At 58.6% G+C, this 115,343-nt stretch carries 106 protein-coding genes (2 of these 106 cut by a window edge); 42 read left to right on the top strand and 64 right to left on the bottom strand.

Annotated features, from left to right (window positions below; translation table 11 throughout):
• Nucleotides 1-292 carry the 3' portion of a 2Fe-2S iron-sulfur cluster-binding protein gene (locus HB676_RS03715; RefSeq protein ID WP_213736320.1) on the top strand. Its footprint begins 44 nt before the window's first position, so only the last 292 of its 336 coding nucleotides appear in the window; the start codon falls outside the window, past its left edge; its stop codon occupies nt 290-292.
• Between the two features lie 43 nt (nt 293-335).
• Here the strand turns inward: HB676_RS03715 and HB676_RS03710 are convergent, their stop codons facing one another.
• Together HB676_RS03710 and HB676_RS03705 are read right to left on the bottom strand one after the other, a co-directional pair.
• On the bottom strand, nt 336-1,007 hold the full coding sequence (locus HB676_RS03710) for an OmpA family protein (RefSeq protein WP_249780044.1): 672 nt from the start codon (nt 1,005-1,007) through the stop codon (nt 336-338).
• Nucleotides 1,007-1,414, bottom strand: coding sequence for a hypothetical protein (locus HB676_RS03705; protein ID WP_213736319.1), 408 nt, complete (start codon nt 1,412-1,414; stop codon nt 1,007-1,009). Before HB676_RS03705 ends, HB676_RS03710 begins: the two co-directional genes overlap by 1 nt.
• Before the next feature lie 295 nt (nt 1,415-1,709).
• Here HB676_RS03705 and HB676_RS03700 point away from each other — a divergent pair, with 295 nt between their 5' ends.
• The gene (locus tag HB676_RS03700; RefSeq protein WP_213736318.1) at nt 1,710-1,952 is read left to right on the top strand and encodes a hypothetical protein; all 243 of its coding nucleotides are present in this window, start codon (nt 1,710-1,712) and stop codon (nt 1,950-1,952) included.
• A gap of 309 nt (nt 1,953-2,261) precedes the next feature.
• The gene (locus HB676_RS03695) at nt 2,262-4,943 is read left to right on the top strand and encodes an EAL domain-containing protein (RefSeq protein ID WP_213736317.1); all 2,682 of its coding nucleotides are present in this window, start codon (nt 2,262-2,264) and stop codon (nt 4,941-4,943) included.
• A gap of 170 nt (nt 4,944-5,113) precedes the next feature.
• Here HB676_RS03695 and HB676_RS03690 read toward each other — a convergent pair whose 3' ends face one another.
• The 3 genes from HB676_RS03690 to HB676_RS03680 form a co-directional block, all read right to left on the bottom strand.
• A complete protein-coding gene (locus HB676_RS03690; protein WP_213736316.1) occupies nt 5,114-6,211 on the bottom strand; it encodes an amidohydrolase family protein in 1,098 nt (365 codons plus the stop codon).
• Between the two features lie 144 nt (nt 6,212-6,355).
• Nucleotides 6,356-7,519 carry an acyl-CoA dehydrogenase family protein gene (locus tag HB676_RS03685; RefSeq protein ID WP_213736315.1) on the bottom strand — a complete coding sequence of 388 codons (1,164 nt, stop codon included), beginning with the start codon at nt 7,517-7,519 and terminating at the stop codon, nt 6,356-6,358.
• A 159-nt stretch (nt 7,520-7,678) separates the two neighbouring features.
• Nucleotides 7,679-8,170, bottom strand: a complete 492-nt coding sequence (locus tag HB676_RS03680) for a hypothetical protein (protein WP_213736314.1) — start codon at nt 8,168-8,170, stop codon at nt 7,679-7,681.
• Between the two features lie 903 nt (nt 8,171-9,073).
• Here HB676_RS03680 and HB676_RS03675 point away from each other — a divergent pair.
• A complete protein-coding gene (locus tag HB676_RS03675) occupies nt 9,074-9,325 on the top strand; it encodes a hypothetical protein (RefSeq protein WP_213736313.1) in 252 nt (83 codons plus the stop codon).
• A 454-nt stretch (nt 9,326-9,779) separates the two neighbouring features.
• Complete coding sequence (locus tag HB676_RS03670) at nt 9,780-10,742, top strand: aliphatic sulfonate ABC transporter substrate-binding protein (protein ID WP_213736312.1); 963 nt, start codon at nt 9,780-9,782, stop codon at nt 10,740-10,742.
• A 36-nt stretch (nt 10,743-10,778) separates the two neighbouring features.
• On the opposite strand, the gene HB676_RS03665 is transcribed toward HB676_RS03670, so the two are convergent.
• From HB676_RS03665 to HB676_RS03640, 6 genes are all read right to left on the bottom strand, one after another.
• Entirely contained in the window at nt 10,779-11,978 is a 1,200-nt protein-coding gene (locus HB676_RS03665; protein WP_213736311.1) for an adenylate/guanylate cyclase domain-containing protein, read from the bottom strand.
• Between the two features lie 150 nt (nt 11,979-12,128).
• A complete protein-coding gene (locus HB676_RS03660) occupies nt 12,129-12,341 on the bottom strand; it encodes a hypothetical protein (protein ID WP_213736310.1) in 213 nt (70 codons plus the stop codon).
• Nucleotides 12,341-12,706, bottom strand: coding sequence for a hypothetical protein (locus HB676_RS03655; RefSeq protein WP_213736309.1), 366 nt, complete (start codon nt 12,704-12,706; stop codon nt 12,341-12,343). Before HB676_RS03655 ends, HB676_RS03660 begins: the two co-directional genes overlap by 1 nt.
• Before the next feature lie 144 nt (nt 12,707-12,850).
• Entirely contained in the window at nt 12,851-13,792 is a 942-nt protein-coding gene (locus tag HB676_RS03650) for an aldo/keto reductase (RefSeq protein WP_213736308.1), read from the bottom strand.
• 54 nt (nt 13,793-13,846) lie between these two features.
• Complete coding sequence (locus tag HB676_RS03645) at nt 13,847-15,343, bottom strand: DHA2 family efflux MFS transporter permease subunit (RefSeq protein WP_213736307.1); 1,497 nt, start codon at nt 15,341-15,343, stop codon at nt 13,847-13,849.
• Entirely contained in the window at nt 15,340-16,482 is a 1,143-nt protein-coding gene (locus HB676_RS03640) for an HlyD family secretion protein (RefSeq protein WP_213736306.1), read from the bottom strand. The genes HB676_RS03645 and HB676_RS03640 overlap by 4 nt, the downstream gene beginning before the upstream one ends.
• Nucleotides 16,483-16,624: 142 nt before the next feature.
• Here HB676_RS03640 and HB676_RS03635 point away from each other — a divergent pair, with 142 nt between their 5' ends.
• On the top strand, nt 16,625-17,284 hold the full coding sequence (locus HB676_RS03635) for a TetR/AcrR family transcriptional regulator (RefSeq protein ID WP_213736305.1): 660 nt from the start codon (nt 16,625-16,627) through the stop codon (nt 17,282-17,284).
• Nucleotides 17,285-17,478: 194 nt separating this feature from the next.
• Here HB676_RS03635 and HB676_RS03630 read toward each other — a convergent pair whose 3' ends face one another.
• The 7 genes from HB676_RS03630 to HB676_RS03600 all read right to left on the bottom strand — a co-directional run bounded on the left by HB676_RS03630 (nt 17,479) and on the right by HB676_RS03600 (nt 25,170).
• Complete coding sequence (locus HB676_RS03630; protein WP_213736304.1) at nt 17,479-19,086, bottom strand: DHA2 family efflux MFS transporter permease subunit; 1,608 nt, start codon at nt 19,084-19,086, stop codon at nt 17,479-17,481.
• Nucleotides 19,083-20,621, bottom strand: coding sequence for an HlyD family secretion protein (locus HB676_RS03625; protein ID WP_213736303.1), 1,539 nt, complete (start codon nt 20,619-20,621; stop codon nt 19,083-19,085). The genes HB676_RS03630 and HB676_RS03625 overlap by 4 nt, the downstream gene beginning before the upstream one ends.
• A 39-nt stretch (nt 20,622-20,660) precedes the next feature.
• Nucleotides 20,661-21,035: a hypothetical protein gene (locus HB676_RS03620; protein WP_213736302.1), complete on the bottom strand. Its 375-nt coding sequence runs from the start codon at nt 21,033-21,035 to the stop codon at nt 20,661-20,663.
• A gap of 247 nt (nt 21,036-21,282) precedes the next feature.
• Nucleotides 21,283-21,624: a hypothetical protein gene (locus tag HB676_RS03615; protein WP_213736595.1), complete on the bottom strand. Its 342-nt coding sequence runs from the start codon at nt 21,622-21,624 to the stop codon at nt 21,283-21,285.
• A 207-nt stretch (nt 21,625-21,831) separates the two neighbouring features.
• On the bottom strand, nt 21,832-22,872 hold the full coding sequence (locus HB676_RS03610) for a 4-hydroxythreonine-4-phosphate dehydrogenase PdxA (RefSeq protein WP_213736301.1): 1,041 nt from the start codon (nt 22,870-22,872) through the stop codon (nt 21,832-21,834).
• A 38-nt stretch (nt 22,873-22,910) separates the two neighbouring features.
• Entirely contained in the window at nt 22,911-23,882 is a 972-nt protein-coding gene (locus tag HB676_RS03605; protein ID WP_346347249.1) for an amidohydrolase family protein, read from the bottom strand.
• Entirely contained in the window at nt 23,866-25,170 is a 1,305-nt protein-coding gene (locus tag HB676_RS03600) for an MFS transporter (RefSeq protein WP_213736300.1), read from the bottom strand. The genes HB676_RS03605 and HB676_RS03600 overlap by 17 nt, the downstream gene beginning before the upstream one ends.
• Before the next feature lie 329 nt (nt 25,171-25,499).
• On the opposite strand from HB676_RS03600, the gene HB676_RS03595 reads away from it, so the two are divergent.
• Entirely contained in the window at nt 25,500-25,973 is a 474-nt protein-coding gene (locus HB676_RS03595) for a hypothetical protein (RefSeq protein WP_213736299.1), read from the top strand.
• A 142-nt stretch (nt 25,974-26,115) separates the two neighbouring features.
• Here HB676_RS03595 and HB676_RS03590 read toward each other — a convergent pair whose 3' ends face one another.
• On the bottom strand, nt 26,116-27,087 hold the full coding sequence (locus HB676_RS03590; RefSeq protein ID WP_346347248.1) for a 2-dehydropantoate 2-reductase: 972 nt from the start codon (nt 27,085-27,087) through the stop codon (nt 26,116-26,118).
• Between the two features lie 144 nt (nt 27,088-27,231).
• Nucleotides 27,232-28,341, bottom strand: a complete 1,110-nt coding sequence (locus HB676_RS03585) for an enolase C-terminal domain-like protein (RefSeq protein WP_213736298.1) — start codon at nt 28,339-28,341, stop codon at nt 27,232-27,234.
• Nucleotides 28,342-28,481: 140 nt separating this feature from the next.
• On the opposite strand from HB676_RS03585, the gene HB676_RS03580 reads away from it, so the two are divergent.
• Nucleotides 28,482-28,757: a hypothetical protein gene (locus HB676_RS03580; protein WP_213736297.1), complete on the top strand. Its 276-nt coding sequence runs from the start codon at nt 28,482-28,484 to the stop codon at nt 28,755-28,757.
• Nucleotides 28,758-28,808: 51 nt separating this feature from the next.
• Here HB676_RS03580 and HB676_RS03575 read toward each other — a convergent pair whose 3' ends face one another.
• Genes HB676_RS03575 through phnG form a run of 9 tightly spaced genes read right to left on the bottom strand, consistent with a single transcriptional unit; the run spans nt 28,809 to nt 35,760 of the window.
• Nucleotides 28,809-29,420 carry a pyridoxamine 5'-phosphate oxidase family protein gene (locus HB676_RS03575; RefSeq protein WP_213736296.1) on the bottom strand — a complete coding sequence of 204 codons (612 nt, stop codon included), beginning with the start codon at nt 29,418-29,420 and terminating at the stop codon, nt 28,809-28,811.
• A 13-nt stretch (nt 29,421-29,433) separates the two neighbouring features.
• Entirely contained in the window at nt 29,434-30,030 is a 597-nt protein-coding gene (gene phnN, locus HB676_RS03570) for a phosphonate metabolism protein/1,5-bisphosphokinase (PRPP-forming) PhnN (RefSeq protein WP_213736295.1), read from the bottom strand.
• On the bottom strand, nt 30,027-31,166 hold the full coding sequence (locus tag HB676_RS03565; RefSeq protein WP_213736294.1) for an alpha-D-ribose 1-methylphosphonate 5-triphosphate diphosphatase: 1,140 nt from the start codon (nt 31,164-31,166) through the stop codon (nt 30,027-30,029). Before HB676_RS03565 ends, phnN begins: the two co-directional genes overlap by 4 nt.
• Nucleotides 31,167-31,193: 27 nt before the next feature.
• On the bottom strand, nt 31,194-31,892 hold the full coding sequence (gene phnL / locus HB676_RS03560) for a phosphonate C-P lyase system protein PhnL (RefSeq protein ID WP_213736293.1): 699 nt from the start codon (nt 31,890-31,892) through the stop codon (nt 31,194-31,196).
• A gap of 8 nt (nt 31,893-31,900) precedes the next feature.
• Nucleotides 31,901-32,704, bottom strand: coding sequence for a phosphonate C-P lyase system protein PhnK (gene phnK / locus HB676_RS03555; RefSeq protein ID WP_213736292.1), 804 nt, complete (start codon nt 32,702-32,704; stop codon nt 31,901-31,903).
• Nucleotides 32,697-33,581, bottom strand: coding sequence for an alpha-D-ribose 1-methylphosphonate 5-phosphate C-P-lyase PhnJ (locus tag HB676_RS03550; RefSeq protein WP_213736291.1), 885 nt, complete (start codon nt 33,579-33,581; stop codon nt 32,697-32,699). Before HB676_RS03550 ends, phnK begins: the two co-directional genes overlap by 8 nt.
• Complete coding sequence (locus HB676_RS03545) at nt 33,578-34,687, bottom strand: carbon-phosphorus lyase complex subunit PhnI (protein ID WP_213736290.1); 1,110 nt, start codon at nt 34,685-34,687, stop codon at nt 33,578-33,580. Before HB676_RS03545 ends, HB676_RS03550 begins: the two co-directional genes overlap by 4 nt.
• A 3-nt stretch (nt 34,688-34,690) precedes the next feature.
• The gene (gene phnH, locus HB676_RS03540) at nt 34,691-35,299 is read right to left on the bottom strand and encodes a phosphonate C-P lyase system protein PhnH (RefSeq protein ID WP_213736289.1); all 609 of its coding nucleotides are present in this window, start codon (nt 35,297-35,299) and stop codon (nt 34,691-34,693) included.
• A 2-nt stretch (nt 35,300-35,301) separates the two neighbouring features.
• On the bottom strand, nt 35,302-35,760 hold the full coding sequence (gene phnG, locus HB676_RS03535; RefSeq protein ID WP_213736592.1) for a phosphonate C-P lyase system protein PhnG: 459 nt from the start codon (nt 35,758-35,760) through the stop codon (nt 35,302-35,304).
• 134 nt (nt 35,761-35,894) lie between these two features.
• Between phnG and phnF the strand changes: the two genes are divergently transcribed.
• Entirely contained in the window at nt 35,895-36,623 is a 729-nt protein-coding gene (gene phnF, locus HB676_RS03530; protein ID WP_213736288.1) for a phosphonate metabolism transcriptional regulator PhnF, read from the top strand.
• 15 nt (nt 36,624-36,638) lie between these two features.
• Here phnF and phnE (HB676_RS03525) read toward each other — a convergent pair whose 3' ends face one another.
• The 4 genes from phnE (HB676_RS03525) to phnC form a co-directional block, all read right to left on the bottom strand.
• A complete protein-coding gene (gene phnE, locus HB676_RS03525; protein ID WP_213736287.1) occupies nt 36,639-37,487 on the bottom strand; it encodes a phosphonate ABC transporter, permease protein PhnE in 849 nt (282 codons plus the stop codon).
• Nucleotides 37,484-38,368: a phosphonate ABC transporter, permease protein PhnE gene (gene phnE / locus HB676_RS03520; RefSeq protein ID WP_213736286.1), complete on the bottom strand. Its 885-nt coding sequence runs from the start codon at nt 38,366-38,368 to the stop codon at nt 37,484-37,486. Before phnE (HB676_RS03520) ends, phnE (HB676_RS03525) begins: the two co-directional genes overlap by 4 nt.
• Before the next feature lie 105 nt (nt 38,369-38,473).
• A complete protein-coding gene (gene phnD, locus HB676_RS03515; protein WP_213736285.1) occupies nt 38,474-39,406 on the bottom strand; it encodes a phosphonate ABC transporter substrate-binding protein in 933 nt (310 codons plus the stop codon).
• A 68-nt stretch (nt 39,407-39,474) separates the two neighbouring features.
• Nucleotides 39,475-40,290, bottom strand: coding sequence for a phosphonate ABC transporter ATP-binding protein (gene phnC, locus HB676_RS03510; protein ID WP_213736284.1), 816 nt, complete (start codon nt 40,288-40,290; stop codon nt 39,475-39,477).
• 213 nt (nt 40,291-40,503) lie between these two features.
• On the opposite strand from phnC, the gene HB676_RS03505 reads away from it, so the two are divergent.
• The 4 genes from HB676_RS03505 (at nt 40,504) to HB676_RS03490 (ending at nt 46,227) form a co-directional block, all read left to right on the top strand.
• Nucleotides 40,504-41,166, top strand: a complete 663-nt coding sequence (locus tag HB676_RS03505; protein ID WP_213736283.1) for a chloramphenicol acetyltransferase — start codon at nt 40,504-40,506, stop codon at nt 41,164-41,166.
• Nucleotides 41,163-42,356, top strand: a complete 1,194-nt coding sequence (locus tag HB676_RS03500; protein ID WP_213736282.1) for an alpha-D-ribose 1-methylphosphonate 5-triphosphate diphosphatase — start codon at nt 41,163-41,165, stop codon at nt 42,354-42,356. Before HB676_RS03505 ends, HB676_RS03500 begins: the two co-directional genes overlap by 4 nt.
• Nucleotides 42,357-42,376: 20 nt before the next feature.
• The gene (locus HB676_RS03495) at nt 42,377-43,084 is read left to right on the top strand and encodes a DUF1045 domain-containing protein (protein WP_213736591.1); all 708 of its coding nucleotides are present in this window, start codon (nt 42,377-42,379) and stop codon (nt 43,082-43,084) included.
• Nucleotides 43,085-44,106: 1,022 nt separating this feature from the next.
• Nucleotides 44,107-46,227 (top strand): CoA transferase, encoded by a 2,121-nt coding sequence (locus tag HB676_RS03490; RefSeq protein WP_213736281.1) that lies wholly within the window; start codon nt 44,107-44,109, stop codon nt 46,225-46,227.
• Between the two features lie 9 nt (nt 46,228-46,236).
• On the opposite strand, the gene HB676_RS03485 is transcribed toward HB676_RS03490, so the two are convergent.
• Nucleotides 46,237-47,400, bottom strand: coding sequence for an acyl-CoA dehydrogenase family protein (locus tag HB676_RS03485; RefSeq protein WP_213736280.1), 1,164 nt, complete (start codon nt 47,398-47,400; stop codon nt 46,237-46,239).
• 6 nt (nt 47,401-47,406) lie between these two features.
• Nucleotides 47,407-48,195, bottom strand: coding sequence for an SDR family oxidoreductase (locus HB676_RS03480; protein ID WP_213736279.1), 789 nt, complete (start codon nt 48,193-48,195; stop codon nt 47,407-47,409).
• Between the two features lie 279 nt (nt 48,196-48,474).
• On the opposite strand from HB676_RS03480, the gene HB676_RS03475 reads away from it, so the two are divergent.
• Together HB676_RS03475 and HB676_RS03470 are read left to right on the top strand one after the other, a co-directional pair.
• Complete coding sequence (locus HB676_RS03475) at nt 48,475-49,260, top strand: enoyl-CoA hydratase/isomerase family protein (RefSeq protein WP_213736278.1); 786 nt, start codon at nt 48,475-48,477, stop codon at nt 49,258-49,260.
• A 48-nt stretch (nt 49,261-49,308) separates the two neighbouring features.
• Nucleotides 49,309-51,426, top strand: coding sequence for an acetate--CoA ligase family protein (locus HB676_RS03470; RefSeq protein ID WP_213736277.1), 2,118 nt, complete (start codon nt 49,309-49,311; stop codon nt 51,424-51,426).
• A gap of 6 nt (nt 51,427-51,432) precedes the next feature.
• Here HB676_RS03470 and HB676_RS03465 read toward each other — a convergent pair whose 3' ends face one another.
• From HB676_RS03465 to HB676_RS03430, 8 genes are all read right to left on the bottom strand, one after another.
• Nucleotides 51,433-52,542 (bottom strand): NADH:flavin oxidoreductase/NADH oxidase, encoded by a 1,110-nt coding sequence (locus HB676_RS03465; RefSeq protein ID WP_213736276.1) that lies wholly within the window; start codon nt 52,540-52,542, stop codon nt 51,433-51,435.
• A 48-nt stretch (nt 52,543-52,590) separates the two neighbouring features.
• Entirely contained in the window at nt 52,591-53,325 is a 735-nt protein-coding gene (locus HB676_RS03460) for an ABC transporter ATP-binding protein (RefSeq protein WP_213736275.1), read from the bottom strand.
• A complete protein-coding gene (locus HB676_RS03455; protein WP_346347247.1) occupies nt 53,318-54,112 on the bottom strand; it encodes an ABC transporter ATP-binding protein in 795 nt (264 codons plus the stop codon). The genes HB676_RS03460 and HB676_RS03455 overlap by 8 nt, the downstream gene beginning before the upstream one ends.
• Nucleotides 54,109-55,068 (bottom strand): branched-chain amino acid ABC transporter permease, encoded by a 960-nt coding sequence (locus HB676_RS03450; protein WP_213736274.1) that lies wholly within the window; start codon nt 55,066-55,068, stop codon nt 54,109-54,111. The genes HB676_RS03455 and HB676_RS03450 overlap by 4 nt, the downstream gene beginning before the upstream one ends.
• A complete protein-coding gene (locus tag HB676_RS03445; protein ID WP_213736273.1) occupies nt 55,065-55,925 on the bottom strand; it encodes a branched-chain amino acid ABC transporter permease in 861 nt (286 codons plus the stop codon). Before HB676_RS03445 ends, HB676_RS03450 begins: the two co-directional genes overlap by 4 nt.
• 108 nt (nt 55,926-56,033) lie before the next feature.
• On the bottom strand, nt 56,034-57,260 hold the full coding sequence (locus HB676_RS03440) for an ABC transporter substrate-binding protein (RefSeq protein ID WP_213736272.1): 1,227 nt from the start codon (nt 57,258-57,260) through the stop codon (nt 56,034-56,036).
• Nucleotides 57,261-57,511: 251 nt separating this feature from the next.
• Nucleotides 57,512-58,309: an IclR family transcriptional regulator gene (locus tag HB676_RS03435; RefSeq protein ID WP_213736271.1), complete on the bottom strand. Its 798-nt coding sequence runs from the start codon at nt 58,307-58,309 to the stop codon at nt 57,512-57,514.
• A 105-nt stretch (nt 58,310-58,414) separates the two neighbouring features.
• Nucleotides 58,415-59,242: an alpha/beta fold hydrolase gene (locus HB676_RS03430; RefSeq protein WP_213736270.1), complete on the bottom strand. Its 828-nt coding sequence runs from the start codon at nt 59,240-59,242 to the stop codon at nt 58,415-58,417.
• Between the two features lie 159 nt (nt 59,243-59,401).
• Between HB676_RS03430 and HB676_RS03425 the strand changes: the two genes are divergently transcribed.
• On the top strand, nt 59,402-60,190 hold the full coding sequence (locus HB676_RS03425; protein ID WP_213736269.1) for an enoyl-CoA hydratase-related protein: 789 nt from the start codon (nt 59,402-59,404) through the stop codon (nt 60,188-60,190).
• A gap of 65 nt (nt 60,191-60,255) precedes the next feature.
• On the opposite strand, the gene HB676_RS03420 is transcribed toward HB676_RS03425, so the two are convergent.
• Together HB676_RS03420 and HB676_RS03415 are read right to left on the bottom strand one after the other, a co-directional pair.
• Complete coding sequence (locus HB676_RS03420) at nt 60,256-61,653, bottom strand: MmgE/PrpD family protein (protein WP_213736268.1); 1,398 nt, start codon at nt 61,651-61,653, stop codon at nt 60,256-60,258.
• Nucleotides 61,654-61,664: 11 nt separating this feature from the next.
• Nucleotides 61,665-62,834, bottom strand: coding sequence for an acyl-CoA dehydrogenase family protein (locus HB676_RS03415; RefSeq protein ID WP_213736267.1), 1,170 nt, complete (start codon nt 62,832-62,834; stop codon nt 61,665-61,667).
• Nucleotides 62,835-62,977: 143 nt separating this feature from the next.
• Here HB676_RS03415 and HB676_RS03410 point away from each other — a divergent pair, with 143 nt between their 5' ends.
• The 3 genes from HB676_RS03410 (at nt 62,978) to HB676_RS03400 (ending at nt 66,625) form a co-directional block, all read left to right on the top strand.
• Nucleotides 62,978-63,877, top strand: a complete 900-nt coding sequence (locus HB676_RS03410) for a LysR substrate-binding domain-containing protein (protein WP_213736266.1) — start codon at nt 62,978-62,980, stop codon at nt 63,875-63,877.
• 169 nt (nt 63,878-64,046) lie between these two features.
• On the top strand, nt 64,047-65,249 hold the full coding sequence (locus HB676_RS03405; protein WP_213736265.1) for a CoA transferase: 1,203 nt from the start codon (nt 64,047-64,049) through the stop codon (nt 65,247-65,249).
• A gap of 20 nt (nt 65,250-65,269) precedes the next feature.
• Nucleotides 65,270-66,625, top strand: coding sequence for an MmgE/PrpD family protein (locus HB676_RS03400; protein ID WP_213736264.1), 1,356 nt, complete (start codon nt 65,270-65,272; stop codon nt 66,623-66,625).
• A gap of 50 nt (nt 66,626-66,675) precedes the next feature.
• On the opposite strand, the gene HB676_RS03395 is transcribed toward HB676_RS03400, so the two are convergent.
• The 4 genes from HB676_RS03395 to HB676_RS03380 form a co-directional block, all read right to left on the bottom strand.
• Nucleotides 66,676-67,938 carry an aconitase/3-isopropylmalate dehydratase large subunit family protein gene (locus HB676_RS03395; protein ID WP_213736263.1) on the bottom strand — a complete coding sequence of 421 codons (1,263 nt, stop codon included), beginning with the start codon at nt 67,936-67,938 and terminating at the stop codon, nt 66,676-66,678.
• Nucleotides 67,935-68,450, bottom strand: coding sequence for a hypothetical protein (locus HB676_RS03390; RefSeq protein WP_213736262.1), 516 nt, complete (start codon nt 68,448-68,450; stop codon nt 67,935-67,937). Before HB676_RS03390 ends, HB676_RS03395 begins: the two co-directional genes overlap by 4 nt.
• Before the next feature lie 24 nt (nt 68,451-68,474).
• Nucleotides 68,475-69,095 carry a hypothetical protein gene (locus HB676_RS03385; protein ID WP_213736261.1) on the bottom strand — a complete coding sequence of 207 codons (621 nt, stop codon included), beginning with the start codon at nt 69,093-69,095 and terminating at the stop codon, nt 68,475-68,477.
• Nucleotides 69,096-69,339: 244 nt separating this feature from the next.
• Nucleotides 69,340-70,689 carry a CoA transferase gene (locus HB676_RS03380; RefSeq protein ID WP_213736260.1) on the bottom strand — a complete coding sequence of 450 codons (1,350 nt, stop codon included), beginning with the start codon at nt 70,687-70,689 and terminating at the stop codon, nt 69,340-69,342.
• Between the two features lie 206 nt (nt 70,690-70,895).
• Here HB676_RS03380 and HB676_RS03375 point away from each other — a divergent pair, with 206 nt between their 5' ends.
• On the top strand, nt 70,896-71,681 hold the full coding sequence (locus HB676_RS03375; RefSeq protein ID WP_213736259.1) for an IclR family transcriptional regulator: 786 nt from the start codon (nt 70,896-70,898) through the stop codon (nt 71,679-71,681).
• The gene (locus HB676_RS03370) at nt 71,678-72,439 is read left to right on the top strand and encodes an IclR family transcriptional regulator (protein ID WP_213736258.1); all 762 of its coding nucleotides are present in this window, start codon (nt 71,678-71,680) and stop codon (nt 72,437-72,439) included. Before HB676_RS03375 ends, HB676_RS03370 begins: the two co-directional genes overlap by 4 nt.
• A 33-nt stretch (nt 72,440-72,472) precedes the next feature.
• Here HB676_RS03370 and HB676_RS03365 read toward each other — a convergent pair whose 3' ends face one another.
• From HB676_RS03365 to HB676_RS03355, 3 genes are read right to left on the bottom strand one after another with little or no spacing between them, the layout of a single operon-like run.
• Nucleotides 72,473-73,582, bottom strand: coding sequence for an NADH:flavin oxidoreductase/NADH oxidase (locus HB676_RS03365; RefSeq protein ID WP_213736257.1), 1,110 nt, complete (start codon nt 73,580-73,582; stop codon nt 72,473-72,475).
• Between the two features lie 16 nt (nt 73,583-73,598).
• Nucleotides 73,599-75,788, bottom strand: coding sequence for a CoA transferase (locus HB676_RS03360; RefSeq protein ID WP_213736256.1), 2,190 nt, complete (start codon nt 75,786-75,788; stop codon nt 73,599-73,601).
• Nucleotides 75,785-76,981 carry a CaiB/BaiF CoA-transferase family protein gene (locus HB676_RS03355; protein WP_213736255.1) on the bottom strand — a complete coding sequence of 399 codons (1,197 nt, stop codon included), beginning with the start codon at nt 76,979-76,981 and terminating at the stop codon, nt 75,785-75,787. The genes HB676_RS03360 and HB676_RS03355 overlap by 4 nt, the downstream gene beginning before the upstream one ends.
• Nucleotides 76,982-77,316: 335 nt before the next feature.
• Between HB676_RS03355 and HB676_RS03350 the strand changes: the two genes are divergently transcribed.
• Nucleotides 77,317-78,660, top strand: a complete 1,344-nt coding sequence (locus tag HB676_RS03350) for an MFS transporter (RefSeq protein ID WP_213736254.1) — start codon at nt 77,317-77,319, stop codon at nt 78,658-78,660.
• Nucleotides 78,661-78,718: 58 nt separating this feature from the next.
• Here the strand turns inward: HB676_RS03350 and HB676_RS03345 are convergent, their stop codons facing one another.
• The 6 genes from HB676_RS03345 to HB676_RS03320 form a co-directional block, all read right to left on the bottom strand.
• Nucleotides 78,719-79,543, bottom strand: a complete 825-nt coding sequence (locus tag HB676_RS03345; RefSeq protein WP_213736253.1) for an N-acyl homoserine lactonase family protein — start codon at nt 79,541-79,543, stop codon at nt 78,719-78,721.
• Between the two features lie 25 nt (nt 79,544-79,568).
• Nucleotides 79,569-80,705 carry an acyl-CoA dehydrogenase family protein gene (locus HB676_RS03340; RefSeq protein ID WP_213736252.1) on the bottom strand — a complete coding sequence of 379 codons (1,137 nt, stop codon included), beginning with the start codon at nt 80,703-80,705 and terminating at the stop codon, nt 79,569-79,571.
• A gap of 81 nt (nt 80,706-80,786) precedes the next feature.
• The gene (locus HB676_RS03335; RefSeq protein ID WP_213736251.1) at nt 80,787-81,584 is read right to left on the bottom strand and encodes an enoyl-CoA hydratase; all 798 of its coding nucleotides are present in this window, start codon (nt 81,582-81,584) and stop codon (nt 80,787-80,789) included.
• A gap of 51 nt (nt 81,585-81,635) precedes the next feature.
• The gene (locus HB676_RS03330) at nt 81,636-82,031 is read right to left on the bottom strand and encodes a carboxymuconolactone decarboxylase family protein (protein WP_213736589.1); all 396 of its coding nucleotides are present in this window, start codon (nt 82,029-82,031) and stop codon (nt 81,636-81,638) included.
• Between the two features lie 14 nt (nt 82,032-82,045).
• A complete protein-coding gene (locus HB676_RS03325) occupies nt 82,046-82,954 on the bottom strand; it encodes an NAD(P)-dependent oxidoreductase (protein ID WP_213736250.1) in 909 nt (302 codons plus the stop codon).
• A 666-nt stretch (nt 82,955-83,620) separates the two neighbouring features.
• Nucleotides 83,621-84,514: a LysR family transcriptional regulator gene (locus HB676_RS03320; protein WP_213736249.1), complete on the bottom strand. Its 894-nt coding sequence runs from the start codon at nt 84,512-84,514 to the stop codon at nt 83,621-83,623.
• Nucleotides 84,515-84,629: 115 nt separating this feature from the next.
• Here HB676_RS03320 and HB676_RS03315 point away from each other — a divergent pair, with 115 nt between their 5' ends.
• The 12 genes from HB676_RS03315 to HB676_RS03260 all read left to right on the top strand — a co-directional run bounded on the left by HB676_RS03315 (nt 84,630) and on the right by HB676_RS03260 (nt 95,900).
• The gene (locus tag HB676_RS03315) at nt 84,630-85,568 is read left to right on the top strand and encodes a ring-cleaving dioxygenase (RefSeq protein WP_213736248.1); all 939 of its coding nucleotides are present in this window, start codon (nt 84,630-84,632) and stop codon (nt 85,566-85,568) included.
• Nucleotides 85,568-86,209, top strand: coding sequence for an alpha/beta hydrolase (locus HB676_RS03310; RefSeq protein ID WP_213736247.1), 642 nt, complete (start codon nt 85,568-85,570; stop codon nt 86,207-86,209). The genes HB676_RS03315 and HB676_RS03310 overlap by 1 nt, the downstream gene beginning before the upstream one ends.
• Nucleotides 86,210-86,221: 12 nt before the next feature.
• Nucleotides 86,222-87,127 carry an AraC family transcriptional regulator gene (locus tag HB676_RS03305; RefSeq protein ID WP_213736246.1) on the top strand — a complete coding sequence of 302 codons (906 nt, stop codon included), beginning with the start codon at nt 86,222-86,224 and terminating at the stop codon, nt 87,125-87,127.
• A gap of 150 nt (nt 87,128-87,277) precedes the next feature.
• Nucleotides 87,278-87,928 (top strand): hydrolase, encoded by a 651-nt coding sequence (locus tag HB676_RS03300; RefSeq protein ID WP_213736245.1) that lies wholly within the window; start codon nt 87,278-87,280, stop codon nt 87,926-87,928.
• A gap of 25 nt (nt 87,929-87,953) precedes the next feature.
• Nucleotides 87,954-88,241: a XapX domain-containing protein gene (locus tag HB676_RS03295; protein ID WP_213736244.1), complete on the top strand. Its 288-nt coding sequence runs from the start codon at nt 87,954-87,956 to the stop codon at nt 88,239-88,241.
• On the top strand, nt 88,238-90,121 hold the full coding sequence (locus HB676_RS03290; RefSeq protein ID WP_213736243.1) for an amidohydrolase: 1,884 nt from the start codon (nt 88,238-88,240) through the stop codon (nt 90,119-90,121). Before HB676_RS03295 ends, HB676_RS03290 begins: the two co-directional genes overlap by 4 nt.
• A 1-nt stretch (nt 90,122) precedes the next feature.
• Nucleotides 90,123-90,548 carry a DoxX family protein gene (locus tag HB676_RS03285; RefSeq protein WP_213736242.1) on the top strand — a complete coding sequence of 142 codons (426 nt, stop codon included), beginning with the start codon at nt 90,123-90,125 and terminating at the stop codon, nt 90,546-90,548.
• Between the two features lie 49 nt (nt 90,549-90,597).
• The gene (locus HB676_RS03280; protein ID WP_249780040.1) at nt 90,598-91,497 is read left to right on the top strand and encodes a glyoxalase; all 900 of its coding nucleotides are present in this window, start codon (nt 90,598-90,600) and stop codon (nt 91,495-91,497) included.
• A gap of 170 nt (nt 91,498-91,667) precedes the next feature.
• Complete coding sequence (locus HB676_RS03275; protein ID WP_213736241.1) at nt 91,668-92,936, top strand: alginate export family protein; 1,269 nt, start codon at nt 91,668-91,670, stop codon at nt 92,934-92,936.
• Between the two features lie 440 nt (nt 92,937-93,376).
• The gene (locus tag HB676_RS03270) at nt 93,377-94,027 is read left to right on the top strand and encodes a hypothetical protein (protein ID WP_213736240.1); all 651 of its coding nucleotides are present in this window, start codon (nt 93,377-93,379) and stop codon (nt 94,025-94,027) included.
• A 30-nt stretch (nt 94,028-94,057) separates the two neighbouring features.
• The gene (locus HB676_RS03265; protein WP_249780038.1) at nt 94,058-95,527 is read left to right on the top strand and encodes a DNA methyltransferase; all 1,470 of its coding nucleotides are present in this window, start codon (nt 94,058-94,060) and stop codon (nt 95,525-95,527) included.
• Nucleotides 95,508-95,900, top strand: coding sequence for a DUF5681 domain-containing protein (locus tag HB676_RS03260; RefSeq protein ID WP_213736239.1), 393 nt, complete (start codon nt 95,508-95,510; stop codon nt 95,898-95,900). Before HB676_RS03265 ends, HB676_RS03260 begins: the two co-directional genes overlap by 20 nt.
• Nucleotides 95,901-95,945: 45 nt before the next feature.
• On the opposite strand, the gene HB676_RS03255 is transcribed toward HB676_RS03260, so the two are convergent.
• Nucleotides 95,946-96,797, bottom strand: coding sequence for a hypothetical protein (locus HB676_RS03255; RefSeq protein ID WP_213736238.1), 852 nt, complete (start codon nt 96,795-96,797; stop codon nt 95,946-95,948).
• Between the two features lie 154 nt (nt 96,798-96,951).
• On the opposite strand from HB676_RS03255, the gene HB676_RS03250 reads away from it, so the two are divergent.
• On the top strand, nt 96,952-97,227 hold the full coding sequence (locus HB676_RS03250) for a helix-turn-helix transcriptional regulator (RefSeq protein WP_213736237.1): 276 nt from the start codon (nt 96,952-96,954) through the stop codon (nt 97,225-97,227).
• 152 nt (nt 97,228-97,379) lie between these two features.
• Nucleotides 97,380-97,601, top strand: coding sequence for a hypothetical protein (locus HB676_RS03245; RefSeq protein ID WP_213736236.1), 222 nt, complete (start codon nt 97,380-97,382; stop codon nt 97,599-97,601).
• Between the two features lie 90 nt (nt 97,602-97,691).
• On the opposite strand, the gene HB676_RS34210 is transcribed toward HB676_RS03245, so the two are convergent.
• The gene (locus tag HB676_RS34210) at nt 97,692-97,922 is read right to left on the bottom strand and encodes a hypothetical protein (protein ID WP_346347258.1); all 231 of its coding nucleotides are present in this window, start codon (nt 97,920-97,922) and stop codon (nt 97,692-97,694) included.
• On the opposite strand from HB676_RS34210, the gene HB676_RS34205 reads away from it, so the two are divergent.
• The 3 genes from HB676_RS34205 to HB676_RS03230 are packed head-to-tail and all read left to right on the top strand — an operon-like array spanning nt 97,882 to nt 100,074.
• A complete protein-coding gene (locus HB676_RS34205) occupies nt 97,882-98,064 on the top strand; it encodes a DUF3489 domain-containing protein (protein ID WP_346347246.1) in 183 nt (60 codons plus the stop codon). The genes HB676_RS34210 and HB676_RS34205 overlap by 41 nt on opposite strands.
• Entirely contained in the window at nt 98,064-98,549 is a 486-nt protein-coding gene (locus tag HB676_RS03235; RefSeq protein ID WP_213736234.1) for a DUF2924 domain-containing protein, read from the top strand. Before HB676_RS34205 ends, HB676_RS03235 begins: the two co-directional genes overlap by 1 nt.
• Nucleotides 98,539-100,074, top strand: a complete 1,536-nt coding sequence (locus tag HB676_RS03230; protein ID WP_213736233.1) for a recombinase family protein — start codon at nt 98,539-98,541, stop codon at nt 100,072-100,074. Before HB676_RS03235 ends, HB676_RS03230 begins: the two co-directional genes overlap by 11 nt.
• A 645-nt stretch (nt 100,075-100,719) precedes the next feature.
• Here HB676_RS03230 and HB676_RS03225 read toward each other — a convergent pair.
• Complete coding sequence (locus tag HB676_RS03225; RefSeq protein WP_213736232.1) at nt 100,720-101,892, bottom strand: PepSY-associated TM helix domain-containing protein; 1,173 nt, start codon at nt 101,890-101,892, stop codon at nt 100,720-100,722.
• Between the two features lie 230 nt (nt 101,893-102,122).
• On the opposite strand from HB676_RS03225, the gene HB676_RS03220 reads away from it, so the two are divergent.
• The 3 genes from HB676_RS03220 (at nt 102,123) to HB676_RS03210 (ending at nt 107,600) form a co-directional block, all read left to right on the top strand.
• Nucleotides 102,123-104,501: a TonB-dependent siderophore receptor gene (locus HB676_RS03220; RefSeq protein ID WP_213736231.1), complete on the top strand. Its 2,379-nt coding sequence runs from the start codon at nt 102,123-102,125 to the stop codon at nt 104,499-104,501.
• 1,217 nt (nt 104,502-105,718) lie between these two features.
• Nucleotides 105,719-106,495 carry a hypothetical protein gene (locus HB676_RS03215; protein WP_213736230.1) on the top strand — a complete coding sequence of 259 codons (777 nt, stop codon included), beginning with the start codon at nt 105,719-105,721 and terminating at the stop codon, nt 106,493-106,495.
• Nucleotides 106,496-106,589: 94 nt separating this feature from the next.
• Nucleotides 106,590-107,600 carry a hypothetical protein gene (locus HB676_RS03210; protein ID WP_213736229.1) on the top strand — a complete coding sequence of 337 codons (1,011 nt, stop codon included), beginning with the start codon at nt 106,590-106,592 and terminating at the stop codon, nt 107,598-107,600.
• Nucleotides 107,601-107,649: 49 nt separating this feature from the next.
• Here the strand turns inward: HB676_RS03210 and HB676_RS03205 are convergent, their stop codons facing one another.
• From HB676_RS03205 to HB676_RS03195, 3 genes are all read right to left on the bottom strand, one after another.
• On the bottom strand, nt 107,650-109,146 hold the full coding sequence (locus HB676_RS03205; RefSeq protein WP_213736228.1) for a hypothetical protein: 1,497 nt from the start codon (nt 109,144-109,146) through the stop codon (nt 107,650-107,652).
• A complete protein-coding gene (locus tag HB676_RS03200) occupies nt 109,146-113,990 on the bottom strand; it encodes an AAA domain-containing protein (protein WP_213736227.1) in 4,845 nt (1,614 codons plus the stop codon). The genes HB676_RS03205 and HB676_RS03200 overlap by 1 nt, the downstream gene beginning before the upstream one ends.
• A gap of 1,063 nt (nt 113,991-115,053) precedes the next feature.
• Nucleotides 115,054-115,343 carry the end of an ABC transporter ATP-binding protein gene (locus HB676_RS03195; protein ID WP_213736226.1) on the bottom strand. Its footprint extends 424 nt past the window's final position, so the window shows 290 of its 714 coding nt (coding positions 425-714); its start codon lies beyond the right edge, outside the window; it ends in the stop codon at nt 115,054-115,056.

Raw genomic sequence — 115,343 nt, 5'->3', positions numbered from 1 at the left:
GCCGCGCCTCGAAAGCTTCGAAGTCGCATTCGAGCATGGCCAGTCCGTGCTCGACGGCCTGCGCGCGCTTCGGCTCGTAGCCGATCCCTCGCTGGCGTTTCGGTTCTCCTGCATCAATGCCAACGCCTGCAAGGAATGCATGATGCTGATCGACGGCAAGGTCGATTACGCCTGCACGGTCCGGCTGAAGGAAGGCGTCACGGCGCTGGCGCCATTGCCGAAGAAGGCGCTGATCCGGGATCTCGTCACCGAGATCGCCCCGCCGGACGAACGATTGTGGCCGCGGGCGTAAATCCCGCACGTCTCACTGCTGCTTGAGTCCGGTTCCGATTGAATCAGGACCGGGATTTGGTCTTTTGTTTTGACACGTTTTCTTTACGCGAACCGGTATCCACGTCGCTCGAAACCGCTTTCCGAACGGTCATCACCTGAACCTGCTGGTTGACCGGCGCGGTCGGACGCGCGCCGTCCAGCAATTGCTCCTCGCCCAGACCGATGGCCTGGATGCGCTTTGACGATATTTTGAACGTCGTCACCAGCACGTCACGGATCGCGTCAGCTCTCCGCTGACTTAGCGTCAGATTGACGTCGCGTTTGCCCGTCGATTCGGTATGACCTACAATCAGGAAGCCATACGGCGTTAGCGATGGATCATAGAGCGCATCGGCGATACGCCCGAGCGTCTGGTAGGATTCAGGCCGGATAATCGGAGAGTCCGGATTGAACTTAACATCAACATTGAAGTGCGGCAGCTTGTTCAGTTCTGCCGCAACAAGCGGCCGCCTTAGCGGCGGACCGTCCGCCTTCGACTTGACGCGCTCAAAGGCGCGCTGGCGCATCGCGACGATATCCAAATCTGGACTGGAATCCAAACCGGCGAGCTGACTGACCATGCTATCGGCCGTGATCGCATCCTGCGAATACGCCGGGATGACAACTACCGCCAACATCATGGCGGATCCCGCCAGCAGGCCGATACCGCGCAGGCCATTGATGTCAGATCGCATCAGCGATACCCCGCTTCGCGAACCGCCTGGACACATTTGGCGCTGACCCCGCGCGTCTTCAACAGGCAGTCGGGAAAACTGGCTGCGCTGCTTTCCGGATCGCCACAAAACTTTGGCTTGTCGCGCTCGCATGCCTTGCCCACCGCCGCGCGCGCGGCCACACGCTTCTGAATCGCATCGAACGCTCTGGCATAGTCGGCCTTGCACTGGGGCGACACGACATCCTGATTGCGGGCGAGGCACTCCTTGAGGCGAACCGGGTCGAGATTAACGCCCAGACAATTGGCGTCGATATCCTTGCCGCAGCTTGCGCCCAATATGGCCGTCGAGCTTTCAAAATTCATCGTCTCCGCCATCGCCGGAGAAGCAATCGCGAGTAGCAGCAAAATCGATCGGCCTAGGATCATGGGGTCATTTCATACGATGAGGTCGTTGACCGTCAAGGCCTCATGAGCAGGCATTCCCGCTCCGACCCGAGCCGAATCAAGGCCAGAGCCGCTTATAACCCGCGTATCGGGTGGGTTTGACAGCTATTTCAGTGTAGATTCCGCATTGCAAACTCCGCGTGCCATTGGATCGGCCGGCCAGCCCCGGCCGCCGCCCTTTTGGCGCGGCCATCGGGAAACACGATTGCCGCACAAGTATTATCATGAGGACAGGCCGCCGGGCTCAGTGCAACTATAAGGCGTTTGGATTTGCGCCATGGGATTCCTCAAGCACACCGTCGAAATCAGCCGGGCCGATCTGACCCGGGACTGTCTCCAGCAGCTCCGACTCTGGCCCGGATGCGAGACGGTGGCCGGCGTTGCCGTCCTCGGCGATCAGCGTGGCCGGTTCACGGTTCATGTCGTCGATTACGGCGCGTCCAGCAAACGAATCGCCGACCGCGCGCTACGTTGCATTCAACGCGAAAAATTGCGGCGCCATCACTTGCGGGCGGACTAAAAAACGCGCGTCGGCGCGTTAAGACGCCAGACTTCGAGATCAACGGGATACCGTTGCTGAATACTTCCTTAGTCGAACAGCGGCATGAAACTGAACACCTGACCGCCGTTGCATTGTCCTCCGATGATCGTCCCGGATCGCGCAAACACCATGCGTTGCACGTAATTTTACGCGGCTCCGATCATTCCTTAAGCCCGAGTTAAGTATGTCGTTCACATTCCGCGAAATTAGCGCGGTCAGCAATCCGCCGCTTACAATCATTTGCTTCAACTAGAGGTTATAAACACAACCAGGGCACAGAATGTTGCCATGCTCGCTTTGATAAACAGAAACGCCACCGTCGATCCCGAGAACTATACCCGAGGAAATCCGATCCACCGGCTGATCGCCGCGGGATTGTTTCTAATGGTGGGAATAGCCGTCGGCACTGCGATCATGATCGGCAGTTTCCGCGAGCGTGCGCTGAAGAACAGCGAGCGTCAACTTGAAAACACCGCTCAGTTGCTCGCTGTCCACTTCGAGCAACTGTTCCGCGACTTCGACGCCGTCCAGATGACGATCAGCCGGCAGATCCAGGCCGGCTTCGATTCTCCCGAAATCTTCAAACAGCAGATGTCGGGCGAGGACACCCACATTATGCTGATGTCGAAAATCAGCGCCTATACCGACCTTGCCGGCATCACCGTGTTTGACGCCGACGGACAGCTCATCAACTCATCGGAGGTATGGCCGGTCGCGAACGTCAACGTCTCCGATCGAAATTATTTCAAGGCGTTCAAAGCCGGCATCGCGCCGACCCAGACCTTGATTGAGCTGTTGCACAGCCGGATATCCCACCAATGGAGCATCGTGGTCTCCCACGCCCTCGTCAGCAATGATGGCAGCTTCCTCGGTGTCATTTCGCGCGGAATCGGACCTGCCAACCTTGAAGCCTTCCTGGCCACCGTCTCGCTTGCCGACGGCGAAGCGATCTCGATCGTTCATCGGGACGGCACCCTGCTGGCGCGGTATCCGCATATCGATGCGATGATCGGACGCAGTTTCAAACAGGCGCCCGTCTTCCAGCAGGTCCTGTCGCATTCGGATCACGGCACCATCCGCCTGACCAGCACTGTCGACGGCAAGGACCGTATTGCCGCGATCCAGTCGCTGGCAAACTTCCCGCTGTCGGTCATTGCGGCATCGACCGTGTCGGTGGTGCTTTCCGACTGGTATGAACAAGTCCAGTTCCTGGTCATCGCAGCGGCACTGTCGATGCTGGTGATTGCCGGCATACTCGGCCTGATCGTCCGGCAGCTATCCCGGCAACATCAATTCCTGCTTCAAAAACAGGCGCTGGAAAAACAGCGGCTCGATATCGCCGTCAACAACATGACACACGGCCTGTTGCTGTTCGATTCGTCGGCACGACTCGTGATCTGGAATCAGCGCTATGTCGATATGTACGGGATGTCACCCGATGTGCTGAAGCGAGGCGCGAACTTTCGCGACATCGCCACGCATCGCAAGCAGATGGGATCTTTTGAGGGCGATATCGACGAATATTGTGCCGCCCTTCAGCACGACAAGTTGTTCGTCACTATCATAACGACCGCCGCAGGCCGGATCATTCAGATCGCGAATAATCCGGTGGCGGGTGGCGGCTGGGTATGCACCCACGAGGACATCACGGAGCGCAAACAGTCGGACCAGCGGATCGCCCATATGGCGCATCACGACGCCCTGACCAATCTGCCAAACCGCGTGCTGTTTCGCGAGCATCTCGAGCGGCAGCTTGTCGGGATTAAGTCCGGCGAGCAGCTGGCCGTGCTCTATCTGGACGTCGACGAATTCAAGAGCATCAACGATTCGCTCGGCCACATGGTCGGCGATGAATTGTTGAAGGCCATGGCCGCAGCATTAAGCAGTTGCGTAAGGGGCCATGGCTTCGTTGCGAGACTGGGCGGCGACGAATTCGCGATCGTTCAACCCGCCATAAGCGGCTCGGAAGAAGTCACCAGGCTGGTGACACGGATATACGAAGCGATCCGCCGTCCCTATGAATGTCTCGGTCATCAGCTGGTCGCAGACGCCAGCATCGGCATCGCGCTGGCTCCCGAGCACGGCACCGATCTGGATCAAATCCTGAAGAACGCCGACCTCGCGATGTATAGCGCCAAGGCGGCCGGGCGGCGCACCCACCGCTTTTTCGAGGCAGACATGGACACCCGCGCGAAAGCGCGCCGTGCGCTGGAATTGGATATGCGCCAGGCCATCGTCGATGGTGGCTTCGAGCTGCATTATCAGCCTATCGTCAGCCTCCAGGACAACACGATCACGGGCTGCGAAGCGCTGTTGCGCTGGCGGCATCCGGAACTCGGGATGATCTCGCCGGTGGACTTCGTTCCAGTGGCGGAAGAGACCGGTCTTATCAACCAGCTCGGCGAATGGGTGCTGTTCACGGCCTGCGCCGAAGCCGCGACCTGGCCTGACGGCCTCAAGGTGGCGATCAACGTTTCGCCGGTTCAATTCAAAAGCAGTGGCCTGGCGCTACGGGTCGTCGAAGCGCTCGGGAAATCCGGCCTCGCAGCCAACAGGCTGGAACTCGAAATTACCGAAGCGGTCCTGATTCGCGATGACGACGCCGCACTCGCGATCCTGCATCAGCTCCGGGCCATCGGGGTTCGGATCGCGCTGGATGATTTCGGCACCGGCTATTCGTCGCTGAGCTACCTGCAACGCTTTCCGTTCGACAAGATCAAGATCGACCGCTGCTTTGTCAGCGATATCACCGAACCCGGCGTCTCCTCGTGCATCGTTCAGGCCGTCGTGAATATCGCCGCGGCCCGCGACATGACGACGACGGCGGAGGGTATCGAAACGGAGCAGCAGAGAGAGCTGCTTCGCGCGCTCGGCTGCACCGAGATGCAGGGCTGGCTGTTCAGCGCAGCGAAGCCGGCGGCGGAACTGAAGCAATTGATATGTGCGCACCGCGCGCGCAAGGCCGCTTAGGGCCAAGACCAAGGCCACCGAACGCCCTGGCCTTCCCTCCCGGACAAGACTCCAATCCGCTTCAGCGCGCGACAGGCGGCGGCGCTGCGGCCGTGTACCAGTCGGCGAGCTGGCTGCCTGTGAAAAATCCGACGTCGGGCGACGCCGTCAGCAAGTCAACAGCGCTGGAATCATGCGCCCAACCGCGGAACCAGCCGCGTCGCATTTCCGCTTTCGATCGCCAGGAGGTCACCAGGTGGCAACGCCATCTTCCTGATCGTTTCGATCTGACTGACCGGAAAGTAAGGATAATCCGAGCCGAACGTAATCTGCGTCGCCGGCACGAGTTCGCGCAGCGCCGCCATCGTCGGCGCACTGGTGGCGTTCGCCGTATCGTAATGGAGCCGGCGAAGCTCCGTGATGATGCCGTCCGGCGCGAAGCTGCCGGCCGTTCCTACCCGCTGGCTATAGAATGCATCGATCCGGCCGGCGAGCATCGGAACCGTTCCGCCCGCATGCGAGAACAGCCACTTGATGTCGCGCAGCCGCGCCAACGTGCCGCTCAGAAGCAGACTGGTGACCGTTCGCGTCGTGTCATGGGGCACTTCGATCACTGCCGGGAAAGCACCGACACTGAGCTGCCCGCAGCAGGCGGCCACCAGCGGGTGGACATAGACCACGGCCTTGCGCCGGTTGAGTTCTTCGAAAATCGGCTTGTAGGATTCGTGGCCGAGCCACTTGTCGCCGTAATTGGTCTGCAGGCCGACGCCGTCGGCCTTGAGGGTATCGAACGCGTATTCGATTTCCTTCAGGGTCGCATCGGTGTCGAGCATCGACAGCGTCGCGAACAGGCCGAAGCGGCCCTTGTAGTCGCGCACCATCTCCGCGCCGTATTCGTTGCAGCTTCGCGCCATCTTCGACGCATTGGACGCATCGAGGTCGAACCACAGGCCGGGCGTGGACGCCATCGAAAGCACGGCGCTGTTGACCCCGTTTTTATCAAGCTCCTCCACGCCTTTTTCGCGCGACCAGCCGACCTGGTTGGCGAAATGCGGAACCTTGTGCGCGTCTTCCCAATCGAGCCAGGCCTTCTGGTAGGCCGGCGGATAGAAATGGTGGTGGGTATCGATGACCTTGTGGGGGGCGCCCTGCGCATGCACGCGGCAGTTCGGCAGCAAACAGGACGCGCCGAGCGCGGCGGCGCCGGCGAGAACATGGCGCCGCGACAGCGCCGAATGAGATGAAACATTGTCCGTCACAGCATTCGACGGTGCACTCACGCCAGTCATTTAGCCCCCCTAGTTTGGTTCGAAGATGGTTTTTATTGAATCCCTTTTAGACGACAAATGGCCGTCGTGAACGTATCAATGTGCACGGAAAGCGCCAATCCCGCTACTTCAATGGTCACTTTTTAGTGCCTTGTTAGTGTCTCGTCAGCGCCCTGCAGCCCCTGCCAGAAGCGACCTCGCAATTACGACCTTCTGCACGTCAGAAGCCCCCTCATAGATGCGAAGCGCGCGTATTTCCCGGTAAAGCGTCTCGACCGGATGGCCGGAGCGCACACCGTCGCCGCCGTGAATCTGCACCGCGGTATCGATCACCCTTTGGGCCGCTTCTGTTGCGTATAGCTTTGCCATCGCGGCTTCGCGTGTGACGCGCGGCGCCCCCATGTCCTTGGTCCAGGCGGCACGGTAAATCAGCAGCGCCGCCGCATCGATCTCCAATGCCATGTCGGCGATGTGCCCCTGGATCATTTGCAGTTCAGCCAGCGGCGCGCCGAACAACTGACGATGCGTAACCCGCCTGACGGTCTCGGCCAGCGCGCGCCGCGCAAAGCCCAGCGCCGCGCCGCCCACCGAGGTGCGAAACACGTCGAGCGTGCCCATCGCGATCTTGAAGCCCTGGCCTGACGTGCCGATCAACGCATCCGCAGACACGCGGCAATTGCTGAATGTCAGGCGCGCCAGCGGATGCGGGGCGATCACCTCGATGCGCTCGGCGATCGCCAGCCCGGGGTTGTCAGCCTCGACGACGAAAGCCGAAAGACCGCGCGCGCCCGGCGCCTCGCCGGTGCGGGCGAACACGACATACAAATCCGCAATGCCGCCGTTCGAGATCCAGGTCTTTTCGCCGTCGAGGACGTAGCCATTGCCGTCCCGGCGCGCCGATGTCGTCATGTTGGCCACATCGGACCCTGAACCGGGCTCCGACAGCGCAAAGGCGGAAATCGTCTTCCCCGCACGTGTGCGGGGCAGCCACCGCGCCTTCTGCTCCCGATCGCCAAATAGCGAGATCGGCCCCGCACCCAGGCCCTGCATGGCAAAAACAAAATCCGCCAGACCCGAATGACGAGCCAGGGTCTCCCGTATCAGGGCGAGCGTCCGGACGTCGATACTCCCTGAGTCCTCGCCGGGCGCGGTGTATTTCAACCAGCCATCTTCGCCGAGTTTCGCGACCAACTCGCGGCAGGCTTTATCGACGTCGAGGTGATGATTGTCCCCCGCCAGATTGTTCTCTGCCCAAAGCTCAAGACCGGAAGCGATCGATCGATGGCGGTCTTCGAGGAACGGCCACTGCAGGAAGCTTTGGTCTCTCATCGGTCAGTTCCCTTCCAGGATTTGCCTTCAGCACGACCAAGAAGATAGCGCATAGCGCCTTGACCGGCTTTTATGCTCCATAATGACAGTGGTTAAATCGGAGCAAGCCTTATAAATCGGAGCAAGCCTTTAAAGCGAAGCAAGCCTTGCTAGACGGCTTTACTGGGATGAAAGCTCCTGCACAGCGCTTTTGATTTCCTTCAAATCATTTATCGCTTTGCACTTCTTGACGAGCGGGCCTACTTCCTTGTCGCCCTGCGCCTTTACGGTACGCAACATCAACGCCACGGTTTTTCGAGCGGTTTCTTCAAGCTCCAATCTCTTTTCCGACTGTAATGGCTTGGCGATCGCCGATTCGATTTCCATGGTTGCCAGCTGGGCTTCGATGTAATTTTTCTTCACGTCGGCATTGGAAGTCAGCGTCGAAAGCCCCCCGTACAAGAGCGAGCATTCGGCAAAGCGGCGCACCACCTTGTCGCGCAAATCGGGGGCTTCCTTGTTTTCTTCAATCGCGCTGTTTATCGCCCCGGTCACGTCAAGGGCGGCCCATGCGGTGTCTTTGCTGGTGGTGGATTGCGCATAGGCAGAGTCCGGCAAAACCGACAGCGCCAAAAAAGCCAGCAAAACCATCAATTTGGAGCTATCGGACATCACTGGTTCCCTAATAAGATTTAGTCGCTGCTAAAGGAGTTCAGGGAGTTCGTCAACGCGGGAAGCGGCCCTTCGCAGCTCGCCGATAACGGAAATTGCAGGCCCGGCTTCCTCTCCCCGAACCACAGGCGTGGCTCGTTAATTTTGAGCACGACCAATATCGTACTCCGGCACGCTCACCAAGCCGTTTTCTCCCCGAAAAAACCTGACAAAGCGGATGCCTGGCTCCGGGGCGCAGCCTGGCTTGGCCGCAGGCGCAAGTTGAGTCCGCTCCTGCTCCAACCGGATACAGGCTCACACGTCGAATGCGATGGAACATGCTTGCTTGGCGCAACTGGGCTTGCGCGGGACCTCCACCAATCGCGACAGGAGAACTCGATTGGCGCGTTCGCCACTTGTCATGATCGCGGCCAACATTGCGAAAGCCACTCGCAAGCGGCGTCGCCTCTTGGCGCATAATTCCGTTCTCCCTCAGATCGAATGTCGTATTCGATGCCGTCGCAACTTCCATTTTAATTACTTCGTCCTTTGAGACTCAGCGCAGAGCCTTTCATCAGTCGCGCATTCTCTCGACTGGTTCGCGTTGCTGTCGTCGCTAAACACGTTGCTTTCGTCTCGGCAGCCGAGGCCCCGCAGCCTCATAAAAGATCGCAATCGTTGCGATTTCAAATTCGTTAAAGAACCGTCTATGGCTTGTTTTAAAGCCGTTTCGCGCGAATCGAAAATCGAACGGCACCCGGAAATCCCGGCACTTCACGCTCGATCATTCACAGATCACGCGCGCTTGAAGTGCTTCATTCTCAGATCACACGCGATTGAAGTCTTTAACTCCGAATTTAATGGAGACTATGAAATGAAATTCTATGTTTGCTTCGTCATCACAACAGAAACAGGACCAATTCAATGACGAATTTGAAGACACTAAGCGCTGTGATCATTCTTGGCGCGGCAGTTGCGACGCCGGCGTTCGCTCAGGATGCGGAAACCCTCGCGCCGAAGACGACTCATCACGTCCGCGTACATGCCAAGAATTATCGCGGAGCGTACAATCAGGTGAATGAGCCCGCCTATGTCGCCCCGAAAACCGCTGCACGGGACCCCTTCGGCTATGACGGCACGGAAGAATATCCGCGGCTCCTCTACTCCGGAAATTAATGCAGGCCAGCGGGGCGACGGGGCGTATCCAAACCGTTTTCCGTTTACCCCGTCAGCGTGGTCCCGGGACATTTTCAATGTCCCGGGAGCTGCATCGATGGCACGATTGCAGTGACAATGCGTTTTGGTGCTACCGGCTGTGACGGTACGGCCTTCTTGTGATCCTGACCGGGGATCGCCCTCAAAACAAACTTTCCGCACACCAGGCACATCGTAAAAGTCCCGATGGTTTTCGAGGATGCCGCGTCGACATCAATGATGCGAGAGGCTCTCCGCAAACAGTGGCCACCATGCCTGTGACGTCGCGTGGAATTTATTACTGCGAATGATAACACGTATAGTATCGTCGTGCGGATCGCGCCCTGATAACGAACGGCGAATCTATTGACTGAGGTCTATTGACTGGGATTGTGTGGCCTTTAGCCTCAATCAACCAGTCAGCCGAGCAGACCTTATGATTAACCGGGCGATATTGACCATCATATCCATTGCTACCGCCGCGGTTGTATCCGTCACGTCGGCGCAGGCGCAAATATCCGATACAGTGCGCATCGGCTATCAGAAATCCTCGACGCTGATGGCGATCCTGAAGGCCAATGGCGAGCTGGAAAAGGCCCTCGCACCGCTGGGCGTGCGCACCTCCTGGCATGAATTCACCAGCGGTCTGCCGGTACTTGAAGCGATCAATACCGGCAATATCGATTTCGGCGCCGACGTCGCCGATACCGTCCCCTTGTTCGCACAGGCTGCCGGCGCCAGGCTCGCCTACATTGCCGAGGAAGCTGCTTCGCCTTCGGCGCAGGCCATTCTGGTCGGAGCGGAATCGCCGATAAAGACGATCGCCGACTTGAAGGGGAAGAAGGTCGCGGTCACCAAGGGTGCCGGCAGTCATTTCCTGCTGCTCGCCGCCCTCGCCAAGGCGGGCCTCAGCTTCAAGGATATCTCGCCGGCCTATTTGACGCCGGCGGACGGCCGCGCGGCCTTCACCGGCGGCAATGTCGACGCATGGGTTGCCTGGGATCCGTTTTTGAGCAGCACCCAGCGCCAATCGGGCGCGCGCATTCTGTCCGACGGCAGCAACGGGCTTGCGAGCTACAAGCGATTTTATTTGTCGTCCGCGGCTTACGCGGACCGGCGCAGCGACGTTCTTGACGTCATCTTCCGCAAGCTGGACGAGACCGGCAAATGGGTGAAGGCGCATCCAAAGGACGCGGCCGGGTTGCTGACGGGTCTGTGGGGAATTGACGCACCGACCGTGGAAGAAGCCAACAGCCATCGTTCTTACAGAGTAGGCGTGGTGACCCCGGCTGGATTGTCGGAGCAGCAGCGCATCGCCGACGCGTTTTTCGCGGAACGACTGCTTCCGGTAAAGGTCAATGCCGCCGACGCCAAAATATGGACCCCAAAGCCGAACTGACACGTGGACTTATCCCGGTCTGACGCGGATCGGCATTCAGCCGTAATACGCGAACAGCTCGATCGGGTCGTTGAAGCCACGGACCGGATATTCGCCGACGCGCTCCAGAGCGAAATCGCTTTCAACGAGATCGGCGAACGCGCGGGACAGCAGCACCGGTTTGCCCAATTGCTTGGTGAGGGCTTCGAGACGCGAAGCCATGTTGACCGCAGGACCGATGACCGTGAAGTCGAGCCGGGTCCGCGAGCCGATGTTGCCGTACATGACGTCTCCGACATGGACGCCGATGCCGTAATTCAGCGGCGCACGACCGGTTTCAGCGTTCTTTTCGTTCAGGGCAGCCATCGCCCGACGGGCTTCGGCCACGGCACGCAGCAGATTTGCACAGGCTGACGGCTCGCTCAGCGGAAAAATGGCAAGCAAACCGTCCCCGATAAATTTCAGAATTTCCCCGCCATGCCGCTCGATCGGCTCTGACATCGCATCGAAATAGCTGTTGAGAAGATCGATGACGTCGTCGCGCGGCCAGTTGTCGGAAATCCCGGTGAAATCACGCAGATCGCAGATCATGATGGCGGCGCGCACCGTCGTCCCGGTTCCGCGTCTTGTGGCGCCGGCCAGAATGAGCTCGCCGGCATGCGAGCCGACATAGGTTTCGAGCAGCGTTCGCGCCAGCCGGTTCTTGATACGGATTTCGCTGACCAGCGCGAGAACCGGCAACAGTCTCAACAGCGCAGCGATATGCGCATCGTCAAACCCGCCGGGCCGGTCGGTTGCAAAGGTCACGAAATGCTGCTTGCCCAGCGAATGGTAGATCGGCCACGCCACATAATCGGTCAGGCCCTTCGCCCGCATCTCGTCATAGACGGCGTGCTTGCGGCCCAGCGAGGGATCGCATTCGAGATTCTCACGCACCTCGACAGCGCCGTCACGAATTTCATTGACCGGACTGTTGATGTATTCGGGCCGCCCCCCGACATCGTAGTCCAGTCTTACAATCTCGGCTCCGGGCGTGCCGTCAACCCATACGATCCGGGCGCCAAGCCATTGGGGATGGTGGATCATGACGTGAAGCGACGCCCGCTTGACGGGAGTGCCCGCTGCCTGGAGCCGGACACACATCTCGGCAAAAATATTGTCAATGAAGCGCTCATCGCGTGCGTCGTTGGTCAGCCAATGCACCACGTCGCCGACGGAATCCGCGGTAACGGGATCGATGTTTGGCGGCGCGTTCATATCTTGCTCCTGAGCAGTGACCTGGATCGTCACCGCCGGATATGTCGTATCCTTACTCGACGGCGTCAATGGAGCCGGCTGTAATTTGCGAAAGATCGAGCTCGATCAGTTGCGGGGGTACAGCGTCACAACCTTGTCATAGCCGCAATATCAGGCTGATCTGCGGGTTAACAATTGCTGCGACGCCTCGCGCGCCACGGCCCTCAATCCATCCAGTGTGACATTGCCTTGTTTGGCACTTTGTATCAGCTTTTTGGCGACATGCTTTCGGCTCTCGTGATCTCCGCCGTGAGGCAGGCCCGCGAACACCTCTTCGAGCGCGACGTCCATGTTTGCGGCTGTGCGTTCGTCAATTCCGGTCATCAGACATCTCGCCTGACTGGAGGAGCCAACTCCCCGACGCCCGATGGAATCGCAGCAGGTTCCTGGTTTGCGTCATTTCGCTCAAGCTCGGGCGACTCGTCGTAGCCGTAGCGGCTGCTGTAGAACAGCAAGCCCATCAGACCTACGCCAATCACGAGCGCGAAAATGATTCCGAGTGCCATGGCGAGGTAACCCGATTCAGGAACATCGGTACCTGCCGCCGAGGTCCAGCCATAATAGGACACAATGATGGCAAACACGAGCAACGCACCGAGGACCAAAAGCAGCGACCAGTTGCCGAAGCTCAATCCAGCTAGGGCGGACTTGAATGTGGCGAATGACGTCGCCTTCCTCTGGACATCCATGACCGATCTCCTGCCTGTGCGCTGACGGACGAGTTCCTCTGGTCTCAGTGTTACATGCGTTCGGGTGTCGAGAAATTATACGGGGGTGTTATCTGTCCTCACTTAAAGTCGCTAAAACCTTACCACGGCTTCTCCTGGTCCAGTTCACCCCACCCGCGGAATAAATCCGGGCACACCGGTCTCCACCACCGAGTTAAATCGGACATTTGTTGTAATGCGGTCCCGAATCTCCCGCATGGCGTCGTCAGGGAGAGCCGAAATCTCAAAATTCTCCCGGATGCGATGCGGTTTGGTCGAGGTGGTCAGGAACGCGGTGCCGCGCTGTACGGCCCAGGCCAGCGCAACCTGAGCCGGCGTCTTGCGCACGCGTTGCGCGATGGACTTAATCACTGGATCTTCCAGCAGATTCGGCTCCATCGCGTGTCCCACCGCAGCAAACGCCTGCAGTACGATGCCATGCTCCCGGCAGAAATCGAGCAGTTCCCATTCGGGAAGATAGGGATGGGATTCCACCTGCACCACGGACGGTTTGATCCGCGCGGCCGAAACGATCTCCCGCAGCTTCTCCAGCGTAATATCCGACAGGCCGATCGACCTGCAGTGCCCGTCATCCACGAGGCGCTCCAGCGCCTGCCATGTCTCCAGTAACGTCACGCCGGAATCGTAGATCACCCGGCCTTGCTCATCCCTTGGATCCTGCTCGTCGCCGGGTTTGAAGGCAAAGGGAGTATGGATGATGTAACAATCGACGGTGTCTATTCTCAACCGTTGACGGCTCGCGTCGAAAGCAGGTTTGACCCGCTCCGGACGATGGTTCGTGTTCCACAGCTTGGTAGTAACAAACACCTCTTCGCGCCGGACGGTCCCTGCCCTGAACACTCCCTGCATCGCCTCGCCGACCGCGGCTTCATTGCGGTAGCGTTCCGCGCAATCGAAGTGCCGAAATCCGACTTCCAATGCCGTCTTGGTGGCTTGTTTGGTCACCAGGGGATCAGGGATCAGGGTGCCAAACCCCGCGGCGGGCATCAAAACCGATCCATGATTAAGACGAATGGTCGTGTGGCGAAGCGTGTCAGGTGTCGTCATGGGAACATTCCTTTATTTGATGCAGCAAGTGCGAAGCATGGGACGCCTTCGGTGTTAATTGGCCGGCCGCGGTTTGCGGAGAAACAGCACGAGCGGGCTCACGATCAGCATGGCGAACATCAGGATCTTGAACTGACCGATGACGGCAACGACCGCCGCCTGCTGGGTGATCATGTCGTTGAGTGCGGCGAGGCCCGGCTTGGCGATTGAACCCGCCACATGAGCGGCGGTGCGGTAGGGCGTGAGGTTCTTCGCCAGCGCCAGATGCATCGCCTGGGTGTTGATGTAGAAGAAGATCTGGACGATCGCGATGCCTATCGCGCCTCCATAGGCGCGTGACACGCCGAAGAGCGCGGTGCCTTCCGGATGGAAGGTCGGATCGAGCGTGCCGAACGCCGCCTTGGTGAGGGACGGCAGCAACATGCCGAGACCCGCCCCCTGGAACAGGATCGCCATGATCACCGGACGCCGATCCATCGCGGGTGAATAGCCGAGCATCGACCAATTGGCATAGATCACCAACGCCAGACCGACGGTCACGAACAGCCGGTTATCGATCCACGCCGGGGCGAAGCTCATCAGCACCACGGCGCCCACAAGCGTGACACCGCGTGCGAGGGTGAGATACCCGGTGGTATCGACGGGATAGTTGAGCAAATCCTCCAGCATTGGCGAGGTCAAAGCCAGGGTCGGCAGCAGGACGAAGCCGACGGCGAAAAACATAATCGCCGAAAGCATGAAATTGCGGTCCTTGAACAGCGCTTTATTGAGAAAATGCACATCCGTCGTCAGGATGTGCATGACGAAAAGATAGAATCCCAGCACCGACGCAATCGCTTCGACCCAGATTTCAGGCGAGGCGAACCATTCCAGCCGCTCGCCGCGGTCAAGCATCATCTGCAGGCCGAGCATGCCGAGCGAGAAGAGCGCCAGACCGAAGAAATCGAAGGGCGGATTTTGCGCGGCTTTTTTCTCGGGCAGCGAGAGCGCCATCGCGAGAGCGATGAAGCCTGCGATCGGCAGGCTGAAATAGAAAATAGAGTGCCAGCCGTGATATTCACTGAGCCAGCCGCCGATGCTCGGCCCGGTGCTGATACCGAGCAAGAAACACACGATCCAAGCCAGTCCGGCCCGCTTATGGTGCGGCGGTGGCAGTACATCCAGCAAGATCGCCAGTGACAGTGGCGCGAGCGGGCCGCTCGCGGCCCCCTGGACGATCCGGGCAAACACGAACTGAATGGGAGTTGTCGCGAGCGTGTCGAGCATCAGGCCGAGCGAGAAGACCGCGAGGGACACCAGATAAACTGTCTTGCGGCCGTAACGCCCCGCGAGCCAGCGCGCCATCGGCATAACGGTCGCGCCCGCCGCGATATAGGCGGTGAACACCCAGCCGACCTCGTCGTCGGACATCGACAACGTTCCCTGGATATGCGGCAGGGCCGCATTCGGGATGGAGATATTCACCGACTCCATAAAAGTCGCCATCAGCGCCGCAGCGATGATGGCGCGACGACCGTCGATTGCGGAGCTCGATGGCAGGGCGATAATCATTTGCCGTCCGCCGCGAGCGCGAACTGCAGCGGGTGGCGCCAGGTCCGTCGATGGCCGGTGTCGACCCGCGCGGTGACACTGATGCCGGAAAACAGCGGACGGTTCGGATCGACCTCATCGAGCTCGAGACGCACCGGCAGGCGCTGGACAACCTTGACCCAATTGCCGGTCGCATTCTCCGGCGGCAGCACGGCGAAATCCGATCCGGTGCCCGGGCTCATGCTGACGATGTGCGCCTTGAATGTGCGATCCGGATAAGCATCCACATCGATCGTCGCCTCCTGGCCGGGACGCATGTGGGTCAGGCCGGTTTCGCGGAAATTCGCCTCGATCCAGATCCGGTGGCTCGACAGCAGCGAGAACACGGCGGCACCGGGATTGACGAAGCTGCCGACCTGGAGGTCCTCGACTCTGGTCACGATCCCATCGTCAGGCGCGGTGATCGTTGCATAGGACAGATCAAGCCGCGCACGGTCGAGCTGCGCCTTGGCGGCACGAACCGTCGGATGGCTGTTGACTTCGATGTTCGGATCGCCGTTCAGCGCGACAATGGTATTGGCGATCTGCTGTTCGATCGATGCAACGCGCTGACGGGCAACCTTCAGATCAGTCTCGGTCCGGTCGAACACTTCACGCGGGGTGAAGTCGTTTGCGACCAGCGCTTTCTTGCGATCATACTCGCGCTCGGCAAAAGCCCCGGAATCCCTGGCCGACTGCAGTTCAGCCTGCTGCTGGTGATAGGTCGTTTTGAGCGATTCGATCTGCAGGCGCGCGCTCGCCAGCCGCGCTTCGGCCTGATCGATCGCAATCTGGTAGGGCTCGGGATCGATTCGAAACAAGACTTGTCCCTGCCGGACACGCTGATTGTCCCGCACGGCGATTTCGACCGCCTGCCCCGCCACCCGCGCATTCACGGTCACTTTCGCCGCGCGAACGAACGCATCGTCGGTCGAGACATAAGGCTCCTCGACCAGGTACCAGGCGGCGCCGAACGCAGCCAACAAAATCGGCACCGCCAGCAACAGGGGCCGGCGCAGCCGCTCCCTGATTGTTTTCATCGGCATTGCGACCACCCGGTCGGGTGCCGGGCCATCGACAACGCGATCGAATTGCGTCTCCACTGCAATATTAATCCCCATCGCAAGCCCTCGCCCATTTTATTTTGTAACGTTTCATACAAATACAATACGACGGCGCTACAAACAAGGTAGCTGCCGATTTATTTTGTAGTGTTTCGTACAAATATGGTATGAACCCTCGGCAACCGGGATATTTGGCGACATGGCACAAAAAAACAGCGAAACCGGACCAGTGCGCCGCGGACGGCCGCGGGCCTATGACGCCGACACCGCGCTCAAGCGTGCCACAGACACCTTCTGGCGAACCGGCTATTCCGGAACCTCGCTCGACAGCATTGCTGCCGCGACCGGCATGAATCCCCCGAGCCTCTATGCGGCCTTCGGCAACAAGCGCGCGCTCTATCTCGAGGCGCTCGCGCATTATTGGGAACTCAGCCTTGCGGCGACGCGTAAGGCCCTTGCCGAAGATCGCCCGTTGGCCGAAAGCCTGATGGCAGCCTACGAGGCGGCACTGTCGATCTATTTTTCGGGTAAAGGACCCGCGCGCGGCTGCTTTGTGATCGGAACCGCGGTAACCGAAACCGTCGACGATCCGGATATCCGCAAGAGTGTTGCGGCAGGACTTCGTTCGATCGACGCCGATTTCGAAGCGCGTTTCCGCACCGCGCGTGACAGAGGCGAGTTGAAGGACGATGCCGATCCGACGGCGCTCGCAATCCTGGCTTCCGCGACGATGCACAGCATCGCTGTCCGCGTCCGTGCCGGCACGCCCCGCGCGGAGCTGCGGCAGATGGCGCGAAAGGCGGTCAGTGTAATCTGCGGATGCCAGATGATTCCGGTTAAAAAAGTGCCTTCGGGCTGAACGGATCGGGGCGGCCGGTGCCGGTGTTTCGCGCAAGCCCCGCCAGGTCGGCGATGAGAAAGGCCTGCACATTTCCGTTCGTCCTCTGTTGAAGGGTCACGCCATTGTGCAGGCCACCGGCGTGCTCGACCATCCAACACTAGGCACAAGCCGATCATATCAAGGTATGAGCTGGCATCGCGAGGCGACGACTGTTATTCACCGCCGATGCGGGCGCCTTTCTCAGCCACCGAACGCTTCATCAGCAGCACCGCGAGTAACGGCATCAGCGTCACCACGGCCAACAAGAAAAAGACATCGAAATAAGCCAGTGACGATGCCTGCTGCTGCCGCAAGTTCTCGAGCGTCTGCAAGGCCAATTGCTGGGCTGCGGACGCATCGCCACTCTGCTGCAGAAAAACGCCGCGAGCCTGCGCCAGGAAAGAAACCACGCCTGCATTGAACGAATCGAGGAACTCGCCGAGCCGCAGGACGTGAAATTGTTCACGGCGCTCCTGCATGGTCTGCGCCATCGAGGTGCCGACACTGCCTCCCTCATTACGCAAAAGACTGAGCAGACCGACGGCTGCGCCACGCAGCGCTGGTGGAATATAGAGATAAGCCGCGACGTTGGCAGGCGCAAAGCACATCGAGAGTCCAAACACCAGCAACACCCGGGGCCAGACCACCTGGCCGGGGCTGATCTCGATATTCATCTGCGACATCCAGTAATTTGCGATCGCCATGGTCAGCAGGCCGCCCGCGAGTAGCCACCGGGCATCCGCTCCCTTGCCAAGTGCCATGCCGACAAACGGCATCGCCAACAGCGCACCAAACCCCGCCGGCGACATGACCAGTCCCGCGCTGAAAGCATCATAGCCGAACAGGGATTGCAGCAGGGCGGGCAATGATGTGCTGGCGGCGTAAAGGATGGCGAAAGCGCCGAAGATGATCACGCAGCAGGCCGCGAAATTTCGTTCCTTTAACGGGCGAAAATTGACCACAGGATTGGGGTTGCGCAATTCCCAGAAGATCAGCGCGATCAAACCGAATCCGAAAAAAATCGTCAGCGTCTGCACGCGCCAGAACGGATCGCTTAGCCAGTCCCACTCTTGTCCCTTGCTGAGCATCACCTCCCAGGAGACCATGACGATCACCAGCAATGACAGGCCGATTCCGTCAAAACGCAGAGGCTGCTTGCGCAACTCCTTGCGCTCTTTGACGAGGTATTCCGGGTCGTGCAGCATGACATAGCACGCACCAAATGCCACGAGGCCAATCGGCAGGTTGATAAAGAACGCCCATCGCCACGAATAACTGTCAGTGATCCAGCCGCCGAGGGTCGGACCGACCACCGGCGCCAACAGCGCAGCCAGGCCAAACAGCGTCATCGCGATGCCTTGCTTCTCGACCGGAAAGGCGTCCAGCAGCACGCCCTGACTGGAGGGCTGAAGACCACCGCCCGCCAGGCCCTGCACGACGCGAAACACGATCAACTGGCCGAGGCTGGTGGCCATGCCACATGCGCCGGACGCGAGAGTAAAGACTGCGATCGACAGCAGGAAATAGTTGCGGCGCCCGAGCCGAGCCGACAACCATCCGCTGATCGGCAGGATGATCGCATTGGCGGCGAAGTAGCTGGTGATGACCCATTCGCCGTCGTCGACCGTGGCCGAAAGACCGCCGGCAATGTATCGCAGCGCGACCAGGGCAATGGTGGTGTCGAGCACCTCCATGAAAGTCGGAATGATGACCACGGCGGCGACAAGCCACGGGTTTACGGCGGCCCGTGGCCTTGAAGGTGAAAGGGCGAGGTCTGTCATTTGCCGGTGCCTGACGCGCTCGCGGCCGAAGCGCTGCCCTGCGATTGCGGCTGGAAGGCCCGAAGAAATGCCCCGGCATTCGGCCCGTTCACCGGTTTGTTCAGATAAACGTAAGGGACAACCGATGCGCCGATGAACAGCGGTTTCTTGTCCGGATCGTAACCCTCAAGCTCGATCCGGACCGGCAGCCGCTGGACGATCTTGATATAATTGCCGGTAGCATTCTGCGGCGGCAACAATGCGAGCGTCGATCCGGTGCCTATCGTAAAGCCGGTGATCCGGCCACTGAATACCTGCTTGTCGCCATAGATATCGACATAGAGATCGGCGGCTTGACCGATGCGCAGGTCGCGCAGTTGCGTCTCCTTGAAATTCGCATCGATCCAGATCTCGCTGAGCGATCGGATCGCCATCAAGCTCTGTCCGACCTGAACGTCATTGCCGGGATTGACGTTCCGGCGCGTGACGACGCCGTCGATCTCCGCGACGACATCGCCATAGCGAAGATCGAGCTCAGCCAGAGCCAGATCGCGTTTGGCAGCTTCGAGCTTGGCTTCGGCTTGCTTAACAGGCGGCGCCACCGGGGCGAGTTGATCGAACGTGCGGTCAACCCCGCCCTTTTCGAACGCTTCGAGCATCTGCTTCGGAGACTGATTGTAGGAATGTACAACGCCCAGTTCCGCCGCGGTCTGAATCAGTTCCGCCTGCGCCTGCAGGACCGAAGAAAACGTCTCATCGAGGTTGGCCGGTACCCGGTCGAGATCCGCGCTGTCTTCGGGCTGTGTCGACAGGCCCAACGAGACACGGATCTGGTTCGCATCCGCCAATGCCTGGACGACACCCGCCCGGGCAATCGACAATGTCGCCTGACGCTGGTCATAGAGCTCGCGGCTCGCCGTCTCGGATACGACCAACTGCGACGTCCGGTCGAATTCCTGCTGCGCGAGTACAAGCGTGGCCTTCGCTTTTCTGAGCGCGGCGACGCGGGCATGCAGCAGGCTTATCTGGTTTTCGACGTTCTCCACGACTTGTTGCAATTGCCAGCGACGGCTCCAGGCCTGCGCCTCGATACCGCGAACCGTGGCCTTCGCTACCTGGAGATCGGCCCCAGCAGTATCGACGGCCGCCTTCTTCACAGCGACGGCGTCCCGGAGCGGTTCCTTGTCCAACTCGACAAGAAGATCACCTTTGTGCACGCGGTTGTTGTCATCCACCAGAACCCGGGCGACCTGACCGTGGACGCGGGGGGCGACGGACGTCACATGCCCGTTCACAAAGGCGTCGTCGGTCGAAACCGTGCTGAGCACGAACCGGATCCAGGGAACGCCGAACACCGCCGCCGCGATCACCGCAGCGCCGAGCACACCGATCAGCAATGTTCGTTGCCGCGTGATTTCTCGCTTCGAAGCTGGTTTTGAGCCAACATCCACCCGTGGCGATGTGGCATCGCGATCGACCTTGGCATCCGTATTGCCTATTGCGGGCGCCTCGATCGAAGCTGCCACGCTCTTGTCTTCGACGGTGTCAGCAGGCATCGGACATTCCCTCCCAAGGAAGATCGCTTCTCAAGCAAATCAGTCGTGTTTATCGACGACGCTCAATTCGGACGGAGGACGCGTCGACTGCGCCCCGGGCGCCCCACGGGGATTGGTCTTGCCGTTGCCGACATCCCTTGACATTTCCAGACAAGTCAGCAGTTCAACGTAGCTCGCGAAGCCAGCAACCGTTGCCTCGACTACACAGCCGCTCCTGTCGGCGCCGACAAATTGCGGCCACTCCGTTTCAAGCTGCTGAAGCGCTTCAGCCTCATCACGAGAGCACCGGTCGAAAGCTTTGGAGGATTCGCTTTCGAAACGGCACTCCTTCGCGATATCGAATCGGGGGGGCGCATCGGAAATGGCGACGGGTGAAAGCGTCGTCAGGATGACGATTGGCAGGCGAAGCAGCATTTCGACCTCCTTGAGAAGCATCCTCCCAGCCATCGCATCGGCGACTTCCAGGGCAGACGCTTCAGGTATAAGGCGATCCCGACGCGATTTGATCGGGCTTCCCTCAATTTCAAGGTAGGGATATCCGCAACATCACTGCCGAACCATACAACCCAGGGCGGAAGCCGATCATATCAAGGTATGAGCAGGCATCATGAGGCAGCGGCTGGCCGCGATCGGCAAACGCGCCCTGCACGTCAAATCCGATTCAGAACTTTTTGTCACTGACCACGCGGAGGTCGATCCTGCCGATCAGATCCGAACGGAGCGCCTCGGCGGCGCTCATCGCAGCCATCGTCTGTTGTAACGTACTGATATTCGATCCGAGCGATACGATCCCGCCCAGTACGACGGCAATCGATCCGATCGCCACGACTTGGCTGGATCCGAATAGACCAAGTACCATCAAGAGCAGCAATACGACGCCGCCGGCGACTGCTGTTTTGGAAAACAATATAATCTTTCGGCATCGCTCGGAGACTTCGGCAAGCTCCTCGATCTGGGCTTCGATCCGTGAAATCTCGTCGGGGGGGTCGTCTTCATGTGTCAGATTCAAGATCGATATCCGGTAGGTTCACGCTCGGGCGCGCGGGCTGAGCGACCGAAACGAAAGCGCATTGCCACGTCGAATTCCCTGAAACAGGACTGCGTGGTTGGCGACATAGTGCCGATCGAAGGTATCAGGGAATTATTGTCAAGGGATGTCGTGTAGACAACACGAAAACAGCAAGCTTCCGTACCGCGCCAGCCTTCGCGTTCAGGCTGCGGCCTTTGCAGCCATCCGCCTTGCACCCATCCTCGCGGCGAGCAGCAACGCGGCGCGGAGAGCTCCGGGATTGGCGACGCCCTTGCCCGCGATATCGTAGGCCGAACCGTGTGCCGCGGTCAGCAGCGGAAACGGAAAGCCGCCCAAGAGCGTAATGCCCTGGTCAAATCCAATCAGCTTCATCGCAACCTGTCCCTGATCGTGATACATGGTCAATACCGCATCGAATTCGCCTTTGCGCGCGCGCACAAACACAGTGTCGGAAGGCACAGGGCCATAGCATTCAATGCCTTCGCCTAAGGCTTTCGTCACAGCCGGTTCGATCACGTCGATTTCCTCGCGGCCGAAATTGCCACCGTCGCCTGCATGCGGATTGAGGCCTGCCACGGCGATCCGAGGCTTTGTGAAGCCGCCCTCGCGCATCGCCTGATCCGTCAGACGCAATCCTCGCAAGACATTGTCGAAGGTGATCAGCGACGCAACCGCGGAAATCGGCACGTGCGAGGTGACACGGGCATTCCAGAGATTGGGCAAAACATTGAACTCGCTTGCCGTCCCCTTGAAATCCAACATCTCCGTCACGAAGACGATTTCATCCTCGTAAGCCGGATAGCCAAGCCGCATCGAAGCCTTGTTGAAGGGGCTGAACGCAACGACATCGGCCTCGCCGCGCGCGGCAAGCGCAATGGCGTATTTGAAATTGGCGATAGCGCTTTTGCCCGACGGCTCGGAAAGCTCCCCGACCGGAATCGTCGCCGGATCGAGATTCCCCAAATCCACGAAAACGGGACGATCTATCCTGGACGGCAGAGCCGCGTCTGGTTTCGTGTCGTTCAGATCCAGCTTGACGCCCGCGATCTCTGCGCCCCGGTCGAGCACACGGCGATCGCCGATCGCAACGATCTCTGCGGCTCCAGTCACCTCGGGGTCGGCCAGCAGGCGGGCGGTCAGTTCCGGGGCGACACCAGCCGGACAGCCGATGGCAAAGGCGATTCGTGGTCGGCGTGCCGTGGAGATTTGAGCAGGGTTCATGTCATCAGCCTTTTTGGAATGTTATTGACTGGCAGCGATTATTGCGCGGCAGTGCTAGCCTGCAGCATCGAGGTTTTGTAGACGTTCCGTGCCGTTTCGCAGAACAGGCTCTGCTGTTCGCTCTCGGAATATTGCGACGCGATCTGTTTGAAGCCCGAAAAGATCGTGTCGAACGTACCGCAGAGGCTGTCCACAGGGAAGTTGCTCGCGAACATCGCGCGCCCGGCGCCGAACATCGCGATGATTTCTTGCACGATCCAGCGGTTGTCCTCCACCGACCAGCGACGGCCACGCTGTCCGAGGCCTGAAATCTTGACCCGGACATTGGGTTCGGACGCGAAGCGGCCCATGGCTGCGTGCCATCCCGCGAGGCCCACCTGACTCCGGTCCGACGGCAGGCCTGCATGATTGAGCACGATGAGGGTGCGCGGAAAGTCACGCGCGAGACGAACCGCTTCATCCAGATTCCACCAGGGGGTCTGCAGATCGAAATGCAGTCCATGGCGCTCCAGCAGCGCATATCCTTTTCGCCACCCTTCATGCGACATCAGCGTGCGTTCCGCTCCGACCGCATCGGGGGTTGCGGGACCTCCCGGCTTGTGGCGAACGCTGCGCACCAGCGGAAAGGCCGCCTGCCCCGCAATCACCGATGGTGCGTCGCTGCGGTCGAGCCAGGCCTGGGCGACAACGGCATTCGGCAGGCCGAAGCACTCCGACACAGAGGTAATGTAACGGGTCTCGTCGATTGGAGCTTCCGGGTCCCATTCGGTTTCGACATAGACCGTCTCGGAAATCCGGTGCCCGGCGGCATCGGCAAGATAGTCGTTGGGCAGATAGCGGCGCTTGATGGCCGAGTAGTCGCCATAGCGAAACGGGATGTTGCTGTCGGGCTTCAGCCAGGGGTGGTTATTTGCAACCGGATCCCAGAAGTGCTGGTGAGCGTCCACAATCGGTCCGGTCCAGAGCGGTCGATCTGGCATGTCGTACTCCGTATCAACGCCCTTCGGCACTCTGGAAATCGATCAGCAGCGAACCGATCACGTAAAGGGCGGCACAGCCTGCGAAGAAGTACAGCACCATCAGGTAGGCTCCCGTAGACTGAAGGATCAGCCCGGTAATGATCGGAATCGCAATGCCGCTGGAACTTCCCGCAAAATTCATCGCGCCGCCGACGATGCCGACTTTGTCATGTGGCGCAAGAATGGCGGGAAAGCTCCAATAAAGGCTGCCGAAATAGAGCAGAAACAACGTGCACGACAGCAATGCCACTGCCGCCACCGGGTCCGAAATTTCGGGGAGTGCAAAGAAGGACAGCATGACGCCGAGACCTGACACGCCGAGGGCCCACTTGTAGACGGTGCCTCGCCGCATGCCACGTTCCTGAAGCTTGTCGACCAAAAAGCCGCTGGTGAGGGAGCCGAACATTCCGCCAAGGAAGATGACGAAGGTGGCACCGCCCATTTGCTTGAGGTCGAAGCCGCGCGCCTGCGCCAGATAGCTTGGACCCCAGGTCAGCAGGCCGAAATTGATCATGGCCCAGCTCATGCGGCCGACCAGAATGGCGGCCAGCGAACGCGGCGCGATGGTACGCGGAGCATCGCGCTGTGCGACCTGGGACGCCGACGCGGCCGCCTTGATGAGAGAGAGTTCCCCGGCATTGACGCCGGGATGATCGGCAGGCTCGTCACGAAGATACCACCAGGCGAGAGCTCCGAGCAGCATGGTCGCGATGCCGGCGACGACAAAAGCTGTCCGCCATGATCCGAGCGAGAGGATCAACCAGGCGATGATGACGCCGCCGAAGGCTGCGCCGAGCGGAGCGCCGCTATCCATCAGCACGGCCCCCCGTGCGCGCTCTTTCGACGAAAGCCAGATCGAATTGAGCTTGGCACCGGCCGGGAACAGGGGCGCCTCAGCCGCGCCGAGACCGACGCGGCTGATCAAGAGAGAAATCCCGCCACTGGCAACGCCGGCGATGGCTTGAAAGAGACCCCAGCCAACCGTGGCACCTGTAATCAACGAGCGGGGTCCGAAGCGATCGATCAGCCAACCGCCCGGAATCTGCAGCAGCGCATAGCTCCAGAAGAACGCGCTCAGGATGAGACCCTGCATGGCCGGTTCGAGCGAAAATTCCTTTGCGATTGTCGGCATGGCGATCGACAGCGTCACGCGATCAATCAGGTTGATGACGACAAGCACAAAAACGATGCCGAAAATCCGCCAGCGCACCGTGCTGGCGGCCCGTGCAGCAAGACCTTCGGTCCCGATGCTTGTCTGGATATGGTCCAGTCCCGACATGACGTTCCTCCCCGTTCCTCGAACTCTGGCGGTCCGACGGAATGTTGACGGGGAACGACGCTCGTTTTCGGCGACGCTTGCCCCTGCCTGACGTTAGCTCCCAAGGGGCCGGCGATGCTTGCCGCCGGCCATTCTTGTCAGGACGATACCTGACGGACCTATTCCCGCACAATGAAGAAACAGGGTGTAGTGACATCTATTCGGATACCACCAGCAGCGGCGTTGCCGACCCGCATTGGATGTTGGTGGCGGATATCATAATACTGGTGTCGATAGCTTTTGCACTGTGCCGTCGCACCTAGGTACCTTTTGCTCGAAAGTGGTCTGAAGTGAATAAAAACGAAGATGCTGATGATGGCCTGTTGGCTATGATCAAAAGGGCGATGAACCCGGAACATAGAGGGAGGACGGCGGAAAATAGCGACACCCCCAAAGCAGAGGATGACGCTCCCAAAACGGCCACTGAGCCGACTTTCGAGTCGATGGCGCCGGAGACAGTCGAACCCACCGAGGAGCAGCCCGCAGCCGAGCCAATCCCGGAAATTATCATAGCAACCCCGCAGTCCCGTACGCGCACGGCCGACCAACTGCAGAGCCTGATCCTGGACGCCCTGTCCAGGATTCCCGACGCACCGAAGCATGGCATGGCGATAACGGTTTACGGCTATCACCCTTGGAACGCGATGGTGAGCTTTGCACCGGGATCGACGAGGACTTCAACAGCTGCAATAATCCGATCGGCGCTCATCAAGGTGGTGGACGAGATGCGAGGTCACTTCGATATCGAGATGCCACGGGACTGACTTGCCCTTGATGGTCGCGATCCAATTCAGCCGTGATACGCAAACAGCTCGATCAGGCCGTTGAAGCCGCGCACCGGATATTCACCGACAAGTTCCAGTTCGAAATCGCTTTAACGAGGTCTATTATTTGCTTGCGACCGCGTTAATGGGACTCGCCTGTATCTGCTTGCGCAGGCAAACGACCGGCGGCACACCGCTGCTCAAAGGCCTTGATATGCGTATAGGCGAGCAACAATGTACGATGCGCAATTTTGGCCTCGCTGGCCCTGTCGAGCATGAAACCCAGGATGTGATCGACCTCCGTTCGGCCACCACGTTCGATGTCGCGCAGCATCGACGTCGCGTATTGCGAGTCCGCTTGGGAGAACGTCTCCTTCCACAATCTCATGAAGTCATCGCTGGGCGTATGACCGTTAGCGGCCGCGATGGCGGCGCCACACTGAAGCTGATCGAGGAAAAGTTCGCGGCCATTGGGAGTGCGGACAATTTCTCCGACATTCGCCCGCATCAGGCAGGTCATTGTGGCCGCGGTTGAGAGGTGAACCAGCTTTTCCCACATCCGCTGGACGATGTCGGTGACCGCGAAGGCTTCGACGCCTTTCGCAGCAGCAAACAAGGCTGCCAGCGTTTTCACGCGTTCGGTCATTTCGCCGGACTGTTCGCCAAAGGTAAGCGTCCGCCAATCGTTGAATTGGCGAATTGCGCCGCTCGGCGTAAGCGTTGCCTGAATCTTTGCGGTTCCGCCGAGTACACGGTGCTGGCCGAACCTTTGGTTCAGAACGTCGATGTGGGCGATTCCATTCAGGAAAGGCAATACGTAACCATCCGGCGCTAAGCCCGGTGCGATCGCGGCCACGGCGGCTTCGAGATCGTACGCCTTGCAGGTCAAAATGACCGCATCGTAAATTGGTGCCACCTCCGACGCGACCACGGTCTTCACAGCCAGTTGCGCGTCCCCGAACGGACTTTCGATCCGCAGCCCTTGCTCGGAAAGAATCTTACGCCGCCCATCACGGACAAGAAACGTGACATCGGCACCACTCCCAGCCAAACGACCGCCGAAATAGCCGCCAATTCCTCCGGCACCGAGCACCAGGATACTGGGATTACTCACGATAGGCCCTCCTCTTCCGCGACAATTGCCGCCTGAAGCGGCTTACTGCGCTTTGCGCGACTCCTCAAGGCGCGGATCGAACGCAAACTCGATCCGCACGCCGCTGGGCTCCCGCACTGGCGACTGAATTGTTCTCATCGAAACTCAGATCGTATCGAGCCGCTTTAACCTGGCTTCATCCCACACAATCCCGCTGCCGGCTCTCTCCGAGGTGACAACCAGTCCGTCGCGAATTTTCAACGGCTCCTCGATAATCGCATCCGCCCAGTCAACGTATTCAAGCCAATGGGCGGTAGGCGTTGCGCAAAGGAGATGCGTGCTGACTTCAGGCATCAGATGCGACGACATTTCAATGCCGTGGGCCGCGGCGATGCCGGCTGCGTGCAGCCAGCCGGTTACGCCACCTATCCGCGCGACATCGACCATCACGTAATCGCTCGCCTGAGCATTGACGGCACGCAGCAGGCCTTCCGGACCGTTGAAGTTCTCGCCGATCTGGATCGGAACCTTCAATTCGCGCGCCATTGCGGCGCTCGCCACATAATCATCGTGGGCAATCGGCTCCTCGAGCCAATAGATTCCCTCCTTTTCCAGCTCCCTTCCGCGAAGAATGGCTTCCGTACTTGTCAGCGCCTGATTGTAGTCCACCATGATCGCAACATCGCCGCCGGCAATGCTCCTGCGAACTGCGCTCAAGGCGGCCAGGTCCTCGAAAAGAGACGGGTATCCCAGCCGGAGCTTAACAGCCCGAAGGCCGCTCTCCAGCAGGGCTGTGGCTTCCTTCGCAAGGAGATCCGGCGGCATCAGCCCGAGGCCGCGGCTATCATAGGCGCGGAGCGATTTCGGGCTGGACCCGAGGAGCGAAGACAGCGGAACACGCTGCATCTGCGCGAGCGCGTCCCACATGGCCATGTCCAACAGCGAAAGTGCCATCCGGACGGTGCCGGTCACCCCAAGCAGCGCAAACTGACGCGAAAGGGTCTGCATTGCTTCAAGGGGCGTCGTATTCTTATCCTTCAAGAGATCGACCGCTTCGAAGAGATGCGACGACATCGCAACCGCTCCCGAGGGCCGGTAGCAAAACGCGTAAGCTCTGCCCGTCACACCATCTTCGTTGAGCAAATCGACAAGCAGCAGCGGCACGGACCTGACGATCGCCGCACTCGTTCCAAGTGTAAATTTCAGCGGAACCATCACACCGCGGGTCGTCAACGAGCGAATTCGCTGCCCTTCCGCGTTCAAGCCATTGGTCATTTTGATCTTTCAGTACTCTTCCAGAAACCGGGTGGATGAGCGTGTGGTAACACAGATCCAGCAATGCTGCTCGCGCAGCTCGATTGCTCGATTCCATACGAATCCTACCTCGACCGAGTGTCAGATTAACGGAGATAATCATGCGAAAGACAGTTCTGACCATTCTCGGCGCGTTGCTGATTACCGGATCGGCGAGTCAAATGGCGACAGCGTCCAATTATCACGTTCACAAGGCGCACCGCGCGCCCGCAGCCGCGAGCGAGCAATTCCGTAGCGCCAATAACTCAACTGACGACAGTGCAAGAAGCTTTTGCGGCCAGGAGCCGGGAAATCCCAACGACGAGCAGACCGATTATCAGCACTGGTCCGCTTTTCGATCCGGCGGTGGATGGGACGACCGGAACAGCTGTCAGTAAAATCGCGGAGCTAGCTTCGCCTTGCGCCTGGTTTTGGGCATGGGCTGCAACCTACCACATCGTCTGGCGCGCGCGTTCCGGCCACTCCTGATCGTATTTTTCCCCGCCAACCTGGTTGTCGCTCATTTCGGCTAGGATCTGGCCCGGCGTCGGCAGCGACCGGGGATCGACGCGCTTGTTAGGATTCCAGAGGTCGGCGCGAACGATGGCGCGCGCGCACTGAAAATAGACCTCCTGCACCGTCATGATGACAACCGTTCGTGGCGCCTTTCCTTCCACCGTGAACGACGCCAGCAAATCCGGATCGGCGGATACCAGCGCCTGCCCGTTGACGCGCAGCGTGCTGCCGGAACCCGGGATCAGAAACAGCAATGCGATGCGGGGATCGCGCACGATGTTGCGCAGCGAGTCGACGCGGTTGTTGCCGCGGCGGTCCGGTATCATCAGCGTCTTGTCGTCGTGGATGCGAACGAAGCCGTCCTGATCGCCACGCGGCGAGCAATCCAGCCCTTCCGGTCCGCATGTCGCCAGCGTCGCAAACGGCGACTTCTCGATCAGAATTCGATAGGCCGGTGTGACGTAATCTGCGACCTTGACGGTTGAGGCGTCGTTGGGATGGCCATAAATCGTCTCGAGCTGCTCGATCGTCGCGATAATGGACATCTCCGCGTGTCTCCTATCCGTTCCGGCACTCGCCTTTGATGATCCGAACCAACTGGCGCGCGTGATATTCGGCGCTGCTGACATTGACGAGGGTGATGTCAGGGGCGGTATTGGTATCGTCGACGATGCGGCCCAGCCGATTCTCCAGTCTTCCGTCGCTGCTGCGTCCACGCTTCGCCAGTCTTTCGGCCAAGACCTGGGGCGGCGCGGTGATCAGAACCACCACGACATCGGCGTAAGCGCGGCGCATCGCGCCGATCACGGTTCGCGATACGTTGGCGACCACCGTTCGCCCCGCCCCCAATTCATCATCGATCGTGCGCGACAGAGCATAGCGATGGTTGTGCGCTTCCCAATGCACCGCATAGTCGCCGCGCGCTTTCGCCGCTTCAAATGCGTCGTGACTGACTTCCTCATTGTCCTCGGCCGCGGAGGCTTCGCGCGTGATCACGCGGCGCGCAAACACGATGCCGGGATCCTCGGCACACGCCGCTTTGGCGAACCCGAGCAGCGTATCCTTGCCCGCGCCGCTTGGTCCAACCAGCAGAACAAGCCGGCCGGTAGCGGCAGTAGCTGGACGATGATCTATATTTTCGGGAGCTTCTATCATGCCACGCGCTCCCCTTCCCGCCAGACGCTACGCACCACCGGCACGTCGCGGGCGACATGCACGCGGATCAGGTCGGCCCGCTTGCCCGCGGCGATCTCGCCCCGGTCGGCGAGACCGATCGCCTCGGCGGGCGCCTTGGTGACGGTGCGCACCGCGGAAGCCAGATCGATCGCCGGCACATGCCCCGGCAATTGCAACGCCGCCATCAGCAGGCTCGAAGGAATATAATCGGAAGACAGGATATCCAGCATGCCTTCCCGGGCAAGATCGACCGCGGCGATGTTGCCGGAATGCGATCCGCCGCGCACCACATTCGGCGCGCCCATCAGGATGCCGATGCCCGCCTCGTGCAATCCGCGCGCCGCCTCGATCGTGGTCGGAAATTCCGCCACCGAAACCCGGTCCCGAATGGCGTCAATCACGTTCTCCCCGGTGGTATCGTCGTGGCTGGCGAGCGGAATTTCGTGCGCATGCGCTTGCGTCACGATCTCGCGCAAATTGTCGGCAGCGTGAACCTTCTGATAGGCGGTTCGCCGCGCGAACATCACATCGAGCTCGGCATCGGACGAGCCGCCCTTGCCGCGATAATATTCACGCAACTTGCCTTCGTCGCGAAACTGGCGCTGCCCCGGCGTATGATCCATCAGCGACATCAGCCGCACGTCCGGTCGCCCGATCAGTTCGTGCATCTGGTCGAGCACGTTCGGCATCGGAATTTCGCAGCGCAGATGCAGGAAATGGTCCGAGCGCAACAGGCCCGCCTCCCGCGCGGCAGTGATGGCCTCGGCCAACCTGCCATCGGTGACGCCCTCGTCGCTCCCGACCCGTAGCGAATCCAGCACCGTGGTGATGCCCGATGTCGCCAATTGCGCGTCATAGGAGACCACCGCCGCGAGCGGATCCCAGAACACTTTCGGGCGCGGCTGGTAATGGGCCTCGAGATGATCGGTGTGCAACTCGATCAAGCCGGGCATGATCAGATCGCCGGCCGCATCCTCGCTGCCTGCAGGCGCGTCACCTTCGCCAAATTCGGCGATACGGCCGCCAGTGACCGCGACCCAGCCGTGCTCGATCACACGATCGGCCAGAACAATCCTGGCATTGCCGATGACGGTTTCGGAACGGGGCGATGTCATCTTGGATGTCATCTCAATTGTCTTTCTTCAATTGGCCGATGCAAACGAGGTCACGTCGACAATCCGGTCGGCGATCAGGTTTCGGATGTCGTCGTCATGGACGATGGCGACCATGGCAACACCCTGGTGTTTCTTCTGGTCGATCAGCTCGACCACGACCGCACGGTTGGCGGCGTCGAGCGACGCGGTTGGCTCGTCCAGCAACAAAATCGGAAGATCGGAAATGAAGCCGCGCGCGATGTTGACCCGCTGCTGTTCGCCGCCGGAAAAAGTCGAGGGCGGCAGCGCCCACAATCGTTCGGGAATGTTGAGCCGGCGCAGCAGCGCGCCGGCCTTGGCCTGCGCCTCCGGCCGCGCCATGCCGTTGACGATCAGGGGCTCGGCCACCACGTCGATGGTCGCTACGCGCGGCACCGCGCGCAGGAATTGGCTGACATAGCCGATGGTGGCGCGGCGCGCGCGCAGCACCTGCCGCGGCTCGGCCGTGGCCAGATCGATCTGCGTCCCTTCATGGCGGATACCGATGCGGCCGCCGTCGCAGCGGTAATTGCCGAAGATCATCTTCAGGATCGAGGATTTGCCGGCGCCCGAGGGCCCTGCCAGCACAACGCATTCGCCTTGGTCGACGTGAAACGAGACGCCGCTCACCACGGGCAATTCCACCCCACCCTGCAGATGCATGATGAAGGTCTTTTGCGCGTCCTTGATGTCGATCATTGCAGTCATGTTGGTGCTCACGCCGGCAAAATCGAGGAAACCAGAAGCTGCGTATAGGGCTCGCGGGGATCGTCGAGCACCTGGTCGGTCAGCCCGGTTTCGATCACACGACCGCCCTTCATCACCATCACCCGGTGCGACAACAGCCGCGCCACCGCCAGATCATGGGTGACCACGATCGCGGCCAGTCCGAGTTCACTGACCAGATTGCGCATCAGATCCAACAGGCGCGCCTGCACCGAGACATCGAGGCCGCCGGTCGGCTCGTCCATGAACATCAGCCGCGGCTCGGTAACCAGATTGCGGGCGATCTGCAGCCGCTGGCGCATGCCGCCGGAATAGGTTTTCGGCGCATCGTCGATGCGATCGAGGCCGATCTCGACGCGCTCCAGCCAGGACGACGCGGTATCGCGGATCCGGCCGTAGTGATTCCACCCCACAGCCATCAGCCGCTCGCCAACATTGGCGCCGGCCGACACCGCCATCCGCAGGCCCATCGCTGGGTCTTGATGGACATAGCCCCAGTCGGTGCGAAACAGGAATCGCCGCTCGGCTTCGCCCAGCGCAGAAAGGTCGCGCATCACCCCGTCGCGCATCCGGTACGAGACATGCCCGGCGCTGGGCGCGAGCTGCGCCGACAACAATTGCAGCAGCGTCGATTTGCCCGAACCGGATTCGCCGACGATCGCCAGCACTTCGCCGGGATAAAGCGCAAAGGACACGTCGCGGCATGCGACGAGCCGGCCGTAGGATTTGCCCAGGCCTTCGGCGACCAGCAACGGCCTGTCATTGTCCTGAATCATGTCGTTGTGCTCAGCCATGTAGCTTCTCCCGGTGGGGAGCCGCACTTTCGCTGCCGCGATGACCCTGGGCCTGCCGGCTTTCGCAAAAATCCGTGTCGGAACAGACGAACATCCGGCTGCCCTGATCGTCGGTGACGATCTCGTCGAGATAGGAATCGCCGCTGCCGCACAGCGCGCACGGGGCGTCAAAACGGTAGCGCGTGAACGGATGATCCTCGAAATCCAAGGATACCACCGAGGTATGCGGCGGGATCGCGTAGATGCGCTTTTCGCGACCGGCGCCGAACAATTGCAGCGCCGCGCAATTGTCCATCTTCGGGTTGTCGAATTTCGGCGTCGGCGACGGGTCCATCACGTAGCGCGCATTGACCTTGACCGGATAGGCGTAGGACGTCGCGATATGGCCGAAGCGGGCAATGTCCTCGTAGAGCTTGACATGCATCAAGCCATATTCACCGAGCGCGTGCATGCGGCGGGTCTCAGTCTCGCGCGGCTCGAGGAAGCGTAGCGGTTCCGGGATCGGCACCTGATAGACCAGCACCTGTCCGGCATGCAGCGGCGCCTCGGGGACCCGGTGCCGGGTCTGGATCACGGTGGCATCGGCGGTGCTCGTGGTGGTCGCGACGCCGGCGGTCTTGGCAAAGAACTTGCGGATCGAGATCGCGTTGGTGGTGTCGTCAGAACCCTGGTCGATCACCTTCAACACGTCGTCGGGACCGAGGATCGCGGCGGTCACCTGCACGCCGCCGGTGCCCCATCCATAAGGCATCGGCATTTCGCGGCTGGCGAACGGCACTTGATAGCCGGGGATCGCGATCGCCTTGAGGATCGCGCGGCGGATCATCCGCTTGGTCTGCTCGTCGAGATAGGCGAAATTGTAAGCCGGCGCGTTCATTCGGCGGCCTCCTGCAGCGGCGGCGATATTTCTGCAGCATTGTCGCTGAATTCCTTGCGCAGCTTGCGCAGCAGCCCGAGTTCGGACTGGAAGTCGACATAATGCGGCAGCTTGAGATGCTCGACGAAGCCAGTCGCCTGCACATTGTCGGAATGCGACATCACGAATTCCTCGTCCTGCGCCGGTGCCATGATTTCTTCACCCAATTCGCGGGCGCGGAGCGCGCGGTCCACCAGCGCCATCGACATGGTCTTGCGCTCGCTCTGCCCGAACGCGAGACCATAGCCGCGGGTAAAACACGGGGCCTCGGTGGCCGAGCCCTTGAACTGGTTGACCATCTGGCATTCGGTCAGCGTGATCGCGCCAAGCGGGACCGCGAAGCCGACGTCTTCGGCCATGAATTCGACCTCGACCTCGCCGAGCCTGATTTCGCCCGCGAAAGGATGGTTGCGGCCATAGCCGCGCTGCGATGAATATCCGAGCGCCAGCAAGAACCCTTCGTCAGCGCGTGCGAGATTCTGCAGTCGTAGATCGCGACCGGCCGGAAAGCTCAGGGGATCGCGGGTCAGATCCCCGACCGGCAAGTCCGCATCGGCTTGCGGCGAAGATTCGATCAGGCCATCACGACCGAGAATGTCGGTGACACGCGGCATCGTCGCCGCTGACGGTTCCGCGGTCGCAGGCGCCTCGGGCGTGGAGACCCCGGCCAGTTGCGGATCGAGCAGCCGGTGGGTGTAGTCGAAAGTGGGGCCGAGAATCTGGCCGCCTGGGATGTCCTTGAAGGTCGACGAAATCCGCCGCCGCACGGTCATCCGGCCGGTATCGACCGGCTCGGTGGCGCCGAACCGTGGCAGCGTGGCGCGGAACGCGCGAAGCAGGAAGATTGCCTCGATCATGTCGCCGCGGGCCTGCTTGATGGCCAGCGCGGCCAGTTCGCGGTCATACAGCGAACCTTCGGTCATCACCCGATCGACGCCGAGGCTGAGCTGTTCGGAGATCTGCGCCAGCGAGACTTCTGCAACGTTCTGATCACCACGACGCTCATGCGCCAGCAGCCGATGGGCGTTCTCGATGGCGCGCTCGCCGCCCTTGACCGCGACATACATCGGCTAATCTCCCTTGGCAGCCAGCCGCGTGGTGCGCGGTATCGCGACAATCGCGTCGTCATGAACCAGCACGACATCGATGCCACGCGGGAACAACGCGGCATTGATGGAGAGCCGTTCGAACAGATCCGACGGCGCAAACGTGGCCTGCAAGGTCGCCACACCATCGATGCCGGGACCGCGCAATTCGAGAGTGGGTCCCTGCGTCAGGCTCTCGACCTGCAGGATCAGCGTGGTCGAACGGTCGGGATATTCATTGCTGCCGAACGAAAAACGGTCGAAACCGGGCAGTGCCGAGGGGGCACCGATCAGGGCAAAATGGCAGATCGAAGAATCCTGGATCACCGGCGCGCTGGTATGGAATTTAAGCCATCTGGCCACATCCGAGGTTTCGGACATCACGGGATCGAGCCAGATCGGCGTGTCATGATCGAACAAGGTCAACGCGATCGCTGCCGTGCCGCGCATCATCGTCCCGGGGGTCCCGGCAGCCGCCGTGATTGTCTGCACGCTGCCGGGACGCGCCATCGCGTCCATGACGGAACGGAAGGTCGTTTGCGACGACAACACCTTGTCGGCGAAGCCTGCGGGCAATTCGGCCAATGTCGTCATCTTCAGCCCTCCCCACGCACCATCGTGTAGAAATCCACACGCGTTGCTGCGGTCTGCGCCGCTCTGTGATTGCGTTGAACGGCGGTCGCGGCACGCAGTGGCGCCAGAACGTTGGTCTCGATCGTATCGGCGTGATCGGCGCTCTGGATCAGCGCGTCGCACAGCGCGATCATCCGCGCCTTCTGCCGGTCGCGGCCGAGCGTGTAGCCGAACCCGAGTTCGCCGGTCGCAAGCCGCACCGCGGCACGCGAAACCGTGGCTTCGCCGAGATTGAACGGCGCACCATCACCGCCAGTGCGGCCCCGCACCATCACGAGACCGTTTTCCGGTTCGCGCAGGTTTTCATGCACCGGCAGGTCCAGCGCATCGAGCGCCGCGGCAATGTCGGCGGCGTCCGCATGCGCCAGCACGGCCATGGCCGCCTGGCGCCGCGCCTGATTGTCTGTGTGGTCCACCGCCATCGTATCGACCTTGCCGCTTGCCGGAATCAAGTTGTCTATGATACTAGACAACTTGATAATCCAACGCCATGACTGTTTGGTGACAGGGCCAAGAATTTTACGAAGCCCTTCCCCGACTTTTCGGTGCGCAGACGATGACAATGCAGGACAGCGCCTCAGGCGTGGCGTTATGGCGGCAGGTGGCCGACGGTATCGAGCGCGGTATCGCCAACGGAACCTATGCGGCCGGCGACAAGCTGCCCGGTGAAACCGAAATCGCCGAGATTTACCGGGTCAATCGCCACACGGTTCGCCGCGCGCTGGCGACCCTGGCCGAGCGTGGCTTCGTGCGCGCCGAGCGCGGCAGCGGCACCTATGTGGAGGCGCCCCGCCTCGCCTACCCCTTGCGTTCGCGCACGCGGTTTTCCGAGATCGTCGGCGCCGGCGGCCAGGAACCGCGCGGCCAGTTGATCGACGCCTCGGAAGATGTCGCCACCAAGGAGCTGGCGCGGGAATTGGGACTAAAGACCGGCGCGGCCCTGATCCGGATCGAGGCGCTGCGGCTCGCCGATCGCACACCGATTTGCGTCAGCACCAGTTGGCTGGCAGCCGCCCGCTTTCCGGACGCTGGACGCGTCTTCGGCGCCACGCGCTCGATGACCAAGCTGCTCGCGCATTACGGCGTGCGCGATTATCGCCGCGGAACCACCAGGATCACCGCCGCCATTGCCGACGCTGCCGACGCTGCGCGGCTCGATCTGGCCTTGGGCCGTCCGGTGCTGGTGGTCGACAGCACCGACGTCGATATCGACGGCAAGCCGCTGGTGACCAAGCGCTCGCGTTTTGCCGCCGAGCGGATCGAATTCGTGGTCGAGAACGGCTAGCGCATTTTCGCGGCGTCACGCCACCGCGCGACGGCCGATAATCGCAAACCGTAGCTTGCTGGAAATCCAGTCGATCGCCGCGACCGCGACCAGGATCATCAGGATCAGGAACGACACCTTCTGCCATTCCAGCACCCGGATCTGTTCGGCCAGTTGCAGGCCGATGCCGCCCGCGCCGACAATGCCGATGATGGTGGCCGAACGGGTGTTGGATTCGATGAAGTACAGCACCTGCCCGGCGATAACCGGCAGTACCTGCGGCAGCAGGCCGAAGCGGATTTCATGCAGCGCATTGCCGCCGGAGGCCCTGATGCCTTCGACCTGCTTGCGGTCGGCACCCTCGATCGCTTCCGAAAACAATTTGCCGAAGGCGCCGAAATCCGAGGTCGCGATCGCCAGCACCCCGGCGAACGGGCCGAGGCCGACGACGTTGATCCAGACCAGCGCCCAGATCAGCGTATCGACGCCGCGGATCGCGTCGAAGAACCGGCGCACCGGAAAGCGGAAGATATTCGACGGCACGATGTTCTTGGCCGCCAGCAGGCTGACCGGGAGCGAGAGAACCGCCGCCAGCGTGGTGCCCAATAGCGCGATCGAGAGGGTTTCGCCGAGCGCCTTCAGATAGAGCGGCAGCGAGGAGCCGGGATCCGGCGGCAACATCATCATCGAGATCCAGCCGAGCTGATGCATGCCGCCCAGCATCCGCGCCGGCGAGAAGCCGAGATGAACCAGGCCGAACACGAAGATCGCGATGGCCGCCAGCAGCATCACAGGCGTGGCCAGCCGCGCCGAAACCGGGCGGTCGAACACCTGCGGGTAACGCGCACGCAGTTCGGTGGTTTGGGCCGCGGGTAATTTGCTCATGCGCGGCGATCTTTGCCGAGCAGGCGTTCGCGCACCCATCCGGTCCCGATATCGATCGCAAACACCGTGAGCACGATCATCAGCAGGATGGCGCTGACGTCGGAGTAATAGAACTTGCGCACCGCCATCACAAGCTCGGTGCCGATCCCGCCGGCACCGACGAAGCCCATGACCGAGGCTTCGCGCACGTTGATCTCAAAGCGCAGCAGCGTGTAGCTGGCGAATCCGGCGGCAACCTGCGGCAGCACCGCAAAACGCATGCACGACAGCCAGCTCGCGCCGGTGGAACGCACACCCTCGACCGGTTTCATGTCGATGTTCTCGACCATTTCGGCATACTGCTTGGCGAGCGCGCCGATCGAATGCAGCGCGATCGCCAGCACGCCGGCCATCGGACCCAGACCAAACGCGATCACAAAGATCAGCGCGAACACGATACCCGGAACGGTACGGCAGAATTCCAGCAGGCGCTTGATGACGAAACGCAACCAGGGCGCCGGCGAGGTGTTTTCGGCCGCGAGGAAATTGAGCGCAAAGGCCAGCAAGGCGCCGAACAGCGTCCCGACATAGCTGATCAAGATGGTCTCGCCCAGCAACAGCGACCATTTGCGCCAGCCCCACAGCCATTCGCCGACATTGGTCCAGACCCGGGTTCCGTCCTCCAGCGTGAGGATACGATCGAAATAGCTGACGAAATGGCCGAAATAAGTGAACAGCGTGCGCAGGTTCACTTCCGCCCCGATCGAAGCGGCCACCAGCGCGGCAAAGAATACCGCCATTCCCAGCGTCAGGCGCAGGCGCTTTTTCGCGACCGCCTTGCGATAGGCGTCGTTCAGCGCGGCAAGCTGCTGGCTGGGAAGAATGGGAACGGCGACGGCCATGTCGGTTCAATCTTGGCAGTTCAATCTTGGCGGCTCAATCTTGAGAGCATCGAACAAATAAAATAGCCGGGTCCATCGACCCGGCTAGAGTTGCTGACCTTGCGATCAGGACGCCTTCTTGCGCAGACGATCGACGAATTTGATCAGCTCGATGGTCTTGTTGTAGTCATCATTGGCGACCGGCTGCCACGGCAGGTTCTTGCCGTCGGAGAGCTTCTTGAAGGCGTCAGCGTCCTTCTGAGGCACGTCGAGGAACGCCTGCTTGATCGCTGCCTTCATGTCCTCGGGAAGGTCGCTGAGGTAAGCATAGGGTGAGTTGATGATGATGTCGGATTTCAGGATGATGCGGAAATCTTCCTTCTTCAGCGGGGTGCCGTCGCTCGACTTGACCATGTTCTTGGCGAGCATGCGGGTCAGGTTGGAATCGTCGTCGTTATTCCAGAAGTTGGCGGCGACGTCGACCGTCCCCTGCGCCAGCGCCAGCACCGCGTTTTCATGGCTGCCGGTAAAGACGACCTGCGAGAAATAGGTGTCGGGATCGATGCCCATCTGGTTCATCTTGAAGCGCGGCATGTTGTTGCCGGAGGTCGAATTGGGATCGACCAGGCCGAGATTCTTGCCCTTCAGGTCTTCCAGCTTCTGGTACGGGCTTTTGGCGAGCACGTAGAATACCGAATAATAGCCCTTGGAGCCGTCGCTGTTGACGTCGATCACGAAGGCGTCGGTCTTGACGCCGGTCAGGCGGGCGCGCGCAAATGACGCGGGGCCGTAATAGCCAATGTGGATGTTGCCGGCGCGCTGGCCTTCGATCACGGCGGCATAGTCATTAGCGACACGCAGCGTCACCTTGATGCCGAGTTCCTTCGAGAGATAATTCACAAAGGGAGTAAATCGCTCGGTGACACCGGAACCGTTTTCAGCCGGAATCACCGCGAAGGTGATTTCAGGGTATTTGGCTTTCCAGTCGTCCGCAGACGCCGCAGTTGCGGAAAACGCCAGCGCCGCAGCGCCGGTGAGAAGAATTCGACGGTTGATCATGACGTCCTCTTGATAAGTTAAAGTCGCGCAATCGGATTTTGCGTAACGCTGTCAGGAATAAGAATTCTTCAGGCCGCCTCGGCGGCTCCAAGGGCCGGCACGTCCACACCGGCCGTCGCATCTTCGGACGCCGACCCCATCACCTCATTGGCCTCGAGGTCGTACAATTCGCGCGCAATTTGATCCGTCAGCGCCGCCGGTGCGCCGTCGAAAACCACGCGGCCCGCGGACATGCCGATCAGCCTGTCGCAATAGTTTCGCGCCAGATCGAGCGAGTGCAGATTGCAAAGCACGGTAATCCCGAAATGCTTGTTGATGCGCAGCAGCGCATCCATGACGATCCGGGTGTTTCGCGGATCGAGCGAGGCGATCGGCTCGTCGGCAAGGATAATATCCGGCTCCTGAACCAGCGCGCGGGCGATGGCGACGCGTTGTTGTTGGCCGCCCGACAGTTGATCAGCGCGCTGCGCCGCAAGCGAGGCCACATCGAATTGTTCAAGCGCCGACAATGCCAGCGCTTTGTCTTCCTCCGGCCAAAGCTGTATCAACGAGCGCCATGACGGGATGCCGGCAAGCCGCCCCATCAATACATTGGTCAGCACATCGAGCCGGCCGACCAGATTGAATTGCTGAAAGATCATCGCCGAGCGCGCACGCCACTGCCGCAAATCTCTCCCGCGCAGCGCCGTGACGTCGACGCCCTCGAACAGGATACGGCCTGCTGTGGGCTCTGCGAGGCGATTGATCATCCGCAACAGCGTCGACTTGCCTGCACCGGACCGGCCGATCACGCCGACAAAGCTACCGGGCGGGACTGCGAACGAAGCATTGTCTACCGCGGCCTTTGTGCCGAAGCGGCACGTCAAACCATCTACCACCAGCATGCCATGCTCCAAGCGCAAGCCAAGTAAGCGCAGGTCAGGTCTCAATCGCTAACGCCGGCGTTTAACAGTTGTGTGACAGCCGTGCTGCGGTGCGACGATCGTCCACATCTGCGATGTCCGTTCGCACCTGTCACGCGCCTGTCATGTAATTGTCTTCAAGTCCCTCGAAGACAGCGCGACGGCTGAACCCCAGCGGTCCCTGATGGAGCCAAAATGGCCGGCAAGATGCTTTCCGTTCAACCGACCATCGATCCAACGGCGGTGGTGCGCGAAAGCAGGCTTGGCGCCTATACCGAGGTGGGCGCGCGAACCAATCTGCTCGAAGTGGCGATGGACGACTATTCTTATGTCGTCAACGATTCCGAGATCGCCTACACCACGATCGGAAAGTTCTGCTCGATTGCGGCGATGACGCGGATCAATCCGGGAAACCACCCGATGCACCGCGCCTCGCAGGCGCACTTCACGTATCGTGCCAGCCGATATTTCCCGGAGGAGAACGACGAGGCCGAATTGTTCGCATGGCGAAGGGCGCACCACGTTCATGTCGGCCATGATGTGTGGATCGGGCACGGCGCGATCGTGCTGCCGGGCCGCAGCGTCGGCACCGGCGCCGTTATCGCGGCCGGGGCGATCGTGACCAAGGATGTCTCTGCTTACACGATCGTCGGCGGAAACCCGGCGCGGCCGATCAAGCGGCGATTCCCTGAGGCGATCGCAAGCCGACTCGTCGAACTGGCATGGTGGGAGTGGGACCATGAAACGTTGCGCCGGGCGCTGCCCGATTTCCGGAAACTTCAGATCGACGCCTTTTTGGAGAAATACGAGGCCGGACATAGTGTCGAGCGCACTCACACCGAACGGGCAATGTCGTGACTGATCTTCTTATCCAGGGTGGCCGCACGCATCTGGGAAGCGAGATCACCGAAACCTCGCTGCATGTCTCCGGCCGCGATATCGTCGCCGTGGGATCGGATCAGGGCCACGGCGCATTGGGTATCGATGCAAGTGACTTGTTGGTTCTGCCAGGCATTGTCGATCTGCACGGCGATGCCTTCGAGCGGCAGATGATGCCCCGCGCTGGCGTCGATTTTCCCGTCGACGTGGCGCTGATCGACAGCGACCATCAAGCGATCAGCAACGGGATTACAACGGTCTATCACGCCACGACATGGTCCTGGGAGCCAGGCCTTCGCAGCGGGGACAATGCCAGGCTATTGCTTGAGGCGATCGAGGCAATGCGGCCGCAACTGGCCGCCGATACCAGATTCCATCTCCGCCACGAGACCTACAATCTCGATGCGGAGGCTGAGATCGCTGGCTGGCTTGCGGATGGACGGATTGATCTGTTCGCCTTCAACGACCACATGGATTCGACCGTTGAAGGCCTCGCCAAGCCGCACAAGCGCAGCCGCATGGTGGAACGGAGCGGGCTTTCGAGCGAAGCGTTCGATCGCCTTGTGGAGCGGATCGTTTCCCGCGCGGACCAAGTGCCCGCATCGATTGCAAGGCTGGCGCAAGCAGCGCTTAAGGCCAACGTGCGGATGCTCTCGCATGACGACAACAGTCCGGTCATGCGAAAGGATTTTCGCGCACAGGGCGTGGGTATTGCGGAATTTCCGGTCAACGAGGAAACCGCACGCGAGGCCGCCGAGGCCGGCGACTTCATCGTGTTCGGCGCACCTAATGTTGTACGCGGCGGCAGCCACACCGGCTGGACCAAGACGTCCGACATGATCGCCAAGGGTCTGTGTTCGGTGCTCGCATCCGACTACTACTATCCCGCGCCATTGCTGGCGGCCTTCCGGCTGGTCGCCGATGGCGTGCTGCCGTTGCTCGCGGCCTGGAACCTGATCTCATCCGCGCCGGCGCAAGCGGCAGGCCTCGACGATCGCGGCGTGCTCGCGGAAGGCCAGCGCGCCGATATCGTCCTTGTCGATGACAGAATCCAACTGCGGCCTCGCATTGTTGCGGTCGTCGCCGCGGGACGTCTGGTCCATCTGACGGACGCGAGCCGCCTGATCCAATCGCCCGCAATCTCGCGCCAAACGGTTGCGATGGCGTGATTGAGGTCTATCCTGCGACGATGGGAATCTATCCACGTTATGCAATCTATTACGCGCCGGCGCGAGACAGCGAACTCGGCCGCTTTGGCACGGAGCTACTCGGCTACGATGCTTATGACGGGGCTGATCTGCCTTTTCCGGATGGCATAACGTTCAGCCGATCGGACTGGCTGGACATCACGGCAGATCCGCGAAAATATGGCTTTCACGCCACCTTGAAAGCGCCGATGACACTCGCGGACGGCAAGACTGAGGCTGATCTCGCTGCGGCCTGCGAGACCTTCGCCGCGACGGCGCGGCAAATTCCGGTCATTGACCCCGTTGTGGACTCCATCGATGGCTTCATTGCCGTGATTCCGGCCTCGCCCTCGGCAGACCTAACGCACCTTGCCGCCGAGGTTACGCGCGAATTCGATTCATTTCGTGCTCCCCTGACTCCGGAAGATCGTATCAGGCGAAATCCGGCCAAGCTCACGCCAAGACAACGAGACTATCTCGACCGCTGGGGCTACCCTTACGTGATGGAAGAGTTTCGCTTTCACATGACGCTAACAGGCAGGCTCGACGCCGAGCGGCGAGAGCACGCGATGGCGATGTTAAAAAGCCGATTCTCCGACATGAGTCTCCACAAGCTTGCTATCGACCGGTTCGCCCTGTTTCGCCAGGACAGAGCCGATTCTCGCTTCCGCGTCATTCGAGATTACGTCCTCGAAGAAATAGGCGGTTGACGCAGATCGTTCGAGAATATCGAACTGGCAATCTCGCGACCAACCGGTCGCCATGCTTAGTCTCTATGCCGTGACCACTCTCACAGCGGATTGCTCTTCAACCGCCACCGCATCGATATCGTAGAAATATCTCCGCTCTCGGGCAGTAAGGTGAGAGCGGGGACAGTCGCTAGAAGCCATCAACGCTCGCGCCGCCATAGGCGCCAAATTTAAGCGAAATATGGTGACAGAAAGCTTCGAGTACTATTCGAAGATTTTCTCTGGTTGGACTGTTAGACGGATCGCGATCTCTCGTGAGCCATCGAACACCTCAAGAACCTGGTCGCAAAGCAAGCACCGGAATTCACCCGCCCTACCGCGAGACGCAAGCTCAACGCGCCGGTAGCCCGCGTGGCATTTCAGGCAGATTATATCGGATTTTTTCATGCGCAGGGAAGTTACCATCTCACAGCCGTTAGTTCCAGCGGGCTGCCTGGCTGGCGGCGCAGTGCTGATCGAACCCGTCTCTGGGCAAATTCCCTGTTATCAGGGAACTTAACAGGGAATTTCGTGATTTCGGCCTCCAAGGGGCCGATCCTGTGATGAAAATCCCCTGCACTGGAGCCATTTTTTCAATAGTTCCCTACTCAGCTTAACAGGGAAAATGGTTTGAAGAACAGGGAATTAAAATTCAGGAACAGGAATTTGAGTGCTCTTAAGATCCATTGTTGGGACACTCAAAAGGTCGCAACGGCCGGACGTCATTAGTCGATCGTTAGACTCCATTGTCGATTTTGTAGAACGATCGAGACGATCGGCGCGGTATCCATCGCGCTGTGCGTATCCGGCGGGCGAGCGCCGAAGGGGCGCTCGCCCGTAAATTCGGCCTCTCATGAAAGATACGTTCGGCAAGCGAACGACCGGGTCGGGGACGCCGAGCGCAACCACCCGGCGATTTGGAGCGCAGCCAAAAGTAGACAAACGATCTATGAATTATGTAATCTCACTTGATAAAACTGTTTCTGCAGGGCGGAACTTTTGCGATGAGCTCTTCGGCCAGGATTCTTCCATTCGACGACTTGATTGTCCTGGAGATCGGTGCCCGCATCGGGGCAGCGGCTTGCGGCTCGTTGCTTGCCATGGCTGGCGCGACTGTCATTGTCGTCGAGCCAGACGCCTTTCCACCGATCGGAAAATACATCAACCGCAACGTCTCGGTTGCCGGCAAGCGCAGCCTGGTGATCCGCAAGGACGATGCGTCCGATGCGCTCCTGCTGCGGCACGCGCTCGATGCGGCAGACGTCATACTCGTTTCCAGCGACCTGCCCAGTGAGCTTCCGGTCGATTGGACTGCAAGGGCCGATCAAATCGTCTGCGACATCACCGCGCTCGCCGAGCGGCAACCATACGAAGAACTATTGGACGACAAGCTCGTGCAAGCGTTGACCGGCATCGCCGCGGTAACCGGAACCGCTGAAGGCACCGCGACGCTGTCCGACGCCGCCATTCTGGATCTGGGATCGGGCCTCTACGCCGCGGCGGCTGTGGCAGCAGCGATTCGCGTGCGGCGCATGCATGGTGGCGGCCAGCACGTCGAATGCAGCATGTATGGCACCGGCATCAATGGGCTTGTGACGTTCTTGCCGTTTCATTTCGAGGGAAAAGTCCCGCCGCGGGGCGGCAATCGGCATCCGATGTGCGCACCTTGGAACGCCTATCAGGCGTCCGACGGCTGGCTATTGCTGTGTTCCGCCAATGACGAACAGTGGAAGCGGCTGTGCGGCGTCATGGGTCTTCCGGAACTCGCGGCCAAGGGCGACTTGGCCAGGTTGGCCGATCGCGTCAAGCGAGTTGATGACGTTGACGCCATCGTCCAGCAATGGGTCGGCGCCAGGACAGTGGAAGACGTGGTCGAAAAACTCGGGCGTGTCGATATCGCCGCTGGTCCCATCGCCGTGGTCGATGCGCTGTCGCTCGATCCGAATGTCAAACATCGCGGCATGGTTCGCCGGTTGCGCAACCCAGAAAGCGGCGAGAACGTCGATATTCCAGGGCCGCCGCTCGTCATCGGCCGGCCGGCATCCCATTTCCCTGCACGCGACGCCGATCGTGACTTCGTTCGCAGCCTGCCTGAGAGACAACATGCGGTGAACGGCAATGCTTCCCAGGTCAAGCCGCTCGCCGGCTTGAGAGTACTCGAAATCGGCCAGTACACGACTGCACCGCTTGCGACCAAACATATGGCCTCGCTCGGCGCCGAAGTGATCAAGATCGAGCCGGTAACAGGCGAAGCATCCCGCGCATGGCCACCGCATCTCAATGGCGAGAGCTATTTCTTTACGCTCAACAACACTAACAAACGCAGTCTGGCCCTCGATTTGCGCAACCCTACCGATCGGGAGGTCTTTATTGATCTCCTCGGCAGTTCGGACGTACTGGTCGAAAATCTGAAGCCGGGTTCGCTGGCGCGCCTTGGCTTTTCCTGGGACGAACTGCGCAAGATCAATCCGAAACTCGTCTACTGCGCTATCTCAGGTTACGGTGCCGATTCGGTGTATCCCGGCCGCCCGGCTTTCGACACCGTCGTTCAGGCCATGTATGGGTTGATGGATCTCACCCGCGCCGACGATGTACCGACCAAGATCGGTATCTCGATTGCGGATGCCGCCGGCGGCATGATGGGACTTTTTTGCATTCTGGCAATGCTGGAACAACGCGACGCCACCGGTGGTCATGGCAGTTTCATCGATCTGGCGATGCAGGATGTGGTGGTCTGGCTGACCCACACCGCCTGGCGAAGCGAGAGCCGATCGCCGCATGTGGTCCTGCCGTGCCGCGACGGCGAGATCGCCGCCATCGGCGATGCCGTCACGATCGAGACCTGCCTCAAGGAGGCTAACATCGATGCCAGAATACGAAACCGTGATGAGGTCGTCGGCGCCTTGCTGAAGGCCGACATTCCTGCTGCGCCGGTTCGCACTGTCGATGAAGTTGGCCTGTCGGAGCAACGCCAGGGAAGCTTCATCCGCATGGTGGATGCCGGCAATAGCCGGTGGCCGTTGCTTGAGCTGCCGTTCAGGCTGTCCCGCATGCGGAACTACGAACTGCGGCCGATCGAGGTACTGGGTGCAGCGAACGCGCAGTTCGCGCGGCCCCGCCCCTGATCCGCGCAATCAGCTCCGAAAAGCATCAATTCCGGTCAGTTCGCGGCCGATCATCAAGGCCAGGATTTCATTCGTTCCGTCCGGCACGACCAGCATCCGCGCGTCTCGGAAAAATTGTTCGATCCCCATTTCACGGCTGATGCCCATCGCGCCGTGCACCCCCATCGCCAGCGAGATCGCCTGCAGACAGGCGTTGGTCGCATAACGCTTGGCCATTGCTGACAGACCGTTGCTGCGAACGCCGCGATCGACTTCGGCCAGGGCCTTGTAGCAAAGTAGCCTGCTGGTCTCGACCGCGGTCGCGATATCGGCCAGCCGCTCTTGCACCAATTGCTTTCCGCCAATGAGGCGACCGAACTGCTTGCGCATTCCTGCATAGGCAACCGCCGCATCGAGCGCCCGTTGCGCCAGATGGACGGCGCTTAGCCCCATCAGCGGCCGATTCACGTTCCACGTCACCGTCAAGACCCGCGCGGCATCGCCGGTTGAACCGAGCGCGTTATTCGCCGGCACCGCGACATCGTCGAACAGCAGTTCAGCGAGGTGGCCCTGCTGAAGGCCGACGCAGGGAATCTCCCGCGCCTCATAGGGCGACGTCTTGCGCTCAATGGCGATGCGGCGCATCTGGCTTTGGCCGGCTGCCGCAGCTGGATCGGCGCCGATACAGGTGATGACGGCGATATCGCTGATGCTGCCGTTAGTGATCCACATCTTGCGGCCATTGATTACCAGCTTTCCGTTCCGTTCGGCCACCCGGGTTTTGATGCCGCGCGGGTCGGACCCTGTATCTGGTTCCGTAGAGCCGGTGCAGCATATCTTGCGCCCGGCGATCGCATCGGGAAGGAAACGGTCGCGCTGCTCTTGCGTGCTTTCAGCGTGAATGCGCGTGATCGTCACCTCGTGTGACAGCAGCGAGATCGCGACCACCGGCGGCAATTGTTCGTAGATCATGCCGTAGTCGAGCATCTTCAGGCCCGAGCCACCCGCTTCGACCGCCAATCGCGGAGCCGTCAGGCCCTCGCGGGCAAACACCGCGAAAATCTTCAGCATTTCCGCTTTGCTGAGCGGACGATCGTGCGGATTGCCATCGAGGATCGGCTTGATCTCCGTCTCGACCATGCGCCGCGCGGAATCGACCAGCAAAGCCTGGTCTTCGGTGGGTTCAAATTCCATGATGCATCATACCATCACAAATCCGCCATTCACGCTGATGACCTGGCCGGTCACCCACGATGCCTGGTCGCTGAGCAGGAACGTAATCATCGCGGCTGCATCTTCCGGCTCACCGATCCGGCCGGCCGGATACATCTTCAGAACGGTTTTGACGCGGCGGTCGTATTTCTCCGGTCCCATCTGCTTGAGCATCGATGCTTCGCGCTCTTGCCGCAATTCGGTATTGGTGGCGCCCGGCGACACGACATTAAGCGTGATGCCGGACCGGCCGACTTCCTGCGCGACCGACTTTACCAAGGCAATGACACCGCCTTTGGCCGCCGCATAGTACGACAGACGCGCCTGGCCGAGCCGCGCCGAATCCGACGCCATGCAGACCACGCGGCCATAATTGCGCTCCACCATGCCGGGAAGAATCGCGCGCAGACACAGCATCGGCCCGGTCAGGCAGATCTTGAACATGCGATCCCATTCGGCTGGCGTAGAATCCAGAAACAGGTTGTCGGCAAGAATGGCCGCGCTGTTGAGGAAAATGTCGATCTTGCCGAAAGCTGCGTTTGCCTCGGCGACCATCCCGGCGACGTCGCTTTCAAGCGAGATGTCAGCCTGGATGCCAATGGCCGGGGTGCCGGTTTCCTCGGTCAGCTTGTGCGCCGATTCCTTCACCCGGTCACCGTTGATATCGACGATAGCGACCCTCACACCCTCGCGCGATAGATTACGGGCGCTGGCATAGCCGATGCCCCGTGCACCTCCTGTAATCAGTGCGACACGGTCTTTTGCGAACGGTTCCATATTTGCTTCCTTCCCGATCCGTGCGACCGCGCTCCTCCTTGGGACGCAAAAGCCGCCAGAGGTATTCGAACTCATCCGGCGGTCAAAGCCAATGTCAGACTGGCCTGATTTCGCTAGACGAACCCAGTTTCATTTCGTAGATTATTCCTGTCCGCATGGGGGCGTCAATTGCCGTCGCAAGACGTGCCCTGCCCCCTGGTTTGAATCCAAAGGCAGGCCGGCTGCGATGGCCCTCGGCGATCGGCGTAAACCAAGAAGAAAGCATCAGGGAGCAATGCTGTGAAAGCCTATAACACGCTTGGTATCGAAAAATCCGGCCCCGCCTGTGTCATCACGTTGAACCGGCCGAAAGTCCGCAACGCGATCAGCACCGAAATGATGGACGAACTGATCGACGCCATGGCGGCGCTGGATAACGACGCCGAAGTGCGCGGCATCATCATCACCGGCGGAAACGACTATTTTGCCGCCGGAGCCGACCTCAACGAGGCATTGCAGGTCAAGACCGCCGAACAGGGCATGGACTATTTCCGCCGCTGGCACCGGGTTTGCGATGCGCTGGAGGTGTCGAAGAAGCCGGTAATTGCCGCGATCGAGGGCTTCTGCATGACGGGCGGCTGCGAACTGGTGCTGGCTTGCGACCTGCGGGTCGGCGCAACCGGATCCACCTACGCCATCACCAGTGCGCGCATCGGCACGGTTGCCGGCGCCGGCGGTACGCAACGCCTGCCGCGCGTTGTCGGCGAAGCCTATGCGCTCGAAATCCTGTTCGCAGCAGAGCCATTTTCGGCGGAAGACGCCTATCGCATGGGCCTGATCAATCGCCTGACTGCCAAAGGCGGGGCACTGGCCGAAGCCAAAAAGATGGTCGAACTCTATGCGACACGCGCTCCGCTCAGTCTTGCGCTGGTCAAGCGCGCCGTGCGCCGGGGAATGCAGATGGATCTCGCCTCTGGCCTGGAATTCGAAACCTTCCTGGTCTCGACGATTTACGGCACCGAGGACAAGCAGGAAGGAATCTCCGCGTTCCTCGAAAAGCGCAAAGCCAATTTCAAGGGGCGCTGACGCTCCGGTCGGGACTGAAGCGGAATAGCTCGAAACCAGGAATTCGAAGTGGACAAAGAGATCAAGGCCGCGAATGTTGGCGCGGAACTCGCAAAGGCGTTATTCGCACCCGAGAGCATTGCCCTCATCGGCGCATCAGGCGACGTCAACAAGCATACGTCGCTGCCGCAACGTTATCTGCGCAAGCATGGCTACACCGGCAAGATCTTTCCGGTCAATCCGACCCACCGGGAGATCTTCGGGGAGACGTCCTACCCTTCCGCCGATCTCATTCCGCACCGCGTCGATCACGCCTTCATCATGTTGCCCGCAAAACTGGTGCCGGAAGCGGTATCGCAATGCGCCGCCAACGGCGTGCGGTGCGCGACCATCCTCAGTGCCGGCTTCGCCGAAACCGGGGACGCCGGCCGGCTGCGCCAGCAAGACATCTTCGAACGTGCGCAAAGCACGGGCATGCGCATTCTCGGGCCCAACTGCCTCGGCGTCATCAATACCAATCAGAGCGTGGCCATATCGGCCAACGAAGCCCTTGAAACACCGAAGCTGCTGACCGGACATATCTCGCTACTGTCGCAGAGCGGCAGCCTGCTCGGCTCGCTGTTGTCGCGCGGCCAGAGTCGCGGATTGAGCTTTGCCAAGATGGTATCGGTCGGCAACGAAGCGGACCTCGGGATCGGCGAGTTGGGCGACTTGCTCGTCGATGATCCGGACACGCACGCGATCCTGCTGTTCCTGGAGACGATCCGCGATCCCCAGGCATTTTCCGCGATGGCGCGCCGCGCCTATGCGGCCAACAAGCCGATTATCGCTTTCCTGCTCGGACGTAGCGCCATCGGAAATCAACTGGCGGCGTCACATACCGGCGCCATCGCCGGCAATAACGCGGCCATCGAAGCTTTCCTTCGCGAAAACGGCGTGATCCGTGTCGATATGCTGGAAACGCTCATTGAAATGGCGCCGCTGGTCATCGGCCGAAAGCCGGCCGCGCGGGGACGCGTCACTGTCATGGGCACGACCGGCGGCGGCGGCGCATTGCTGGTCGATAATCTCGGCCTGCGCGGCATCGCCGTAACCGGCCCAAGCCCCGCAGTCATGGAAAGCCTCGCAGTCGATAACATCCATATATCGGATTCGCCGCTGATCGACCTGACGCTGGCAGGCACCAATCCCAGGGTCTTTGGCGGCGTCATGGACGCCGTGATGGCCTCGCCGGACAATGACGCGGTCATAACCGTGGTCGGCTCGTCATCGCAATTCCGGCCCGACCGCGCCGTGCTGCCGATCATCGAGCGCGCCAAGGCAACAGCGAAGCCGGTAGCGGTGTTTCTGACCCCTCATGCGGAAGAATCTTCGCGCTTGCTGACCGATGCATCGATCGCGGTGTTCCGCACACCCGAGGCCTGTGCGGATGCAATGCGCGCTTATTTCAACTGGCAGGCACCGGTGCATGGGGTCCCGCCGGCGCTAGCCGCCAGCAAGGCACTTACCGCCATTGCCCAGCGAGCCGGGATCGCCAACGAAACAACAATATTGCTGGATGAGTTTGGCATTGCTCAGGCGCGTTCGGTCGAGATCATGATCGACGTCAGCCAAGCGGATCTCGACCGGCTGCTGGCTGGATTGCAGTTCCCCGTGGCGGTCAAAATCGTCTCGCCCGATATCGCGCACAAAACCGAAGCCGGCGGCGTGCTGCTCAATGTCGCCGATCTCGACGCGTTGCGGGCCGGTTTGCGGCAGATGCGCGACACCGTGAAACAGCGCCGCCCGGATGCGCGGCTTCAAGGCTTCGTCATCCAGGAGATGCGCCGTGGCCTCGCCGAAGTTCTGGTCGGTTACCGTGTCGATCCGCGGATCGGTCCCACCATCACGGTCGGGGTCGGCGGCGTGCTGGCGGAAATATATCGCGATGTGGTGGTGGCGTTGGCCCCCATCAGTGTCGACGGCGCGCGCGCGATGATCGAGCAGGTTCGCGGCCTGGCGCCGCTGCGCGGCTATCGAAACCTGCCGGAAGGCGACCTGCCGGCGCTGGCCAAAGCCGTCAGCGCATGGTCGAGGCTGGCGCAGCTTGCCGGCAGCCGGATCACCGAAGCCGAACTCAACCCGCTGATCGTCGGCAGAAAGGATCAGGGCGTGATCGCCGTCGACGCTCTGATCGTTCGCGGCTGAGGACTTTTATTTTTCTGCACGAGGCTTGAGGAAGTCGCCGGCGCGCATCTTCGGATGCGAGCGCTCGTACTGCGGCGGATAGTACACCTGTTCACCCAGTTCCATCGCGGCATGCCACGGCCAGCGCGGATTGAACAGCATGCCGCGGCCAAGCGCGACCATGTCAGCCTGACCGCTGGCCACGATCTCTTCCGCCTGACGTGCCTCGGTGATGAGACCGACCGCCATCGTCGTCATCCCGGATTCGCGCCGTATCTTTTCGGCAAACGGCACCTGATAGCCCGGCCCGACCTGAAGCTGCTGCTCGGGAACCGAGCCGCCACTCGAAGCCGTGATGTAATCGCAGCCGCGTTTTTTCAATTCCTTGGCCAACACGACGCTGTCGTCGAGCGTCCAGCCGCCTTCCACCCAATCGGTGGCAGATATGCGCATGCCAAGCGGCTTGTGATCCGGCCAGACCTTGCGAATAGCCTCGTAGATCTCGATCGGAAAGCGCATGCGGCCCTGCAACGACCCGCCATAGCCGTCGGTTCGGGTATTGCTGAATGGCGAGAGAAAATTATGAATAAGATAACCGTGGGCGCCGTGGATTTCGATCATATCGAAACCGATGCGGTTGGCGCGCTCGGCAGCTTTCACGAAAGCAGCGATCTCGCGTTGGATACCGGCCTCATCCAGCGCTTCCGGGATATTGCGGCCGGGATAGGGCGTATCCGTCGCGCTGTAGGTGACCCAGCCTCCCTTGTCGATCGGGATTGCCTTCTGCCCTTCCCATGCCGTCGTAATCGAACTCTTGCGACCGCCATGATAGAGTTGAATGCCGAGCTTGGCGCCGCCGTTTCGGCGGCAAAATCCGATCACGTGCTCCAGCGCAGCTTCGTTTTCGTCCGAGTAAAGTCCAAGATCGGTCTTGCTCAGCCGGCCTTGCGGATTGACAGCCGTCGCTTCCGTGATCAACAGGCCCGCGCCCGATACGGCCAAATGGCCGAGATGCATCATGTGCCATTCGGTCGCGTTACCATTGTCGCCGGAATACTGCCCCATCGGCGAGACAACGATGCGGTTGGCCAGTTCCAGATCGCGCATCTTGAATTTGGAAAAAAGAGTTGATGGCATGGGACCTCGTCGATCGCGGATCAAGCCGCTGTTGGAGTTTATCTAGCGTCAGGTCTGAAGTCGCTCGAGCGGTTGCCCGAGATAGGATTCGATCACGTCCGGATGGGCGATAACTTCTTCAGGTGTTCCTTGAAACAGTTCGCGTCCGAAGTTGAGCACCAGGACACGATCCGCCAGCGCCAGGATGACGCCAACGAGATGTTCGATCATCAGGATCGTCACCCCGGAATCCGCCACGCGCTCGATGGCATCCATTACCGCGTCGATCTCCGAACCGGTCAGCCCTGACATCACCTCATCGAGCAAAAGCAACTTCGCCTTCGTCGCCAGCGCACGCGCTAGCTCGAGTTTTTTCTTTTCACCAATGGTCAGGTCGCTGCCAAGGGCCTGGCGCTTGTGCAGCAGACCGACCATGTCGAGCGCCCGCTCCGCTCGCAGCGCCGCATCCTGTGCCGATATCCATTTGTCCGACGCGAAGAGCGCACCCGTCATGACATTGTCGTTCACGGTCATTTCGGCAAAGGGTCGAACCACCTGAAATGTGCGCGCGACGCCTAGTCGACAGATTTCATAAGGCGCGAGGCCGCGAAGTTCGCGACCTTCGAGCAAGATCGATCCCTCGTTCGGCGCGTTGTAGCCGGTGATCAAGTTCAACAAGGTGGTCTTGCCGGCGCCATTGGGGCCGATCACACCAAGCACCTCGCCGCGCGCGAGGTCGAACGATAGATCGGAAATCGCCGCGACGCCGCCGTAGCGCTTAGACACGCCTCTTATCTTAAGCACCAGCGCCTCCCGGGTTGCTTTCGGCCAGTCGGCGCTCGCGGCGACTCTTACGAACACTTTGCTTGGTGAAGGCCGCGCCGACAAACGCTTTCTGAACCATTTCGGACTGCGCCAGATCGGCCGCGGTGCCCTCATGCACCACCCGCCCTGCGGACAGCACATAACCGCGCTGCGCGATGCTCAAGGCGGCGCGCGTGTTCTGCTCGACCAGCAGGATGGTGATGCCGCTCCTGGCGATCGTCTGAATGGATTCGAAAACCGTGCTGACCATCTTCGGCGACAGGCCCAGCGAAGGCTCGTCAAGCGCCAGCAGTTTGGGCTGCCCCATCAGCGCGCGGCCGATCGCAAGCATTTGCTGCTCGCCGCCTGACATCAAGCCCGCAGCCTGCCCGCTGCGCTCGGCCAGCTTTGGAAATAAGGTCAGAACCTGATCGAGGGTTTGCGCGCGGTTCCGCCGCGCACGTCGGTTGAACGAGCCGAGCGAGAGGTTTTCCATCACCGTCAGATCCGGAAACACCTGACGTCCTTCCGGCGACAGGCAGATACCGGCGGTCACCCGCTCATGCGGCGGCATCTGCGAGATGTCTTCGCCATTGTAGCGAATTGTGCCTCCCAATAGCGGAATAAGACCGGTGACAACCCGCATCGTGGTGGTTTTGCCGGCACCGTTCGCCCCCAGCAGACACACCACCTCGCTTTGCCCGACCGTCAGGCTGATATTCTCGACGGCGATCGCGTCATTGTAGCCGGCCCTGATATTGTCGAGCTCGAGCATGGCGGCTGTCATTTGGCCCTCGCTGGAACGGCAGCGTCGGTCACGACAGGCTTTCTGCGGCGCTTCCACAAACCCACTAGCCCGGATGGCATCATCAAGACGCCGAATACGAGGATGCAGCCATAGACCAGCAACCCGACGCCGCCGGAATAGTTGAAATACAAACGCGTCAACTCCGACAGTGCCAGGATTGCGATTGATCCGACGACCGGACCGGTGACGGTATAGAGACCGCCGAACAACGGGGCGATTTGGGCGGAAATCGTGATCTTAAGATCGAAGGCGGAGCCGGGATCGATATAGCCGGTAAACCAGGCCGTGATGACGCCCGCGCAGGACGCGATCGCTCCGGACAAAGCGGTCACGCCAATTCGAAACCGCGCCGGATTGACCCCCAGCATCTGCACGGCGCTTTCGCTGTCGCGCATCGCCCGCAAGGCATACTGGTATCGGGAGCGCGAAAGAAAGTATGAAGTTGCCACCGTCGCAACGGCCAGACAAAGCGAGAAGCTGGTCATGGTGATGCGGTCCGGCCTGATCTGGTCGAATACGAAGACGCCTTCGGCGCCGCCGGTCAGCTTCGGCACCATCAGCGCAACCACCCGCAGCGCTTCCGAGGTCGCAAGCGTCGCTATCGCAAAGAACAGTCCGCGCAAACGGCCGGTGATATACGCCAGGCACGCGCCAAAGAACGCGCCGAGCAACATGGCTGGAACAATCGAAAGCCAGAACGGGATATGAAACGCATTCGCCAGCAGAGCCGCCGAATAGGCGCCAAGGCCCCAGAAACCGGAATGACCGAGCGAAATCAGCCCGGCATTCGCCATCATGTTCCAGCTAGCCGCGACCAGTATCAAGGTCGATAGCCGCGTCAGCCAGTCGCTAAATCCAGGCGGAAGGAAATGCGGCGCCACCAGCGCCACAACGAGTGACCCCAGAATGATGATCCACCCACGGACCGCGATCATGCGTCGCGCCCCACGGTGCCGAGAATGCCGGTGGGCCGCACGATCAGCACGATCACTAGCAGGAAAAATGCAACCCCCTCGGCCCAACCGATGCCTTGCGGCACGACATAGGCGATTGTCGTTTCGGCCGTCGCCAGCAGGAATGCGCCAATGACCGTACCGACGATGCTGTCGAGCCCACCCAGGATAATGATGGCAAAAGCCTTCACCAGAATTGGGAAACCCATGAACGGCGTAATCGGCAACAGAAAACTCATGATCGCGCCAGTTGCGGTACCGAAGGAGGAACTAAGCCCGAACGACAGCGCATACATGGCGCGGACGTTGATACCCATCAGCGAAGCCGCGGCGCGGTTCTGCGAAACCGCCCGGGTCGCGCGACCAAGCTCGCTCCATCGAAGCCAGGCGAGCAACAGAACCACGAAAGCGACCGCAAGACCGAATGCGATCAATCGTCCCTTGGCCACCACGATGTCGTCGGAAAGGAACCAGGAGTCGAACGCATAGGACGGCGTCGTCGAGCGCTCATCGCCGGTCCAGAGGATCACCGCCACATTCTGCAAGACGAGTCCGAGACCGAACGTCAACAACACCTGATTGATGCCGGGCGCATCCAAAATGCGGTCTAGCGTGAGCTTGAACAGCAGGTAGCCGCCGATAGCACCCAAAATCGCGACAAATAATAGGCTGAGCAAGGGATCGATATTCAGGCTGACAAATGCAAAGAACGCCGCATAGGCGCCATACATGACGATATCGCCATGCGCGAAATTGATGATGCGTGTGACCCCGAAGGCAAGCGACAGCCCGACCGCCATCAATGTGTAGACGCCCCCGAGCAGGAGGGAATCAACCACTATTTGAAAGATCAGACTTGCCATCGCTTGCGGTTACCTTGTCTCGCGGGTCGCGCCATACAGCCCTCCCCGCCGAGACCTCAATCCCTCATCGACATCGTCAAAAGTCTATTTGGCGTATGTCGCCTGTTCGAACTTGTCCGCCGTCTCGAATTCCTTCGGATACAGGATGGCGTCGGCGCCCTTGACACGCTGATGGACGACAACGTCGGCAAACGCCTGATTGAGCGTACCGCCGAGGCTCGGTTCGAAATGGCCGCGGCCGATCATCGTGTGCACGTCCAACTTCTTCAATTCTTCCGCGACTTTTTCCTTGTCGTCCACAGCACCGGCATTTTCGATCGCGATCAGCAACATGCAGGTGGAGACATAGGCACCGACGTCAATGAACTCAGGCTCGCGGTTATATCGCTTGGTAAACTCCGCCTTCCAAACGTCTGAGTCCATGAAGAGCTTGGGATATTTCGGATCGGCCTTGGCCTTGAGACCCGGGATATAGGTGGTAACGCCGACCCAACCCTCCTGCGCTTCGCCTGAGGCGTCCTGCCATTGCTTGAGCTGCGGATACGCTGTGCCGACGAGATAGGGGATATTGAGACGCTGAACATAGACCTGCTTGGTGAGCTGAATGCCATCTGTGGTCTGCACAAGGCCCAGCAGGAGGTCGGGTTTCACGCGACGGATCTTGGCAAGCACAGGATTGAGATCGGTCGCGCCTGCACGGACCAGTTCTTCCGCGACGATCTTGAAGCCTTCCTGGGTGAAATATTTCTGCGCGTAAGGAAGATGCTCACGGCCATAGGCATCGTCGGAATAAATGATGGCGACTGTTTTGCCCGGACCCAATTTCTCCCGCAGGCTGCGCGCGAGTGCGAGGTGGTAATAATAGCCGTAAGGGAAGGTGTGAAACAGCATCGGCTCCTTGCCGGCCTCTTCCTCGAGCAATGGTGTGGTCGCTCCCGGCACGACCCAGAGTGCCCTGGTACGACGCCACGCCGGCAGGCCCGCCATGGCCATCGGCGTTGCAATCGGACCGATCAGAAAATTGACCTTTTCCTCCGACAGCAATTGCGTGAAGGAATTCACGGCAACCTGCGGATCGGACTGGGTGTCTCGAAACAGAATTTCGATCTTCTTGTTTCCAACCTTGCCGCCGTAGATATCGACGGCCATCTCGACGCCGCGCTTGGCGGCAGCGCCGTACGATACGAATTTTCCCGAAAGCGACAACGGCGCGCCGATCTTGATGGTATCTTCCGCGCGGCTTGGCGCGGGTGAAATGACCGCCGCAAACACGCTCAATGCAACCATCACGGACGTGCGGGACAGGTTCATGGGTTTCCTCCGGGGGCTCTTGCAGGCCGATACGGAAAATCTAAAACATGAAACCGGTTTCGTCCAGCAAAATCCAGTCATTTGCGCGCGGGCCGCCAGCCGCAAAAGGCATGGATTACTGCGCACGCGCGACCCAATGGCGCCGCGCAGCAGTGGCCGAGTTTAAGGCACTAAATGATGGCTGGCGACCGCAAGCCGCAGCGGCGAAGAGTAGCATCGCCGCAAGGATTCAGGGGAAGCGTCGGGCCTGATCAGCCGGCGGCCCTTTTGCGGCGCGGCGGCTTCTTTTCGGATTTGGGGTTTCCATCGCCGATCTCATCGGCCCTTGCGCCCATCTGGCCGGAGACGACCTTGCTCGCGTTGAGCAGCAGCGCGACGAATGTATCGACATTCCGATCCATGCGGATTGCAGGCCCCGTGATGCTGATGCAATATCGGACCTGCCCGTTGCCGTCGCGAAGCGGAACCGAGATGGCCGTGACGCCGGCAACGCGCTCGCTGCTCGTCAAGGCATAACCCTGCTCGCGATAGCGCGCGAGCTGCTTTTCCAGCAAGGCGCGATTCGGCCGCTTGCTGGCCGGCGCCTCGCGGAAAATCCGGTCGATTTCGGAACTGCTGAGATAGGCCAGCAATATCTTGCCGGTCGCGCCATGCAGCAATGGCGTCTGCTCACCTTCGCGTACGATGCTCATCAAAGGCGAAGGCGTATCGAACACCTCGATACAAAGCCGCTGCCCCTGGGCGACCGTATTCAGCGTGATGGTTTCCAGGGTTTTTTGTACCAGATCGCGCATGATCGGCCGGGCGATTTCGCGAATCCCGATCGTGCTTCGCACCAGCCCGCTAAGCCGCGTCAATTTCAATGACAGGCAATATCGGTTGTCCTCGAGCCGAACCAGATAGCCGAGATCGTGCAGGCAATTCACCAGCCGATAGGTCGTCGCCTTGGAAAGACCAATGCGCTGGCCGATTTCCTGAAGCGTCAGCATCGTGTGCTGAGGATCGAACGCCTCAAAGATCGCAAAAGCGCGCTCTACGGCTCGGATCATCTTGTGTTTCGCCTCTCAAAAACGGCTGTGTTCCACTACCCACAAGTGGGCTCGCAAATCTTTAATGCCAGTGATTGTATTATTTCAAATATATAATCGTTTCCTTCAGGCGCCGTGGAAATTCATCAACAGCCGATTGACCGCTTCGGCCTTCTCGTATTGGACCCAATGCCCGCCATCCGGGACCAGGACAACACTGATATCCGGCCGCACCGCGCGGCAGCTATCGGCACGTGATTGAATCGACGGATAGGCCAGCCTGTCTACCGTTCCCCAAATCAGTTGGACCGGCGCCGTGATACGGGCGAGATCGTCGAGCAGCGTGGGCTTGAAACTGATACGGCGGCTGTCGAACCGCGTGCGGTCGAGATTCGTCAGTTGTGTGTCGACCACCGGATCATCCGGCGGCGGCTCAGTCGAGAGCATCCATTGGCCGAGATTGGCGGCAGCGGCGGCGCGGCGCGCCGGTCTGCCCGCCTCAGGACCCGGCACCTTTGTGACCTGTACCAAACGTCCGACCGGCGCGCCAAATCCCGCACTACCCAGCAACGACAGCCCCAACACTCTATCGCCAAGGTTCGCCGCAATGCGAGCCGCGATCGCACCGCCAAAGCTGAAACCGGCCAGATGACAACCCTTCGGCGCCGTCGCCAGGACGGCGTGGCTTACCCAGGCGATATAATCGTCAGTCGTTATCGTCGCTGGAACATCCGGAGAATTTCCGTAGCCGGGCAGATCGAAAGCGATGACGCAGAACGCGGCTGACAATTCGTCGATGTTGCGCTCCCAATGCGCGGCCGATCCGACGCCGCCATGCAGCAGCACAAGCGGGGTTCCCATTCCCGCTGTGCGCGCAGCGAGTGCGGGAAACCCGGCATTCGAATCCAGCCCAGCCATTGCGTTCGAAGCCGTCATCCCGTCGAGCCTCGTCATCCCCCGCCCAGCGAATCCGCCGCGCACCCAAGCGAGTTTGGCATTGCAGCAGAACCGGAGTTTATCTTAGTCTGCGGCATACGGTTCGCCTAGTGGATTTTTATCCACCCTGCGAAACCAAATAAAAATACCCGCCGGAAACAGCCAGGAAAACGAGTCATGTTCGAAGACATCCTCTATGAGACGAATGAGGGCATCGCCACCATCACCATCAATCGGCCTAAAGTGCGCAACGCCGTCCGGCCGAAAACCTATGAGGAACTCACCGAAGCGATGAAGATCGCCGCCGACGATCCGGAAGTCGGCGTGGTCGTTCTAACCGGCACGGGTGACAAGGCGTTTTCCTCGGGAGGTGACGTCAGCGACCAGTCGACCCGCAAGCCCTATATCGGGCGCGCCCACATGCGGCGGCTGTTCGCGCTATCTTCAACCATGCGGATGATGGACAAGCCGATCATCGCCAAGGTCCGCGGCTTCTGCGTTGGCGGCGGTAACGAGATCAATCTGTTCTGCGACATGACCGTGGCCAGCGAAGACGCGAAGTTCGGCCAGGTTGGCCCGCGCGTCGGCAGCGTACCGATCTGGGGCGCCTGCCAGTTGCTGGCGCGCTATGTCGGCGAACGCAAGGCGCGCGAAATGCTGTACACCTGCCGGCTCTACACCGCGCAGCAAGCCCTCGATATGGGGCTCATCAATCAGGTATGCCCCGCCGACAAGCTCGACGAGGAAGTCGCGAAACTTTGCAGTGAGATCCTTGACAAGAGCCCGCAGAGTATCCGCATCGCCAAGATTGCGCTCAATGCGGGATCGGATCAGGAATTCTACGCGTCGTACTTCCCGACCTCGGAATTGCTGGCCTCGATCTACGGCAACGAGGAAAACATGGAAGGCATCACCGCATTCCTGGAGAAACGCCCGCCGAACTTCCGGCGTTTCCGAAAGCGCTAGGGGTATTGCCCTTCGTCTGCCAAACGGATTGACGAAGGGCTAATCTTTCATGGCGATACGAACGATTAGCGCACCGTCACGTCGAGAAGATCGCTGATATTGTCGAGTTCGTCCAGCCGCCACAGCCCTGCGAGCAATTGGTCGGCCCGTTCGCGTCCAAGCACGGGATCGACAAGATCGTGAAACTTCATTCCGAGGCCGCGATCGTCCAGCGGCACTTCACGGGCGCCGAGCGCTTCCATCGCCTGCTTCTCGAATTTTCCGCGACCCGTCGTGATAGTGACATGCGCCGGCCGATTGGCTGGATATAGCCGATCCATCTCGGCGGAGGCGTTGACCTCCACCAAACCGGCCAGTCGCGCCATTTCGGGATCCAGGCGGGTCTTATCCTCGAAATGCTCGACCTTGATCCAGCGATGCTTCATTCCCAATGACATGATGTAGGGAAAGCTCAGTTGCGCGCTGGCGTAGTCCTGCCACCCGGTGTGAGCATGCTCTGCGGCGATGCTGTAAGTATTGATCTTGACGCTGCGGACGTCATCCGACGAAAGCTTGTTATCGTTCATCAATTCGATCAGCGCTTCCACTGCCGGCTGAATGTGACGGCAGCAGGCATACGGCTTGACGTAACAATCGGTGATTCCGAACGGGACCGCAGGCGGCAATTCAATGTCGCGGGGCTTGCCGTTGCGGCCGAACGCAAATGCCTGCGCGAATCCGTCGCGCGCCTCGAGCACATGCGATGGACCTTCGATACCGCTTTGCGCTTGAAGGGCGGCCTGCAAACCTTCGCGGGCAGCATGACCCGCGTGCAGACGTTTCACATCCGCGCCGCCATTGATGAAGGCAAATAGCCCGGCCGAACTACTGGCGGCGAGGCCGAGCGCGCTGGAGACCTGTTCCGCCGGCAGCGCGAGCAGACGCGCCGCCGCGGCGGCCGCACCGAATACACCGACTGTGCCGGTCGGATGAAAGCCACGCTGGCGTAAATCTGGATGGCAGGCCCGGGCAATGGCGATGATGGTTTCATAGCCGACCACGACCGCTTCAAGTGCGGCGCGCCCGCTGATATCGGCCTCATACCCGAGCCCGATGATCGCGGGAACGGTAGCCACGCCGGGATGCACGGAGCCTTGCCGATAGCCGTCATCCAGTTCGATGCCATGGCCGGCCGTGCCGGCGATATAGGCGGCATCAAGCAGATCGGCGCGGCGTTGGCGGCCGGGCACGGGAACATTGCCAGCGGCGCGAACTTTGGCCAGCACGGCTTCGGCACGGCCGGCGAGATCGCCGCTCGATCCGGCGATAACCACGCCAAGCGTGTCGAGAAAGTGCCGCTTCGCCGCGTGCCTGACATCCGCGTCAAGCGCATCCCATTTCAGGTTCTGCACCAGAGCGATGATCGCTTCGGTGCCGTGGCCTGGCGTCGTCTGCTTCGCCGCGGCGTCGAGTGCTTGCAGCATGAGTTAGGTCCTCAACTGTTCTTGCCGCTCGCCTTCGGCGCGCGCTGGTCAAAGCGACGATCGAAGACACTTTCAGCGACCCGGTTCTTCATCATCTCGATCGAACCGCCGGCGATCATCCACCCACGCGTCCGGCGCATACAATACTCGGCCAGGGATTCTTCGCTATAACCAAGGCCACCCATGATCTGTACGGCTTCGTTGGCGACATCGAAACCTGCCTGATTGCAGGCGAGCTTTGCAATAGTGGTCTCGTAGGCCGACGGCAGGCGCCCTTCGGCATTGGTTGCGGCGCGGTAAAGCAATAGCTGTGCGGATTCGAGCTTTAGCGCCATATCGGCGAATTTCCATTGCAGGCCTTGGAACTCGCACAGCGGCCGCCCAAACTGCTTGCGAACGGTGGCGTATTCACGCGCCAGATTGAAGGCATGGCGGCCGAGCGCCAATGAGCGCGCCGAATTGCCGATGCGCTCGACATTGAAGCCCGCGATCTGTTGCTTGAAACCGCCCGGCCCGAGCAGCACGTTGGCTGCCGGAATGCGGCAATTCTCGAAATAGAGCTGGCACCATTGTTCCCCGCCCATGAAGCCGGAGGGCTGGCCGACGGCGAATCCCGGGGTGTTGCGTTCCACCAGCACCGAGCCAATGCCATCGACTCCGGGTGCGAAGCGAACGTAGATCAGGAAGACCGAGGCGTCCGGGCTATGGGTCGAAAAGATCTTAGTGCCATTGAGAATGACCTCTTCGCCCTCGGCCCTGGCCATCGTGCGCAACTCGGTGACCGCCGATCCGGCTTCGGGTTCGGTCATACCGAGGCTGATGGCGGATTTCCCTGCCATCAAGCTACCCATGAAGCGCGACTTCTGATCCGCAGTGGCGTATTCCGCAAAAGTGCGTATCGGCCCAAAATTGCCGGCCTGTATAACATCGGCACTGCGTGGACAAACCGACGCGACCTGCTCGATCGCGATCACGGCATCCATCAATGAACCGCCTTGGCCGCCATCCTCGGCCGGAATGGTGATGCCGAGCAGGCCCTGTTGGGCCATCAATGCCGCAACATCGAACGGAAAGCCCGGCGTATGAGCGCGCTTGAGTGCGTCCTTTGCCAGGTTGGTCTCAGCGAAGCGCCGAACGGAATCGGCGAACAACCGCTGTTCCGGCGTGAAGTCAAAATCCATAAAAGGCCATCCAAGCAGGGGCGCGCGCAACGATTTGGGCGGCCCGCGATTTACCAGTCAGCCTACCTGACCCGGGACATCTTGATTGGCAACTTCGCAGAGCTTATGGTGCTATGACTTTTAGTCATACCAAAACATGTCCGGTGCCCGTGCAAATCATTCCGCCCCTCAATCCGTTGCGTGTATTCGAAGTGGCCGCGCGGCTCGAAAGCTTTACCGCCGCCGCCGCCGAATTGGGCGTGACCCAATCAGCCGTCAGCCGGCAGATCGCGACGCTGGAAGGATCGTTGAGCACACAGCTTTTTGTCCGCGAGCGCCACGGCGTACTGCTGACAAAGGAGGGGCGTATTTATCGGGACGGCATATCGCCGGCTTTCGCCATGATCAGCGCGGCGAGCACGGCGTTGATGAATCCGCGGGCGGAACCTCTGCGGCTTCGCATCTATACGACGTTCGCCGCCAAGTGGCTGATTAAACGGCTTCCAAAATTCCAGAACGCGTATCCGAACATCAACGTCCGGCTCAGCGCCTCGGTTGCCAATGTGAATTTTGCGAGCGAGGATATCGATCTAGCCATTCAGTTTGGCCGCGGCGATTGGCGCGGTGTGGAGAAGAAACTTCTAATTCGAGATGTGATCCAGCCGGTATGCAGCCCGCGCCTGTTGCGGCGTTATCCGGAGCTAAGATCGATTGAAGGGCTGCGCCGGCAGCATTTGCTGCATTCGCATTATCGCCGCAAAGACTGGACGGATTGGCTGACAGCCGCGGACCGGCCCGATTTGCTCACGGAAGGCACCCTGTATCCCAATTCGATGCTGGCCTATGAGGCCGCCATTGAGGGGCTCGGTATCGCCATGGGACAATTATTCCTGCTCAAGGACGACATTGCCGCCGGCACGCTTGTGCCGCTGTTCGACCGCCCGCTGACGCGGCAACTTGCGTATTTTGCGCTTTGGCGAAGGGGCGCCGTGAAAAATCGCAAAGCCGCGGGCTTTGTAAAATGGCTGATGCAGGAAATCGATCTCCAGAACGGCGTAATCTGAACATCAATTCGCGCAGGGACACTTTCCTTGCGACATCGGCCGAAATACCCTATCGGCTGGAAAGGTATCGACGAGCTTGCAGTAAAGGCATCACAGCGTTGCGCGAAACAAAATTCACAGGCGGCTGATTTTCTCCAGGCGCGAACAAAGCCAACAGGACAGTCATTCAATGAACGTACGTGAAAAGCCGAATGCGGTGGCCTCGGGTGCTCTCTCGGGCATTCGTGTACTCGATTTCAGCCGAATGTTGCCGGGCCCATGGTGCACGCAGATGCTCGGCGATTTCGGAGCCGACGTCATCAAAGTCGAACAGCCCGGGGTCGGAGATCTGGGCCGCCACAACCAGCCAAATTTCAGGGAAGGCAGCGTTTACTTCAACACCGTGAACGGCAACAAGCGCGGCATCACGCTCGATTTATCAAGACAAGAGGATCGTGCCGCCGCCCACAGGCTGATCGCGCAGTCGGACGTCATCGTTGAATCGTATCGCCGTGGTGTGCCGCAGCGCCTGCAGATCGACTATGATACTGCTAAGCGACTGAAGCCGGACATCATCTATTGCTCGGTCACAGGATTCGGACAGACCGGACCATTCTCCGATATTCCGGGACACGACCTGGTCGTGCAATCGGTCACTGGCATCATGGGCACCGGCCTGGACAGCGACGAATTACCGCCTGTGCCTGGTTTCCAGGCCGCCGATTATGCCGGAGCAGCTTACGCTATCGCCGGCGTCATGGCAGCGTTGCATCGCAAGCGCACGACGGGCGAAGGCTGCTATCTCGACATCTCCATGTTCGACAGCCTGTTCAGCATGTCCAACATCGTCTCGGGCGCGGCGCTCGCACGCACCGGTGGATTCCCGGTGACGACCACCATGGAAGTCTGGGGCCGCAATCCGCGCTACTCCACCTACAAGACCAAGGACGGCAAAGCCGTTGCCGTGTCGCTACTGGAAGCGCGAATCTGGAACTCGTTTTGCAAGCTGATCAGTCGGGACGATCTCATTTCGCCCGACGAAGGTCCGGAACACCGCCATACCGTGCATGGAGACCGGGCCGGCCTATATCGCAAGGCCATCAGCGACCTCTGCATGTCGAAATCCCGCGATGACCTCGTGAACTGGATGCTCAAGAACGACGTCCCTATCATGCCGGTTTACAGTCCGGACGAGGCCGTCCAAAGTGAGCACGTCGCCGCCCGGAATATGGTTGAATGGATGCCACATCCGATCGAAGGACGAATTCCCGTGATTGCTAATCCGCTGGCGTCCTCGGGATTGACAACTGGCCCGCGAGGGCCCGCTCCCTCGCTTGGGCAGCATCAGGATCTATTGAGCCAGACCGAAGCCTATCCGCAAAAACGCGCGTAAGAAAAAGCAGGAGACATTGAATGGCCATAGGTTCCAATCTCACAAACGCCGACGCGGTCGCCAATTTCGCGCTTGAAACCAAATATGAAGACCTTCCCGAAGACGTACTGAATGCCGCCCGTTTTTGCCTGGTCGACTGGTTCGGGGTTGCCCTGGGAGCGGCGAACGAAGACGCCGTCAAGGCAATCAAGCGCACAGTGCTGGCGTGGAACGCGAAGGGACATGCGCCGATTCTTCTGGCTGGCGAGTCAACGCCCTCCGCGGCGGCCCTTGTAAACGGCACTATGGCGCATTGTCTCGACTTCGACGACACGCATGTGGGATCGATCGCGCACCTGACGGGTCCGACCTGGGCCTCAGCATTTGCGGTCGGATCGCATTTGGGATCGTCCCCCCGCGATATTATCACGGCGTTCACGATCGGCTTTGAGGTCGGCGGACGACTTGGATCCGGCGGATTGGGCGTGGCCGTCAACGAGCGGCATATCCATTCGACGGGCGTTTTCGGCTGCATCGGCGCGGCCGTCGCCGCCAGCGTACTGTACGGATTGGATGCCGAAAAGCTCAAGATCGCCATTGGCCTCGCCGCCACCCAGGTCGCCGGCCTGACGGGTTCATTCGGAACGACGGCAAAACCCTTTCATGCGGGAAAAGCTGCCTTCAACGGAGTCCTCGCCGCCGAAATGGCGCGGGAAGGGTATCACGGCGCATCGAATTTGATTGAAACAGAAGGCGGCCTGGCAAGGGCGCTGGTGCAGGATCGAGCGGTTTCGCCGCAGAAACTGGATTTCTCCGACGGCTGGGAGATCAAACGAAACACTTTCAAGCCCTATGCATCCTGCCTTCTGACCCACCCTTCGATCGACGCCGGACGCGATCTTCATACCCGGCTGCAATCACGCGAAGTCAAACGCGTCACGGTGCATGTCGATCCGCTATGCATCCAGCTCGCTGGCATCACAAATCCCAAAACGCCATTTGAGGGAAAGTTCAGCCTGGCGTTCTGCACGGCGTTAGCTCTCGAAGGCTACATCCCGACGCAGCGTGAATTTACGTCGCAGACTCTGGAAAATCCCCGTATTCAGAGTCTCGTCAGCCGCGTGGATCTCGTCCCCGACGCCACGATCGACAAAACCGCAGCAACCGTCGAAGTCGCTTTCTCCAATGGAGAGAAAGACCTCTGTCATGTGCCGCTCGCCAGGGGTAACCCCGGGCGTCCGATGAGCTGGGAGGACATGAAAAGAAAATTCTCGTCGCTGGTACAGCCAGTCCTCGCGGAAGGTAACGAAGATATCTTCGACCGGTTCAAGGCATTCGATCATCTGGCCGATCTGACAGAAATCCGGCACAAGATGGCCGGGAACCAGATCAATTGATTTATGGGCTCCGGAGGCGGTCGCCGGTAGCGGCGCCCCCCAAAGAAGCGCTAATCCAGCGTGCGGGCGTCCGTTAAGCACCCGGCCACCGCACTCGCGGCCGCAGTCGCCGGGCTGCAAAGCATGATTTCGGCGTTCTTATTGCCCATCCTGCCTGGCATGTTGCGATTGCTGGTCGACAGGCAGACCTCCCCGTCGCCAAGCACACCCTGGTGCGCGCCGGCGCAAACCGCGCAGCCACTCGGCATCAATGTAGCTCCGGCTTCCAACAGTGTCGCCAGATCGCCATTGCGTGCGCTTTCGATTCCCACCGCACGCGACGCCGGAACGACCAGCAGACGGACGTCCGGATGAACACGCCTGTTTCTCAAAATACCAGCCGCGATCGCCAGATCGTCCACCCGCGCGTTGGTACAGGAGCCGATGAACACCTGATTGATTTTCTTTCCCGCAGCTTCGCTGACCGCAACACCGCGATCTTCGCGTCCCGGAAGCGCGACCATTGGCTCAATCTGCGCCAGATCCAGCGTGATTTCGCCGGCATAATTTGCATCCGGGTCTGACCGCACGCCCATGTATGGAAATTGTGCGCGGCCGTTCACGAATGCCTCGGTCACATCATCGCTCGGGAAGATGCCACTTTTTGCACCCACCTCGGCACTCATGTTGCAGAACGTAAATCGCTCTGACACCGAGAAAGAACTGACGGCATCTCCCTGGTACTCAATAATCTTGTAGCCCGCCCCCAGAACACCAAGTTGTTTGACAATGGTCAGAACGACGTCCTTGGCGGCAACGCCTCGTGTCAGCGCCCCTGCCATCACGACGCGGATCGTTGGCGGTACCTTGAGCCATGTGCGGCCCGTAGCCCAGACAAAGCCCAGTTCGCTCTCGCCGGTACCGATCGCTAGCGCACCCAGCGCACCGCCAGATGGCGTATGTGAATCGCTAGCCAGCACCAGCGCGCCGGGAACGACGAAGCCCCGCTCCATCATGACCTGATGGGCGATCCCGGTGCCACCTTCAAAAAACGCAAGAAACTCTTGCTTCTTGACGAATTCACGGATGCGTACGTGATTATTCGCATCGCGCGCATTGTTGACTGGAAATCCGTGATCGAGGCAGATCACATTGCGTTCGGGCCTGACGACGCTGGTCGCTCCCATTTGTTCGAACGCGTCGATGGCGAAAACCGCGTAATCGTGGGAGTAACAGAAATCGGGCGATACCTCGACGATCTCATTTGGAACGACAAAGTCGCGTCCGCTGGCCCGGGCCAGTATTTTTTCAGCCGTGGTTTGGGCCAGTCTCACGAGCTGGCTCGCGCCATGTCGGCAAGCGCCGCGCGGCCGTACTCGATCAAACTGCCCGAAGCGACGATCTTCTGAATGATCGCCGGCGTCGGCATTCCGTGAAACACGCGATCATTCCAGCGAATCCCGCCGGTCGCTGGATTGATCTCGATCTCGTCGCCGTTTGCGATTCCCGAGCCGACAATGTCGGCGCAATCTATCGCCAACACGCCGTTGTTGACCACATTGCGAAAGAACATCCGGGCGAAAGGACCTCCGACGATGGCCTTGATGCCCGCAGCCCGCAAGGCACGCGCCGGAGATTCTCGGCCGGTACCATAACCGAATGCCTCACCTGCAACGATGATAGGCCGCGAACGAACGCCTCGATTCACTTCCGCCGGGAGTTCGCCCAGGACATGCTCGGCCATCTCTGCCGGCGGCAGAAACGAATACCGCGCCGGCAGCACGATGTCGGCGGAAACAAATTCGCCGACAACCGTGATGGCGCCTTTGATCGATTCACCCATCATGTCGAACTGCGCGGCCTTTCAATCTCACCGGTTCACGTTTTCGGCGTAATGCTGGCTGGGCAGGTTTTCCCTCGGCCATTCGTCGCCATTCTCGAAAGGCGCTACGCCAACGGCATGACGCGCCATGCCTGATTCCATCATCGCCATCGAGACGATTTCGACGACGCCGACGTCGCTGACGCCGTGACGGCGCAATTCCTGAAAATCCTCCTCGGTCGTTCCTTCCGCGAAAGCGACCTTTCTGGCAAAGCGCAGGACGGCTTTGGTCTTGGCATCGACCTTCGTCGATTTCTCAAAATTGAGAACTTCCACAACGTCGGCTTCGGTCATGCCGAAGTGTTCGATCAGGTGCGTCTGGTGGTTGTTGATGCAGCGCGGGCAATCTACTTCCGCGGCGCACACAAGGGAAATGCTGTTCAGCAACGGCTTGTCTAGTGCGCCTTTCGCCATCTGCAACCTTTTAGTCAGACCCCACCAATGCCGCAGAAGATCGATATCGAGTGCAAAGAAGCCCCAAGTCGGCGTAAGGAAATTTGGCCCTTTTACGCGACGGATGTCCTCGAAGATCTCAGCGATTTCTCCGGTGGCGTCCTGCGGCTGCAGCAGTTGAACTTTCTTAAGATCTTGCTTGGTCTTGTCGAGCACTTGATTTCTCCTGTCTGGTTAAGGATGAGCCGCCCCTGTTTTCTCTCCGCAGCGTCTGGTGGATTGAACTCCGGCGCCTAGCCCAACGGCGATAGCTTGTTGTTGCCAACGATCTTGTACGAACCCCCTGCCCCGCGCAACGCTCTTGACAGGAATATGCCATCCAACAATTTCGCGTAGCTCTGCAACCTCACATGGAACGTGCAACAGTCCCGCACCTTGCGCAATTCGCACACGAATAAAGTTATGTCGTCTGTGTCACCTTTTCGCGCACAAAGGCACTCTTTGAAGCGATCATCGCATCGATTTCATCTGCATTCATGCCCAGCAGCTCCCTCAAGATGGCTTCGGTGTGCTCACCCGCAGCAGGGGGGAATGTATGCGAGCTGCGCCGGGATTCCTTCATGAAAATAGGATCGCCCATCACCTGAGCTTGGCGGCCATCTTCGCTCGCAAGGTCTAATACCATGCCGCGGTGCCTGATCTGAGGATCAACTGCAACTCGGTCGACCGTGTTAACGATGGCAACAGGAACACCCTGCGCGTCTAGCGCCTGCCGCCACTCATCAGCATTCCGCGCCAGAAACAGATCTTCAAGGATTGGCCACAGCTGGTTTCGATTGATCGATCGTTGATGTGCGGTCAGAAACCGGGAATCGTTAACGAGATCTGGCCCACCAAGCACATCGCATAGCGAGGTCCACATGCGCTCCGTCAGAGCCGCAATCACAAGCTCGATCCCGTCCTTTGCCTTGAAGGTCCGATAGGTGGCGATTGAATCGTGTTCGCGGCCCTGCCGGCCTGGAACCTGGCCCGAAGCCAGATAGAACGAGGCTTGATAGGAAAGCAGCGCCGCCTGACAATCGAGCATCGAGATGTCGATGGTTTCGCCGCGGCCCGTAACCTCGCGCCGATGCAAGGCCGCGAGGATCGCCGTTGACGCGTACATGCCGGCCGCAAGGTCGCCGATCGGAATGCCGGCACGAACCGATGTGCCGTCACGCTCGCCGGTCAGGCTCATGCCGCCCGACAATGCCTGCACGATCATGTCGTAGGCCGGTTTGTCACGATATGGACCGTGCTGACCGAACCCACTGATCGAACACCAGATGAGCGAAGGCTTTTCCTCGCGCAGTTTCTCCGCCGAAAATCCCAGCCGGTCGCAAACGCCAGGCCGAAAATTCTCAATGACAATGTCGGAGACGAGCGCAAGACGCCGCACGGCATCTGATCCCGCGGCCGTCTTCATGTCCAGCACGACGCTGCGCTTGTTGCGATTGATGGCGACGTAATAGGTACTGTCGTTGCCGATGAAACTGGGAGGCATGCTCCGGGCAATATCGCCTGTCGGACCTTCGACCTTGATGACCTCGGCCCCAAGGTCGGCCAGCATCTGCGTACAAAAGGGCCCGGACAGGACCTGAGTAAGATCTAGCACGCGAATACCGGCAAGCGCCGGCTTCTGCTCCGCCACAGGCGCGTCTTTTGCCGGTTTTTGGGCAGACCTTGATTGCATCGTGCCGTCCCCCTTTCCATCTGGCGATGCCGCACAAGCCGCATGCCTGGAGCCAGCCAATTGGAAAATTCCGTTCATCGGAATTCAATTTCATTGTTAGTTTTGCTGGATCAGCACGATTTGTCAATTCGTGCCTGACGTTCGGCCATGCAAGGCTTGCGCTACAGACTGCGTGAGCGGAAATACTGTAACGCGGTCGATGATCCACTACCGGCAGTTGCCAGACGTTGCGGATCAACCTCAATCAATGATACTAAATTCCATTCATCGGGATTAAGAGAAGTATGGTCGACAGCCCCGTTCTCAAGGCGACCGCCATTTTGAGGCGGCTTGCTGAACACGATACGCCGGTTGGCGTCCAGCAGCTTGCGACCGAGTTGAACCTCAACGTCAGTACGGTCTACCGGTTGCTGCAGCTCCTCGCCAGCGATGGCATGGCATCCTATGATCCGCAGGCCCGGGTTTACAGTGTGGGCACGGAGTGCATTCGGCTTGCTTCGCGCGTGCTTGGATCGGGGTCACTGATCGGTCGCATGCGACCGCGGGTTTCGGCTCTGGCCGCGCGTGTCGAGGAAACCTGCGCGCTTAGTCTTTACGACCCGGATACGTTTACGAAAATCGTCGCCGTCGTCGAGCGCGGCCCCCATCTGCTCGGCTACAATTATGAAGTCGGCACCCGGGACGGTATCCACGCCGGCGCCAGCGGCAAGGCAATCCTGGCGTTCTTGCCGGACGCGGATATCGATCGCGTCCTTAAATCGTTATTGCCCCGCCTCACAGAAGCCACGGTCGTCGATCCAACCGAGTTACGACGTCAAATCCGCCAGATTCGCAAACGAGGATATGCGACGTCCCGCGGCGAGCGCGTCCCCGGCTCCGGTTTCGGCGTCGCCGCGCCGGTATTTGGCTTTCAACGGCAAGTCATCGGTTCGGTCGTGGTGACAATTCCTCCATTTCGATGGCGCAACGAACGGCTCGCCACCATCGGGAAGGAACTGATCAACAGTGCACGCGAGCTCTCAGGCCTGTCTGACCCGGCATTGACCGCCAAGGTGGGAGGAGCCGCATGAGTGACGCACTGGGAACCGTCGCCCGAACCCTGTCGGTCCTGCGCATCGTCGCCGAGGCCAAGTCCTCCGTCGGCGTCAAGGATGTAGCCGATGCGTTGCAGCTTCCGATGAGCACGTCGCATCGTCTCCTCGATTTGCTGCTTGGCGAGGGTTTCGTTCAGAAGGATGCCGCCAGAAGACGCTATGCCATCGGGTCGGAGTTGTCGCGGCTCGCCAATCTCGTCTCGGCCAAAACATCTTTTTCATCGCTAGTGCAACCCTTGCTCGACGAGCTTACAAAGGAAACCGGCGAAACCGCCTTGTTCGCGACCTATCTGCCGGCGCAACGCGCAATGACATATACCGCGAAAAGCGATAGCCCCCAGCCGCTGCGCTACCGCATCAATCTGCACGAAAATTTGCCACTCGAATGGGGCGCCACCGGGCTTGCGATCCTTGCGTTTCTGCCCGAGGAAATTCAGGCAGAGGTATTTGTGGCCTCGCAAGCCTCGCCGGCTACCGGCCGGCGTTTGACGCGCAAGGCGTTCTACGAGCGGCTCCAGATCGTGAAGCAGGACGGATTTGCAGTCACCGAAAGCGAAAAATTACCGGATTCCATCGGCATTGCCGCCCCGATCGAAACTTCGCCGGGTCATGTGATCGGATCCATCGGCTTCACCATTCCGAAGGTCCGCTTCTCCCGTAATAAACAGAAAATATTCTCGGAACTTGTATGCCGCGCATCAGCCCGCGTTGCGAGCCGTACGCCGGTTACGTAATCGCTGCGCCGGACATCGTCGCAGCAATTGGTGTTAAGCCTGTCGCGCGGGCTTGAGAAAGTCGCCCCGGCGCATGGACGGATGCGATCGTTCATATTGCGGCGGATAAAATGTCTCTTCGCCCAATTCTGCCGCGGCGTGCCATGGCCAACGCGGGTTATATAACATACCACGTCCGAGCGCGACGAGATCGGCTTTCCCCGAGGACAGAATTTCCTCCGCCTGGGCTGCTTGTGTGATCAGCCCGACGGCCATGGTCGGGATGTCCGCTTCCTTGCGAATGCGTTCCGCGAACGGCACCTGGTAGCCTGGTCCGACCGTAATCTTCTGCTCCGGTACCGTGCCGCCGCTCGAGGCAGTCACGTAATCGCAACCAAGCGTCTTCAGCCGCTGGGCGAACACGATGCTGTCCTCGATCGTCCAGCCGCCATCAGCCCAGTCGGTTGCTGAAAGACGTACCCCAATCGGCTTGTGTGAAGGCCAAGCGTCCCGGATGGCCTTGAATACTTCAAGCACAAAACGCATGCGCCCCTCGCGATCACCGCCATAGGCATCCTGGCGTCGATTGCTGAGCGGCGAAAGGAAGTTATGCAGAAGGTAGCCGTGCGCAGCATGAATCTCGATCAGATCGATACCAATGCGATGCGCGCGCCGCGCCGCCGCGGCATAGTCCGCAATCAATTCCCCGATCATCGTCAAATCGAGTGCGACCGGCATCATCCGGTTTGGATAGGGTATCTCATCGGCGCCATGGATCGGCCAACCGCCTTTGTCGATCGGGATTTCGCGTTGCCCTTCCCAAGCCACGGTGACCGAACCCTTGCGCCCGGCATGCTGAAGCTGAATTCCAATCCGCGCGCCGCCATGGCAGCGACAGAATTCGACGATGGGCGCCAGTGCTGCTTCGTTCTCGTCGCTCCACAGGCCGAGATCGCCGGGACTGAGGCGAGCGTCGCGTCGCACGCTCGTCGCCTCGATGATCAAAAGTCCCGCACCAGACTCAGAGAGATGCCCGAGATGCACCATGTGCCACGGAACTGCACACCCATCGACCGCCGAATATTGCGCCATCGGCGAAATCACAATTCGATTGGCGAGTACAAGGTCACGCAACTTGAAAGGCGAGAAAAGAAGCGAGGACATCGATATCCCTTTGAGGCTATGTCGCGGATAAAGCTCGATCGTGCCGGATCAGGGATTGGTTGTCCTTGCCCAGCGCCGGCATGGGTTTGCGCACTGCCGGCGGCGTACCGGTAAGGCGCAAGGGACTCGCGAGGAGCGGCCAGGATGCACCATCTTCCGTCACCGTAAACCAGAGCCGTCGCGCGGCCGTCTGCGGCGCCGCGACTACTTCGCGGACGGAAAGAACCGGCGCTGCGCGGACATTGCTCTCCTTGAGGATGGCAACAAGGTCATCGCGCTTCATGTCAAATTCGGAACGGCTGCGATCCGCTTTCATCGCACCCAGCCGGTCGGCATCGCATTCCGCCAGGACAAAACCGTCAGAGCAGGCGGCCATGCTAAGCGCAGGCAGATCCGTGTCGTTCCATGCCGGTTCGGTCAGCCACGCCGCGATATCCTGCATCGAGAGATCGATATATTGACCACGGCCTGTGCGATCCCTGTGTGCGAGCGCCGCGAGCACCGCCAGCACGGCCATCTCGGCGCCCAGCAGATCGGCCGTGGAAATGCCGGTCTTCATCGGAACGCCATCTGACTGGGCCATGTCCATCAGCCCCGACATGGCCTGTATCACGCTGTCATAGGCGGGACGGCCGGCATACAGGGAGTTGGCACCGAAGCCCGAAACCGAGCACAACACGGTTCGAGGATTAAGGGCCGCCACTTCGGCCGCGGAAAATCCCCGCTTGGCAAGCGCGCCGGGCTTGAGGTTCTCGATCAGGACATCGGCGGTCTTGATCAGATCGCGCAGAATTGCCGCATCGGCGTCCTTGCGCAAATCGAGCACGATGCTGCGCTTGTCCGAATTCATATAGGTGAAGAAATAGCCCTGCCCTGCCTGCGTCGGCGGCCATGGCCGGGTGGCCTCGCCTTCAGGCGGCTCGATCTTGATGACTTCCGCGCCAAGGCTTGCAAGCATCCGCGTGCTGAGCGGGACCGTTGTGTAGTGGCCGATCTCGACGATACGAATGCCGGCCAGCGCCGGAGCCTTTGCCGCCGTATGTTCCGCCTTCGGCCTACGGGCGCCTTTGTCGGCCAGAAGCCGGTGAACTTGCTCGCGGCCGCTGTCCGGCGCGGGTATGACGGACGGCGTCCTTCCGGGCGACGCATCCATACGCAATGGCGAGCCTGCCACGAAAGTATCGAGACCATTGGCCTGATCAACGATGCGTTTGATCATATCCCGATGATCGAGATTCGGTTCGTGCGGATAACCATCGGCGATGCGAACAATCGGCCCGCAGGCGATCTGCGCTTCGTTCAGCAACGTCATGCAGGCGTCGATCGTCAGTTTTCCGATCCATGCCTGCATGGCCGCATCGACATCGCTGACATTGGCTACGCGGTCGGCGACCTTGGCAAAAGGCGGATTGCGCAGTTCCGGACGGTGCATGATCTCGGACAAACGCTGCCATTGTCCGTCGCTGCCGACGCAGACAAGAATCCAGCCGTCGGTTGCCCGATAAACGTTCCAGGGCGCGATCATGGCATGACGGTTGCCCACGCGCCGAATCGGTTCGACGCTGCCGGTGAGAATACGCGGCAGAAACGTTGCCATCGAACCGAACCCGCAATCATACAGTGCCATATCGATGAACTGACCGCGGTCGGTACTGTTTTTGACCCGCAATGCCGCGACGACGGCTCCCGCGGCATAAACGCCCGTCATGTATTCAACGATCGGCAGTGGTATCGGCGTCGGCCTCCCCTCGCCGGATCCAGTCGTTTCGACAATGCCGGTCAAAGCCTGAATCTGCCACTCTGAATCGTCCTGTCCCGCCAGTGGACCGTCGCGTCCGTAGGCCGTCACATCGCAGACAATCCGGTCGCGTTCGGTGATGGAACCGGTCAGTTCGGCAAACGCATGGTCAGTATCGCTCGACAGCAGAACCACATCGCTGCGCTCGATCACATTGCGCAGTAAATCGCAATCAGCCGCTTCGGAAGCGTCGATCTTCAGACTGACCTTGCCGGCCGCGCACGCTGCACGACGGCGCCATTTGCCGCCCAGACGATCATCGCCGCCCTCCACCAGAATAACGGTTGCACCGAGCTGCGCCAGCAGCGACCCGCAGACACCCGCGCCGATCCGCCCCCCGAGTTCCAGCACGATAACCCCGGACAAGGCCAATCCCGTCGCGTCACCCTGACCGGCAGTCTCTGTCATGGTTGTGTCCGAGTCGCGCGGCCGGCATTCGCCGACCGGGCCTCATCAAGTTCACGACGTATCTCGTCACTATGTTCGCCAAGCTGTGGCGATGGACGGCGTTTCGGATCACTCAGCCCGGCATGGGTCAAGGGATCGACGAGATGCGGGATGCGCCCTTCGACCGGATGGTCGGTAAAAGCCACGGTGCCGCGGGAAACCGCGTGCGCGGATGCCACGGCTTCGTCCGGAGCGTAGATCGCGCAAATCGAAATCTCGACCTTGGCCATTTCGTCTGCCAGTGCGTCGCGGTCGCGTGATGCACAGAATCCGGCGATCGCCTCGCGAAAGCTCGCGGCACGATCGCCGTGATCGGAATGACGATCCGCCCAGCTTTCCTCCGGGGCCAGTTCAGGTCGACCGATATATTCGCAAAAGCGCTTCCAGCCGCGATATTCCAGCAGACAAACCGTGACGTATTTGCCGTCACGCGTCGGATAAATGTTGTAACGCGGGTTACGCCCCCACGGCTCCATTTCCGGCTTTCCGGAATGACCTGCGAGCCGCGCCAGCGCGCCGGACAGCGCTACGTTGGACACGCTGATCAAGCTGTCATACATCGGAATTTCCATGTAACAGCCGGCGCCGGTTGCTGTGCGACGGATATAGGCGGCGAGTACGCTGATCGTGGCAAAAGCCGCCGCCGTGAAATCGCCGGCCTGAAAGGTCGGCATCGGCGGTGCGCTGCCGGTCTTGAGATGCTTGCCCAGCGTACCGGCAACGCCCTGAATCGACAGATCATGGCCGGGCACCCGCCCGAGCGCCGAATTGTTGCCGAAGCCGGTGATCGAGCAATAGATCACGTTCGGATTTGATTTAACGACAGTCTCGTAGTCGATCCCGAGCTTTTTGGTAACGCCGGGCCGAAACGCCTCGACGATGACGTCGGCTTGTGCGTTGAGTTCCACTGCGACGGCCCGATCGTCGGCCCGGTCCAGATCGAGCGCGATGCTGCGTTTGTTGCGGTTGATGCTGCCGAAATAAACGCCGCCCACCTTGTAGTTCGGCGGATTGAAACGACCGTAGTCGCCGATCTCGGGCTGCTCCACTTTGATGACGTCCGCGCCGAGATCACCGAGCGTCTGGGTACACCATGGTCCTGGCAACAGGCGGCTGTAATCGACCACGCGGACCCCTTCGAGGGCCATTTTCATGTTTTTGAATCTCCGCTTGCTGCCACGGCTCTGGCTTTCTCAGGCGAATGCCGAAATTCCGTTTATCGGAATGTCTTTTCATTTTATAACGCGGCGTGGAGGTGTCAACAGCGCCAGCCGAACGCTACGCCGCCACGAGCTACGCTTTTGGACAGAGAACGAAACAACGTATCAAACCTGACCGGCAGAACTTCCGCCCTATAAATGTTCAATAAGCAAAAACAAATTCCGATGTTCGGAATTATGTCTTGACGGCGACCGCTCAGAACGAGAAGCTTGGAAAAAATCGGAAATCGAGCAAACGCGTCGGCATGCGAAGGGCGGAGGATTGAAACATGGCAATGCAAGGCAGCCTTGCTGGCCTGAAGACAACAGGCGACCTACAGGCTAGGAAAGCGGCGACGAGTGCGTTCTTTGGATTTTTCGTCGACATGTTCGACGTGTTCCTGCCCGCGATCGTCCTTGCCCCGGCCTATATCTATTTCCAGCCGCCGGACGTGCCCTCTGCCGTTGCGGCGGTCGCTGCAACACTGGTCCTGCCAGCAACATTGCTCGGTCGTCCGCTCGGCTCGGTCATCTTCGGTTATCTATCAGATCAAATCGGCCGCAAGCCGATCACCATGATTGCGGTAACCGGGTTCGGCATCTGCACCATCCTGATGGGCTTGTTGCCCGGATACAGCACGTGGGGACCAGCCAGCCTCTATCTGCTCATTCTGCTGCGCTTCATCAGCGGCATATTTCTCGGTGGAGAATACACCGCAGCCAATGTGCTGGCCATGGAGGCCGCGCCAAAGGAAAAACGAGGCCTTTATTCCGGGCTTATCCAGTCGGGATATCCCTTCGCCTACATCCTGATCGCTGCTCTCACGTTTCTTATGTTGCAGTGGTTTCCAACCACCGGGGGCCTGGATTCGCCCTATGTGGCATATGGCTGGCGCATTCCATTCTTTATCGGCGGACTGATGGCGCTGCTTTTCATCCTGCCGTTTCGATCCTCGGTGGAAGAGTCGACGCTTTGGGTCAAGGTCGAAAAACGGCGCAATCCGTTTGAAGTGATTTTCTCGGGCGATAATTTCCGGCACTTCATGCAGGTATTCATCGTTCTCACCGGCTTCTGGCTGACGACGATCTCCGCCGCCGCCGGCATTCTGCCCGGCGCGCTCATCCGCATCGTGCATCTCACGCCGCAGCAAATGACGGTTGTCATGATGATTGCATCGGTCGCGCTGGTGCCCGGCTATCTGCTGGTCGGGATCATAAGCCAGACGATCGGCCGGCGGGCCATGATTATCATCATGGCGATCCTAAGCGGCACGGTCGGCCTGTATAGCTATTATCTGCTGCTGAGCGCGCCCCGAGACTTCTGGCTCATCGCGGTACTGGCGTCGCTCATCATCGTCCCGTTAACATCGGTTTGGGGGCTAACCACCTGCTACCTCAACGAGCGCTTTCCGACCCGCGTCCGTTCCAGCGGCTTCGGCATGGCCTTCACACTGCCGGTCATCATTCCATCATTCTACGGTTTCTATCAGGAAATGCTTTCCAAGATCATGCCGCAGAATCTGACGGTCCTCGTGCTGGTCGCACTGGGCGCCGTACTGTCCCTGATCGGTGCCTTGATGGGACCGGAAACCAAGGACGTCGATTTGAACAAGGCTGAAACCAGTTCATCCTGATTACGTTCCTGGCCCGTCGCCGGTGGCGCCCCTTGGCGCCAAGAGGACAGTGGAACCCTCAGCGCGTCTTCTCGGGAATCGAGATCGTCGGTGGCAGATCGAGCCGAACCACGATTCCCTGCAATTCCGGTTTCGGCGCCGGGTAATTCAGCATGATCAGCGGGTCGTGGCCCGGAATGAGGTAATCCAGAGAAGGCACCGTTGCCCGCACCTTGTCGTAGGACTGCAGCATCTGGGCAACGTCGACGGCCGCCACGAATGGTCGGTGCCGCCTCAGATTGTCAAAGAAGGAAACGACATCACCGGCCAGCGTGATCCACCCGCGCTGGGTGTGAATGCGGAGATATTGCAGACCGGCGGAATGTCCGGGCGCGACATCCAACTCGATACCCGGAGCAAATCTGAACGGCCCGTTGTAGAGCTTCAGCCTCTGGGCAAAGTTGAGCCTGACCATGTCGAGAATGTCATCCTGCTCGAATCCGAGAGAGAAATAGCGATAGCGAATGTTCGGTCCCACGACGAAGTTCAGCTCGGCCTGCTGCAGATGAAAATTGGCGTTGGGCAGCAGAGAGGAATTGCCGGCATGGTCGTAATGAAGATGCGTGAGGATCACGTCTTTCACGTCTGACGGATCGACGCCGAGCAGCTTCAAGGATTCAATCGGGCAGCGGAGAAATGGACGCTTTCTTCGCTTCGCGACCGCCTCGGAAAATCCGCTGTCGATCAGGATAGCCCTGCCCTCGCTGATCGCGACCCAGATCACGTAGTCCATGTTCAGCGGCTCATCCCTGGAGTCCCCGCCAATGAAGTGCTCGGCACGCTTCGCGTCACGCGTTGCGTAGCGGATGGCATAAAGTTCGTAGACGGGAAGCACTTCCGGCATCGCCGATCCTCCTGCGCGGCTGAGGTTAATGACCGGCCGCGAGTTCGCGCGAAATCAGGATTTTCTGGATTTCGTTGGTGCCATCGTAGATCTGGTAGACGCGGGCATCGCGATAGTATTTTTCAACTGGGTAGTCATTGATGAATCCATATCCGCCATAGACCTGGATCGCATCCGAGCAGACCCGCTCCGCCATTTGCGACGCATAGAGTTTCGATATCGAGGCCTCTTTCACGCATCGGACCTTCGATTGCTTGAGATCTGCTGCGTGATGACACATCGCGCGGGCAACCTCGATCTCGGTTGCCATTTCCGCAAGCTTGAACCCAATGCCCTGATGATCGAATATCTTTTTGCCAAAAGCCTCGCGTTCATGCGAATATCCAAGTGCTGCTTCGAACGCAGCGCGCGCCACTCCGATCGCCTGTGCCGCCACGGCAATTCTTCCGCTGTCCAGGCCCGAAAACGCAATGCGCAGGCCGTCTCCGGGGTTACCAAGCATGTCCTCCGCAGGGACCTCCATATCCTCCAACAGGATTTGGCAGGTCTCGTTGGTGCGGTGCCCAAGCTTGTGTTCGACCCGGATGACATTGTACCCGGGCATATGGGTCTTCGTGAGAAACGCCGAAATTCCGGCCTTTCCGGCAGTGGGATCGGTGACCGCGATGATACAGGCGTAGCCGGCGGACTGGCCGGATGTGATGAAGACCTTGGTGCCGTTGATGACGTATTTATCGCCGCGGCGAACCGCGCGCGTCTTCAGATTCGAGGCATCCGATCCCGCCTGCGGCTCGGTCAGGAGCATGCACCCAAGCGCTTCGCCTGCCGCGACGGGGGAGAGAAAGCGCTTTTTTAGATCATCCGTGCCATAGTCCCGGACCTTGAAGCCATACGAGTTCGTCGCGCAGACCATATTGCAGAAACCGGCATCACCGAACGCCATTTCCTCGACGGCAAGGACATAGGATTTGAAATCCGCGCCGGCGCCGTCCCACTCGCTCGGCATGTTCACGCCGAACAGGCCAAGTGCGCCGGCCCGCTGGACGACATCTTTCGGAATGCTGGACTGACGATCCCATTCCGCAGCAAACGGCACGATTTCGCTCTTGACGAAGTCCCGCGTCATATCGCGGATAGCGACCTGGTCTTCCGAGAATAGCATCTGGGGTAGCTCCTTATCTTGAGCGTGCCCGCATGAACAGAGAGCACGAATTGGAATAGTTGGACCGTCGGCCAGCCATCGTCACCGGCCCGAGAACACCGGGGCCCGCTTCTCAGCAAATGCCCGACGACCCTCCGCATAGTCGGCGCTTTCAAAGCAACCGCGGATGAGCGCGTCGCATTCCGCGGTGACCATCTCCGGCGACGATCTGAGCAACATAGTTGCGGTCTTCTTGAAAGCTGTCAGCGTCAGTGGCGCCTGCGCGGCGATCCGCGACGCCAGAGCCGCGACATGCGGATCGAGTTCCTGCTTCGGCACGACCCGATTGACCATGCCGATTTTGGCCGCATATTCGGCGTCGAAACGATCGCCTGTGAAGAAGATTTCCTTGGCCTTGGCGAGACCGACCGCATCAACCAGCTTCTTGACCGAGCTGATACGATATCCGAGGCCCATGCGCCCGGCAGGTATCGAAAACGACGCATCGGACGCGGCGATACGCAGATCGCACGACAACGCGACGCCGACTCCCCCGCCGATGCAATAGCCATGGATCATCGCGATCGTCGGCTTGTCGCATTCGTGAATGGCCCGGCTGGCCCGGTCGGCGATCTCCTCGTAATAAGCCACCGCTTCCGCCGAAGACCTCTGCGTTTCGAACTGACTGATATCCGCGCCCGAAACAAAGGCCTTGTCGCCCTCACCCCGCAGAACAATCACGCGCACATTGTCATCGGCGACGAACTTCGCGACAATATCGGGAATGCTGTTCCACATATCGATATTGACCGCATTTCGCCGGGCCGGATTGTCAAAGGTGACCCACCCGATTCGATCCTCGGCCCAGGCCTTCATTCTCCCGGTGGATGTTGACGTCATGCCTGGTCCCGCTGTGAGATGGAACGATGCGCGTGCTTGAAAGGCCGTGCCTTAAGGCTTCATGGGAACCTGACCCATCTCCTGCAACACCTCGTTGGCTGCCTTGAATGCCTCAAGCCCGGCTGGAATTCCGCTGTAAATCGTTGCATGCAGTAGGATAGCCTTGATCTCTTCTACGCTGACGCCGTTGTTGATCGCGCCGCGAACGTGGAGCTTGATTTCTGCGCTGCAATGCAACGCCGTGAGCATGGCGAGGTTGAGCATGCTCCGGGTCTTGCGTGGAAGTGTGTCGTCTCCCCATCCATAGCCCCAGCACCACTCGGTAGTGATGTGCTGAAACGCCATGGTGAAATCATTGGCATTGCTGATCGAGCGGTCGACATATTCGGCGCCCAGCACCTCGCGCCGGTTCTTCAGTCCTTCGTCAAACAGCTGCTTCATGGTCATGTCGGGTTTCATTTCTAGTCTCCCTTTTGAGAATTGAGGCCGGCGATGTGCTTGCCGATCGCGGTATGATCGGCGGAATTGCCGAGAGCGTTTGATGCGTCCGTCCAGAGCTTCGAACAGGCGTCGGAAAGTGGCGCCGGCACGTCGATCGCGTGGGCGAGCGAATTGGCGATGCCGACATCCTTGGCCATCAGCTTGAGCGGGAAACCTGCATTATAGGTTTCAGAAATGATGAACTGCTTCAGTTTCGCTTCCGTGGTGTTGTTGCGTCCGGTCGACACATTCAGAACGTCCGTCATCAACAGCGGATCGAGGCCGAATTGCTTTCCGATCGCAACCGCTTCGACCGCAGCGAGCAGCCCGGCCGCGGAAACGTAATTATTGAGCGCCTTCATGGCGTGACCGGATCCAAGATCTCCGGTCCTGAAGATCGATTTACCCATCGCTTGCAACACGGGCTCTGCGCGGTCGATGGTTGCACTGCTGCCTCCTACCATGATGGTCAGCGTGCCATCCACCGCGCGCCTCACGCCGCCGGAAACCGGTGCATCGATGAACCCGAAGCCCTTGCCGATCAGTTCCTGACCGAGCTTCCTGGTTTCGACGGGATCCGAAGAACTCATGTCGATGATGACGCAATCGGCCTTGACGGATTGGATAAACGAATCGAGCGCCTGCCTGACGGCCTTGCTGTCGGGAAGCAGCGTAATGATCGCATCGGCGCCCGCGACCGCCGAAGCGACTTCCGACGCCACCCCGCCTCCCATCGACGAGAAACGCTGGCGGGCATCCGGCGAAATGTCGAAGCCGCAAACCTGATAATCGGTCTTAACGAGCTGCAGCGCCATCGGCGCGCCCATGTTTCCGAGACCGATAAGCGCTATCCTGGCTGGTGGAAGCAGCGGCGACGTCGCGTCAGACATGATGTTTCCTGATGTTTGCTTTCAACTCGATTTAGAAGATTGATACGCGTGACGGGTTTGAATTCACGGCAAGTTCAGGGCCGGATACACTCGTGGTTGTTTGAAGCACGATTCAATCTCCAGCAAAGCCACGTGCTCGCGCTCGTCTAGTTTGCAATCAATTTTCACGATCGCCCGATTGAGAGCACTTCAGATCATTCCGGTCAGTGGAATTTATTTTTGCCTGTAGAAAATATTCGAGAATTCGGAGAGTAGTCAACTGAATTTGTAGATGTTGATAAAGGCCGCTCTCCCATCTTGGAAAAATCTAACTCTCACCAATCACGGCAAATGGTTGAGGTATCGGTGCGAAATTGAACGTTCTAGTTCGGATCACGCGCGACTCGAGCCAAATCAAGCCAATCTCGCTTCCACAATTGCGACGGCTGCAGAAACCAGTCATTCAGAAGTAGCTAAATCTGCGAAGGCGAAATTCTGTCGAACTAAACGCCTGCTACGCCAACAACGGACATCGCTCGCGCAAAATCACGAGCACTCGCCAGACGAAAGCCCGCGGCTTCTGTGCTACGCTAATTCCATAAACGTCCATTATGCGGGTATTTTTACCCGGCATTGGACGCCCTCGACCTCACGGCGCAAGAGCAGACGGACCATCTCTGCGACGATTTAGTCTGCTTCTCCGACGAAGCGCTCAACCAAAAAATCGATGAAGAGCCGTACTTTCACCGCGAGATGCCGCGTCGGTGGATAAAGCGCGTAAAGCGCCAAGGGCGGCGCGTGATAATCCCTGAGCACTGCCTGCAACGCTCTTTTTTTGAGGGCATCGCCTGCGATGAACACCGGGATCAGGGCCACACCGTGCCCCTTGATTGCCGCGTCGCGCAATACTTCCGCGTTGTTGGCGCATAGCGTCCATTCCGGCTGGATCCAGTGCTCGCCATCCTCGCCGGTGAGCTTCCATTGATTGCCGGTGAGCAGGAAGCCGTAGGTCAACAGCGCGTGCTTACGCAAGTCGGCGGGATGCTTTGGCACGCCGTGCTGGTCGAGGTAGGAAGGCGACGCGCAGATCGCGCGGTCAATCTCCACAATCTTGCGTGCAATCAGGCTGGAGGATTCGAGGTCGGCGATGCGCAAGGTGACGTCGTAACCGCCCTGCACCGGATCGACCTGCTCATCACTGAGAACGAGATGGATCTTCAATTCGGGATAAAGCGCCATGAAATCGGCGAGCGCTGGCCCAAGCTGCAGCGTTCCGAACGACATCGGCGCATTGATGCGCAACAACCCACGCGGTGTCGCCTGCGCCTGCGCAACGGCGCGGTCGGCTGCATCCAGCTCGGCAAGGATTCCGAGCGCGCGTTCGAAATAGGCCTGGCCGTTTTCGTTCGGGCTGGCGTGCCGCGTGGTGCGATTCAGAAGCTGGACACCGAGCTCTTGTTCGAGGTCGCTGACGTATTTCGAGATCGCCGAGCGCGACAGGCGCAATTGCCGGCCGGCTTCCGAGAAGCTGCCGAGCTCAACGACTTTGACGAAGGCGCGAAGGCTGCTGAGCTTATCCATTGTCCTCAAATCATAGACAGTAATGTCAAGAAATGCCAGATTGTCTTTGAATTTAGCCTGCCCAATTATCTCCTCAACGGGAGGCGGAGCGCCTCCTCAGCTCAGGAGGAAGACCATGTCAGGCATCCATCACGTCACGGCCATCGCGGGTCATGCCCTGCGCAACTATGACTTTTATACCCGGACGCTCGGACTTCGCTTCGTCAAAAAGACCGTCAATTTCGACGATCCCGGAACCTATCATTTTTATTACGGCGACGAGACCGGGCATCCCGGCACCATCCTCACCTTTTTCCCGTGGGAGCATGCTGCACCCGGCCGCGGCGGTGTCGGGCAAACCCAGCAAACGAGTTTCCGCGTGCCGGCCCGCTCGCTCGGCTACTGGACGCATCGGTTCATCGAAAAGGGCGTCGTCCATGAGGCGCTGGAGAAGCGTTTCGGCGAAGCCGTGCTCTCCTTTACCGATCCCGACGGCATGAGCCTCGCGTTGGTCGGCGTGGCCGGCGCCGAGGACGAGGCTGGCTGGAGCAATGGCGAAGTTCCGGCGGAGCACGCGATCCGCGGATTCCATGGCGTGACGCTGCTGCTCGAGAGTGCCGCCAAAACCGGCGCGATCCTCACCGACGTGTTCGGGTTTGCCGAGACCACCCGCGAGGGCTCGGTCATCCGCTACCGTACATCGGGCGATGCCATGGGCGCGATTGTCGATATTTATGAGGCCAAGGGTTTCCTGCCCGGCCGTCAGGGCCGCGGCTCGGTGCATCACATCGCGTTCCGCGCCGCTGACGATGCCGCGCAAAGCGAGATGGCGCGCAAGCTGGTGCAGGATCACGGCATGCACCCGACCGAGCAGAAGGACCGCAATTATTTCCGCTCGGTATATTTCCGGGAGCCTGGCGGCATCCTGTTCGAGATCGCGACCGACATACCGGGTTTCGCGGTGGATGAACCGGTTGTATCGCTCGGCCAGGCGCTGAAACTGCCGGCATTCCTCGAGCCGCACCGCAAGGAAATCGCAGCCGTGTTGCCGGCACTGGACGAAAAGGTGGCGTGATGGCCCGCGATCTTTCTTTCATCCACCGCTTTGAACCGGCGACGCGCCCCGACCTCGCGCCGGTGCTGTTGCTGCACGGCACCGGCGGCGACGAAAACGACTTGCTGCCGCTCGGGCGGATGATCAGCCCCGGCGCGGCACTGCTATCGGTGCGCGGGCAAGTACTGGAGCACGGCATGCCGCGTTTCTTCCGCCGCCTTGCCGAAGGCGTGTTCGACGAGGCCGACGTGATCCGCCGCGCCAATGAGCTTGCGGACTTCGTCGGGGCCGCCCACGAGGCCTATGGCCTGGCAGCGCCGCTGGCGCTCGGCTACTCCAACGGCGCCAATATCGCCGCGGCGATGCTGCTGCTGCGTCCAGCTACGCTGCAGGGTGGCATCCTGTTGCGCGCGATGGTGCCATTGGCACAGCCGCCCGAGGTCGATCTGTCGAACCAGTCGCTGTTGCTGGTATCCGGCCAGCACGACCCGATCATCCCGCCGGCCAATAGCGAACGACTGGCCGCGATGCTGACCAAGGCCGGTGCAGATGTCACCCGCCGGGTACTTCCGATTGGACATCAACTGTCGCAAGCCGATGTTACCGTCGCGCGGGAATGGCTCGCACGCGACAAAGCCACCGTCGATATCACATCGGCCTGACGGGGACGCACCATGAACGAAAGACGGGTGTTCGGCGACGCGGTAGCACACAGCCTCGGGCTGCACGATGCGCCGATACTGACGACACAGACGCTGCGTTCATCCAACGTCGCCGCGACACGCATCTCCTGCGGCCCCAGGCAAATCGGCATGTCGCCGCAGATCCCGCCGGAAGACAGCTTCATCGTCGCACAATATCTGACGCGACTGCCGTATCATGAATTGTGGAGCGGCGGCCGACCGTTGCTCACGCAGGGTTACGACACCAATGCGATGCGCATCGTTAACCTGACCGGTGAATTCTCGGCGCTCATCACCCATCCTCACGAAGCGCTGACCTTCCACATTCCGCGTACCGCTTTCGATGAACTCGCCGATGATGCGGGCAGTCGGCGGCTGGCGCATTTGGCCTGCACGCCAGGGATCGTCGATCCCGTACTGGTTCATCTCACCGCAGCACTGCTGCCGGCGTTCGAACAACCCGGGCAGGCTAATTCACTGTTCCTGGACTACGTCATGCTGGCGGTCTGCAGCTATCTCGCCAGCAAGTATGGCGATGGCGGCAACCCGCCGGCCTCCGTCAAAAAGGGGGGCCTAACCAGCGCGCAATTGCGTCGGGCTAGGGAGATGCTGGTCGCGAACAGCAGCGGACAGATCCTTCTTGCCGATGTCGCACGGGAATGCGGCCTGTCTCGGCAATATTTTACCAAGGCTTTCAAGGCGAGCACCGGCTTTGCACCACATCGTTGGTTGCAGCAGCACCGGATCGAGCAAGCCAGGCAACTGCTGCGCGAAACCTCGTTACCAATCGCCGATATCGCGATCCGCTGCGGCTTCGCGGATCAAAGTCATCTCACTCGGGTATTCACGGCCTTAGCGGGTCTCAGCCCGGCAGCGTGGCGACGCCTGCGCGATTGAGCGCTGTCCGCAGAGCTTGTCCGGCGACAAACAGAAAAAATAGTTGCCATTCATTCAAGACGTGATCCGCCACGTGAATAGATTGCCTGCCGACCAACTTGAATTTTCAAATGTCATCGCGGGCGCGAAGCCCTTTCTTGGAGAAAGAAAATGTCGAAGCTTGAAATGCTGACACCGGACAACAGCGCGATCGCCCTGATCGATTATCAGCCCGCGATGTACCAGGGCGTGCAATCGCACGACCGCATCGTGACATTCAACAATGTCCAGATTCTTGCCAAGGCCGCCAAGCTGTTCAAGATTCCGACGGTGTTGACGACCGTCGCCAAGGACTCATTCTCGGGCCCGTTCATGCCCGAGATCATCGAACTTTTTCCCAAGCACGACGTCATCGACCGCACCTCTATGAACTCCTGGCTCAATGCGAACTTTCGCAAGGCGGTCGCCGCGACCGGGCGCAAGAAATTCGTCATCGCCGGCCTGTGGACCGAAGCTTGTGTCATGTTCCCGACGCTCGACATGCTTAAGGAAGGTTACGAGATCTACATCCCAGCCGACGCTTGCGGCGACCTGTCGATGGAAGCGCATAACCGCTCGATGGATCGCGCGGTACAGGCCGGTGCGATCCCGATTACGTCATGTCAGTATGTGTTCGAGCTCCAGCAGGACTGGGCGCGCTCCGAAACCTATGAGGGCGTGATGGATATTCTCCGTGCGCATTCGCCTTACGGCATTCAGGTGCGCTTCTCGAAATGGGCACTTGGCGAGCATGCGTCCGAGGGTGGTCCCAAAGCCGCTTGAAAACGCCGCACCGCGGTGAGGAAACATGAAAATCTATCTGCTATCTGCCGGTGCCGGAATTCTGGTCGGCATCATTTATAGCCTCCTCAACGTTCGCTCGCCGGCGCCGCCGCTGGTCGCCCTTATCGGTCTGCTCGGCATTCTCGTCGGCGAGCAGGTTATCCCGGTGGGTACACAACTTCTGTCAGGCAGCGGGCTCGCCGCTGCCTGGCACCAGGCCCGCTGCGCTCCGCATCTGTTCGGTCTGCTACCAGGCCGTCACGCCGACACAGCAGGCGTCGCCCCCGTCGCTTCCGAGGAGAAACGTTCATGAGTTCATCGTCACCCGATCTCATTTTGCACCGCGGTCTGTTCACGACCCTCGACCGCGGCAATCCCACGGCGAGCGCGGTCGCGATCAAGGATGGCGTGTTCACCGCCGTCGGCCACGATCAGGAGATCATGAAGCTAGCGGGGCCTTCGACTGAAGTGATCGACCTCAAGGGCAAGCGCGTACTGCCGGGGCTGATCGACAATCATCTCCATATCATCCGCGGCGGCCTCAACTTCAACATGGAACTGCGCTGGGACGGTGTGCGCTCGCTCGCCGACGCGATGAATATGCTCAAGCGTCAGGTCGCAATCACGCCAGCGCCGCAATGGGTGCGCGTGGTCGGCGGCTTTACCGAGCATCAATTCGCGGAAAAGCGCCTGCCGACGATCGATGAGCTCAACGCACTCGCGCCGGATACGCCGGTTTTTCTGCTGCATCTCTATGACCGCGCGATCCTGAACGGCGCGGCGTTACGGGCGGTGGGCTATACCAAGGATACGCCGGAGCCGCCCGGCGGCGAGATCATCCGCGACGCTAGTGGCAATCCGACCGGATTGTTATTGGCCAAACCCAACGCGAACATCCTCTATGCGACGCTGGCGAAAGGTCCCAAGCTCCCGTTTGAATACCAGGTCAATTCGACCCGACATTTCATGCGCGAACTTAATCGCCTCGGCGTTACCGGCGCGATCGATGCCGGTGGCGGCTTCCAGAACTATCCAGAAGACTACGCCGTCATTCAAAAGCTCAGCGATGAAGGGCAGCTCACGATCCGTCTGGCCTATAATCTCTTCACTCAAAAGCCGAAGGGCGAGAAGGACGATTTTCTCAACTGGACCAAAACCTCGAAATACAAGCAGGGCACCGATTATTTCCGGCACAATGGCGCCGGTGAGATGCTGGTGTTTTCGGCCGCGGATTTTGAGGATTTCCGGGTAGCCCGCCCCGACATGCCCCAGGAGATGGAGGGAGAGTTGGAAGAAGTTGTCCGGATTCTGGTGCAGAATAAGTGGCCGTGGCGGTTGCACGCCACCTATGACGAGACCATCTCGCGCGCGCTCGACGTGTTCGAGAAGGTCAATCAAGACATCCCGCTTGAGGGCCTGCACTGGTTTTTCGACCATGCCGAAACCATCTCGGACCAGTCGATCGACCGCATCGCCGCGCTTGGCGGCGGCATCGCCGTTCAGCACCGCATGGCCTATCAGGGCGAATATTTCGTCGAGCGTTATGGTTTCGGCGCAGCGGAGGCAGCGCCTCCGGTCGCAAAGTTTCTGGCCAAGGGCATCAAGACGTCGGCGGGGACCGACGCGACGCGGGTCGCTTCCTATAATCCATGGGTGTCGCTGGCATGGCTGATCACCGGCAAGACCGTTGGCGGTTTGCGGATCACCCCGCAACGCAATTGTCTCGATCGCGAGACCGCGCTGCGGATGTGGACGGAGAACGTCACCTGGTTCTCGAATGAAGAAGGCAAGAAGGGCCGCATTGAAGTCGGGCAATTGGCTGACCTCGTGGTGCCCGACCGGGATTTCTTTTCCTGCGGTGAGGCTGAGATCGCGGACATCACCTCGGATCTGACCATCGTCGGCGGCAGAATCGTCTATGCTGCGGGCGGTTTCAAAACCCATGACAAGGCCGCGCCGCCGCCGGCAATGCCGGACTGGTCGCCGGTGCGCAGCTTTGGCGGGTATGCTGCCTGGGCCGCGCAAGATAAGCCCGCCACGGCGATGCGGATGCAGGCGATGAGCCAGTGCGGTTGCGCCAATAATTGCACCATCCATGGCCATGATCACGCCACGGCTTGGTCGGCCAAATTGCCGATCGCGGACCTCAAGAGCTTCTGGGGTGCGCTGGGCTGCGCTTGCTGGGCAGTTTGACATGAACGCGCGCGCCGACACGCCGGGATGGGTTTGGTCTGTCCTCGCGTGGCCATGGATGTGGCATGCCGCACGTCTCGCGCTGGTGTCCGCTTACATTATCGGCGGCCTGACAAAACTTTCCGACTTCAGCGCGGCGATCGCAGAACAGGAACATTTCGGGCTTTATCCCGGCTGGCTCTGGGCGGCACTGGCGTTAACCGTCGAACTCGGCGGCTCACTGCTGGTAATATCCGGGAGGTTCGTATGGTTCGGTGCCGGCGGCCTTGGCGTGCTGACCGCTGTCGCAATGGCGACCGCGAACAGTTTCTGGATAATGACCGGCCACGAGCGCTTCATGGAATTGAACGCGTTTTTTGAACATCTTGGGCTGATCGCCGGACTTGTCCTGGTTTCGATGCAAGCAGCCCACGCCAAAGCTGGATAAAGGCGATGGCACTTTCCCTGCACGCTTACCCCCGTCAAGGAGCTTACCCATGGTCCGGTCCGGCCTGTTTGTCAGTTTAGTCTCCATCGTCGCTGCCCTCGGCGCCGGCCATGCCGCGCTTGCACGCGATGCATCGCCCTTGTTGGGGGTCAGCGCGCAGTATGACACCACGCATGTCTATGTCGCGCCTGACGATGTCGATAAATTCGTCGCGAGCTTCACGGCCACTTTTGGCGGCCAAAGCACCAAGCAGGTTGTCGTGACGGTGACGCCGACCCCAAGCAGCACCTCATCGCAATTGATCCAGACGCCGGTCGGCACGGTTTCGCTGTTCGGCTTCAGGACACCGATACCCTATCCGTTCGGGGCCGAGCGAACTGGCTATCTCGTCACGGACTTGGATGCGGCGCTTAAGGCCGCGCGCGCCGCCGGCGCAGACGTTCTGGTATCGGCTTTCCCTGACCCGATCGGTCGCGATGCGGTGATCCAGTGGCCGGGTGGCGTCAACATGCAGATTTACTGGCATACGACCAAACCCAACTACGCGGCCTACGAGACCGTCCCGGAAAACCGCGTCTACGTTTCGCCGGATCGCGCCGACGCCTTCGTTCGCAGTTTCCTGCGTTTCTCGCACGGCAAGGTCGTCTCCGACGAGGTGCGCGCCCCCGGCGTCGAGATCGGCCGACCCAAGGACACCTATCGCCGGGTCCGCATCGAATCCGTGTTCGGCAGGATCACCGTGCTCATCACGGACGGTCTGTTGCCTTATCCCTATGGCCGCGAATTGACAGGCTACGAGGTTGCCGACCTTCAGGGAACGTTGGCGAAAGCCAGGGCGGCCGGCGTTACGACGCTGGTCGAGCCCTATGGATCAGGCGGCCGCATGGCGGCTATAGTACAATTCCCCGGCGGATATATCGCCGAGATTCATGCGACTGCGCCCAAATAGGAGTTTAGATGGCGGCCTCTTGGTCGGAGCTTTTGTTTCGAGCCCGACGGGGATGTGCCGCCGCGGTGCTGTGTTGTGCAGCCGTACCGCTCGCCGCGCGAGCGGACGATAGCACCCTTGTACCCCAACGCCCGGCGATCCTGTTCAATCGATGGCAGGAGGACTGGTCGGTGCTATCAGACCCGCGCGTCGCACGGCAGCCGTTCGACGAGTTCAAATATATCGGATTGTCCAGCGTCGATCCCTACACCTATCTGTCGTTCGGCGCGGACACCCGCGAACGATTCGAAGGTAATAACGCGCAAGGGTTCGGCACCGGCGCCAACAAGAACCAGGATTACGTCATCAACCGTAATGAACTGCATGCCGATCTTCATATCGCATCACAGGTGCAGGTGTTCGTACAGTTTCAGAGCGACTTCGCGCCCTGGAAGACCATGATCTCTCCGGTCGACAAGGACCGGCTCGACCTCGAACAGGCTTTCGTCGCGCTTACCGAGCCTGTCGCCGACGGCACGTTGAAGCTGCGGCTGGGACGTCAGCAATTCGCCTTCGACCTGCAGCGCTTCGTGTCGGTTCGCGATGGTCCCAACGTCCGTCAATCCTACGACGCGGGCTGGGCCGATTATGAAAACGGCCCCTGGCGCTTCATCACTTTCTACAGCCATCCGGTGCAGGTGCAGGATAACCAAGTGTTCGACGACTACAGCAACGGCAAGCAGACTTTTGGTGGCGTGCGGTTGGAGCGAAAGCTTACGGACACGATCAACCTCACCGGTTTTTATGCCAACTTCACCCAGGCTGACGTGCGCTTTCCGAATGCCGCGGGCAACGAGAACCGCGATATCCTGGATCTGCGTTCGAACGGCACGGTCAATCATTTCGACTGGGACATCGAGGCGATGAACCAGACCGGGCACATCGGGATAGACCAAATCGAGGCCTGGGCATTCGGCTCAATGGCCGGGTACACATTCAACCAGATTAACTGGAGCCCGCGGCTGGGAATACAGATCGACGCCGCTTCCGGCGACGGCGGCCTCGCCGGCCATCGCTTCGGCACGTTCAATCCGCTGTTTCCGAACGGCTATTACCTGACGCTCGCGGGCTATACCGGGTACGTCAACTTCATCCACGTCAAGCCGTCATTGACACTGCATCCGTCGCAGTCGGTGAAGGTGACGCTCGCGGCTGCCGCCCAATGGCGGGAGAACACCGCCGACGCCGTTTACACCCAACCGGATATACCGGTCGCGAACACGGCTGGCAGGCCGGGCGCTTATACGGGAAGCTATGGCCAGCTTCGGGTAGACTGGACTATCGACCGCGCCACCGCATTTGCCGTCGAAGCAGTCCATTTCGTAGTCGGGGACACCCTGCGCAATTCCGGCGCGCATGATTCAAACTATCTCGGCGTAGAGATCAAGCGAGGGTGGTAGACAGCATGTAGATCTGAACTACAGACCTTTAGGAGTTCGTCGGGAGACTTTTAGGGAGAGCGGATGGCCTTCAGTAGTCGTCTCCGGGCCAAGCGCAATTCCATAAACGTCCATTGTGCGAATTTATGAGTGTCTCAATTTCAAGCGAGTTTGATTGTTTTTCAAACCGCAAAATCAAGATTTCGATGAACCAAGATCTGTCGTCGCTGCAATAGCCTGTGTTTGTAGCGAAACCTCAGCAGCATCCGTTTGAATTTTATCTTGAAATTATATTTTCAAATGAGAAATCAAGTTGATTAGGTGACTTGCAGCGAGCCGAAGAGTTGAAGCTGCAAGCTCGTTGACTTCGACGACACGCATATCGCGACCAGCACTTTCCTTCGCCCTGCCTCTCCCGCTAGCGATTGACAAATCAAATTGAAGGTCGTATTCAGGTTTCAATGTACAAGCGCAACCAAATCGAAGCGGCGATTTCAGACTTGATTGAGCGGGGCACCAATCGACCGAGTTTAGCGTTGAGAACTCGCATCAAGCGGTTACTCGACACGGATCGACTCTTGGGATGCGCTCCAAATTCGGACGATCGCGAAGCCCGAAACTATGCTTTCTTCGATAAAAGTCCTCCAGGCACAGGGTTCGAGGTCTGGTTTTCGGCATACGAAGCTTTCGCACTGCTGCAGGGCCTTCAGCTGATGTGGCACAACTGGCCACAACGGTTCGCGGTGTCGGTTTTGCGACATGTCAGACCTGAACTCGAAAAGGAGCACGGACGAATTTTGAAAATGGATCCGGCAACTCTGTTTGATCGAAACGTATTGAGGCAAAAATTCGTCCCCGGATCTGCTGTCTTCGAGACGACGAAGCCAGCCTTTTTGAGTATCGTCTCTCATTATAAAATGTCAGCGGAGCAGGAAAACGCACCTTATGCCTGCGCCGTTCATTCCAGACTGGAGAAGGCAACCAGTTGGATCTTCGAAACGACCAAAGGCGTCGGAGGGGGCTCAAGCATGTTCGAGCTAACCGTCCTCGCCCACGAGCTGACGCAGAAACTGGAGCTAACAAAGCCGCAGAAGCGCGGTCGTCCCGGATAAACCCAGACTAGCTACCGGCAAAGGTGACAAATGAAACGTGCTGCTTCACTTTCTAAACTTCGCCCGAATGAAACCCATATTCAGGTTTCTAAAGCACGGACTTTGAAACCGCGACATGTGGGTGCTGTCCGGCTGGCGGCCGAGGATCGCATCAGTCCGCGACAGATCGAAATGCTGCCACTCAGTGCGCTGAAGCCCATGGATCGAAACGCTCGCACTCATTCAAAGCGGCAAATCGAACAACTCGCGCAAGCCATGAAAACGTTTGGCTTCATAAATCCGATCATCGTGGATGGCCGTCGAAACATCATTGCCGGTCACGCCCGCGCTTCAAGTGCGAAGTTGCTTGGTCTCAAAACAGTACCAACGATCGCCGTCACAGATTTGAGTGAAGCTGAAATCCGAGCGTTCATGTTGGCCGACAACAAGCTCGCGGAAAATTCGGGCTGGGATCGCGAACTGCTTGCGTTGGAACTGGAAGCACTCCAGATCGCTCTCCCCGAGATTGGACTCGATCTTGACATAACTGGCTTCGATCCCGGCGAAATTGACTCATTAATGGGGGACTTTGTCGAGCGCCGCTCAGATCCGGCGGACGAAATTCCAGAGCCCGAAGAGGTCGCCGTTGCCAAGCCAGGCGATCTTTTTGTCCTCGGCGATCATCGGATTATTGTCGGCGACGCCCGTGATCGGGAAGTGTACGCGAACCTCATGGGACCTGAAACCGCGGAGATGGCATTTCTCGATCCGCCTTACAACGTCAAGGTAAACGGCCACGTCGGTGGGCGCGGACAGACCAAGCACCGAGAATTTGCCCACGCGTCCGGCGAAATGACGTCACCTCAATTCACTCAATTCCTGAGAGAGACGCTTGGTGCAACCGCGCGGAACGTGAAGGACGGTGGAATCGTTTACATTTGCATGGACTGGAGGCACACCCCGGAATTGCTCGACGCCGGCGCAAGCATTTTTGACGAACTAAAAAATATCTGCGTCTGGACCAAAACCAATGCCGGGCAAGGCAGCTTTTATCGCAATCAACACGAGATGGTGTTCGTTTATAAACGCGGCAAAGCGCGACACATCAACACTTTTGAACTCGGACAAAACGGCCGGAACCGAAGCAACGTATGGACCTACGCAGGTGCAAATTCCTTTAAGGCCGGCCGGATGGACGAACTGAAGTTGCATCCAACGGTAAAACCCATCGCGCTCATTGCGGATGCAATGAAGGACTGCTCGCGCCGGGGATCTATCATTCTCGACAGTTTTGCAGGATCCGGTAGCTCGCTTCTGGCCGCGCAACAAGTGGGGCGTCGAGCCTACTGCATCGAAATTGATCCCAAATACGTCGACGTCACAATACGCCGTTGGCAGCGAGCCACCAGAGAGGACGCTATTCTCGAATCAACCGGAAAAACGTTCGACGAAATTTGCGATGGATTATCCAACCCTCTGAAGCCGCGCAGGAGTCACAAAAATGCGAAAAGCACCAGCTAGACGTAGCCGCACCGACTATGAAGTCGGCTGGGGACGCCCGCCTAAATCGACACGATTTAAGCCTGGTCAGAGCGGGAATCCGAAAGGAAGGCGGCGCGAGAAAAAAGATCAAAATGCCATGCTCAAGGAAGCTTTGGAGCAGAAGCTTACGATCGAAATAGGCGGCAAAAAGCGGACGATAACTGCACTCGAAGCGCTATTTAAGCAGGTCCTCAAATCAGGACTAAAAGGCGATTTGAGAGCAGCCCGATTCTTGCTTGAATTGTACGACGAGATTCCAGAAACCTCTAAGGTACCGACCAAAATTCCGGTTGACGCGTCTCCTGACGAACTGGCCGAAGTGTACCGTTCGATGGTGCAGCGGATCTACTAGCCATGGAAAGAACAATGGGTTGCTATCGCCGTCGCGGAGGCGGCATTAGCGATTGTCAGTTCTAGAACATAAAGAGCTGCCATTGTTTTGCTGTCTGGAAATCTCGCATCGAGCCGCTGCGCAAGCAAGATTTGCCAGTTGTCCTTCTTGAGTGGGTAACCGAGATTGGAACGAAATAGGGCTGGAGTGATTGATCCGAAATAGTCTGCTGCCGTCGCATAAGAAACTGAACAATACCTGCTTTCCAAGAATGGATTCGTCACCGCGTATTACGCGAACCAACATTTCGGCTCCAGAGATTGCACCGCGTGCGTCCCTCGTGAGAGCGATCGAGTTTTTATCGTAGGCGTACATCTTGCCGTCAAGGTTGGGTGGAAGATTGATGCTCTGCCAGTTTTCTCTTTTTTTCGGAGGTTGTTCGCGGTCGCCGTCACCAGGTATCCGGATTTCGCCGAAATAAACCGGATGGTTCATCGCATCCAAACTAGCTTCGGTGATCTTCTCAGGAACGATAGTAATGCGGATGGGATAGGTGTCTGGTTTTAGGGGGTGATCGCCAAACGAAAAAGGACCCGCAATGAAACTGCCGTTCCTCACCACCGGGTCAACATACGGCTTTTGCCGAACTTCGGCCGGACCACACATGTCTTCGCAAGCTGGTAGACCTCTCGCCATTCGTTGCTGACCGTCCGGGAGATGCGGTTTCAGAAGCGTCACCATAACCTTGGTTCCATCCGGCAAATCAGTCAGCCCTCTAATAGTAGGATACGGGTCGGAGCTCGCGCTGAGCTGAAAGCGAAATTGACGGTCTTGCGCTTGGGCGGATCCTTGTAACGATTGGATCAGTATTGCCGCGAGACAAATTGCCTTTCCGGAAAGCTTGAAGAAACTCGCCACGCCGAAATCTCCCTTTTTGTGATCGGAACCGTCAGGCTCCCGCCCTCAAAGTTGTCCCGGCACACATAGCTCGCTTTTCGGAATATATCCAGTTTTGGGATAATCCTTTTATGGGATCAGATTTCCTGCCGCCGATTCACGGCCTTGGCGGCATATGCAGAAGTCCCTCAAATCCCCGGAATATGAACGCCTCATCGCGCTGCTTGTCGCACTGCGGAAGAAAGCCGAAATTCGCCAACAGGTATTGGCTAAAAAGCTCGGTAAACCGCAGTCGTTTGTGGCCAAATATGAGGGTGGCGAACGCCGGATTGATATGATCGAATTTATCGCGATCGTGCGGGCTGTAGGCGGCGATCCGGGAAAGCTCTTCCGGGAGTTCGTCGCGGGGGAAACCCCAACGAAATCGGCCCACAAAGGCTCCGCTAAATAGGCATTTCCACGATTATTCCTGGCCGCTTCGCCCAACTTTGGCTCGAGCATTTAGTGCTTCGGGAGGCCTGATAAGAGCCACAAGATTGCTCCGGTTTTGCTCGACTGCCCGGGATTGTCGAGCACTACTGTCCCTCGCAACGGGAGGACAGCATGGACCGCGCAATTGCCGAAAAGACCATCACCATCATTCTTACCGAAATCCATCGTCGGCTGGACGAGGCGGCGCGGATCGCCAAGGCAGCCGAGGCCTGCGCGCTGGCGGGCAGCATCGCCGAGGGCGTGACGGTTTCGATGGATATCGAACAGATCATTTATGAGACAGGGCGACTGCAAGACGTGGCCTCGCTGCTCAATAGGCTTTCCCGAGAGTAGCTATCGGTTTCCTTCCTCGACCGACCGCCCCGCCCGATTGCGGGGTCGTGTCGGTGGCAGCACCTGATGCTGTCGTCAATATGAGGGAAGTCAGATGCCTACCAAACTTAAATCGGGACGCGCAAAGTCCATTCGCAAGACCTCAACCACCAAAAACAGTCCAGCAAAGAAGCGCAGCACTGCCAAGTCAAAGGCAGCAACCGTGACAAGTCCGCCTACCCAGAGTTCGACCTCCGCCAGGAAGCCGCCTGCCCCATCCAAGCAGGAGACTGTGCTGGGAATGTTACGACAGCCGAAAGGCACCACGATCGCTGCGATCATGAAGGCCACCGACTGGCAGCAGCATTCGGTGCGCGGCTTCTTCGCGGGCGTGGTCAAGAGAAAGCTCAAGCTGAATCTGGCGTCCGAGAAGGTCGGCGACGAGCGCATTTACCGCATCGCCAAATCCGCCGCAGGCGCATGATGCCGGAACGACATCAACAGGGGGCAACTGATCCCGCCGTCGACGCGGAGCTGGATCGGTTGCCCGATACGCCGATTGTCGAACTGCGTCGGCGCTATCGCGAGTTGTTTAAGGCCGAGCCGCCGAAAGCCTTCGGTCCGGACTTGCTCCGGCGGAGCATCGCGCACCGGATCCAGGAGAAGGCTTACGGCGGTCTGTCGGCCCCGACACGACGACTGCTCGACCAATTGGTGAAAGCCGCCTTGGCAAAACCCAATGGCCAGCTGGAACTGCCGCGGCGGATCAAGCCGGGCTCAGAACTGGTGCGGACGTGGAAGGGCAGAACCTACCGCGTCGTGGTGAAGGCCGATGGCTTTGCCTACGACGGCAAAACCTACGCGGGTCTTTCTGAAATTGCTTCCACGATTACCGGCACCCGTTGGAATGGCCCGCGCTTCTTCGGGCTACGGTCGCCATCAGGTAAGGAGGGCACCGATGCCAGGTAACCCCAAAGTCTTACGCTGCGCCATTTACACCCGCAAGTCCACCGAACATGGCCTGGAGCTTGAGTTCAATTCGCTGGACGCGCAACGAGAGGCCTGCGAGGCCTATATAAAGAGTCAGGCCTCGCAGGGATGGAAAGCCATTTCCCAACATTATGACGACCCCGCCTATTCTGGGGGCAATTTGGAGCGGCCTGCTCTCAAGCGGTTGCTGCGGGAAATCGAACTTGGCAGGGTTGATGTGGTGGTCGTCTATAAGATCGACCGCCTCACTCGTTCGCTGGCAGATTTCGCCAAACTGGTCGAAGCCTTTGATACCAAATCGATCTCGTTCGTTGCAGTGACCCAGCAGTTCAATACCACCACCTCAATGGGACGACTGACCCTCAACGTGCTGCTGTCCTTTGCCCAGTTCGAACGGGAACTCTCTTCCGAGCGGGTGCGGGACAAGATCGCGGCGTCCCGGCGCAAGGGCAAATGGACCGGGGGGACAGTCCCTCTTGGTTATGATGCCAAGGACAAGAAGCTCGTCACCAATAAGGCCGAAGCAGAAACCGTTCGGACCATTTTCAAGCGGTATCTCGATCTAAAATCCTTCAGTAAACTGGTTGCGGACCTGGACCGCAGGGGCATTGTCACCAAGCGGCGCCATACCAAGGTCGTCAAATACAACGGCGGCATTCCCTTTACATATGGTCCTCTCGCCTACTTTCTCAAAAACCGCATCTATCTCGGGGAGATGCATCACGGAGGAAAATGGTTCAAAGGCGAACAGGAGGCAATCGTCGATCACGCGACCTTTGAACGGGTCCAGCAGCTCTTAAAGGCTAAGACCCAAGGCCGGAAAATAAAACGCTCCGAGAGCGGCGCTCTTCTCGTCGGCAGGCTGTATGATGATCGCGGCAACCGGATGAGTCCGAGCTTTTCGAGTAAGAACGGCGTTCGCTATCGTTTCTATGTCAGTTCCGCGCTACTGCGAGGACGGAAGGAAGCAGTCGGGTCCGTCAGTCGCATAGCCGCGACGGAAATAGAGAGCGCGGTTTTGACCGCACTTGCCCATCATAAAGGCGACAAATTTGAGAGAGGAGCGGTCTCTATCGACATGCTCGAACGCATCGTCATCAATCGAGACCACCTGCAAATCACGATTGCGGCCGGGAACGATGCAGACGACGTTGCCACGAAAATCAAAGTTGCGCGATCGACCGAGACGAGAGGAACTTCAGTTCTTCTGGAAGGCAATGACGGATCGGAGGCCAAACGGAACGAAGGTTTGATTCAGACTATCGTACGTGCGCACGTCTGGGTGCAATGTCTTCAAGATGGCACATACGACTCCATTGAACAGCTTGCCGAAGCGAACCGCCTTCATCCCAAGGTCATTCGTCAAAATCTTCGGCTCGCGTTTCTTTCGCCAAGCGTCACGTTCTCAATCCTGGAAGGACGACATTCAGCGAGATCGTCGCTCGCGCGGATTCCGAAACTGCTGCCATTACCATGGACGCAGCACCGAAGTCTGCTCTCCTGATTTCGTTCATCCATAGGTCATTGGGTCTTGATGTCGGCTATAGCCCTGAACCCGCCAATACGCACGCCTCGTCTCCGCGGCAGCATGGGACTGGACCCGAGAATATTCGGGCCTATGCATTGAGAAGAATAAAAGCCACTCTGATCTATCGGCGGACAGGTAATCTCAGAGCGGTCCAGCTCCTGCTCGGACATACCAAGATCAAAAGTACGGTTCGGTATCTTGGCATTGAGGTCGATGACGCGCTCGCAATAGCGGACCAAGTTGATGTTTGAAATACCCGGGCAGAGCGGACATGCTCTGTCCGCCCTTTAACAGTCGGTTTGTCAAAGCAGATGCGAACACTAGCTCAGAACGATCTGACAAGCGTCAACTGCACCGCGGTGCAGCCGGGGCTTGAACATCGAATCATCCACGAGAATCTGGCAGTGCCACGGCAGGCGTCAGCGATGGATCAGGTAGCCCTATCTCGTTTGAAGAAAAAATATCCAAACGCCGCGACGGGAATGATGAGTAGCACCCAAGCCGTATAGTCCCACCACTCATTGCCGAGCAAAGCACTCGCCAGACCAATGGCGGTCACGGCTCCCATCAATGTCAGGCTGCGATATATCGACCAGACCGAAAGGTTCCGGCGCGAGACTTTCATTTCGCAGCCGCGGCCGGAATGACAGATATCGGGCTGTTTCTGTCCCTCGCAAATGATTTTCGGAAGGCTTTTGTCATCCAAAGATAAAGGCCGGTCGCCAGAACGACAATCGTCGCAAGGTCGAACAAGGCCCAGATTAACTTCAACGCAAGTCCACCATAATCGCCGAAATGCAGCGGCCTCGATATTTCCAGCGCGCGCAAATACCAAGGCATGTGCACCGTGCCATCAAAGCTTCCGGTTCGTCCGTCAATCAAGATCGGTATAAACAACCTGGCGGTCAGCGGCTGTTGCCCCTTTGCCCAAAACACATAGTGGTACGGCGTACTGAAACTGGACCCTGGAAAAATCACGCTGGATACAGTATTTCCCGGCATCGCGGTCTCTGCGCGTTCATACGCAGCCTGCAGCGGCGCCAACTCTGAGGACAACACCGGCGTGCCGGTGCGTGCTTTGAGCGCGGATCGTACTTCAGTCGACCTCCACAGGTCGAAAAGCGGCGTCGACAACTCGTTCATGATGCCGGTAGCACCGACGACGACCATCCACACCAACGCCAAGCCCCCTAGAAGATTATGTACATCGAGCCATTTCAGTCGGCGCGACCGCGCCACCCGGAGGGTGCCGAAATCCAGGTGACGCATGAAAGGTCCATAGACCACAACGCCGGAGACTAGCGCGACAAGAAACAGGATTGCCATGGCCGCCAGCAGATACTCCCCGATGGTGCCCGCAAACAGGTCTTTATGAAGTTTGAGGATGAAGCCCGTCAGGGTCGCCGTCAGTTCTCCAAGCCTGGTCTCGCGCAAGATTTGAGCCGTTCGTGCGTCGAATTTCAAGGCGTGAGCGACCTTGGTATCTTTAAGGAACGCCTGCCACGACGACGCCATGAAGACGACGACTTTTGGTTCATCGTCATCCATCGTCACCGACAGAATGATCTCTTGCGGATATCGTTCATGGCTTCTGGCGGTGATCACGTCGAGGCTTGCCCGCGGCGCATTTACTGGCAGCGATGCATACGGCAATCCCGGCTCGAGCCAGGTATCGATCTCTTCATGAAAAATTAGCGGCAGCCCAGTCACGCATGCCAAAAGCAAGAATAGCGTACAAATGAGACTCGACCAAGTATGCACCCATATCCAGCGCCGAAAACCCGAGAATGGCATCACGACATCCGATGTCTGCTACGCCCGTCATTATCTCGCCTTTAGCGCACCGTCCAGCAACAACTGACATTACGAAGCCAGACGAAGCCAGCATCCATGCTCTGACACATTCAGAAAATTTTAGATCGCTTCAAAATTAGAGCCATTTTAGATTAGAGAGAATTCAAAACGCGCGAGTTGCTCACACTTCGAGTGAACCTTATGGATTGGAGAAGGGAATAATTGGGGTTGTGAAGGTGTCGCACGGGGCAATTTTTACGCGCGCTTTTCTTGCGAGCGCTTCAATCTTTACGTTCGTATCGACTGCGATCGCTCAAAGCTCCGATTCACCCTCTGGCGGCAATTCGCTTCCACCTGTCAGAGTCGAGGCGCCGAAGCAGCGACAAGCGAAACCCACGCCAGCGCGTCCGACTGTTGTGTCTCAAGGCAGAAGCAGCTCAAGGCACTCACGCCACACAGCGACCAGAGCAACACCATCTGTCGCGACTGCCCCTGGAGCGACGCCTCGGGAAACGGCTTACGGACACGTCGATGGCTACGTTGCCACGCGCAGCGCAACAGGGACCAAGACCGACACGCCGCTAATCGAGACACCGCAATCGATTTCGGTTGTCACGCGTGACCAAATAGAGGCGCAGGAAGCCGGCAGCACCAAGCAAGCACTTCGCTACACGGCTGGCGTGGCCGGCGAGAACCGCAGCAACTTCGGCGGCTTCGACATTATGTACAGTCGGGGCTTCATTCTCGATCAATATCTCGATGGGATGCGATTACAGGGCAGCACGGCCGTCATTGCAACGCCTCAGCCCGAACTGTACGGCATGGAGCGCGTCGAAGTGCTTCGGGGACCGGCCTCGATGCTGTTCGGCCAATCATCGCCAGCTGGGCTTGTAAATCTTGTAAGCAAACGGCCGTCGGACGTTTCGTCCAACGAAGTCGTCCTCCAGGGCGGAAGCTACGACCGTATCCAGGGCGGCTTTGATTCGACCGGTAAAATCGACAAAAACGGCGATTTTCTCTACCGCATCACCGGTTTTGCAAAGGATGCTGATAACCAGGTCAATTACGTCAAGGAACAGCGCTACTATATTGCCCCCGCGCTGACATGGCATCCGGACAACCAGACCACTTGGACCGTGATGGCCAATTATCAGAAAGATCCGAGCACGGGTTATTACAACTTCGTTCCGTTCAATGGGTCGTTGGGCTCCAACCCGCTGGGCCGGATCCCGACGAGTTTCTACGCCGGCGATCCCAATTTCGATACGAGTGAACGAACGCAATACGGCATCACGTCATTGTTCGAGCACAAGTTCACCGATGTCTTCACGTTTCGGGAAAATGTGCGTTATCTGGAAACGACAGGAACGCTAAATCAGGTTTTTCCACTATTTCTGGCCAACAATCTGTTCGCGAACGGCGACTATGACACCCTGTCTCGCTACGCACAGGCAACAAGAGAGCGCCTCGGTGCGTTCACCAGCGATACGCAGGGTGAGTTCAACTTCGACACGGGTATTGTCTCTCACAAAGTGCTGATCGGGTTCGACAACCAGACCACCAGCTATGACCAGAAATTGGCTCAGGCCTCGCAATTTACCGGCTCACCCGGCAGCGCCCCAGACATCTCGCTGTTTAATCCGACTTATGGCTTTCCGATCCAGAATCCATTCGACGATCCGAACGCGTTGACGAACACCAGCACGCATCAAACGTTGCAGCAGAACGGCGTGTACGGCCAGGAGCAGATGAAAATCGGCGGCCTGTCGATTGTCGGTGGGCTGCGGTATGACATGGCTCACAGTAATACTAATACGCTTGATCGCATCGCCTCCACGACGGATGGCGTGGGACAAAGCGACCAGGCGACCACCGGCCGCATCGGAGCGATTTATGAATTTGCTTCGGGCATTGCGCCGTACGTAACCTACGCGACCTCCTTTACCCCGAATGTGGGCACTACCTCGGCATTTGCGCCGTTAAAGCCGACGACCGGCGAGCTCTACGAAGGCGGTGTCAAATATCAGCCCAAGGGATCTAGGATATTTATCCAGGCCTCGATATTCGATTTGACCGAACAAAATGTTTTGACGATCGATCCCGTTGATCCAACCTTCCGTAGCCAGATCGGTGCCGTCCATACACAGGGATTTGAAATCGAGGGGAAAGCCAGCTTAACCGATCGGCTCGACCTCATCGGTAGCTTCACACACATGAAAGCAACCGTTACCAACAGCCTTGATATCGATCTGGGAAAGCGGCCAACGTGGATACCTAACGACATTGGCGCTCTCTGGGCCGACTACACCTTCCGGGGAGGCTCGCTCAACGGCTTTGGCGCCGCGCTTGGTATCCGTTACACCGGGCAGACTTGGGGTGACCCGGGAAATACCTTGCTTGACGTTCCGTCCTATACGCTGGTCGATGCCGCGCTTCATTATGAGCTGGAAAATCTCGACCGCCGGTTCAAGGGCATGCGTTTCAGCGTCAATGCGACGAACTTGTTCGATCGCATCTATGTCTCGCAATGTACCGTTCAGGCTTTCGACAATGCCTGTGTTTACGGTTTGCGCCGACAAGTGCTTGCCAGCTTGCGGTACCGCTGGTGAAATAATCGCCGCTTCTATCGAAGCGCGCCGTAACCGGCCCCCCACAGCGGGAGTGCTTGCGTTCCCTTCGTCGGTTTAAGTGCGCTTCAGCCGGATACTGAAAATTTGATCCGTCGGAACTGCTGGTTCGTCTTTTTGCTATGGGTCCACTAATAATATTTTACCGATGGCTGGCGGTGCGTCAGAGTCGGCTTAGGGTCATTTGCGGAAGCCGAACGGCGGCGTGCCTCTTCCGCTCTTCCCTCACCATCGGACATCAAGCAGTTGAACCGCAACGTCCGTTCGGTGCCAGATCCGGACACTAGGTCGCAGCCGGACTATCTTTCAATTGTTACTGGACAACGGCTACGATCGAGGGAATCTTGAGATTTGGCGAGGCCCAATGGAGTATCGGCGACGACTTCTCTTCCATGGAATCACTTTGTTCTTGATTGGGCTCCTTACCGGCCTGGCCGAGCAGCACTTTACCAACGTGCGAATGGCGCTTGCTGCCCACTTGGAAGGAGTCATGAATGGAATTTTGCTTCTCGCAGTCGGCGCCATGTGGAATGAGGTGAGGCTGTCATCCCTTTTAACCAAGATAGCCTACTGGGCGCTGTTGGGCGGAACGTATGGCAATTGGGTTGTGACCACTACTGCAGCCATTCTAGGCACGGCAGCACTATCCCCCATAACCGCCGGGGGGCACAGTGCCGCGCCGAGCCAGGAAGTTCTCGTCACCACAGGATTCGTCTTGATCGGACTTGCCATTATCTTGGCGTCCTCACTGCTTTTGTGGGGTTTGCGAGGCAACGCGAAGGCCCTTCCGTCAAGAGGCGGGAGAATGGGCGGTTAGTCCTCTCCGGGTCAAAAGCTGACATAGCGTGAAGGAGCGAGCGGAGTCCGCTCTCCCCTTCGAAAGCGGACATGAAGTTCGGCATCGAAGGTTATGGAACATTGGGCTGCTGCCACTTTCTCCCTGACCATGGCACAGCGACACCTCGACAGTCGCGACCCAGACACGAATAAAGCGCAAGTTATTCAATCAGATCGAAGGTTTTCCAGCTCGGTCGAATTCTGCTAAGATTATTACCTCGGAAATAAACCATCAAAGCTATCGTAAGATACGATCGACTCGTTGGTATTGTCGATTGAATATTCAAGAAGCTAGAAGCGCAGTTGCACGCCAGGATATCTCGATCGCTCTATGTTGTCGTGAGGACATGATCGGAGACTCTATGTCAGCTCTCTCGCAGTTTTTGCAAAGAAACCGCATCACCAAAGCTAAGCCGCTGCCTCTGGTCCACACTACTGAGTCGTATTACCTGAAAAAGATCATAAATTCCGGTCAGCTGACTACACAGCGATGCAACGTTTTTGCTGGGGAAAGGCTTTCATATTTTTTTGTGGGGCGAGCTGCCTACAAGCGCGACCTGGAACAGGAGGCGGAATACTGGGAATTACCAACTTGTTTAGTTTTTAGCTTTTTCACTGAAGGAGCGAAGAGAATTTTTCCCTTCGATTCCGGAGCCTTTGCGGCAAAGCGATATCCCAACTACATAAACATGATGGAGCTAAACGACTTTGAGACGAGTTCGGATGTCGAAGCGCCGCATAAGATAATTGGCACGTTCTTCAACAGTGCTCGCAGCTATTATCGCCTCGCGTCGCGACCGAAAGAGCAATTCGAAGCGATGTTTGATGTCGACGTTTTAGATGAAGAAATGAAAGCTCTTCACAAATTAATTCAACACAAAGACAAACGTTTTGACGATCGCCGATTTGCAATTGAAGTCCAATTCAACGCTGACATCGATCTGACAAATCGCAAACCCATTCTAGCGATATTTCCGGAGACATATCTTTCAAACGAAGAATATATCGCGAAAATTTCGGCACTTGGCGCAGAGATTCTAACGTATCCCGTTTATCCACTTCGCAAGGAGTTTTATTACCATTCCATCTACGAGAAACTCGATAATTTCTATTCCAGTCGTGGCTACTACAATGTTTAGCCTCATAATGTTTTTAGACATCTCTGAGGGAAATCCGGGGGTTCTGATACCACTCCTCTCATCCCCCAACACCAATCTTCCGTACGTCCAACAAATGGACGAGTATTTGCAAGTAAAAGAAGTCGTCCCATTTCTCGAATATGAGAACTATCCATTAATCCCTTTCGAATCTTCGCACACGATAACGGTTGGCGATAAGGGCTTAATTGCATTTCGATCCTATGACGGAAATATCGTCTGTGGCAATGTTAGCGAGATACTCGCCTACATCGCGAAGCATCAAGAAGCGATAGCGAACATCCCCATTCTTCAATCACAATTAAACCGTATCGAGTCAGCCGAGCTGAACCCTTCCTACGATATTTGGAGAGCGGTCGCCGACACTGTTTTTTACGAAAAGGATCAAATAAAATTCTGGGTCGATTCAGAACTGCACCTCTTCCAGAAGCAGAAGAAGATATGGTCCGAAATTGATCCATTAGAACCGGACGAGCCCAAAGCTTCCGAAAGTGGAATCTACGGTTCGATATCGAACTACAGCGATGAATACCTTGTTCGCTGGCTTAGCAATCGATCAAATTTCGGCAAATCAGATTGGACTAAGATATGGCATTTCGTGAACGAACGAACCCCATTTGACGATCGCGTTCCTGAAGTGGCATTGAATTGGATTTTTCAACGTGGTGGGGAGGAACAGGAAAATTCTGGAATCAAAAGTATAGTCTTTGCACTATTGGAGCGATGGATCACATTTGGGTACGAGCCGCGCGAACTTGGAGATTTCCTATGTGATCGTCTGGCGGCCGAGCCATTCTTGATATTTGATTTCTTGCGACCTCAACGCCTTTTCTCTGTGCTCTTCAAGTTCTTGGCGAAACGAGGTGAGATCGACGAGGTTCTTAAGATCATCTCTTTTTGTGCATCGGAATTACCGAGAGAACCATACATCGTGGATGCTTTGAGTGCTGCTCTAGAAGCGATGGTAGAACAAACAAAGAGAGTCGAGGACAATTGGAAGCCGGCCACTCGGAACCGCGATTTCGAAGAGAAGCAGATTTCTAATGCGGTCGAGCTCTTATCAAGTCTTAGAATAAATCGCCTTTGAGATCTGACACTCAAAGATTATGCTTCCCGCTTGTCCAAACGGGCTTCGGTCACGCTTCGCCAATTCCAAGAGCCAAATCGATGTATGCCAAGGCCATCGCTGGACGTTCGGCGCCGCTCGACCATAACACTGCTTTAGAACCGTCGGAGGCAGCCACGACTTCAGCAAGAGAACGCCGCAGTTCCATCGCGATCGAAGGGTCGGAAGTTATATATCCCATGGGGAGCGGAAAGCCCGTCGCAATTTCCGGTGTGTGCACCAATACCAATCCCCACGCGCCAGGCTTAATAATAATCTCCACCGAATCCGGTATCTTTGGATTCACAATAAAACAGCGATTGAACAACGGAGATCGACTTTCTCTTGGACCAAAGAAACGCCTCCAAGACGACGCCTCCCGAGACGACCCATCTGTCCTTGCTAGAAGGACGATACCATCTGGATCAGCGCTAGCCATTTCCCGAACCAATTCCGTAAACGCAACACTTCGGCCCCAATACGATGCCCGTGGTGGCAACCAAAAAATAGGCGTGGGCAATTCGGGGCGATCAGTTGCGACTGTTTTTGCCCATTGGATAATGGTGGCGCGCGTCAGTGCTCCCGTCACAGAACCAAATAGCCGAACTACCTGCGAGCCGTGCTCGCCGAAGGAACGCGTACTCGGATCGGCGCAAAGCCGAGCCCAAGTTGCTTGATCTTTAAAATCGCGAAGACCTGAGCGTGTCAGAAGACCTGCGTCCACGTTGGACAACCAATGAAATCCATCCGCATGATCCGGTGGAGAGGAAAGTCCTTGAATAGAGGCACTCAATGCTTCTATCAGCGCGTTTCGCGAGGCAGGCCTCCCTCTATTCCGTAGAAAAGCGAAATCAGCTTCGATTGACGCAGGGTCATCGAGCCGATAACGGATTGGAAAATGCAACGGAGCACCAAAAGTTCTTAGAGGCTGTATGTCATCCACCGCATGTAGCTGTATGTCCTCAATGCGCTTGCGTCTATCGTTGCGCTGATACCACTCTGCAAAGTGCGTCTCAAATGCCTGCCTTGCTTCAACTACTGCCGCGGCAGCACGTTCCCGATTCGGTATGGTGATCTCAGGTACGCGTCGCGCCTCCGCCGCATTGAGGTCTGCGTCATCCACCGGAGCGAAGGCAATCAGATCAAAACATTGAATCGCATTTATTTCGTCCACTTCGAAAAGCTCAATGTCGTCGGACATTGGCGATACGGCTTCACGCCCCTTTGTAGACAGCGAAAATCTGCCGTCCCGTTCCGTTACGAGCTGAGTCTCAAGCATATCTTGAATCAATACTTGGGTCTCGGGAGCCCCAAAGCCGAAAAAGCCTGCAAGCTCTTCTGCGCCGATATCGGGCGCAAGATGTACAAGGCGCACAGCGTACTCAGTTGCAAGAGGCATAGCTGTACGCTTCATAACCGTCGCAGTTATTCTAAATTTCTGCGCACGAACGACAAACGACAACTGCTCGATTTCGATAGCAGCTAACGCCTTCTCAGTCGCTTCCAAATATTCCTTTTGGCTCGCCATTATAATCCTAAGACATTCGCGGATGAACGAATTCGATGGATCATTCGCAGCCGCTTGACCACAGAGCGAAGCGGGTTGTGAGTATGCTCGAACATAGCAGCCGCCCCAACTAAAATTAATCTGTCCATAGCCCTTGATAAGGCCACGTTGATCCGGTTTTGATTTCGTACAAAACCCATATTACTCTCGGGGTTACTTCTGACGAGCGAAAGGATAACTATCCGATTTTCTTTACCTTGATAGGCATCGACGGTATCTATCTTAACTAACGAGCGAATTGCCGGCGGCACATCTGACGCGAGCAGCATATTCTCAAGAAGCTCTGCTTGTTGGGCATATGTGCAGATTACACCAACCAGTGGCTCCCCATCCTTCAGCTCTAGAGCTTGGGCGGCGTTGTCCATAAATGATTTGCATCTTGCAATACGACGTAAAAGCTCAAGGATGATTACCGCCTCTCTTCGGTTCGTGAAACTGGTGCCCGACGCAGTCTCGCGCCCGCCCTTCCCCGGACTTCCTGTATCGATCCAAAGAATTTGTTGGTCCAACGGGGCCGGCAATTCACTGTAAATTACATGAGGCGCGCCTCGCAAAGTCTCCAGTTTTTCTCCTGGATAAAAAACATCGGATACAATCGCTCCAATTTCGGGCGCCATCCTGTACTGCTTTCGAAGCGTTCGCCCATTGGATTTTCCGTAGCTTGACCCGAAGGCGCGTTCGAAATCGCTTCTTTGAAGTTCCTTTTTATCAATGCCAGGAAGCTTTGTGCTGACCTCACTCAAAAGTTCATGCCCGAATAGCGGGGGGAGCTGGCGATGATCACCGACTAGGAGCACGCGTTTGCCGGACTGCATACCAACAGCTAGTTCCCCGGGAGTGCAGCGGGCAGCTTCATCAATGATCACTAGATCGAAAGTCCCGCGATCTATTCGCATTCCCTGACGACCGATCCCGACGCACGTCCCGCAAACCAAATTACGGCTCCGCGCAAAGAATTCTTCCAAATTTCTGTTGCGCGTATTTAAAACTGAAACCCATTTTCGAGATAATTCTTCAAGTTTCAAAAATCTCCGTCGAGCATCAGGGTCGAAAACGACGTGACGTCGGGCAGTATCATCGCGAATATCCTCAAGGATTTCGCTCGGTAATCCGTCGTAGGGCGTCGCCTTTTCAGAGACTAGTCGGTGAAACGAAGCTTCGAGTGAGCCCAACCGCTGCCGTGCCGCCCGAACAGCATCTGCATCGTTCTGCTGCGCATCCTGACTCGAAAGATTGATCTGCCGTACTAAAGCTCCAAAGGTGGCCTCAACTTCGTAAGACTCCTTAACGTAAGATCGATTAAGCCCCAATTTTCTTGCTGCTATTGCTAGACGCTCCTTTATTTCGGCCTGAAATAGCTCCCGATTACGATCTTGAATTGACTGCGAGTGATAGCGAAGTAGTGGAGGCGATATTTTGTCGTGCTGTCCAATCCTGAGAAGATCGACCTCCCCTCCGAGTTCGCCAAAAACCTTCAGAATGCGCTCTGCAGCGGTATTGACGGCTTCATGAGATTGCGAAAGCACGAGCACATTTCGCATCTGGCCTTTTTTACTGAGGGCCCAATGAACAAAGCTCGCGATGAATAGCGTCTTTCCGGTGCCTGGTGGTCCTTGGAGAAGTCCGACAGGTCCGTGACGCCAAAGATGGCGGAAGGCCTCTTCTTGATCGTCGTTTAATCCGTAATCATCAAGGGCGCCTTCTTCTATGGCTTCCGCCATAACTTCGGGCGTTAACGAAGCTTGCGGATCGAAATACTGGACTAGATTTGTAAGTTGGCCCTTACCCTGCAGAATTCGCGCTACCGCACGCGACCTCCGCTGAAAGCTCGCCAAATCGTTCGAAAATTGGATCTTGAGCGTATCACCCGTACGGAGCCGGTTGTAAAACCGCGCATTCCGAATAGTGATTAAATCTCCTTTTGAACGCTCCGAATCTAGATCGCCAACCTTTATTCCATTCCATGTGACGCTTACGTTAGCTGAACCATCCCCGAAGTCGGACAGGTCACCGATCGCCTCAGCGCATGACAGGATTATTATCCCAGGCTCGTGTGTTTCTCTCGGAGCCTCCACCAAAGTAAGCTCGGGTTGGATGCTCTCCTCTACTGCAATAGTTTCTTGCCAAAAACGGACGACCGGGAATTTCGCTAACTGCAGCAATCCCGTCTTTCTTGTGGCTTCGGGCGAGACCTCTTGAATGGGCTTTGGCAATCCCAGGACTGCGGACTGTATTGGACCCGTCGAATCCGGGTTGAAGCCTGCAATCTTTGCTAAATGAGGACGCAATCCTTCGAAGCCCGAAAACCTCGGCGTAGCAGAACGCGAAATTTTGACCTCGCCCTTAAATGAAAAATCGCAGTGATTGAGAGCCCAATCAGCTTCCATTGTGTTGAATGAATACGTGCCGGCATATCGAGGAATGCCGTCGGCTAAGTCAATCTTGATGTCAACCTTCTGATCGAAGCCGTAAACGACAATCGTGCTCTCGGCGAACTTTGTAACCACGTGAAACGAACCGTTATCTGCCAACATCGGACCTTCAGCCAAGGGGTTACGAATCTCGATTGACAGATGCATCAAATCAGCGATTGGAGCGTGAAGCTTCGTAGTAGTCGTCAGCGCATCACGCAGCGGACGGAGACTAATCCAAGGTTCATCCCCGGCATCACATGCATCTACAGCGGCCAGGATCTTCTGTACTAGTCCTTGGTCTCTGTCAGCGAAGCTCGCTACTAGCTCGCGAACGATTTGGCCTACGGCAAATCGGTCTCTCAGTTGAATATCATCAGCCGAATGAGGCGGGCAGTAAGCCAAGGTCATCCGCTCTCCCGCGCCCTCGGGAGAGTAATCCAGCAAATCTATAAGCACTGGACGGGGCGCGTTGTCGTCATCCACACCATAAGAAACGACGACGTTGCTTGGTTTAAGATCTCCATGTGCGAGGCCGGCCTTGTGGAGCTCCTCTACCGCTAAGACAAACTTGAGAAGGAATTCCTTCAATATGTCTAAGGACCACGGGGCCACAGTTGATGGGGCGGCAAGAGTTTCGCCTTCAACCCAATCTTGGATCAACAGGAGCCCGTCCATGCATAGACAAGAAAGCCGAATGCACGGAGCCCAATCGGCAGCAAGCACCTCTAGCCGTTCCGTACGGGCAAAGAAATCAAGAAGACGAGCTGCAGATTTGCGCCGGTCGCCGAGATATTGGCTCGGCCAACTTTTCACTAATACCGTGGAGGCTTCAGATTCGTATCGAGCTTTGAACACGCGGTAGGGCCGTTTGACGATCCATCCATTGGGAAGGACAGGAAAATCCACCAACGGATCTACCTCCCTGACGAAACGATTGAGCTGTTGGTCAAGCGCAATTCGATTATTTTTCGCTAGGGCTTCGCCGAATTTTTCGGCTCCTTCAACCCCGTCAACATATCGATCAGCAGCGTCGATCGACATAGAAGTGTCAAACCAAGGACCTAACTCTGGGGGCAATTCTTTGTTTGCTTCTAGCAACGACGCACTCCAAACGGGCACACCGTTTAAAGCGGGCAAACGCTCTCCTGTTAGTAAAATCCATACCGTTGCTGCTGCCAGAAATACGTCTTGTTGAAATACGGTCCCAGGCTTGCCGTCCCCTGTATCTTCTGGGACCCGATGTCCGCTAGCGAGCAACTTGGCGCGCTGGTCCCCTAGGGTTTGCCTTTCCGGGTAGTGTGACGCTCCAAATCCCGACAGGACAATGCTACTCCTTCGTTCATTAACCCAAACGGAGTGACGATCCAGGTCGCGGTGTGCAATGCGCATGCGGTGCAGTGATGCAACTCTGTCAAGAAATAAGCGGGATAGTTCTATCCGTCGCTCAATTTCTAAATCAACCATGCTGCCCGCGAGGCGCGTTAGGCGAGCCAGTTCGTCGTGTCGCTCGAAAATCTCGGTATAACGAAGACTGTAATCACGATCATGAGCGATCGACCGAAGAACGTAATTATCAAAGAAATTCGGGTTCTGTGTCCGAACGTACCCCAGAAGCGCTCTCTCTCGTTCTGCAACGGGACGTCGTTCTTCTTCGAGAGCAAAGGTGTCAGGATCCTTCGAAAAATCCCAAATGCGAAGAAGACCGGCGTAATTAGGATCGGCCACGTCGTTGCAAGCGTACTCCTCAAATAAAGCATGCTCGAATTCCGGGTCGCCCGTAGGAATGAAACCGTGATACTTGGCTTTTCGAGGCTCGATAAACTTCCCATTCGTGAAAAGTTTTTGAAGCGCTTGAAAGTATGGGCCTGAATTTAGAGTTTCATCAGCGCCAAAGTTACTGCGCGCTGTAAACGGTTTAGCGAACTCGCTTGGATTCGCAATTCTTAGAAAATCAACAAGTTTGAAACACCTGTCCTTTTCATTCTGAGTCAATCCACCCAAATCAACGTCATGATGCGTGAATACGACCGCGGATTCTATCGGAGGTGAGCCGGGAATCTGAGATACCTGCTTGCGAATTAGGTCCGCAAACACCTTAGCGTTTTCTCGTACCTTGTTCGCAGCCGACTGGCCAATATCCTCCGTGCCCTTATACCAACGCCCGCTTCGGCTTTCGATTCGTCCCCTCATATGCTTAAGGTCAACAAGAATTAGTCTATCAGGAACGATTAGCACGACATCAATTTCTCGGTCCTGCCCTCGTTGGCGTGTATTACGCATATTAAAATTTGCGAAGCCGCGCCACGAGGACGGCAACTTGGTGCGCAGTTCGGTAAGCCCAACCATTTCGGTCGGCTGCGGCCCCTGGGGATTGAGAAATTCAATTTTCATCGCCCAACCATTTCGTAGTGATATGGATTACGGCGTAATCCGATGGTTTTCCATGTATCCGCAGCAAGTCAAAGTACCGCAAGGGTAAATCGCGCATAATCGGCATGGAGAACAAACAACCTTGAGTAGGCTGTTGGAGTCAAATGAGTTTGGGATCGAAAGTTAGTTTTTGGAGGGCCACGCAACGAAATTTGCCCCGTCTCCCTGCAACCGGGGAAGAACTAGACGTATCGCACTGCGGCTTGCGCGGCAGTTTCGACGAAAAATTCCCAAATCCACGTGGTCAGGAGCAGAGACTTGCTCGAAACGGAGTGCCAAGGTCGCGTGGCAGTTACGACGAAGCACTCCCAAATCCACGTATTCGGGAGCAGAGACTTGGTCTAAACGGTGTGCCAGGTCAGGCGGCAGTCGCGATCAAACCTGTCTCTGCCGATAGTCTCCGCAAAACGGGAATATTCCCGGACAAGGCTGGAGACTTTCGCAGATTTCGCCCTTGAGATCGCTGAACCAGGGCACAGAGACAAAATCAGATACGCGAAAAGCCCGTATTTCCGGCCTATTCTCGGGTCTCTTCAGGACGTGGGGGAAACCCCGGAATGCCTGGCTGGGGCGGGAGGATTCGAACCTCCGCATGGTGGAATCAAAATCAGGCAGGACCTTCAATGAAATCAACGCGCATTCTGAATAACCGGCGGAATTTGACCCCATATGTATCAATAGGTTAGCTGACGATTCAGAATGAACATAACGACCTATCAAGTGTGAACGCTGGGGCCCACGGGCGCGGGTTTGCTCCCTACCTCCGAAGTCCGGCCGAATCTCCTCGTCACTCTTGTAACACCGCCTGGGTGGCTGCCACTTTCGAGTGCCTATGGTTGCGGCCCGCCCGAACAATCGTCGAGACGCCTTGTGGCACCGCATCAAGTTCAGGAGAATTAAGCCCCCTGATATAAGGGTTTCACGGGAGTGAATGGCGCCAATTAGTTAATCGCGATCGTGCAATCTCGACAGGCTCGCAAGTTCGTTGCTGAAACGCAGCAGTCCTGATTACGTCGTCAGCCGATCACACCGCGAGATGGGCGTGATACAATTCCTGATTGGTCGCAATTGTTTGCATCGGGCCGGAGAATTTGATTTCGCCGCGCTCGAGCAGGTAGGCACGCTGGCTTATCTTGCTGGCAAACCGCATGTTCTGTTCGGAAATCAGGATCGAGAGTCCAGAAGCCTGCATATCCCGGATCATTCCAGCCATCTGATCGACGATGACCGGCGCCAGGCCTTCCGACGGCTCGTCCAGCAGAATGAGATCGGGACCGGTGAGGAGCGTCCGCGCCATGGTGACCATTTGCTGTT

This window comes from Bradyrhizobium sp. dw_411, from assembly GCF_018449695.1.
GTDB lineage: Bacteria > Pseudomonadota > Alphaproteobacteria > Rhizobiales > Xanthobacteraceae > Bradyrhizobium.
This window is presented reverse-complemented; position numbering and strand designations above follow the sequence as displayed.

Excerpts from the sequence above, each read along its gene's own strand:
- HB676_RS03230 (WP_213736233.1), top strand. The coding sequence starts at position 98,539 with ATGCCAGGTAACCCCAAAGTCTTACGCTGCGCCATTTACACCCGCAAG.
- HB676_RS03295 (WP_213736244.1), top strand. The coding sequence starts at position 87,954 with ATGAAAATCTATCTGCTATCTGCCGGTGCCGGAATTCTGGTCGGCATC.
- HB676_RS03285 (WP_213736242.1), top strand. The coding sequence starts at position 90,123 with ATGAACGCGCGCGCCGACACGCCGGGATGGGTTTGGTCTGTCCTCGCG.
- HB676_RS03450 (WP_213736274.1), bottom strand. The coding sequence starts at position 55,068 with ATGATCGCGGTCCGTGGGTGGATCATCATTCTGGGGTCACTCGTTGTG.
- HB676_RS03215 (WP_213736230.1), top strand. The coding sequence starts at position 105,719 with ATGTCAGCTCTCTCGCAGTTTTTGCAAAGAAACCGCATCACCAAAGCT.
- HB676_RS03320 (WP_213736249.1), bottom strand. The coding sequence starts at position 84,514 with ATGGATAAGCTCAGCAGCCTTCGCGCCTTCGTCAAAGTCGTTGAGCTC.
- phnK (WP_213736292.1), bottom strand. The coding sequence starts at position 32,704 with ATGGCTGAGCACAACGACATGATTCAGGACAATGACAGGCCGTTGCTG.
- HB676_RS03495 (WP_213736591.1), top strand. The coding sequence starts at position 42,377 with ATGGGAATCTATCCACGTTATGCAATCTATTACGCGCCGGCGCGAGAC.
- HB676_RS03705 (WP_213736319.1), bottom strand. The coding sequence starts at position 1,414 with ATGATCCTAGGCCGATCGATTTTGCTGCTACTCGCGATTGCTTCTCCG.
- HB676_RS03440 (WP_213736272.1), bottom strand. The coding sequence starts at position 57,260 with ATGAACCTGTCCCGCACGTCCGTGATGGTTGCATTGAGCGTGTTTGCG.
- phnE (WP_213736287.1), bottom strand. The coding sequence starts at position 37,487 with ATGAGCAAATTACCCGCGGCCCAAACCACCGAACTGCGTGCGCGTTAC.
- HB676_RS03690 (WP_213736316.1), bottom strand. The coding sequence starts at position 6,211 with ATGACTGGCGTGAGTGCACCGTCGAATGCTGTGACGGACAATGTTTCA.
- HB676_RS03205 (WP_213736228.1), bottom strand. The coding sequence starts at position 109,146 with ATGGCGAGCCAAAAGGAATATTTGGAAGCGACTGAGAAGGCGTTAGCT.
- HB676_RS03315 (WP_213736248.1), top strand. The coding sequence starts at position 84,630 with ATGTCAGGCATCCATCACGTCACGGCCATCGCGGGTCATGCCCTGCGC.
- HB676_RS03210 (WP_213736229.1), top strand. The coding sequence starts at position 106,590 with ATGGACGAGTATTTGCAAGTAAAAGAAGTCGTCCCATTTCTCGAATAT.
- HB676_RS03700 (WP_213736318.1), top strand. The coding sequence starts at position 1,710 with ATGGGATTCCTCAAGCACACCGTCGAAATCAGCCGGGCCGATCTGACC.
- HB676_RS03280 (WP_249780040.1), top strand. The coding sequence starts at position 90,598 with ATGGTCCGGTCCGGCCTGTTTGTCAGTTTAGTCTCCATCGTCGCTGCC.
- phnG (WP_213736592.1), bottom strand. The coding sequence starts at position 35,760 with ATGGCGGTGGACCACACAGACAATCAGGCGCGGCGCCAGGCGGCCATG.
- HB676_RS03660 (WP_213736310.1), bottom strand. The coding sequence starts at position 12,341 with ATGACCGGAATTGACGAACGCACAGCCGCAAACATGGACGTCGCGCTC.
- HB676_RS03350 (WP_213736254.1), top strand. The coding sequence starts at position 77,317 with ATGGCAATGCAAGGCAGCCTTGCTGGCCTGAAGACAACAGGCGACCTA.
- HB676_RS03355 (WP_213736255.1), bottom strand. The coding sequence starts at position 76,981 with ATGAAAATGGCCCTCGAAGGGGTCCGCGTGGTCGATTACAGCCGCCTG.
- HB676_RS03480 (WP_213736279.1), bottom strand. The coding sequence starts at position 48,195 with ATGGAACCGTTCGCAAAAGACCGTGTCGCACTGATTACAGGAGGTGCA.
- HB676_RS03675 (WP_213736313.1), top strand. The coding sequence starts at position 9,074 with ATGACGAATTTGAAGACACTAAGCGCTGTGATCATTCTTGGCGCGGCA.
- HB676_RS34210 (WP_346347258.1), bottom strand. The coding sequence starts at position 97,922 with ATGATCGCAGCGATCGTGGTGCCTTTCGGCTGTCGTAACATTCCCAGC.
- HB676_RS03650 (WP_213736308.1), bottom strand. The coding sequence starts at position 13,792 with ATGACGACACCTGACACGCTTCGCCACACGACCATTCGTCTTAATCAT.
- HB676_RS03290 (WP_213736243.1), top strand. The coding sequence starts at position 88,238 with ATGAGTTCATCGTCACCCGATCTCATTTTGCACCGCGGTCTGTTCACG.
- HB676_RS03670 (WP_213736312.1), top strand. The coding sequence starts at position 9,780 with ATGATTAACCGGGCGATATTGACCATCATATCCATTGCTACCGCCGCG.
- HB676_RS03685 (WP_213736315.1), bottom strand. The coding sequence starts at position 7,519 with ATGAGAGACCAAAGCTTCCTGCAGTGGCCGTTCCTCGAAGACCGCCAT.
- HB676_RS03505 (WP_213736283.1), top strand. The coding sequence starts at position 40,504 with ATGGCCGGCAAGATGCTTTCCGTTCAACCGACCATCGATCCAACGGCG.
- HB676_RS03610 (WP_213736301.1), bottom strand. The coding sequence starts at position 22,872 with ATGAACCCTGCTCAAATCTCCACGGCACGCCGACCACGAATCGCCTTT.
- HB676_RS03225 (WP_213736232.1), bottom strand. The coding sequence starts at position 101,892 with ATGCCATTCTCGGGTTTTCGGCGCTGGATATGGGTGCATACTTGGTCG.
- HB676_RS03300 (WP_213736245.1), top strand. The coding sequence starts at position 87,278 with ATGTCGAAGCTTGAAATGCTGACACCGGACAACAGCGCGATCGCCCTG.
- HB676_RS03360 (WP_213736256.1), bottom strand. The coding sequence starts at position 75,788 with ATGACAGAGACTGCCGGTCAGGGTGACGCGACGGGATTGGCCTTGTCC.
- HB676_RS03435 (WP_213736271.1), bottom strand. The coding sequence starts at position 58,309 with ATGATCCGAGCCGTAGAGCGCGCTTTTGCGATCTTTGAGGCGTTCGAT.
- HB676_RS03465 (WP_213736276.1), bottom strand. The coding sequence starts at position 52,542 with ATGCCATCAACTCTTTTTTCCAAATTCAAGATGCGCGATCTGGAACTG.
- HB676_RS03405 (WP_213736265.1), top strand. The coding sequence starts at position 64,047 with ATGAACGTACGTGAAAAGCCGAATGCGGTGGCCTCGGGTGCTCTCTCG.
- HB676_RS03375 (WP_213736259.1), top strand. The coding sequence starts at position 70,896 with ATGGTCGACAGCCCCGTTCTCAAGGCGACCGCCATTTTGAGGCGGCTT.
- HB676_RS03565 (WP_213736294.1), bottom strand. The coding sequence starts at position 31,166 with ATGACATCGCCCCGTTCCGAAACCGTCATCGGCAATGCCAGGATTGTT.
- HB676_RS03420 (WP_213736268.1), bottom strand. The coding sequence starts at position 61,653 with ATGCTGCAAGCACTCGACGCCGCGGCGAAGCAGACGACGCCAGGCCAC.
- HB676_RS03680 (WP_213736314.1), bottom strand. The coding sequence starts at position 8,170 with ATGTCCGATAGCTCCAAATTGATGGTTTTGCTGGCTTTTTTGGCGCTG.
- HB676_RS03585 (WP_213736298.1), bottom strand. The coding sequence starts at position 28,341 with ATGACCAATGGCTTGAACGCGGAAGGGCAGCGAATTCGCTCGTTGACG.
- HB676_RS03245 (WP_213736236.1), top strand. The coding sequence starts at position 97,380 with ATGGACCGCGCAATTGCCGAAAAGACCATCACCATCATTCTTACCGAA.
- HB676_RS03455 (WP_346347247.1), bottom strand. The coding sequence starts at position 54,112 with ATGACAGCCGCCATGCTCGAGCTCGACAATATCAGGGCCGGCTACAAT.
- phnL (WP_213736293.1), bottom strand. The coding sequence starts at position 31,892 with ATGACTGCAATGATCGACATCAAGGACGCGCAAAAGACCTTCATCATG.
- HB676_RS03365 (WP_213736257.1), bottom strand. The coding sequence starts at position 73,582 with ATGTCCTCGCTTCTTTTCTCGCCTTTCAAGTTGCGTGACCTTGTACTC.
- phnN (WP_213736295.1), bottom strand. The coding sequence starts at position 30,030 with ATGATAGAAGCTCCCGAAAATATAGATCATCGTCCAGCTACTGCCGCT.
- HB676_RS03575 (WP_213736296.1), bottom strand. The coding sequence starts at position 29,420 with ATGTCCATTATCGCGACGATCGAGCAGCTCGAGACGATTTATGGCCAT.
- phnE (WP_213736286.1), bottom strand. The coding sequence starts at position 38,368 with ATGGCCGTCGCCGTTCCCATTCTTCCCAGCCAGCAGCTTGCCGCGCTG.
- HB676_RS03580 (WP_213736297.1), top strand. The coding sequence starts at position 28,482 with ATGCGAAAGACAGTTCTGACCATTCTCGGCGCGTTGCTGATTACCGGA.
- HB676_RS03235 (WP_213736234.1), top strand. The coding sequence starts at position 98,064 with ATGCCGGAACGACATCAACAGGGGGCAACTGATCCCGCCGTCGACGCG.
- HB676_RS03345 (WP_213736253.1), bottom strand. The coding sequence starts at position 79,543 with ATGCCGGAAGTGCTTCCCGTCTACGAACTTTATGCCATCCGCTACGCA.
- HB676_RS03640 (WP_213736306.1), bottom strand. The coding sequence starts at position 16,482 with ATGGGGATTAATATTGCAGTGGAGACGCAATTCGATCGCGTTGTCGAT.
- HB676_RS03425 (WP_213736269.1), top strand. The coding sequence starts at position 59,402 with ATGTTCGAAGACATCCTCTATGAGACGAATGAGGGCATCGCCACCATC.
- HB676_RS03655 (WP_213736309.1), bottom strand. The coding sequence starts at position 12,706 with ATGGATGTCCAGAGGAAGGCGACGTCATTCGCCACATTCAAGTCCGCC.
- HB676_RS03340 (WP_213736252.1), bottom strand. The coding sequence starts at position 80,705 with ATGCTATTCTCGGAAGACCAGGTCGCTATCCGCGATATGACGCGGGAC.
- HB676_RS03265 (WP_249780038.1), top strand. The coding sequence starts at position 94,058 with ATGAAACGTGCTGCTTCACTTTCTAAACTTCGCCCGAATGAAACCCAT.
- HB676_RS03550 (WP_213736291.1), bottom strand. The coding sequence starts at position 33,581 with ATGAACGCGCCGGCTTACAATTTCGCCTATCTCGACGAGCAGACCAAG.
- HB676_RS03200 (WP_213736227.1), bottom strand. The coding sequence starts at position 113,990 with ATGAAAATTGAATTTCTCAATCCCCAGGGGCCGCAGCCGACCGAAATG.
- HB676_RS03270 (WP_213736240.1), top strand. The coding sequence starts at position 93,377 with ATGTACAAGCGCAACCAAATCGAAGCGGCGATTTCAGACTTGATTGAG.
- HB676_RS03635 (WP_213736305.1), top strand. The coding sequence starts at position 16,625 with ATGGCACAAAAAAACAGCGAAACCGGACCAGTGCGCCGCGGACGGCCG.
- HB676_RS03335 (WP_213736251.1), bottom strand. The coding sequence starts at position 81,584 with ATGACGTCAACATCCACCGGGAGAATGAAGGCCTGGGCCGAGGATCGA.
- HB676_RS03665 (WP_213736311.1), bottom strand. The coding sequence starts at position 11,978 with ATGAACGCGCCGCCAAACATCGATCCCGTTACCGCGGATTCCGTCGGC.
- HB676_RS03325 (WP_213736250.1), bottom strand. The coding sequence starts at position 82,954 with ATGTCTGACGCGACGTCGCCGCTGCTTCCACCAGCCAGGATAGCGCTT.
- HB676_RS03600 (WP_213736300.1), bottom strand. The coding sequence starts at position 25,170 with ATGTCGGGACTGGACCATATCCAGACAAGCATCGGGACCGAAGGTCTT.
- HB676_RS03625 (WP_213736303.1), bottom strand. The coding sequence starts at position 20,621 with ATGCCTGCTGACACCGTCGAAGACAAGAGCGTGGCAGCTTCGATCGAG.
- HB676_RS03370 (WP_213736258.1), top strand. The coding sequence starts at position 71,678 with ATGAGTGACGCACTGGGAACCGTCGCCCGAACCCTGTCGGTCCTGCGC.
- HB676_RS03490 (WP_213736281.1), top strand. The coding sequence starts at position 44,107 with ATGAGCTCTTCGGCCAGGATTCTTCCATTCGACGACTTGATTGTCCTG.
- HB676_RS03485 (WP_213736280.1), bottom strand. The coding sequence starts at position 47,400 with ATGGAATTTGAACCCACCGAAGACCAGGCTTTGCTGGTCGATTCCGCG.
- HB676_RS03630 (WP_213736304.1), bottom strand. The coding sequence starts at position 19,086 with ATGACAGACCTCGCCCTTTCACCTTCAAGGCCACGGGCCGCCGTAAAC.
- phnH (WP_213736289.1), bottom strand. The coding sequence starts at position 35,299 with ATGACGACATTGGCCGAATTGCCCGCAGGCTTCGCCGACAAGGTGTTG.
- HB676_RS03710 (WP_249780044.1), bottom strand. The coding sequence starts at position 1,007 with ATGCGATCTGACATCAATGGCCTGCGCGGTATCGGCCTGCTGGCGGGA.
- phnF (WP_213736288.1), top strand. The coding sequence starts at position 35,895 with ATGACAATGCAGGACAGCGCCTCAGGCGTGGCGTTATGGCGGCAGGTG.
- HB676_RS03390 (WP_213736262.1), bottom strand. The coding sequence starts at position 68,450 with ATGATGGGTGAATCGATCAAAGGCGCCATCACGGTTGTCGGCGAATTT.
- HB676_RS03695 (WP_213736317.1), top strand. The coding sequence starts at position 2,262 with ATGCTCGCTTTGATAAACAGAAACGCCACCGTCGATCCCGAGAACTAT.
- HB676_RS03430 (WP_213736270.1), bottom strand. The coding sequence starts at position 59,242 with ATGACGAGGCTCGACGGGATGACGGCTTCGAACGCAATGGCTGGGCTG.
- phnD (WP_213736285.1), bottom strand. The coding sequence starts at position 39,406 with ATGATCAACCGTCGAATTCTTCTCACCGGCGCTGCGGCGCTGGCGTTT.
- HB676_RS03415 (WP_213736267.1), bottom strand. The coding sequence starts at position 62,834 with ATGGATTTTGACTTCACGCCGGAACAGCGGTTGTTCGCCGATTCCGTT.
- HB676_RS03620 (WP_213736302.1), bottom strand. The coding sequence starts at position 21,035 with ATGCTGCTTCGCCTGCCAATCGTCATCCTGACGACGCTTTCACCCGTC.
- HB676_RS03330 (WP_213736589.1), bottom strand. The coding sequence starts at position 82,031 with ATGACCATGAAGCAGCTGTTTGACGAAGGACTGAAGAACCGGCGCGAG.
- HB676_RS03310 (WP_213736247.1), top strand. The coding sequence starts at position 85,568 with ATGGCCCGCGATCTTTCTTTCATCCACCGCTTTGAACCGGCGACGCGC.
- HB676_RS03250 (WP_213736237.1), top strand. The coding sequence starts at position 96,952 with ATGCAGAAGTCCCTCAAATCCCCGGAATATGAACGCCTCATCGCGCTG.
- HB676_RS03260 (WP_213736239.1), top strand. The coding sequence starts at position 95,508 with ATGCGAAAAGCACCAGCTAGACGTAGCCGCACCGACTATGAAGTCGGC.
- HB676_RS03645 (WP_213736307.1), bottom strand. The coding sequence starts at position 15,343 with ATGATTATCGCCCTGCCATCGAGCTCCGCAATCGACGGTCGTCGCGCC.
- HB676_RS34205 (WP_346347246.1), top strand. The coding sequence starts at position 97,882 with ATGTTACGACAGCCGAAAGGCACCACGATCGCTGCGATCATGAAGGCC.
- HB676_RS03400 (WP_213736264.1), top strand. The coding sequence starts at position 65,270 with ATGGCCATAGGTTCCAATCTCACAAACGCCGACGCGGTCGCCAATTTC.
- HB676_RS03545 (WP_213736290.1), bottom strand. The coding sequence starts at position 34,687 with ATGTATGTCGCGGTCAAGGGCGGCGAGCGCGCCATCGAGAACGCCCAT.
- HB676_RS03305 (WP_213736246.1), top strand. The coding sequence starts at position 86,222 with ATGAACGAAAGACGGGTGTTCGGCGACGCGGTAGCACACAGCCTCGGG.
- HB676_RS03380 (WP_213736260.1), bottom strand. The coding sequence starts at position 70,689 with ATGAACGGAATTTTCCAATTGGCTGGCTCCAGGCATGCGGCTTGTGCG.
- phnC (WP_213736284.1), bottom strand. The coding sequence starts at position 40,290 with ATGCTGGTGGTAGATGGTTTGACGTGCCGCTTCGGCACAAAGGCCGCG.